Origin of the sequence: Legionella resiliens, from assembly GCF_021344005.1 — a bacterium.
Classification (GTDB): domain Bacteria; phylum Pseudomonadota; class Gammaproteobacteria; order Legionellales; family Legionellaceae; genus Legionella; species Legionella resiliens.
The window spans coordinates 633,553-748,895 of record NZ_JAJTND010000004.1 but is presented as its reverse complement, the minus strand read 5'-3'; the positions used below and the strand labels follow the sequence as shown (position 1 = coordinate 748,895).

Below are 115,343 nucleotides of genomic sequence, written 5' to 3'. Positions count from 1 at the left end.
GTATTATTTTTTTGGAGTATTAAATGCGGATTTTAGCTTATGGCGTTTTATTATTGAGTCTTGTTGCATGTAACAAGCCGTCACCAAATACTTTGGTAATAGGAACCATTGCTGGTCCTGAAACTGAACTGGTAGAAACAGCAAAAGAAGTAGCAAAGAACAAATACGACTTAAATATAAAAATTGTAACTTTCAATGATTACAATTTACCCAATGAAGCATTACAAGATGGAAGCTTGGATGCGAATGTCTACCAACATTTACCTTACCTTAATAGTTCTGTTAAAGCCCATGGATATACTTTAGAGGCAATAGGTAGAACATTTGTTTACCCCATGGGAATTTATTCTAAAAAATATACTTCATTACAGCAACTGCCTGAAAAAGCAGTAATTGCCCTCCCCAACGACCCCAGCAATGAAATGCGAGCACTCCAATTATTGGAAAAAGCACACTTGATTACCTTAAAACCCACTGAAAATACCGGTCTAAAAGATATTGCAACAAATCCACATAACCTGCAGTTCAAAGAAATGGATGCCGCACAATTACCAAGAGTTTTACCCGATGTGGATGCAGCAGTAATCAATACAACCTTTGCCTTACCTGCAGGTCTGAATCCTTCAAGTGATGCTTTATTTACTGAAGATAAAAACTCCCCTTATGCCAATATCATCGTCATTCGCAGCAACTCTCCTAAAAAAGAACAACTGGAACTATTTGTTAAAGCGTTAAACTCTGAAGAAGTTAAAGAAAAGGCTAAAGTTTTATTTGGAGACTCAGCAATTCCTGCTTGGTAGGCTCTATGTTAGATTTTAAAGCCCGGGTAAAGCGAACTTTCTTTTGACCACATCCCATCTCTGCTACACCCGGGTCCAGTGTGTTAGCGTAGATCTTCTGGATCCCGCGGACAAGTCCTGAGCGTTCCTCAGAAAATTTAACCAGGTAGAACTCATTAGTTACTTGAATCCATCCAGTCTAAGGAATGGTCGACCCTATATCGAAGTTAAAAAGGCTGTCATCCCTGCGAATTTAGGGGACCCATCCATCAAAATAGTTCATTACTCAAATTAATAAGCCACTGAGGATTGGTTCACTCACTTAAAGGCAATGTTCCATTTTCTTTTCACTTTTAATTTGTTTTTCCCAGTATATTGTAAATGGGTCCCCTGCCTACGCAGGGATGACAGTCTTTCATGCATCACTGTAGATGTAGAATATGTATTTTCCTGTTTCGAACTCTCAGGGACAAAACGCATGACGTTGGTGTCGCGATGGACTGATTTTTCAGAGATGCCTATAAGATTCAGGTGAAGCGAAGCTCGTCATTCATGAGGGTAGGACGCAAATAGGCCAAAAAGGGCAGTTTTATGTTCAAAAATTAGCTCAATTTACCTTATCTTAACAATTTTTACCATTCGGACCCTAATTCTCTCTTAATGAATCGGTGTTATACTTATAAAAGTGTTATACTTTATAAAAAAGAGAGCTTCTGAGGTACCATTCTATGCCTTCATTGAGACAAGCATTATATAATATACTTAAATCTAGACGATTCTTGGATCAATTTTCTGAACAAGAACAGGAAAGAATTTTACAAAATTATCGCGACTCTATTGGATTAACTCAAAATCTTACCTTTGGAGCAGAGGCTTTGAAGGCTCATGCCGATAAGCGACTCCAAAATTCTTCAGGTTTTACGACAAAAGTAGGTCCAAATGAGGAAGATACTTTTGCAAAATTAATCCAAGGAGATAATCCTCCTGAGAAACAAGAAGTTAGAACAGCATTCGAAAACCTATTGAAACCTAAAGAGTTTTATACAGATGCTCAAGAGACATATAAAGACTCAATGGAGTTCTTTAAAAAACGGATCAACCAAATTCCTGAGCTTACAGTAGATAAAACCCGAGGCTATCTTGAACAAATTAATCAGCGAGGCAGAAAGGCGATAGAAGCCCAGCAAAAAAAAGAACTGGAGGATTTTAAAGCTGCACTAGATAGTACGCTCCCCGGTGCGCTCTCAGAAAAAATCAAAAAAGCCTTAGGCAAAACTACTGAAGAAGTAGAAACAATAAAAAAAGATTTAATAGCAGAGATGGAAAAAAAACATGCAGAGCAACTTTCTGCATTTAACGACTCTGCTAAAGAAAACCTGACTATACTCGATAAAGCTTCTGCTCTTGAAAATAAACGTGTTATTTTCTCTGGTATGTTGGAAAGCTGGCAAGATCAACTCAGTGCATCCGATAGAGACAGAATGGATAAGGAAATGGAGCGGGCAAGGGAAGAGAATCGTAAAAAACGAGGTATAACCCTGCCAGAAAGAAATACAACAGCTTATGTAGATTTTGAAAATCAAACAATTTCCGCCATAGATCCAAACGATTTAGATTTTATCATTTCCTTATCTGGATCTGAGATAAAACAGCAAAAGGGAACAAAAGAAGGCGAACCCGGTATTTGGACTGTAGAGATGTCATCACGCATCTTTTCTCCTTTTTACTATTTAAGCAATAAAGAAAATCCTAAGGTAGACATGTTGACTATGGCTCAAGCAGTAAGAGCTTCTGGGTTTGACTCAATCACCATGACGATTAATTTCGACGATAAGAAAACCCTAAAAGACAGAGCGAAACAAGCCTATGAAGCAGCACTTGAAGCGGGCTTTGATCCAGCGCCACTACCTGGACAAGAGAAAGTAGATGAAAAAGAGCGGAAAAAAGGCATTCATCTAATAGATAAATCCACGGGCAAGGAAATTGATCCAAGAGACATCTTCTCTGCTAAGGAATTGCAAATGCTTCATGAAAAGGCAGCACAAAGACGTCAAAAGCTCAGTGAATTAGTCAAAGAAGAGCCTAAGAAAGAACCTCCAGAAGTAACCACCAGACAATTTCGTGAAGAAATCGATAAGGGAAGGATTCAGGCAAAAATGACAGGAAAAACCAAGGAAGAGATAGAGGCAGAAGAACAAAAAATAAGTAGAAAAGAAGCCGAACGCGAGCAAGAGATACAAGGTATTCTCGGTCATTAACTACAATCCTGGTTTTGATTTTTTAAAATTAAAACTAGGATTCTCATTCTCTGGTAATTTCTCCAAAATATGGTCAAAAAATTCCACTATTCCCCCAACTTAATTTCTGTTATTTTGTAAGATTAACTACGGGTTAGGCTAAGGAGATAGCTATGGATGCTCGTGAATTTGAAGAAGACGTGAACGATACGGAAGAGTTCGGTGTCGACACACTCCTAACTACGGAAACCAATCCTTCGACTAAATTGGAACGAAGAAGAAGAATAGAAGACTTATTTGAAGAAAAACGTCTCCGAGAAGAACTTTCTGAATATGGTTAACCGTGTAGCTTGAGCCTGGGTGCAAGGCAGCGGAAACCGGGGTTGGGAGATTTATATCAGAAACCAGGTTTCCGCTGCCCTGTACCCAGGATAAAATTTACCCTGGCTTAGAAAAGTAAATATCAAACCGCACTGTTTTTCCCTCTACCGCTGCATGTGCAGGCAATAAAGGTTTTGTTTTTTGCGGCCATTTTACTACTACTTTTTGCTTGGTCCGAGTTATCGCCAATTGAATGAGTTCGAGTGCGTCTTCATCAGCGCCTATTATTTGTTGTAACGCTTGCATTTCTTTTTTTACCAATGCTGATTTACTACGTTCTGGGTGCATGGGATCAATGTAAATCACGTCAGGATAGTCTTGTTCTGCTAAGGAGCTCAAATAGGAATAAGCATCTACGGCACGAAGCATCAAATGCAGTGGACGTTGCTCTAACTCATTTCTGCGAACTAAAGCATCTGATAATAAAAAAGCCATAACTGGATGACGTTCAAGCATTAATACTTCAGCACCAAAACTGGCTAAAATGGCAGAATCACGCCCCCAGCCTGCAGTTGCATCAATAATTTTAAGCCCCGGAGAGGGTTTGCAGGCACGAACTAATCCTTGCTTTTTTCCCTCAGACTTTCTTTTACTCCAAAAAGCAGCACTGAATTCAGCAAAAATTGGGGAAAAACCAGGTATTTTTAATGACAGTTTATCTTTAGTAACATAGAGACAAAGATTTGCATTTTTTTCTAAAACAAAATTCAATTGTTTTGCAATTGCTTGTGCTTTATCGTGCAGATCCTCGTGCTCATAGCCTACTACAGAAATATTGATCATAGTTGATTTATTGAATTGTAGCCTAGGGGGAGCGCAGTAAACCCGGGCAATAAATCGTATTTTTCCAGGTTCCGCTGCGCTTCACCTGCTCTCTTGATCTCATCTATGCCTACGCTCCCCGACTTGTCCACGGAGTTCAGTGTTTTAGCATAGATCACCTGGATCCCGCGGACAAGCCGCGGGACGTCGGAATAGAACTGGAATAGTTTCTCAGCGATGTGTAGAAGATTCATGCGCTTCACCCAGGCTACATCTGCATCAATTACCCCATCTGCAATAATGAAATATCAGCAACTCCTTGCAATAGCTCCTGCAATCGAGCGAGAAGTGCTAAACGATTTGCTTTTATTGCTGGGTCCTCCACCATCACCATTACTTTATCAAAGAAAAGATCTACCGGTTCTTTAAGGCTGGCAAGTAATTTAAGTAATGGACCATAATCAGCAGAACGATATAAAGGTTCTACCGCGCGTGCAATTTGATTGATATGGATATATAAAAACTTCTCCGGTTCTTCCTCAAAAAGTTGTTCATTAACAGGTGACAAAGTTTGTCCTCCTGCTTGAGAAAGCAGATTATTCACCCGCTTGCATGCAGCAGAAAGAGAAGCTGCTTCAGGGAGTTTTACGAACAACTGCAGCGCACTCAAACGCTTGTCCAGATCATACAACCAGTCATCTTGGCGAGCTCGTACGGCATGTACCAAATCAATACTTAATCCTTGGCCTTGGTAATGAGATTGTAACCGTTCGAGAATAAAAGATTTCAATTCATTCAATAGGTTAGGCTCAACGGATATCGGAGTGCCATAATGAATCATTGCTTGCTCAATTAATGTACTTAAATTGAGTTGTGCTGGTGTTGCACTAAGTAAACGGACAACAGCTAAAGCATGACGGCGTAATTTAAATGGATCTTTTACTCCGGAAGGTTTTTGGCCTATACCAAAAATACCAACTAAAGTATCGATCCGGTCTGCTAAAGATAAAGCCAAACCCAAATCAGATTCCGGTAAACTGTCTGCAGCAAAACGTGGCATATATTGTTCATTTAAAGCTTGGGCAACTATTTGATCTTCACCATCATTGAGTGCGTAATAATATCCCATTAATCCCTGTAACTCAGGAAACTCACCAACCATTCCTGTCAACAAATCACATTTACTCAACTGTGCAGCACGTTGTGCCTGTTCTAAGTTCAAATGTATAGCAGGGCTCAAATAAGTCATTAGAGCTTCAATTCGTAACGCTTTATCTTGTAAACTTCCTAATTTTGCTTGAAAAACAACCTGTTCTGTACCTGAAATATGCTGACTTAAAGGCTGTTTTTTATCTTGTCGGAAAAAGAAGGCTGCATCACTTAAACGTGCTCGCATCACTTTTTCATTCCCTAAAATTACTTGTTTTGGATTGGTGCTCGCAATGTTCGAAACCGTAATAAAATGGGGTAGTAACTTTCCTTGTTTATCCTTTAAAGCAAAACACTTTTGATGGGATTGCATCGACGCAATTAATGATTCAGCAGGAACTTCGAGGAATTCTTTTTCAAAATTAGCCATTAAAGCCTGAGGCCATTCAACAATTGAAGTTACCTCATCAAGCAAATCTTCAGGCATGATTGCAATAGCCTGAATGGATGCTGCTAATTCCTCAACTTGCTTTTTAATCATTTGCTTTCGAGTTACGAAATCAGCAATAACAAAAGCTTCCTTCATTTGGGATTCATAGCTTTGTGCTGAGTTAATTGCAATGTGTTGTGGATGGTGAAAACGGTGTCCGCAACTAGTGCGACCACTTTTAATTCCTAAAAGAGCATGCTCAATTACTTTATCACCGTAAAGCATCACTGCCCAATGTACAGGGCGAGCAAACTCTTCATCCCCTGCTCCCCAGCGCATGGGTTTAGCAATAGGCAAGGCAGCCAGGGATTGACTAATTAAAACAGGTAACAAATCTTTGGTTTTATTACCCTGGCTTTGCGTTTCATAAACAATCCACCCCCCTTTTTCGGTTTCGATTCGAGAAAGTTGCTCTACTTCTACGCCACATGATTTGGCAAAACCAAGTAAAGCAGGTGTTGGTTTACCCTCCTTATCGTAAGCAGCAGGTAACGCAGGACCCCGACGGGTAACACTCTGGCATTTTTGCTCTTCTTGCAAATCCAAAATAGTAATCGCGATACGTCTTGGGGTAGCAAAACGCTTAACTTGCCCATAGCTTAATTGCGCTTTATCCAAAGAAGCCAATAATTGATTAGCAAATTCATCAGCTAAAGGCCAAACTGAACCAGAAGGTAATTCTTCACAACCCAATTCAAAAATAAAATCATTGACCATCACACACCTTTTGGTTAAGCATCGGGAAGCCCAAAGCCTCACGCGCCTGGTAATAAGCCTGCGCTACTGCTCTTGATAAATGTCTTACACGTAAAATATAGCGCTGTCTTTCGGTAACGGATATCGCTTTGCGCGCATCAAGTAAGTTAAATGAATGTGATGCTTTGATTACCATTTCATAAGCCGGAAGCGGTAATTGTAACGCGATTAGTTTTTGTGCTTCACTTTCATAATAATCAAATTGTTTAAATAACTCTTCTACATTAGCATGCTCAAAGTTATAAGCAGACATCTCCACTTCATTTTGATGGAATACGTTGCCATAAGTTATTATGCCATTGGCTGTATTACTCCAGGGCAGATCAAATAAATTATCCACTCCTAATATATACATTGCCAAACGTTCTAAACCGTAAGTTAACTCACCAGTTACTGGTGAACATGCCAAGCCACCAGCCTGTTGGAAATAGGTAAATTGGGATACTTCCATTCCGTTTTGCCAAACTTCCCATCCTAGACCCCATGCACCTAAAGTAGGTGACTCCCAATTATCCTCAACAAAACGAATATCATCCGCTAAGGGATCCACTCCCAGTGCACGTAATGAATCTAAATATTTATCCTGTATATCTAAAGGAGAAGGTTTGAGTACTACCTGAAATTGGTAATAATGTTGTACACGATTTGGGTTATCCCCATAACGACCATCAGTAGGTCTTCGAGAGGGCTGTACATAAGCAGCCGACCAAGGTTCAGGTCCTATTGCTCGCAAGAAGGTTGCCGGATGAAAAGTACCCGCGCCAACCTCCATATCAAAAGGTTGTAAAATGACACATCCTTGAGCAGCCCAATATTGCTGCAGAGTGAGAATAATGTCCTGAAATGTAGATGGTTTTGTCATGAAGATCTCAACATATTCTAGGTAAAAGCCGAAACCCGAACTTCGGGAATTGTTTGCAGAGAAGAGATATTCCTGGGTTAGGGACTCACCTTCACCCAGGTTGCTACTGTACTTATGAATTACCTGCTGCTTTCTTAATTAACTCTTGTAGCGACTCTTCACTGGCAGCACCAGGTATAAATGATGGCTCAGAACCCGCTTTAAATTGACCATTTGGAGTTGAGGCAATTATAAATGCTGGAGTTCCCATCAGATGTAACTTTTCTGCTAATTCACGGTTTGCGTCTAAAATAGCGGTTACTTCCTTGCTTTGCATATCAGTCTTAAATTTTTTCATATCCAAGCCTAAAGACTTAGCAGTAGACATAACGATTTGATCATTTAAGCGTTTGTCAATAGATATCAATGCATTATGCATCACTTGATATTTACCTTGCATACCCGCAGCTAAAGCAGCTCTGGAAGCTAACTCAGAGCTCTTACCAAAAATGGGGAACTCTTTATAAATGACGCGCAAATCACTGTCTTTCTTAATCAGGCTGTCAATAATTGGTGACATTTTTTTGCAATGAATGCATTGATAATCAAAAAACTCTACTATGGTCACATTACCTTTAGGATTGCCTACAACAGTAGTTTTTCCTTGGAATAACTGATCTGTATTTTCTTTAATTGCAGATTGTGCTTGTTGCTGCATATTTTGTTGTTGTTTTTGTTGCAGCGCTTGTGACGCTTCCAAAAGCACTTCTGGATTCGCTACTAAATAGTCGTGCACTACTTTTTCAATTTCCTTTTTTTGTGCATCAGACATAGGAGTTGTATTATTGGTATCTGCTGCCATAATTGCAGGTGATACTAAAGATGCTGCCAGCGCTCCTACTGTTAATAAATTTGTAAATTTCACACAGTTCCCCTTTTTTAATAGTTAACATAATACCAACAACTTTCCAATCGGCACCCTAGCATCCGCTTGAAGAAAATTCAATAGGGTCTGTTTACAATTCTACTATCTTGAGTCCAAATGGCGGATTGTAAAAAGCCCCTAGCTAATGTGTTATTGCATTAATTTTTGTATCGCAGAATTATAAAGGTTAATAATGGACATCGCTGCCATTAAGTGAAGTGGATATTTCTCCGGCCTACGTTCCGCGATTGTTCGCGGAATCCATGAATCTGACTCTGTAGCTGGATCCCGCGAACAAGTCGCGGGACGTAGGAAGAACTATCTTCTCCTAACTTAATGGCAATGTAGCGAAGCATAACCCAATATTATATCGAATTAAATCCAATTTGCCCACCAGACTAACTCACTACATTTCAACAGCTAAATTAGCATAAGCTAAAACAAGCCATTTAACCCCATGCTCGCTAAACTTCACTTGAACACGAGTATGGGCCCCACTTCCTTCTACTGCCAGGACTACCCCTTGACCAAATTTTGCATGAGTCACACTTTGGCCTAAAGACAACCCTGAAGTTTCCGGCACAATGGAGGGTTTATTTCGGGATATAACTGGTGCTTGAAATTTCGCCTTGACGCGAATTTCATCAAGTAATTCTTGAGGTAGTTCCCTTAAAAACCGTGAAGGCCGATGGTATTCTTCTCGCCCGTATTGTCGTCTTATTTCAGCATAAGATAAAACCAGTTTGCGCATCGCACGTGTCATGCCCACATAACATAAACGACGCTCTTCCTCCAAACGCCCAGGCTCTTCTAAAGACTGCTTTCCTGGAAATACCCCCTCCTCCATGCCTACTAAAAATACAATGGGAAACTCAAGGCCCTTAGCAGCATGCAAAGTCATCAAATGTACGTAACGCTCATGTTCTCCCGCCTGCATTTCTCCAGCTTCCAAAGAAGCATGTGCCAAGAATGCATTCACTAAAGGAATTTCTTCTTCCTCCTCTTGCTCATAACGAAATTGTTTTGCAGCATTGATTAATTCTTGTAAGTTATCCAGTCGGGACTCCGATTTATCCCCTTTGATTTTGCTGAAATGAGCATACAATCCACTCAACTGAATTACTACCGATAATTGCTCGTCTAATTCCATTGCTGCTGTATTATGTTGCAACTGTTCGATTAACTCGATGAATTTTGATAGTGCAGAACCTGCCCGTTGTGCCATTCCACCTGATTGTAATACTTTTTTTGCTGCCAGCCATAAAGAGCACTGTTCTGATTTGGCATAATGACGCAGTTCATCAAGCGTTTTTTCACCTATACCTCGGGTGGGGAAATTAACGATGCGCTCAAAGGCAGTATCATCATCGGGATTAACCAATAACCGTAAATAAGCCAAGGCATCTTTTACTTCGGCACGGTCAAAGAAACGTAATCCACCATAAATACGATAGGCAATGCCAGCACGTAATAACGCCTCCTCTAAAACCCTGGATTGAGCATTGGAGCGATATAAAATAGCAATTTCATCAGCACTTATACCTTGACTGATTTCCATCATAATTCGTTCGCAGACAAAGCGCGCTTCCTCAAGCTCATTAAAAGCACTGTAGACCAGAATTTTTTCTCCAGTGGCTCCATTTGTCCACAGGTCTTTTCCCATCCGTGAATTATTATGCGTAATTAATGCATTTGCTGCATCGAGTATCGTTGCTGTTGAACGATAATTTTGTTCCAATCGAATAATTTGTGTGTTTTTAAAATCATTAGCAAATTGCTGAATATTCTCAACCTTGGCTCCACGCCAACCATAAATGGATTGATCATCATCACCTACAGCCAAAACAGCAGCATGCTCACCAGCAAGAAGACGTATCCATGCATACTGAATTGTATTGGTATCCTGAAACTCATCTACCAATATTGCTTGAAAACGTTGACGATAATGGGCAAGAATCTCTGGGTTATCGCGCAATAACTCATGAGTCCGCAATAACAATTCCGCGAAATCAATCACTCCCGCTGTCTGACAGGCTTGCTCATATGCGCTATAGATGTTGAGCAACGTTTTACCTGGCCCATAAGGCAACGTATGTACGTGTTGAGGTCGTATCCCTTCATCCTTGCGTCCATTAATAAAGGATTGAGCCTGTTTCACTGGCCATTGCTCCGCGTCGAGATTTAATGAACCAATTACTCGCTTTACCAGACGTGCTTGATCTTCAGAATCTAAAATATGAAATAGTTCAGGCAAATGAGCTTCTTTATAATGTCGACGGAGCAAACGATGACACAGTCCATGAAAAGTTCCAACCCATAATCCCAGTACAGGTGCACTTAACATACTGCTTAATCGTGCCCTCATTTCACCAGCAGCCTTGTTTGTAAAAGTTACTGCAAGAATCCCATGCGGTGAAATATGTTCTTCTTCAATGAGCCAGGCAATACGGCTGACCAAAACTTTCGTTTTACCACTCCCTGCCCCAGCGAGGACCAGCGTATTGCCGAGTGGAGAAGTAACTGCTTCACGTTGTCGTTCATTCAATCCTTTAAGAATTGCAGCAAGTGTCATAAATAAAGTCCAGGAAAAAAAAGATGCTGTATTCTATTAATAGATCCCACTCTCTCGCAAGCGAAAGAAGAATTGGAGAGCTATACTCACTATAAGTATAAACCTTGTTTTAAAGTGAATACTTGTTGCTTTCAAGCGCTTCGCAGCGCAAAATAATGCAATATGCAAAAAACAAAACTTCCTAAAAGGACTAAAATGCACTCGCTCTATCCATCAATTAAACCTTATGCGCAACATGAATTAAAAGTCAGTGAATTGCATACGCTCTATCTTGAAGAAACAGGAAATCCAGAGGGGATTCCGGTTGTAGTATTACATCCGGGCCCAGGTGCTTCGTCTGGGGATGGTTACCTTAGGCGTTTTTTTGACCCACAACATTATCGCATTATACTTTTTGATCAACGCGGATGCGGACGCTCTACCCCTCATTTGGAAATTGGTGACAATACCACCAGTTTATTATTGGATGATATTGATGCCATCCGAGATTTTTTAGGATTATCTGAATTTGTATTATCTGGCGGCGGCTGGGGTTCTTTGCTTGCGTTACTTTACGCTCAAAAGTTCCCTCAACAAATTAAGGCCCTACAACTGCATCAAATTTTTTTAGGAAGACAACAGGATTTTGATTGGTTTTACAAGCATGGTGCCAACCTGGTTTATCCTGATTATTGGCATGAATTTATTAGTAGTGTTCCTGAAAACATGCTGGATCAAATTCCCAAATATTATGCCAATTGCCTGCAAGGCTCTAATGAACTGGCGCGCATGAGTGCAGCAAAATCATGGGCCTTGTGGGAAGCACGTTGCAGTAGTTTGCAACCTCATTTATATGTTATTGATCAATTTAGTGACCCACATTTTGCTCTGGCCCTTGCTACATTGGAATCCCATTACATCAACAACCATTTTTTCATTGAAGAAAATCAAGTAATGGCTAATGTGCATAAAATAAGGCACATCCCGACTTACATCGTACATGGTCGTTTCGATTTAATTTCTCCGCTAGCTGGTGCTTTTGAGCTTCACCAAGCAATTCCAGCATCCAATTTAAGAATAGTTCGTGATGCAGGACATTCAGATAGAGAATCGGGGATAATTGATGCCCTAATTTATGCGAGTAAAGAAATTTCCAGGCAAGGACTTGATGCATGTTGATTGTAATTCAAAGAGTAACACACGCCCGGGTAGATATTGGGGGTGAAACTGTTGGAAAAATAGATCTGGGGCTTTTGGTCCTCTGTGGATTTGAACCCGATGATACAGAGCATAACCTCAATAAAATGTTAGATAAATGCATCAATTATCGTATTTTTAGCGACGGCCAAGGGAAAATGAATATAAGTCTTAAAGAAGTTCAGGGTGGTTTATTATTAGTACCTCAATTTACATTAATGGCCGAAACTCAAAAAGGATTGCGTCCCAGTTTTTCAAATGCGGCACCGCCTGAACAGGGTCGACAATTATTTGACAATCTCCTGACGCGAGCCGCTCAGTTATATCCTCATACACAAAGTGGATGTTTTGGTGCTGATATGCAGGTTCATTTGTGCAATGACGGACCTGTGACTTTTTTATTAAAATTCTAATATTAACTGTTCAAGCGGAGCCTTAAAGCAACAAGCTACTATGATTGTATGCAAGAACATCAAACTCGTGTAACATCTTTCATTAAGTTAAATAATAAAAAAAATCATGCGATTAATTTCAATAGTTATCAGTTTTATCAGCAGTATCGTTTTAACTGGTTGTGTCTGGAAGGGAACTACTCCCACGGACCCTTTTGAACCTTTTAACCGAAAAGTATATAAATTTAATACCGCCTTAGACAACGCAATCTTAAGACCCTCCGCAAAAGTATATCGAACCGTCCTTCCTGCACCTGTTCGTAAAAGTGTAAATAATTTTTACAACAATTTAGATCTTATTCCAACCGTAGGAAATGATCTTCTACAAGCAGAGGGAAAGTGGGCAATTCGAGACTCCTGGCGATTCATTATAAACTCCTCTTTAGGTGTGGGCGGCTTATTTGATGTAGCCAAAACTTTTGGCCTACCCCCTCATTCTAATGATTTAGGGCTTACATTAGCCAAATGGGGCGATAAAGATTCCCCCTACCTGGTTCTTCCCTTGTTAGGTCCAAGTACTCTTCGAGATGGAGCAGGATGGTTATTTCAATTTGCATTATACAGCCCATATGTTTACATCAATGAAGATACAGTAGTTTACAGTTTGCTTGCTTTACGTGCAGTAGATTTACGTGCACAACTGTTAGATACTGATCAAATAATGGATGAGGCTTTGGATAAATATGCCTTTATGAGAGATGCCTACCTACAATATCGTAATCATCTTATCAGCGGTGCCCAACCAGATACCGGGGCTTTGTATGTAGATGATAAAAAAGCAGATCAGGAAGCTGCTGTAGAAATGGGTAATGATTATGTAGATGAATAAAATGAAGATAGATTCCTGGTTGCAAGCAACCAGGCTGTCTAACTGTCTCTTCATAACATCTCTGCCCACACCGCGGAGTAGAGTTGGACTGGTTTCCCAGAGCTGCGTATAAATTCAGTTGCAAGCACCCAAGTTTTCTAAACTGTTTCGACTTTCATCCAATAGTAATTATGAAGTTCGTGTTAATTAATAACTTTTTAAATACGGAAAGAAGAGAAAAAAGAGCCCATTATCTCTATAAATTCTTCGCGCTCTTGTTGGCTTTTTCCAAAAAAAATCTCTTTATTGTCCCTTATTTTTTGAAAAAAGCCATACAAAAATTCTTTCTTAATGGGTTCATTGCTTAGTTCAATTTCCTTTTTAAGCTCTACTCTAATAACCTTATAATCCTCATCTAATAAAAGTGAATACTCTTCAAGTATGATTATATCTTTCCCTTTACTCTTATATCCATAATAAAGTTTTTCAAGTATGTTCCAATGGTTAGATAAAAATGACATCACATCGTTGTGTTTCTCAAGATAGGTCAGCATCGGCTTTAAATCACCTTGGGTTAATTTCATGAAGGCTTCAAGGTATAATGCAAAGCGTGTTGTTAGACGATTATTCGCATCTCTATCAAAAATCGGATGGGTCCTTGCTAACAAGGATCTGAGTTCTGTAGAAAAGGCTAAGATTAACTCTTTGTCTTGATAGCTTTGTATGTAAGAAAAAAGTTCACTCTGGGGATTAAAACTTCCCTGGATGACGTCTTTGATTAAATACATTTTTTTTAACAAATCTAGAAGTGTCATAAATAGAATCCCAGCGAACGTTTATAAACTATTATGCGTGTATCATTAAACGGTACATTATCGGGTTGAAATGTTGGCGAACGCAAGTAGTTTGGGTCATTTTGCCCCCACAGAAAGAGACTATAAAACAAGCAAGTAAGCCGAATGAAACAAGGTGAAGCTCAGATTTACAAACTAAGAATAGCAAAACTATATGTCTAAAATTTGGGGAGTGAGTTCACGCACACGATTAACAGTGTGCGGTGATTATATTGACCCTACTGAGTCATTGAAGAAGCTGTAAGGTAATTAGGCTCGGCATATCTTCTCAAGACAACGTAAAAAATCACCCGCGATATCGAGTTGTGTTTCTGCTTCTATTTCTCGCAGACACGTTGGGCTTGTCACATTAATTTCTGTTAAATAATCACCAATCACATCAATGCCAACAAAATATAAACCTTTAGCTTTAAGGGTAGGCGCTATTTGCTCGCAAATCCATCGGTCTCTTTCTGTAATAGGTACCACTTCACCTCGCGCACCTGCCGCCAAATTTCCTCGCAAGTCCCCTTCCGCAGGAATACGTGCCAATGCATAAGGAACAGGTTCTCCGTTAATTAATAAAATACGTTTATCACCCAATTGTTTTATTTCATGAATGTACTTTTGAGCAATAATGGTTTGCGTCTGATTTTTAGTTAAAACTTCTAAAATAACCGCCAAATTTTTCCCTTGTTCCTCAACAAGAAATACAGAATTTCCTCCCATTCCTTCCATAGGCTTAAAAATAACTTGTTTATGCTCTTCCCAAAAAGATTTTAATTGCTTCATATTTCGCGAAACAAGTGTTGCTGGACAACACTGAGGAAAAGTTAAAGTAAAAAATTTCTCATTTGCATCCCGTAAACTTTGTGGTTTATTCGCTACAAGAACTCCTTCACGTTCTGCGAGCTCCAGAAAATATGTAGTATAAATATACTCTGTATTAAAAGGAGGATCCTTACGCATCAAAATGACGTCAAATTCGCCTAAGGGTTTTTCAGATAAGCCTTTAATTGTCGCCCAATCCTTACTTTGCACATCGCCTATGCTTAAATCATAAACGTGTGCAAAAGCGCGCCCTTCCCTGCAGAATAAATCTTCTTGAGTAAAAACAACACAAGACCAACCCAGCTCTTGTGCTCTCTTGATCATAGCCAGAGTGGTATCTTTATAGGGTTTCAATTGGTGTAACGGATCCAGCAGTACAGCAAGCTTCATTATTCACCTCCAATAGCTGCAACTTCCCTTGCTGCAGCAAGTGCAGCCAATCGAGCAATTACCCCATAAACATAAAAACGATTGGATTCATCTAATTCAGTTAAATCATCACAAGGCATATTACACGCCTGTGCAAAAGCTAAAGGTTCAAAGTGCATACCTGGCGCATTCAGATTTTCATCAATACCCCGCTCTTGATGGACCCTATAAAATCCACCGACTACAAATTGGCCAATCATATAAACTACAGGCTCGGCAACAGCACCGTTTGGCATTGTTTCAAAAGTATATACACCCTCTTGGATAATGACTCTGTCTACTTTACGACCGCCTTTACTGGCTGACATTTTAGTGCGTTGTTTTCTATTTAATTGGCGAACTTCTTCAGCCTCATGCACCATCATCACACTCATGCCATAAGTGCCATTATCTGCTTTAATAACAACAAATGGCTTCTCTTTAATTCCATATGTCGCATATTTATCGTTCATTAAAGTGAGAATTTTCTCTACTTCGATTGCTAACCTATCTATACCCTCTTGAGCCATAAAATCCAAACCCTCTAGGGCACTAAAATAAGGATTGATTAACCAGGAGTCCATACCTACTAACTCGGAAAATTCTGTTGCAATCTCATCATAAAAATTAAAATGATTTGATTTTAATCGCGAAAACCAACCTAACTGTGCTGTAGGCCTTATTTTTTGCTGTATTCCTTGCAAAATCTCAGGAACGCCTTGGGATAGGTCATTATTCAGCATGAGAAAACATGGGTTAAAGTTAGCCAGACCTACTCGATCTCCCTGTCGTTGTATGGGCTCTAACAAGAGCACTTCTCCACTGTCAAGAACGACCTCTGTAGGTTCTTTAAGCTCAGGATCTAAACTGCCGATACGAACTACAAATCCAGCTCTTATAAAAATAGTTCGTAGTACATTAAGACTTTTTAAATAAAACTTATTGCGGGTATGACTTTCAGGAATCAGTAAAATTCTGGTGCAATCAGGAACATAATCGATTAATACTGATTGTGCTGCTTGAATACATAATGGAAGAAACTCAGGGTTCAAATTATTAAAACCAGCTGGAAATAGATTAGTATCTACAGGCGCCAGTTTAAATCCAGCATGCCGCAAATCAACTGATGAAGTTAATGGCGGAGGAGTTTCTTTCCATTGGTGTCTAAACCAAGCTTCAATTGCTGCTATTTGATTTAAAACAATTTTTTCCACATGAAACAATGGTCCAGAATGTGCTGTAGTCAAATGAGGAACAGGGATTTCATGAACATTCATGATTACTCTCTTTTTATTTTTTTCGATGATGTTACCGAGGTTAACACAGAAATAAAAGATCTTATTGATTTTCTGTTATTATATAGCAAGTTAGATTTTTGTGCTCAATATAATCTTTTAATTGCATGATATTGCTAACGGAATAAGTTTTGTTCGACTTAAATGTCCAACAAACATTGATTCGAGTTTTCGAAGAAGTCCATTAACAAACTAAAGGAATCTTATTCATGATCAACGAGCTAGTGCAACAATTTTCCACGCAAATACAAACTTTTTTATATATCATGATGCTCATCAATGGTATTTTACATTTGATTTTTGCTGGCGCTGTCGCCCATGATGCTGGAAACATGAATCGAATGGGCCAAAAACCAGTTTTGGTTTCTGCAGCGACCTGGGCATTTGCAACGTTAATAGGTGGTGTGATCACGGCAACAATTTATTGGTTGCTGCATCACTCCACACTTACAAGACCGACTATAAGAGAGGTTCGCTATGACCAAACCTAATATTAAAACCATCGATGTGCATCAACTAAAAGAAATGATGGCGAATAATCCCAATCTTTGTTTAATTGACGTCCGTGAATTGGAAGAGTGGCAAGAGTTTCATATATCTGGAGCACTCCACATTCCTAAAGACATCATTGCATCGTCGATTGCAGCGACAATCCCCAATAAAGATCAACCCATTTATTTGCATTGCAAAGGTGGAGTGCGATCTTTGTTTGCTGCACAATCCTTAATGGATTTAGGGTATCAAGAAGTTTATTCGGTTGATGGTGGTATTATCGATTGGGCAATGTCGGGTTACCCTATAGAGCAGCAGAAAACATCCGAACTCCAATTATAATGTGACCTAGGCACAGCAAGCAGAATTCGGATGTTTGAAACAAATAACCCAAATCCTGCTTTGCTGTATCCAGACTACAAAATTTCGTAGCCTCATTATGGTGGTGTACTGATCACTACCTGCTCTACATCAATCTCAGATGGGGTTGAGGGAATCGTTTTATCTGCAAATAGACCTATGCGGTTCTTTGCTTTTTTATCTGAGTCTTTCAACTGTTTTTCTTGAGTCTGTTCAATCTGTTCCAACGTGAAATTTGCCACTTTTTTAACCAAGTCCTTCAGCACTTTTTCTACCTTATAATTCTTAATTTTTTGACTTGAGAAGGACTGTTTACTTAAATCCAGGTACCCTTTACTAGGATCTGAATCTATATATACATGGGAATGCATAAATTTACTTAGAGCTTCATACATATCGAGCAAATCTTTGGAGTCGGGGAAATTTTCCAGGGTAAGATTGAGTGAAGTTGTTAATGCATTATATAAAGTACTGTTCTCAGGAGATAGGAAAAATGCAGTTACAGTTCCTTGATAACTATCAAAAATTTGCTCACGAACATAAAAAGCGGCTGCATTGAGTATCCTTGTCTTTTCTGGGTTACCGGATTTATCAAGACAATTAAGTACTGCAAGTAAATACCTACACTGGATTGCTCGATCAGGATGTTTAATAGAAAGAGTCCTTAATGCTTTCGGTAAATTTTTTGCATCCAGTTTATGACTTTTTAATTCAGTTGCTATACTCTCCCTGATATACTTCGATAATGTATCATAGTCAACATACTGAAAACCCATTTCTGCTCTCCTTAAACTCCATGAATCGGGATTAGTAAAATTTACTCCAACGGGAAGTTTAAACTAATTCATAAAGCCAGTCATGCATTTTCTTTTTACTGCTTAATTAATTTTTAATCTTTAAAGTCAATAACATACAGTAATATTTCTAAGCATATCCTCGATTGATGGAATACCTTTTTTCTGTTTCAGGCAATACGGAAAAACTTAGGAAATTGGGGATAGACCTTTAAATTTTACCTATTTTGATTGCTTTTTACTCCCCTGTTGATTAATTTACACTTTTGTCCTGCAGGATGAGTTATGAAAAAATACATCTACTTCATTTTTCTTTTTCTAAGCTGCCTAAATACCTATGCGCAAATCAATCAACCCAAATTGGTTGTTCAACTGGTCATTGATCAATTACGCGGCGATTTAATCCAACAGCATCAGCAGCAATTTGGTCATGGAGGATTTAATTATTTATTAAGTCATGCCATTGATTATCATAATACCCATCATCTTCATGCTAATACAACAACGTGCGCAGGGCATGCGACTGTAGCAACAGGAAGTTTTCCAGCCTTACATGGTATCGTAAATAATGAGTGGTATGACCGAAAATCCCAACAACTGGTCTATTGCATGGAAGATTTAAAAACCAATATATTAAATACACCTCATACCCGTATTATCACTCCAGGACGTTCTCCTAAGAACTTATATACTTCAACCTTAAGCGATGAAGTCATTCTCTCCCAAAAAGGGCGTGCCTATGGGGTATCCTTAAAAGATCGTTCAGCAATAACTCTTGCAGGTCATGCAGGCAAAGCTTTTTGGTTTGATACAACCAATGGTGGTTTTATCACCAGCACTTATTACTATACGCAATACCCTCAATGGGTTAAGAAGTGGAACGAGAACTATCAGCCGCAAAACTATGATTGGATACTTGGCCGAGCCAAAGCAGAATATCAAAATGCCAATTCACCTGTTTTCCATCATGAAGATGAGCTTTTTGGTCAAAGTTTTCCACACCATGTAACACAAGCGCCAAGCCCTGAGTTTTTTAAATCTTTGTCTAGAACTCCCAAGGCTGACCAATTAACTGCAGATTTCGCAGAACATCTTTTAACCGAAGAACGATTAGGACAATCTGCCGGTAAAACCGATTATTTGGGTATAAGTTTCTCGGGAGTTGATGCGATAGGCCATCAATTTGGTCCTAATAGTCTTGAGTCCGAAGACAATTTATTGGAATTGGATAAAACTTTAGCACATCTTTTTACAGTCATTGATAAACAAGTGGGTCTAAAAAATACCCTTATTGTTCTTACTGCAGATCATGGCGTAAATGATGGGCCAACCTATCTCAAGGCGCATCATATGAATGAAATTAATCCCATTGATATCCTTAAAATGGAGCACTACATTCGTACTGTATTAAAGGAACAATATGCACTTCCAGAGCAAACTCTAATGTCGATTACACCGCCTTACATCTATCTCAATCATCAAGTCATAAATCAGCATAAGTTGAAACTTAATGAAGTAAAGAATTATCTTGCCCATGTTTTAACCCGGCAACCCGGAATATTCAAAGCGTATGCATTACCAATTACTGATATAGAAAAAGACTGGCTTAGTGCTAAGGTCGACAAAATGTATTATCCGGATCGGTCTGGGGATATTTATCTGATTCAACCCCCCAATCAATCCTATGGTAATAAAAGTATCGATCGCGTTGCCCATGGAAGTCCTTGGCAATATGACAGTTATGTCCCTCTTCTTTTCGTCCACCCGGATTTTAAAGCACAACGCATTTTTCGACCGACTTACACTCCAGATATTGCCCCCACTTTATCCGCTGTTCTTATGATAAAAAATCCATCTGCGGCTGTGGGTCAACCTTTGCAAGAAGTAGTACAGGCTTTTAATTAAAAATGCCTTTATCGAGAGACATTTAATCTGACTTGTCTCTTGAGCACAGCTCGTCTATGTCCCGTGGCTTGTCGGCGGGATATCAGACTAGAGCTGGATTGATCTTTCAACGAAGTGTATGAGATTCCGCTTTATGGAAATAATATAGAATATAACCATTGTTTGCCTATCAGATCAGCTAAACTTATATTAAAAGAAATGAGTGTGTTTTATTACTCTAAAAACCAGTGGTTTTGCATGTAAAGCCTAATATAAAGATTGAATTTAACACAAAAAAGCTTTAGTATTTGCACGAAATTTCTAACGATATCATCATGAATAAGCAAGCGATAATTATTGGGATTTCTGGCCCTTCTGCATCAGGAAAAAGTCTTTTAGCGAATACCATTGTTAATGAGCTTGGCTCAGAACAAGTAGTGGTTATTTCTGAAGATGCTTACTATAAAGATAATGGCCATTTGCCTTTCCCTGAAAGAGAAAAAATTAACTACGATCACCCCGATTCTTTTGATCATTCTTTGCTTTGCGAACATTTACGTCAATTAAGGGATGGAAGGCCTGTCGAAATTCCAATTTATTCCCACTCCAAACACATGCGCCTGCCTGAAACCAGAACAATTGGCCAACATGCCATTATTATTCTTGAAGGCATTTTACTCTTTAGCGATAAAGAATTACGGGAAATAATGGATATTCGAATTTTTATGTCCACTCCTTTAGACGTATGTTTAACCCGACGTTTAAAAAGAGATGTGGTTGAACGGCATAGAACTTTTGAATCGGTAGTACATCAATATGAAACAACAGTACGTCCTATGTACTTGCAGTTTATTGAACCATCCAGTCGCTACGCTGACATCATTGTTCCTCGCGGAGGAGAAAACAGGATTGCTATTGAAATGATTCAAGCCAAGATGCGTGAATTGTTAGCGTCACACACTAATTAATTTGAGGAGAGAATGGTGGGATTTTTAGCAGGTAAAAAGGCACTCATTATTGGTCTGGCCAGCAATAGATCGATTGCTTATGGTATTGCCAAAGCATTTCATGAGCAAGGAGCTGAATTAGCATTTACTTATCAAAATGAACGGCTGAAAGAGCGTGTGGAAACAATGGCAGCAGAATTCAATTCATCACTGACTTTTCCCTGCGACGTAGCCTATGATGAAGAAATCAATGCTCTTTTTTCTAATCTTCGCACGCATTGGGATCATTTGGATATCTTAATCCATTCTGTTGCTTATGCCCCAGCCGATCAAATCAGTGGCGATTTCGTAGAGTCCTGTACTCGTGAAGGTTTTAAAATCGCTCATGACATCAGTGCGTACAGTCTAATCGGTTTAGCACAAGCTGCTTTACCCATGATGGAAGGTACCGAAGGTTCTCTTTTAACGTTAACATACTACGGAGCTGAGAAAGCCGTACCCAACTATAATGTTATGGGCGTTGCCAAAGCCAGCCTTGAGGCCTCTGTACGTTATTTAGCATCAAGCCTAGGCTCTAAAGGTATCCGTATTAATGCCATATCTGCAGGTCCCATCAAAACGCTTGCTGCTGCAGGAATTAAAGATTTCCGTAAAATCCAAAGTGCTTATGCCAACATTACCCCGCTCCATAGAAATGTTACTATTGAAGAAGTCGGTAATACTGCGGCATTTCTATGTTCTAATCTCGCTTCGGGTATTACTGGTGAAGTAGTCCATGTAGATGCTGGCTACCATGCGGTATCTACTATGGGCGAACTTACTTAACTCACTGGAGTCTGTTAATCTGACTATCGTCACTTTTTTATTTAAATTTCTCCACGTACCGCGCTTTATGTGCGGTATCGAGAACGATAGTTTAAGATACCACTGAGCTCTTCTAATGCAAGATCCCGGGTACCGCGCATAAAGCCTGGGAGGTCCTCACAAAATTTAACCAGAAACCTTCTATTTTTTCGCCTACGTACTGCGCTTTATGCGCAGTATCCAGAACGATACTTTTCTATACTTTTTGAGTGCTGTTGCCAAGGCAAAATCTCATGGATACCGCGCATAAAGCGCGGTACGTAGGGAGTTATATAAAATACGTAGGGAATTATATAAAATACGTAGGGAATTATATAAATACATAGTGAGTTATATAAAATACGCAGGGAGTTATCTAAGAATAGGAGCAAATATTCCGAACTCTTATACTGAACATATTACGCTGCAGAAGAAACCTTCACTATTTTTCGCCTACGTACTGCGCTTTATGCGCAGTATCCAGAACGATACTTTTCTATACTTTTGAGTGCTGCTGCCAAAGCAAAATCTCATGGATACCGCGCATAAAGCGGGTACGTAGGAACAGTTTACTCTGTACCATTTTCATTTTAACTATTTCATATTTATAAGCTATTCTTTATAAACGCCCCCTAAAAAAGATCCATCATGCAGCAAATCAGCAGACTGATTCTATTTCTTTGGACTTTCGTTAGTATGAGCTCAATCGCATCAGCAGCTTCCTTTTCTTTAGACAATTTAGTTAAAGTAACACCAAAAAATGATACTCAATGCATACAGTACTACCTCTATAAAGGTGTTCTTTATTGTGATACAACAAAAACTGATACGCAGACTGTAGATCCTGAAATAAAGAACTATGAACAATTAAACATTGTATTTGATGATCGCCCTTGGCAAATGGCGTGGGGAAATAAAAATTCAATTGGGACAACAATTGAATACATTCCTGCAGGCGATAATATTAATGATTGGAATGAATTAGTTACAAGTCAGTTTTTCCCCGGATTGCAGAAAAAAATGACTCTGAAACAATTCGCAAATACCATGGTTGAAAATGTAAAATCTTTAGGGTACCAGCCTATTGTGAATTACCATGAAGATACGGAAGACAGGGTAATACTTGAAATGAGGATAGAAAAACCTCAAAATCAGGTTCAAGATGAGCTGGAAATGTTTCTCAAAGATGATCAAGGCATCTATCTTTTGCACTATGTGACTAAGAAAGCCGATATGGGAAATGAGCATAGAGAACAATGGCTGCACAATTTAAGAAATAGCAGGAAATTAAAATCTGCTCCAAATAAGAATAATATGCAATGATTAAGGATTTGGGGTATTAGGTTTAGGACCATCAATTTCGAAAGATGTATCATCTGCCCCTAAATTATTTTCTTGGCCTGAGATTTGTGCTGGTAGTCTTACTGGAGCACCACCTGAAGTGTTACGAAGAACCTCCATTTCACGTTGAGTATCGTTTGCATCATGAGTCATTTTCTCAATCTTTCTCAATTCTTCTTCAGTATCAATTGGATCAAAATCAAGATCAGATTTGATATCTACCTTTGGTGCTTCTTTTTCTGCATTTGCTTTAATCTGATCCCATTTATTAACCTTACCCATAATATTCTCGAAAAAAATTTACCTAAGAATATTATAGCCCATAATGCCTATGTCATGGTAGATTAAGAGAAATTGATTACACAATTTCTCCTGTATTTTTATATACTGTATCCAGGGCCTTTAAAGACTCCAGTAAAGGCTTCATTTTAGCCAAAGGCCAGCTGTTTGGACCATCACTCAAGGCGTTATCCGGATCAGGGTGGGTTTCCATAAATAAACCCGAAATGCCTGCAGCGACTGCAGCCCGCGCAAGAACAGGAACAAATTCGCGTTGCCCTCCAGAGACTCCGTTATTTCCTCCAGGCAATTGTACGGAATGCGTCGCGTCATAAACCACAGGGCATCCAGTTTCACGCATAATGGCTAAAGAACGCATGTCTGAAACCAAATTATTATACCCAAAACTCACACCGCGCTCACACGCCATAATCTGCTCATTCCCACATGCTTTTGCCTTGGCAATCACATGCTTCATTTCCCAAGGAGCGAGAAATTGCCCTTTTTTGATATTAACCGGTTTATTCATTGATGCAACTTTCTGAATAAAATTGGTCTGTCTGCATAAAAAGGCCGGGGTTTGTAACACATCAACCACACTGGATACCTCCAGCAAGGGTGTGTCTTCATGAACATCAGTTAAAACAGGAACGCCTACCTGATTTTTTACCTTTTCCAAAATGGACAATCCTTTTTCAAAACCAGGGCCTCTATAACTGGACATAGAAGATCGGTTTGCTTTATCAAACGAGGATTTATAGATAAAAGGAATCTGCAATTGACTGCATATTTCTTTTAAATAACCTGCTGTTTCCAAAGCCAGTTCTTCACTCTCAATGACACAAGGTCCTGCAATTAAAAATAAAGGTTTATCTAACCCTACTTCAAATCCACATAATTTCATTCTTGATTTTTTCCTTGATGTTTCGCACGAGCAGCAAGTACGAACTGTTTAAACAATGGATGGCTTGCTCTTGGAGTCGATGTAAATTCTGGATGAAATTGGCAGGCCAGAAACCAGGGATGATCCGATAACTCGACCATTTCAACTAAAGAATTATCTGCTGAGCGTCCAGAGATAATTAATCCATGCTCCACCAGGCTTTCAACATATTTATTATTAACTTCATAGCGATGACGATGACGCTCAACAATTTGTGGCTTTTCATAGACCTTACGTGCTAGCGTACCTTCTTCCAATTGACACATTTGCGCGCCCAAGCGCATTGTACCGCCTAAATCACCCTGTTCATCACGAAGCTGTTTTGAGCCATCTGCATCCATCCACTCATTAATTAATCCAAGTACAGGATATGGGGTATCTTTATTAAATTCAGTGGAGTTCGCTTCTTTTAAACCCGCAACATTCCTGGCAAATTCAATGACTGCTGTTTGCATTCCCAAACAAATACCCAGGAAAGGAACTTTATGCTCTCGAACATATTGGATTGCTTTAATCTTGCCTTCAACACCACGCTCCCCAAAACCACCTGGAACAAGAATGGCATCGATACCTTCCAGAAGCGAAGCGCCGTGTTTTTCAATTAACTCAGCATCCAAATAAACAATTTCAACTTTAGTTTGAGTATGAAGTCCGGCATGCAGCAAAGCCTCATTAATGGATTTATATGCATCATTCAATTCAATATATTTGCCTACCATGGCAATTTTTACAGTCATGGTTTGAACGGCCCGCATTGCCACCACGCGATCCCATTCACTTAAATCGGCAGGTTTTACCTCGAGACCCAATTTTTTCACAACAATGTCATCGAGTCCGTGCTCATGTAATACTCTTGGAATTTGATAAATACTTGGCGCATCTTCAAGCGGAATAACCCCTTCTTTCTCCACATTGGTAAACAATGCAATTTTAGCGCGATCAGACATAGGCAACGCTTTTTCCGAGCGGCAAATCAAAATATCAGGTTGGATACCTATAGAGCGTAATTCCTTCACTGAGTGTTGCGTTGGCTTTGTTTTTGTCTCACCCGAAGTAGCAATATAAGGCACTAATGTCAAATGGATAAATAAGGTTCTTTGTGAGCCTAGTTCAATGCGCATTTGGCGAATTGCTTCAAGAAACGGTAATGATTCGATGTCCCCTACAGTCCCGCCAATTTCAACCATTGCCACATCGAAACCATCGGCACCTAATTTGATGCATCGTTTGATCTCATTAGTAATATGGGGGATTACCTGAACTGTGCCCCCTAAATAATCACCTCTTCTTTCTTTTTTAATGACATTTTCATAAATTTTTCCTGAGGTAAAATTATTACGCTTTGTCATCGTTGTATTTACAAAACGCTCGTAATGTCCCAAATCCAGATCCGTTTCGGCACCATCATTGGTCACAAAAACCTCACCATGCTGGAATGGGCTCATAGTCCCGGGATCAACGTTAATATAGGGATCAAGCTTAATCAATGTTACTTTAAGACCACGCGCCTCAAGAACTGCAGCAAGCGACGCAGCTGCAATACCCTTTCCTAAGGAAGATACCACTCCACCTGTAATAAAAATAAAATTTGTCATAATTGACCTTGTATCCTGCTAATTAAGTACTGTTCATAGAAAAATAGAAAATCGGTTATATTGTAGCCTGAGTTAATTAGAGCGGCCCCTAGGGTTCTCTAAAACCCGGGTTAAGGTTTCGCCTAACCCAGGCTACAATAGCTGGGAATTACATCAAATCAGGATATCGAACCTAATTTATCGCCAATAAATGTCCCAGTTTCTCTTTTTTAGTTTTTAAATATCTGTGACTTTCCTTAGTAGGTTCTATTTCTAAAGGCACTCTTTCCATAACCTTTATTCCATAACGATCCACAGCAGCAATTTTTGAAGGGTTATTAGTTAATAACCTTATTGCATCAATACCAAAATATTTGAGCATTTGATAAGCAATAGCATAATTTCTACTGTCAACAGGAAGACCTAGTTGATGATTCGCATCAACAGTATCCCAACCTTGCTCCTGCAAGGCATAAGCTTTTAGCTTATTCGCCAGGCCAATTCCTCGTCCTTCCTGGCGTAAATAAATTAAAACACCACCTTCAGCAGCAATCAGTGCCAAAGATTTTTCCAATTGGTGACCGCAATCGCATTTACAAGAACCAAAAATATCACCTGTAATACATTCCGAATGAATACGCACCAAAGGCACTCGATTCGCAAATAGAGGCGGCTTTACCAAAGCAAAATGTTCTGCATCATCCAGTTCGTTTGCAAATACGGTCATATTAAAGTCACCTTTATTTTGCAAAGGAATACGTGTAGACGCAGCAGCGCTGACTAACACTTCATGGCGAATTCGATATTCTATCAAATCTTTAATCGTAACCAGAGGAATATTATGTTTCTTGGAAAATGAAACTAATTCATCACGGCGGCTCATGGTACCATCATCGTTAATAATTTCACAAATCACCGCAGCCGGAGTTAAGCCAGCAAGCCTTGCCAAGTCAACACTACCTTCTGTTTGACCTTGTCGTTCCAAAACGCCTTTTTTTCTAGCGCGTAAGGGAAAAACATGCCCTGGGGAAATGATATCAGCTGGACCGCTCTCTGGATTAATTGCGACTTTAATTGTTTGAGCCCTATCTTTAGCTGAAATCCCCGTTGAGACACCTTCTGCTGCCTCTATGGATACAGTAAATGCTGTGCCATAAGGTGATTTATTATTTTGCGCCATCATTGGCAATTGTAATTTATCAATCAATTCATCAGCCATAGACAAGCAGATTAATCCACAACCATGACGAGACATAAAATTAATTGATTCTGGCGTTGCATAATCTGCAGCCACGACCAGATCTCCTTCATTTTCCCTATCTTCATCATCCATTAAAATAACCATTTTACCGGCTTTGAGTGTTTCCACTGCCTGTTCTACTGTAGCTAATGAATACTTCATAACGCGACCTCATTTGATCCAGTGTTCATTTAATCCTCCTGCCAATCCAGACATGCTATCATATTGTCACCCATAGCATGCCAAGAAATAGTATGCGCTCGGTCAAATATCCCACTCTGCTGGTATGCTGAAATTGCATCGTGCTCCAAAATACTTGGAACGATATATAAATAAGTTCGATGAACTAACTTTTCCTGGTGCAGCGCACCAAAAAGAGCGCCTCCGGCTTCAACCCAAACATCATGATACCCCAACTCCCCCAGATGGCCGATCACAGCACCTAAATCCATTGCTCCATTTTTCATGGGCATTAAATACAAAGTACTATTGGGATAAGAAGCTTCCTGCTCATTACAATGATATATATGACAATGAGCTGCTGTTGAAAAAATCAGGGATTGTTGATTAAGACCCAACTGTCTATCAATAATTGCAACTGGTTTTGCTTGTTCTTTCTGGCCTAAACGCACATTCATCTTAGGATTATCCAGTTGTATTGTTCTAGCCGTAGTAAGAATTACATCCGTTGCAGCACGCATTTGATGTGTAAATTCCCCGCATTGGGTATTTGACAAAATAACACGTTCCCCTACTGCGCGGCCAATTTTACCATTCAATGTTTGTGCTATTTTTACCGTTACCCTTGGCATTTTGGTGGAAGTCCAGTGGGAGTAACTTTTATAAAATTCTGTAATTTCATCGACAGGATAATACGTTACCTTTATGCCATGGGCACGTAATTTATCTGAAGAATTATTTTTAGCAACGACAGGATTGGGATCTAAATAAGCAAAAACAACCTCTTCCACTCCATGATTAATAATTACATCGACACATGGCGGCGTTCTTCCCCAATGATTACAGGGTTCGAGCGAAATATATAGAGTAACCCCTGGCATTTTAGGAGGAATCTGTATTAACAATAATTGTTCTGCATGCGGGGTCCCTGCACCTCTATGGCATGCCTGTGCTATAATAGTTCCATTTTGCACAGCAACAGCGCCAACGCAGGGATTTGGGGCGCAATGGCCTTGTCCAAGTCGGGCCTGTTCAAGTGCTGCGAGCAAAAACTTTTTGTGCATTGTTTAGTACCTTTCTAAGATGCATGGTAACTGCTCACGCGCTAAATAGACGTCTTCCCAAGGACAAGCCTCGGGATAACGAGAAGAGATGAGTCGTTACGATGCGTGAATGATAACAAATTATTCAATTTTTGAGTAGCCTAATGATTAAATTGAAAATTAAGAAAAACATCTGTTGGATACTGTTAGCAACCTTTCTTGTTCACCCCGCTTTCTCTGCGGGGCTTTCCCCCTATTCAACGAGTGAGCTGGAACAATTAGAAAAAGAATTCGTACAACAAATTAATCAGTCGGAAAGTGTGGAACGAAGCCCGTTGGCAAGCCAATACATTAATCGTATTGGGAAAAATCTTGCTCATGCGGGTCGTATTAAACCACCTGATTTCTTTATAGTGAAATCAAATGAAATCAACGCCTTTGCAGGTCCTGGTGGACATATAGGGATTAATTCACAGCTTATTTTAACCACAAGCAGTGAAAGTGAACTTGCGGGAGTCATGGCCCATGAGATCGCGCATGTGCGTTTGCATCATCTCTACAGGATGATTGAACATCAAAAACAAATGCGTATTCCTATGCTTGCCACCATACTGGCCTCTGCAGCTTTAGGTGTAATCAATCCCACGGTTGGAATGGCGGGAATGATGGGCGCCATGACAGGATTTTCCCAAGATAACATCAATTTTACCCGTTCTAAAGAAAAAGAAGCGGATAGAATTGGAATCGATATGCTGATTAAAGCGGGATATAACCCTCAAGGTATGGCCGCTTTTTTTAAAAAAATGCAGGAAAACTCTCGTTATTATTACACTGCAAATGTACCTGCCATTCTACGCACTCACCCTCTTGATGGGGATAGAATCGCTGAATCAGAAAATCGAACCGCACAATTTTCGCACAAAAAATACATAGACTCTCCCGAATATCCATTGGTTAAAGAATTAATCCGCACTTCAGTCATCCGCGATCCTAAAATGTTACTTGATTATTATGCGTATCAATGTAACAAAAAAACGCCTGCTTATGCTTGCCAATATGGTCATGCCCTTGCCTTAATCAATAATAATGATTATGCAAAAGCAGCTGCAATTTTAACGCCTTTATTGGTACAAAATAACAATCTGTATTTTCAAATTGCTATGGCACAAACTGAAACAGGATTGTCCCAACATAAAGCAGCACTCTCCCGATTGGAAGAAATACAAAAAAATTACCCGGACAACTATGCGGCACTTATGGCATACGCCCAAGGTTTATTGGCTGCAAATCAGCATGAAAAAGCAACAAGCATCCTGCTTAAAGGCAGCAGGAAATACAAACAGGATCTTGTTTTATGCCGTGAGTTAGCTCGAGCCCAAGCGCAATCACATCAAAAAGGCTACGCCTATTTTACCCAGGCTCAGTGCTTACTTCTTGAAGGACAAAAAAGAGCAGCAGTAGCTCAACTTAAAGTAGCCCGTAGTCTTGCAAAAAATGATTCTTATTTATTAGCGAGGATTTCTGCAAAAATTGATGAAATTGTAAATTAAAAGTAGCCTGGGTGCGCGTAGCGGAACCCGGTTTTGGTCCTACAGACCTTCACCCAGGCTACATATACTGGCCTAATCTCGAAAATTCTCATACTGCAGTGGCAATTTGATATCTGATTTTTTTAAAAGCGCAATTGTTTCTTGCAAATCATCACGTTTTTTACCGGTAACCCGAATTTTATCACCCTGAATAGAAGCTTGAACTTTAACTTTGGAGTCTTTAATACATTTCACGATGTCTTTAGCTGTAGGCTGATCTATTCCCTGTTTAAACGTCATATTCAAGGAATAAAATTTTCCACTATGCACTGGTTCATCTTCTATATCCACTCCAGAAGCATCAAGATTACGTTTACTGCAGTGATTACGGAATAAATCCTCTAGTTGTCTGACCTGAAAGTCGGATTCAGCCCGTAATGTCACGGTCAAATCTTTAAGTTCTATACTTGACTCTACTCCTCGAAAATCAAAGCGAGTACCCATCTCACGCAAAGCGTTATCCACAGCATTACGTAATTCAACCATATTTGTTTCAGAGACAATATCAAAAGAAGGCATAAGTGACTCGTTCAAGTTAAAAATGTAATTTAACAAAAAACAGAATGTTGCACCATATTTGCAAATATCAATTTCGCGAATGTTGCATATTTGTGTAAAGAGTGTTATCAAATTAATTGGTTCAAAAATATTCTATTTAGCTACCAACCGTACAATAACGTTAGGTTATTCTATCTCAAGGAGTGAGAAGTATGGCAAAGGAAAAAAGGGAGTATTACACCTCATATCAGTCTCAACAGCATCAATCTCGTTTTTGGGTCCATTCAGAATCCTGTTATACTGAGGAAGAATTAGAACAAAGAACTTGGATTCTTAAAACACGCAGTAATTCAGGAATTCATCCAGATTATTTATCGAACCCAAGCTCCTGGTTCGCTGATGACTCCCAGGCCTTAATCAATGTTTATGAACATTCCTGGTTTTACTCTAATGCATTCAGGACCCGTCACGTTTTAACCCGAGATGACTTCCACGTTCAACCTATTGATAGCCAGCGCCTCCAATGGACTGCTTTATATGACTTAATGCAAAGAACCGGAGATTATTTATTATTAAGGAATCAGGCGTTACCTCAAACTCATTTAAATCAACCTATGAATTTTTTCTTATTGGATCTGAATCATATTTTGAAAGGAATAAGTCAAAATTCAAATATCAGACAAACAAGAGACCAATTGGAGCATGTCACTCGCTACGTGCGTACTATTGAAAAAAACATTTCCCCCTTTGCAGGCTCAGATCGACTCTTTTTAGCTAATTTCCGCAGCACAATTGATGATGAAATCCACCCACAGTTAACGCATAGGATTGAATCTCAATTGTTAAGAGATCGCCTTGGTGAATTATCCAAAACCATTGAGCAATTATCTACTGAACGCAACAGAATACTCCATTTTGCTCTGAATACGAATCAAGTTAATCCTCACCCTTATACTTTTGCAATCGATAAGCCGGCAGATTTAAAAGCCTATCCCACTCAAGCTGTAAAAGAATGCGGGAAAAGTTCAACTGCTGTCGTAGAAAGACCTATATCTATTTTGCAGTTAACGGGTAAAGAGCTTAAAGATTGTCCCAATTTCCAGTTAATCAACATGCAAGATAAAGTGTTAGATCATTATGCCAAAGCGATAACTGATTTAAATGAGCTCGACCAATTTCAAAAAGTCATTACGCAAACAATGGACCTCTTGGGACAAGCAGGTGAAGTGTATACGGTTTTTCAATTTAAGGAGCAACTATCTTTATTATTGAGACAAATTGAACATTTTATTGATGAATCATCCTTTCATATAGAAGAAATTATTCATGCAAATACGCTTGCTTATCACAAAGCGATTCACGAAGAACAAAATTTATCGCTTCTAAAAAAATGGTTAACATCTGAGCAAGAAAAATTAAACACATTCATAGAAAATCAAGATACTTTGGCACAATTTCCATCAACAAAAACCGATCTTGCAAAAACCAATCAAGCATTAAAACAGCAAGTCAATTATGTTATTGGCCATTTAAGTGGTCATAAAGTAAAAAGCACTGACTTTGCAACACTTGCTGGACAAGCTCAGGAGTTAAATGAACTGATGGATTCAATGCATCGTTGGATCACATTCCAATACAAACTCAAGGGTCTGCAACCACCACAAGAACCGGAAAAACTGGGATTGTTGCCGACACGAACATCGCAGTCAAAATCCCATCACCATTCCCAATTACGTCCATCATTCTTCGAATCGAGCTCAAAAACCTCTGCATTTGATGATTGTGTTCAACCCAACTGGACTTATGAAACGTCAGTATGTCCTCCTGTCCCTCCAGTGCCGCCCCAAGCTATAGCCGCCTGCAGCGAGCAGGATATGGCTGTATGCCAAGCTCAGGAATATGAAACACCTCCCGCCGCTTTTTATCTTGGCTTAATTGTCTTAATTCCTATCGGACTCCTTGCATTTTATCTGTTGTATCAAACACTCAATAAATCCGAATCCAAAGTGAAAGTTCTAGGAAATAAACATGAATATGAGGGAATAAAAACTGAATTAGATGATTTTATTGTAACAATTCAAAGAGATAAACGCATGCATGATTCGGAGATAAAGTGTCTCTTCGAAGAGTACATCGAAAAATACGACGAGTTAAACAAACGAGCGCAAAAGGAAATTTATGATATAGAAGAATTAACAGAACTATATGAAGACATAAAATGCTTTTATGATGATTACTGTCCTAAATCAGCCAAAGCAACCTCTCTTACTTGTTAGGTAAAACGCTCTAATAGACATGAGATAAAAGCAAAATGCCTTGGTTCTGAAAATCCAATACTCTACGTTCCGCGCTTTATGTGCGGAATCCAGCTCCTGTCTTCATATACTATCGATCTGGATGCCGTGCATAAGCACTGCAAGTAGGGAAAAAGATATGTACTAGGTAAACGCATTGTAAACAACTATAATTAGGTTATTTAGCATATCAATTTAATTTCTTCTCGTATAATTTTCCTATAACGAGAAGGATAAACTACGGCAGTAACTAGTTGTGAGAGCATTTAAAAATAATTTTCAATCCTTATTAAGATTAGCTATTCCACTAATTCTCACCGGATTATTGCAATCTTCTGTTTACTTTTTTATAACTATATTCTTAGCTCATGTTAGCCAAGATGCATTAGCAGCAGGCTCACTGGTTGCCTGGCTATTTGGGACGTTTAACATCATTGTTATCGGTATATTAAATGCAATTAATGTCTTGGTAGCTCATCGACATGGTGCTCAAGATAGACATGGAATTTCTTTAGTGTTTCGAGATGGATTTTGGTTAGCCTGTATCTTGACCATTCCTGCATGTTTTTTCTTTTGGCATATTTCTCCCCTGCTCTTATATCTCGGCCAAAACCAAGCTTTAGTGAAACTGACTGAATCCTATTTGCATGCACTTACATGGGGATTATTCGCGAATTTTATTACTGTGGTACTCATGGAGTTTGTTATTGGACTTGGCAAAACTCGGCTTGCCCTGTTCTTTAGTGCATTAAATGTCTCTTTAAATATTTTGTTTAGTTTTGCTCTAATTTTTGGAAAATTTGGCTTGCCAGCCATGGGGGTTTCAGGTGCAGGTTGGGGTACAACTATAGGTTTGTGGGTTACCGTATTATTTTTCTCTTGGTATATTTTTACAAATAAAAACTATAAACCCTATACTCGCCTGCTCTTTACCTACGTCAAACCATTCTATTTGATTGAGCTACTCAAAATTGGGACTCCTTTAGGAATGATGTATTGTGTTGAAATTGGCTTTTTCTTTGTTTTGATTTTAATTATGGGTTCACTGGGTAATCAATTGTTGGCAGCTAATCAAATCACATTACAATATTTATGTATTTTGACGTCTATTATTTTTTCAATAGCCCAGGCAATCACTGTACGCATGGGGCATTTACTGGGGGAAGGGGATGTAATTAGCGCAAAACATGTAGGTTATATCGGTACTTTTACCTCTGTATTTTTTATGTTTAGTGCCGCACTTATTTATTGGTTTTTTCCTAAATTACTTATCGCTATTGATTTTGATATTCATGATCCTGGTAACCAGGAAATGTTACATTTTGCAATCCAACTTCTGGCAGTTAGTGCCGTATTTCAAATATTCGAATCAGCCCGTATCTCGCTATTTGGCGCTTTACGTGCGTTAAAAGATACACGTTATACCTTAATCATTTCAATGATTGGCTTTTGGGGAATTGCGTTACCTATAGGTTACTTGTTTGCAATTCCTCTGCAATGGGGAGGCATTGGCCTCTGGTGGGGTATGTCATTAGGTGCAGTCATCAGTGTTTTATTGCTCTATTGGCGGTTTAATTTTAAAATGCAGCATTATCAACCAGAAATTGGATAAATCTTGAAAAAACCTGTTTTATTTTTTCTTTTTCTAGTCACCTCTTATTCAGGATTTTCTTTAAATAGTCCGGAGTTAAAATCCTATAAATATACTTTCTCCAAAAAAGAAAATTTTAAGGTTTCTTTCGCTGATTATCCCAAAGGCGAAGAAAAGTTCTTTGAACTTCAATTTAAAAACGACGCTAAATTACCTTATGAAATTAATACTTCCCTTCATGCATTAAAAATTTCAGGCAATAATCATAGTGATGATTTATTCATGTATGCTTATAAAAAGGTAAAGGATTTAAAACCTAATACAACCTACCGCGTCAGTTTTTCTTTAGAATTTGCCTCGAATGCTCCTGATGGTTCTACGGGTGTAGGAGGCTCCCCGGGTGATTCGGTTTATGTAAAAATTGGAGCTGTATCTCATAAACCCCTTCGATATGTGGATGACCTTAATCATTACAGAATCAATTTGGATAAAGGAAATCAAGCTCTTGATGGAAAAGATATGCTCACTATTGGATCATTTGGGGTAGACACTGCAAATTCTGTTTATCGATTAAAGACATTACCTTACTTACCCACAGAAGAAATACAAACTAAGCTCGCCAACTACACAACCAGAACCAATGATAAAGGTGAGGTATGGTTAGTTCTCGGTACGGATTCTGGATTTGAAAGTACAACTACAATTTTTTATACCAGTTTATCTGTAACATTCAAAGAACTAATTGAGGAATCAAAATAAAGTCTTTTTTTACTCTTAAAATGAAAGCCAAAATATAAGTATAGGTTCGAGTTCTCCGCGACTCTCCGAACCTATATATTTTGGGTCATCATTTCATCAACCAAAATAAACTTTGTACAATAAAAATAGGCCGATGATTAACGTAATTACCCCGCTTGTGATAAACGCTCCCGATTTATTTATCATTTTATTCCAAACTTTATACACAGTATCTGGACAATAGAGCCTAAACAAACCGCCAATGAGTATCAGCCAAGCAAAGACTGTTACTATGACTGGCCAGCCCATTACCCATACATTGTGGCTTAGAACCATTAATAATCCAATAACTAATGTGATTATACCAACAACTAACATGACAGCTCGTTGCCCCATCAATTCCCTCATGGCGGTGACTACAACTTCACGTCGTACAAGTAAAAGCAAGCTCATAATTACCAAATACCAACCTAGTACTGAAGCTAAAAAATTGGTATACATAACCATCTCCTGAAAAACATCTCTCCTATATAAATTATAGTGCAATATATCTTTAAATAACGTGGTGAAACAGTTAAAAAAAGCTAAACTTATATATATGATGTTTGGATCAAAGGATTCTTAAAATGAGCGAGCAATTTACTGCAAATGTCTACTGTAAGGAGGAAAGAATCGCGACTCAAACAGGAAACGATATTGATCAGCTTTATACCTGGATGTTAATTCAAGTCAATGGACACTTTGATGATATACGCGGTGAGATTATCGATAATCAGACAAAGAACACCGTCCGTACCTTTCGCAAAGCACCTATAGAGTAATGTCAACTCAAAATTATTTTAAATCATCTGAATGAACTGAGGATCGTCGGTTTTTTTTAAGAAACCTTGATCTATTGAGTCATTTTCAATTACTTACTACGTCCCGCGGCTTATGCGCGATATCCAGGGGATCTTGCTCTAGAAATGCTCAGCGGCATCTTAAAATATCGTTCTGGATACCGCGCATAAAGCGCGGTACGTAGAGAAACTTAAGTGGTACATGATAAATTTAAAAAACTGACGATCTCTCAGGGCCGCGGGATCTAGGGATTTTGCAATAAAACTGGATCCCACGGACAAGCCACAGGACGTAGTAATGACAATGATTCCTCAGGCTAAATGAGATAACTCATAAAAAAGAATGATTGACTCAGATAAAGAAGTACTTACAATGAATCCCTTAATTTAAAAGTATACATTAAGGATAGTCATGGGTGCGACAGAAAAAACCTCATCATTTAATCTGTTCTGGTTGCTCAACTACATTTCTATTGCATCAGTTTCGGCGGCTATCATCACTCCCGCTTTACCAAAAATCCAAACTGAATATGCTTTAGGCCCCGGCGTTATTGAGTGGATAGTCTCGGCATTTTTGATTGGTTATGTAGTTGGTCAATTGATTTATGGACCTCTTGCTAATCGATTTGGCCGTTTAAAAGCATTACGCGTAGGTTTGGTGATTAACCTAATTGGACTTGTTGTATGTTTGCTCGCATTATTGCAAGAAAGCTATTGGCTACTCATAGGGGGACGGTTGATAACTGCCTTGGGTGCTGCCAGTGGACTTGCCTGTACGTTCATGTTAATTAATGAATGGTTACCTGAAGCGCAACGTAAAACGGCCATGGCCTATTCAGTTTTGTCCTTTGCACTAGGTATCGGTATCGCTGTAGTCATAGGTGGGATAATTACTGAATTTTTTCATTGGCAAGGATGTTTTTGGATTTTACTCGTACATGGTTTAATCATGTTATGGGGGACCCGTATATTTAGCGAAACATTGATTCATCCTAAATCAATATATATCTTGACTATTGTCCGCGATTATTATGCTGCACTTGCTTCTGCGAAATTGGTAATTTTTTCATTAGTAGTAGGTTGCTGCTCTGCTATATCCTACTGCTTTTCTGCTGCTGGACCTCAAATTTCAGAAGAGATATTGAAACTCTCGGCGGCTGAATATGGGTATTGGAATATCCTGAACATAATAGGAATGCTCTTAGGTGGATTATTAGCCAAACGATTACTCACTCGTTTTTCAGCAAACCAACTCATTTCCATTGGTTTTCTTGGCGTTGCAGTGGGAATAATTAATTTATTGATCATGTGGTATTTTGGGAAACAGTCCTCATTATGGTTTTTTCTTATTACAGCCAGCTTATATTTATTTAGCAGTTTTCTATTTTCGGGGGGCTCATTTGTTGCTTCCAATGCACTTAAGGACAAAGCCAGTGCAGCAGCCATGATGAGTTTTGTTAATATGTGTTTTGCAACACTCAGTGTTATCGTAATGGGCTATTTGATGCTCAATCCTTTATTAAGTTTTATTATTATTTTAAGCTTTGTTTGGTTACTTGTTGTGGCACTATTATTAATAAAAATCCCAAAGACTAATAATACAATAGACTTCGTCCAAACTCCCTGAGAAGAACAAAGTGCGAGGAGATGCTGAGTAATGAACTGGAGAGTACACAAGCATATAGGGATTCGGGCACGGCATCGACGAAGCAACTCTTTCTCAGTAGAGAGCTGTGTTATGAGGTTGTAGATTAACTATTTAATTCTATAATTTGGAGCAGGAGGCAACAATGTCGCATGGTCAGATACCCCAATCACTACAAAATTTTTTGGATTTGTCCAATACAAGACCAGCTATTTTTATACCCGAGGAAGTACGTGATCTCGCTGAAAAGACAGCAGAGGCTTTTGCTCTACCTAAATTATTTGTCCCCCTAATTAGCAACCCAGTGCTTCGTCTTGCTGATCATGAGATACCGACACGAATTTATCACCCTGCCCCACAAAAAAAGTTACCCTTAATTATTTATTTTCATGGCGGTGGGCATTTATCAGGGAGCATAGAAACTCATGATGCGCTTTGTCGGCGAATTGCTGTTACCTGTAACTCCGTAGTTCTTTCTGTTGGATACCGTTTAGCTCCTGAGTTCCCATACCCAGCCGGATTACTCGATTGTATAGCAGCTTTTGAACACAAAGTTGAGCTACTTAAAGAGTTTCAAGTGAATATGGAGCATGTTTTTTTAGCGGGTGATAGTGCTGGTGGAAATTTGGCGCTTTCTGTTTGCCATCAAATGAAAGAATGTGGCGATCTTGCAATTAGAGGATTGGTATTGATTTATCCTTCTGTTGATTTCTCTATGAACTATGACTCATATCAACGTAATGGGGAAGGGTTTTTACTCACACGAGAAAAAGTAAAATGGTATTTTGATAATTATTTCAAAAATGGTAGCGATCGAATTCATGCATCACCAATGCATTTTAAACATTTGGAATTATTGCCACCCTGCTATATTGCAGCTGCTGAATACGATCCTTTATTTGACGAAGCAATTGCGTTTGCGAAAAAAATAAAGGCCTTAGGAGTTTCCGTTGAATTAGAAGAATTTAAGGGAATGATTCATGTTTTTGCCCAACTTGAAATATTTGTACCGGATCAAGTCTTTCGATTAATTGAATCTATAGAACATTTTATCAAAGCACACTCTGTATAGCCTGGGTGCAGCCCCTCGAATCCCGGGTTATGGCTTGCCCCTCGGCTACACTTAAAAAGTATCAAATCCTTCATATTCCTGCCAACTGAGCTCTTCATAAGTACATTCATCTACGACAGCAAGCTGCGGCCCTTCCTTCAACCATGCATAAAATAATTTCAGATTTTCAACTGTCCCACAAGCAAATACTTCTACGCGTCCGTCATCCAGATTTTGCGCCCACCCCGTGATATCCAGTTTCTTCGCTTCTCTTTGTGCTGAAGCGCGATACCATACCCCTTGAACTTTTCCCGAGATATAACATCTCATACATGCTTGATTCATCATAAAATTTCTTATTGGTTTTTGGGTAAATAAAGTTTATCTTATTTTATAGAGTATGTTTACATTTCGCTAGTTTGAGCCAAAATGACTGGAATTTTGAGTACTGAAGCTCAATACGTGAGCATCGCCACGCATAGGATCAGGCCATTTAGCCAACAAGATAGTAGAAATGCAATCGGACCCCCAAGGAGATAAAAATGGCAATATGGTTTAAAAAAATTACTCTAGAAGATCTCAATCAATTTGGGAAAAATACAATGTCTGAATTTCTTGGCATCAGGTTTATTGAAATTGGTGACGATTTTTTAAAAGCAACCATGCCTGTAAACACACGTACCAAACAACCTATAGGAATTCTGCATGGTGGTGCCAATGTTGCATTAGCCGAAACAGTAGCCAGTACTGCAGCAAACGCCATTATTGATCTCAATCAATTTTTTTGTGTCGGCTTGGAAATTAATGCCAATCATATTCACTCAGTAAAAGAAGGTGAAGTCACAGCAATCGCCTCTCCCCTACATCTGGGACGGTCTACTCAAGTTTGGGAAGTTAAGATTTTTAATGAAAAAGGAAAACTAACTTGTATTTCAAGAATGACGGCTTCTGTAATAAACCGACCTAAAGAGTAATTCAACCTCTATGGATCTTTTTTTCCCTCTGTTTGTTTGAACATTATGATACAATAAACTGCATTTGATCTATTCACGCTGTTATGAAACCTGAGCAAACACTTAAAAATCGGGGTGCCCTTAGCAATCCAGATGGCCGATTTGAGCCACAAACCCGCGAACATTTTGCTGATGGATGGGACATTGAAGAAGATATTCTTCCCCCTTTAGAAACCTTTTTATTACCCGAGCATTCTAAATCAGTAATAAGCCGTAATGATTCTCCTGATCTTGGCTTTGAACAATCAATTAATCCCTATCGGGGTTGTGAACATGGATGCATTTATTGCTATGCGAGACCCAGCCATTCCTATGTCAATTTGTCACCGGGAATCGATTTTGAAACTAAAATCTTCTATAAAGTGGATGCAGCGAAACTTTTGGAAAAGGAGATAAATAAATCAAGTTATACGTGTAAACCTATTGTCTTAGGGGCAAATACCGATCCTTATCAACCCGCAGAAAAAAAACTTACTATTACCCGAAGTCTTTTAGAAGTTTTAGTTTATCACCGTCACCCTGTCATTATTATTACTAAAAATGCGCTTATAGAACGGGATTTGGATATTTTATCAGATATGGCAGAACAAAATTTGGTTAAGGTTGCGATCAGTATTACTTCTCTTTCAACCGATCTAAAGCGAATTATGGAGCCCAGGACTACAGCACCATCAGGCAGGCTAAAAATAATAAAACGCTTCACTGAAAACAAAATCCCTACTCGTGTCATGGTTGCACCTATTATTCCTATGATCAATGACATTGAACTGGAAAAAATCTTGCAAGCTGCCGCACACGCTGGAGCAAGACAGGCAAGTTATGTGTTAATCAGACTGCCTCATGAAGTAAAAGAATTATTTAAAGAATGGCTCAGCGAACACTTTCCCCAAAGAGCGGAACATGTGATGAGTCTTATTCGCCAAATGCGCGGTGGGAAAGAGTACGATGCACGATTTGGTGTCCGCATGCGTGGCGAAGGAGAATATGCCAATCTCTTAAAGACTCGATTTCATCTTGCTTGTAAGCGATTTCAACTCAATGTCGCCCCTGATCCTCATTTGGAGATAAATAAGTTTTGTAAAAAAGAAGATTTTTTATACAAGCAATTAAGTCTATGGGAGGATGCATGATAAAGGGCTCGAAACATATCATCAACAAATGACATCTTTCCAAAAAATTTTCATCTCTATTTACAACAACAGGTAAGCGCCCATATACATCAATTTGAATTTAAATCAACACAAATGATATAAATTTATGCAAATTAAAAAATAGATTCTATACTTAATCTGAGTAAAAAAGTAAAACCAAGGAGGATGTAATGAATACAAGTTCAAGCATTTCAAAAATGCTGCGTACAGGTATCATAGTAAGCTCATTGTTCTTCGCAGTAGGTTATACGTCCATCGCCAGTGCAGCCCAAGGATGCGGCCAGGGATATCATAGGAACATGTATGGTGGATGTGTATTAAATGCTCCAGGTCCCAATTCATCACCAGCTCCGTACCATCCAGGCTGCTGGCGAAATGCTTGGGGTCAATTACGTTGTTATAGATAATCACTAAATAGGCCCTACCATTTTCCTAAATGATATGGCCTATTTTTTATAAGTATTATGCGATTATTTATATACCCTAAGTTTAGGTTTTCACCTTCCCAGGATTAGATTAATTTTTTATTTTATTTCTTTTTATTAGAATGAGATTCTAATTTAGACTTTTCCTGAGGCTGTTTTATTTTATCAGGATGAGTAGAGTGCTGTTGATCATGACGACGTGCATCTTGTGACTCATTTTTAAATTTATTATGATTATGTTTTGACATTTATACTCTCCTTGAGATTAAATTTCCTTTCCTTCGAATTTAAACTTAGTTGAGCTTACTTGAAAAAGCAAATCCCCTTTTCAAAGTCAATTGCTCCTAGACCTTGCTGCACATAAACCCACCTTTCACCAAAGTATGAGAGCAGTGTCTGCCTCTCTGGGACAGCAGTAAGTAAGAACAACAAGAGAATGGCTTGAATTCATAAATTCAGTGGTTGTAACTCAAAAAGTGCGCTAAAGTAAATTCAATTAAAACTATTGAAAAAATGGACTTTTTCATGACAGCAGAAGTAAATGAAGCCTTAAGAAAAATAAGGCAGAATAAGCCCTTTATATTAACCATCACCAATTATTTTCCTATGGGGTATGTGGGAAGCGGAATACGTAGTATTGGCGGCTTCCCATTAATGTGTGGCGCAGAAGAGGAAGTCGAGGAGTTACTAGGGATTTCTAAAGCAGTGATAATCAATCTTGGCAAGTTAGATAACACTTTTGTTAAATTGAGCAATCACATCTGTAAAATAGCAAACCAAATGAATATTCCCGTTATTTTAGATCCAGTAGGAGCTGGCGCAAGCCGTTACCGAACAGATGTTGCGACACGCTTAATAAAGACACATCAAATTTCCATTATCCGCGGCTACCCTAATGAAATTGCGAGTTTGCTGACTGGAGAACTGCTAATTCAGGATAATAACCATCTTATGGGAGATCAGATAATAATAGAAAACGCCAAGTCATTATCAAAAAAATATATGCTCACTGTAGTTGTCAGTGGGAAAAGACATTTAGTTGTCAATTCAAATCAAATCGATCAATTTAATTTCGATTCGGCTCTGGTACAAAAAGTCGCCGGGATAGGTAATTTACTTTCTGCGATGATTAGCGTTTTTCATTCTGTGGTTAAAGATCCATTTTTAGCCGCTAAAAATGCCGTGCGTTTTTATGCCGAATGCGTTGGCCCAACTTCAAGTAGCGCTTCCGGTCCAGCTTCACTGATTATAGGAGTAATAGATAAAATCTATATTAATACAGAAAAGGCGCAACTATTTACTTAAATAGCCATGCCCCAGTTTCTACTTCATCCATGTAGATAAAAAATTATTTAATAAATGCCATAAAAGCAAATATTCCTTCGTCTACAAGAACTTGAAAATTCTTCCACGATTGCTGACGGGCGATTTGGGCAAATGTATCCATTGTTTCGGGATAATCATCAGCACATGGATGCTCCATTCGTGCAATAATCTCATCCTCAGTGATCTCGGAGTCGCTTTCCAACATCCGTGATTTTAAAGCATCCAGCCATTGCTCCCGTGTTTGATCCGGCTTAAGAACACCATCAACTATTAATAAAAAACCATTAGGGTCTAGTTTTTGTTGGCACATAGCAATAAAGGTGTTTTTATCGAGCAGAGATAAATGGTGAACCGCATAGCTGGTAAAAATCACATCGACAGGGGCGGATATACGAGGAAGCGCAGCAATCATATGATCCGCAATGAACTCTTTTTCACAATCCAGTGATGTAAGTGTATTTTCCGCCATTTTTAAAACATCTGGTGCTGCATCGATACCAATATATTTTATTATTGAGGTTCCAGTAAGTACGGAAACAACCGTACTGCTATCCCCACAACCAACATCTGTAAAAGAAAAAGGACGGTTTCCTATATGAGTTGCGAGAAATTTTTGTAACGCCTGCACCATTTCACGATGGTATAATGTATTATTTTTAATAGCACTTTGATACCGTTGCCAATTTTTATTAAAGTACTCGCTCGCAGCAGTCATAGTTTATACCTTATAGTATTTGTTAGATAAAGAGAGAAATAATAGCAACTCCCGTCATCCAGGTATACTAAGCTATTATAGATAAAATAAGATTCAGATTGCGCAAAACACCGACAAATGATAGAATTTACTCCACTTGGTAAATATATAGGCCACATATGAACTATTTTTACTCATTACTTTTTGCTTTATTTTTTTCCACAAGCGCTCTCGCTGGTGTTGTATCTGAAGCGAGTTTGCGCGATAAAATTGGCCAAATGCTTCTTGTCGGCTTTGATGGGAAAAAAATTACTGAACAATCTGCAATAGTAAAAACAATTGAAGATAATAATATTGGTGGAGTTATCTTATTTGATTACAATTTTCGCACAAAAACGTTTGATAAAAATATTGAAAGTCCGGAACAGGTAAAGACACTTAATCATGAACTGCACTATTTTGCCGAACAAGGTAATTTGAAACATCATCGACCGCAATTACCTCTAATCATTTCAGTAGATTATGAAGGAGGACAAGTAAATCGATTGGGAGAGCAATATGGATTTCCTCCAACCCTATCTGCTGCCGAAGTTGGAAAAAGAGAAACTAAAGAAGCTGAATCCATCGCCGATTCTATGGCTCAAACTTTAAAAAAGGCGGAATTTAATTTGGATTTTGCTCCTGAACTGGATGTAAACGTCAACCCAGACAATCCTGTGATTGGAAAAAAAGATCGAAGTTTTTCCAGTGATCCCAAACAAGTAACACACTATGCAAGCATTTATACACATCATTTCTTATCTCAAAAAATTCAATGTGCTTATAAACACTTTCCAGGACATGGCAGTTCGACCAAAGATTCACATTTGGGTTTTGTAGATGTTACCGATACATGGCAATCTTATGAATTAATTCCTTTTGAGCAATTACTGAATTCTCCTGAAGCGTGTGGTGTGGTCATGACAGCACATATTGTGAATCATCAACTCGATCCATCTGGATTACCTGCGACTCTATCCCATAAGATATTAACGGATCTTCTACGAAATCAACTGCATTTCAAAGGGGTTATTATCACTGATGATATGCAGATGAAGGCAATTAGCGACAATTATGGACTGGAGCAAGCTTTAGTACTGGCGATTAATGCTGGCGCAGATATGCTGATGTTCGGTAACAACCTATCTACTCCTGCGCAAGATCCAGTTCAAGTCATCAACATAATTGAGGCCAAAGTCCAATCCGGAGAAATCAGCCAAGAGCGAATAAATGAAGCATATCAGCATATAGTGGCTTTAAAAAAATCATTAAATTAGGAGCTTTTGCCTCTCTAGTGGAGGTTTATTCGAACGGTTGGATTGAGTGCAGGTTGCAAGATGCGCCAAATACAGCCGCTCCCTGCTCTTTTAATCTGCACGATTAAACTGAATTGCTACATCAACATCCACACCTGGAGAAACATTTAGCTTTCCTTTTGCATTGCCTGAGTTCTTTGTGAAAATACCATTTAAGTTACCGAATTCTGTAATAATAGTAACCGTTCCATTAACACAAACGCCCTTGAGCTTTGTGGTATGATGGTCGGGGCACAAAATACTTCCTGAACGTTTGTCCGCACTGACCTCGATGTTAAAATTCCCAGCACTATCCAGAGCACTAACTGTTCCCGCTCCATTATAAATACACTCGATTAACCAATTAGAGGCCTTACCTGAACCGGTCCAATTCCCAGGTACATCTTCGCAACTATTAGCACTAGAATAAAAAGTAAAATCTGCATGCGATAGAGTTGCAAAAGAGAGTGCAGCTGCAGTGAATCCAATGAGTAATTTTTGTTTCATTCCTCTTCCTTAAAAAAATAAAGCTTAATTCAAAACACCATCTGTTTTTGACTGGTAGAATGCGAGTTTATTATTACGTTATAAAACTACAAGTGCAATTGAAAAAAACCAGGATGAGAAAATAAATTCAAACATACCCCAAGCTAAGGCGGTAGTGAAAACCCTATTCATTTTTTATCTATACATTAGAAGTTTGAACACGAGGTGACGAACATTCATAGACATACAAATACATAGGCTTGGTCAATTTATGGATTACCGGAATCATCTTATGATGAGACAATGTCGCCACTGATTGGCAATGATTAAAAAATCGTTCTGCACATTGTTTTGTATCTCTAAAGTCAACATAAGAAATTTTGTCAATTTTTCCTTTTGATAAAGCATCTAAAAAAGCTTTTCCCCAGTATTGATATTGATTAATATCACCGCAAGGAATGGCATAGACAGGCCCACTAGGCATAAAGAAATTCAAAGCTGCGGCATTAGCAAAATAACCTGTAACAACTGGCTGTCCTTTTTTTATAATTTCTGGCTCATTGATCGCTTTTTTTAATACCGTATAAGCTCTACCTTTTTTCAGATAGGTTGCGATTGGCCATGAATTAGCGATGATTACAACAATACTAAAAGACAAAAAGCAGGGATAAATAATCATGAAAATACGTTGATACTGATATCGTGCCACATTAAATCCAGTGATTAAGGCAAGATTCATCCCAAGCGGGGTTAAGTAAACCGCTCGGGCATCACCACCGAATAAAGTTGCGATAATCCAGAACAATAGCCCTACAAGCAATACAGCATAAGTCAATTCCAAAACCGGGTTATTGGATGAGTTTTTAGTTTGTCGATACTTGAACCAACCCAATGCAGCGAATAATAGAAAAACTGAATAATTAACAAATAATGAGCCTAACAGTACTAAGAGACTATGAGCTGCCGTAGTATTATTTTGAGTTTGACTGTGAAAATTTAATAAATAAGTAATTGATACCCAATCGTGATTCACATTCCAATAAATCACGGGAACAACCATGAGAATAATGACAACGCTGGCAAGATAAAAATGGATACTTTTAAACAGTTGCCTCTGCTTTGAGAATACGACATACAACAACAGTCCCAGCACACTAACTACAGCCGTATATTTAGATAAAAGCATAGCGCCAATAAATAGAGCACAAAGATATAAATCAAAAATTCGCTTGGATGAAATGTAACGAGCAAAAGAATAAAAAGACAGAATAGTAAATAAATTTAATGGCGCATCATATAAAACACGAACAAGAACACTTTCTGTAGTAGTAGGCAAAGCAACCCATATCAGCGCACTGATTAATCCTGTTCGCTGATCGAGCAAGAGACAACCTATCTTGTATATATAATAGGCACCTGCGATCAAGCACAAAAAGCCAATAATATTAATTGAAAAGAATGTCTCACCAAAAATCGCTCGAGAAATATGGAACAAATAGGCAATCATGGGCGGCCCATCAAAATAAGACCAAGCCAAGTGTTTTCCCCAAGCGTAATAATAAAAACTGGTGATGGTAGGAACAAGAAAAAAAGTTGCAAGAAATAAGAAGCCAATATAAATAATAAGGAAGGGTTTTGTCGCTTTTTGATTCCACATAAATCACCAAGTTCCTTTTGCTTTATTTTTTAACTAAAAAGATCCCAATGAGATCAGTAGTATTATGAAATATCAAAGGTTTTAATGTAATAACTTATTGGCCTGGATAATATCACAATAAACATTTAATACACACTGATATAAACTGTTATTTAACTCTTTTTTTGCCCTTATTTTGGGAAATTGCTGCGATAGGGTTCGGTAAAATCTCTACAACATGTGCCATCCAATTTTTATTACCTGCCCTAATAATGGTATTGGCACGCCCATAAATAAAATCATTTAAATTGCAATGGATTAACGATTCCAATGTGCTGTTGCACTTGATCTTATAGTAATTTCGATCTTGAGTAAGTATTTGTATATGATGTTTGGCCAGCAGTTTGCCAAAAGGAGTATTCGTATGCAGAACTTCTTTTATCATGCTCTTTGGGAGTTCATTAAAGTTCATAGTGATAAAAGCGAGTTCAACTGCCACCACTTCTTGTTTGGTTTGTGCAACATTCGGGTTATTTCGTTTTTTGTTACTATCAACAAACATTACGATGGAGCGTCTATATGTATTGTTGGATTGATCCATATTTGCGTATATTGTTTTTATAATGGCGTTACGTGCGTAATATTTTTCGATACTTTTTGTCATTAGAGGCTGGGTTAACAACTTATCGTAAGGAGCAGGCAATTGTGTAGCACTTACTTTAGTACCTATTTTATCGATTTCAGCCAGTTTATTTATCTCCAGCTGAGTTTCTTTAGACTCAGGGGCACCCTTCACTGAAATGGCGATGAAGAGAATTATCATTAGGAATGGAAAGAAAAGAAGTTTTTTAATCATCTTTATTAATAATCTCATTTATTCTCACTTTAATATCGTGTTAGCCTTGAACTACTCACTGTTTGATAGATCAATTATTCATTCTCAAATGCTCTCAGCCGTGGGGAAAAAGATAAAGCTGGATTCTGGTAAACAATTTCTGTATAAGAAAAGCCCGAAACTTCTTGTTGATTGTAGCTCCCTGATATCTCGCAATATCCTTCCCAATAACCGTGTTTTTCCTGTTCGGGAAAAGCTGCAACATTCGTAAATGACAGACCGATACCGGGTATATTAATCCAGTATTTTGTGGGATAAAGAATGGATAATTCTGAATCAAGCCAATAATCCTCACGAATCACTTCCATCTCCTGATAAGAAATAAATCGCTTTTCTCCAGAAGGAAGAATGACATTGGCTAAACCACCGATTACATTGTTGCCGTTGAAATTGAAAATAAGGAAAATGTTAGCAACGATTCCATTATTCAGGCGAACCCCGAACCATTCCCAACCATTCGCATCCAGATTGAAATCGCCCCATTGATGGTCCATCCAAGAATCGCCGGAAGTTTGATTAATTTGAAACGTCGTGTCGTTCAGTTTAAGAGTCCCCGTTGTTTTAAAATGGGGTATGGAATAATAATAGGAATTGGTGTCATCAGCCATTGGCATCAGCCCATTCTCATTGATCAAAAAAAACGGGGCATTTGGCTCCAAAATTAAATTGAATTTTAAAACCGTATTATTTTGGCGGCCCTCAGCGTGTAACAAATAGACTTCCTTACCCTTCTGAACTTTCTTTTGTAAGCTGTAATCATTTTTTAGGGTAATATTCAATGTATCCGTAGCAAATTTACCTTCATTAAGGAAATAGTCTTTAGCAACCCCATAGCCTATTTTATTGTCCAAATCCGCAAGCTGCATATGCAGCATGGGCTGTGTATAAACACGCCCTTTTACATTGATAGCCGGATTAAATAAAGCAATATCAAAACTTAAATGCTTACCCTCATCAGTCACCAATTTACCATTGAAATACCACCATTCAATGAGGCGATCAAATGAATAAGGTATATTTTGATAATGAGCCGCCTCATCTCTAGGAAAATCGAGGGGGAAATAAGGTAAACTGGCATTGGCCATTGAAGTAAAAAAACCAACTAATATCCATTTTATACCCTGCATTATTAATTCCTTTCTTTAAATTTCAGAGACGCTTTTCAGATGAAATGAGATGATATAGGATGTTGAAATGGATTATCAATCCTGATTATTCTGGAAAATAAAAAGAACATGGAAATTAAAAAAATATTACCAGGCAGGAATCTGAGCAAATGTCCGATTGGTAATTCCGCAGCTAAGGCTGCGGAATTTGAGCTTAAATAAAGTAACTGTAGCCGCGCTCTTCTTCGTTTTCTTCGTCTGAGCCGTCTTCTTTTGGATTTTTTGCTTCACTCACTTCGTCATGCTGCTCTGTTGTACCCTCTGGTTTTTTTGCTTCGGGTTGAGCCTCTTGTCCAACGCTTTCTTCCAGTTCGTTTTCTTCGTCTAAACTAATACCTAAAGCGTTCATCATCGATACGAGCGAAAGGAGTGGCATTAATTCTGCTGGCACCATATGCACGTGACCATGTGGACAAACAAAAATTGCTATGCGTTGAATTCTAGGAGTAAAACCAAATAAAGTATTAGGATTTCTTGGTTGTTCGTTTTGTTGTGGATGGTTGCTTTCTGGAGTTTCTTCTTCTTCAGAATATTGTTCGGCATTTTCCTCGACACTTTGCTCAGAATCTTCTTCAAAGCTTTCTTCAAAACTGCTTTCCTGTGAACTTTCTAAGTTTTTTTCTTCTTCATCTTTTTTTTCAACTTTAGGCGAGCCTGGTGGTGTTTGAGGCATAATCATTGCTCCTTAAAAATTAAAATAATTAAAAATCCGATAGTAAAGCACCTCTCGAAAAGAGTTCGTTTTGTTACGATCATGTCTTTTCAGGGAGCAAGTTTACAGTTAATTTACAAATTTTGGTAGAGCAAATGTACAATTTAATTTGTTTTTTTCATTTTTTATTTAGAATCATCGATTTTAGTTAGGAGCATGGTGTACTGCCCTGATTTTAAACAAAAAATTAAGGAAAAAACAATGCACAATATATGGTTTTTGGTTAAGAAGGACACATTGATCCCGTCAATATTTTGAAACTACTCTTAAACAATTTCACCAACGTCTTTTGTCCTATCCAAGGCCATTTTGTTTAACATGCTATTTTGATATATTTCCCGGCTTGGAACAAATGACCTAGTTAAAAGGAATCACACCTTGAGGTATTGACCCCTTTTTTTGATAAACGCCACAAATTGTTTCGCCTACATACCACGCTTTATGCGCGGTATCCAGAACGATACTTTAAGATACTGCTGAGTTTTCTAAAGCAAGATCTGCTGGATACCGCGCATAAAGCGCGGTACGTAGATAAATGTAAAATAAAAAAGTGACGATACCTCAGGCTCCCTGCCCCCAATCGTCTCAAATTAATGTTTATAATATACTTGCTTAATAAGTATTTAGAAAAATCGCTACTTCTGAGTATATAACCATTATGATCGCAAAATACATGGATAAATATGTAGCCATACAAGCGGGGATTAGTTTAGTAATTCTTGTCCTTACACCTTTTGCACGGTTCCATAGTTTAGCATTACAGACAATTGGTTTTTTATTGTTCATTATAGGTTTTTTGATTTTTATACTTGCTGTGAAACAATTAGGGGTTGCGTTTACACCGGTTGTCACCCCAATAGAAAACGCTCGGTTAGTTACCTCAGGAATTTATGGAATGGTTCGCCATCCAATCTATACAGGATTGATTTCCCTTGCTATTGGTTGGTCAGTTTTTTGGGGCTCACCACTCTCCTTTATCGCTTCACTTGGATTAATCATTTTTTTTCATTTCAAATCAAATAAAGAGGAAACGTTATTAAGTAAAAAATATCCTGAATATGCACAATACAAAACAAAGGTTAAGAGAAAAATAATTCCCTTTATTTATTGAGAGAAGCATGAATTTATTTTGATTCATTTGAATATGGATATATATTTAATTTTAATTGCGCAATTCAAAACAGAATAAAGAGAGCCATTCATGAACGCATACCAACAATTAGAACAGCATTTTAAAAAATATTATGATTTTGAAAATTTAGCCGCAATTGTTTCCTGGGATGAAGCATCGATGATGCCAGTTGGCGGAGGCAAAGCCCGAGCAGAAGCTTTAGCTACATTAAGTGCGGTACAACATGATTGGTTGACCAATAAAAAAGTAGGCGACTTGCTAAACCAAGCAAAAGATATTGAAGGTTTATCATTATGGCAGCAAAAAAATTTGTACTGGATTGAAAAAGAATATCTGCAGGCAACCTGTATTCCCGTAAATTTAGTCGAAGAATTTACTAATGAATCTTTAATTTGTGGCCAGGCATGGCGAGAATTACGAGCAAAAAATGATTGGAAATCGTTTAAGCCCTTTCTGGAAAAATTGTTTCAAAAAGTAAAAACAATTGCAGAGATTAAATCACAAACATTTGGTAAGTCCCCTCTGGATATTTTAATTGATGAGTATTCACCAGATTTAGACTGTAATACGATTACTCCAATTTTTAATTCTTTAAAGGATGAATTACCAAAACTGATTCCCAGTATTATTGAAAAACAAAAAACACGACAAATAAAAACAATTGCAGGAGCATTTCCTGTAGAAAAGCAAAAGCAACTGGGTATGGAAGTAATGACGCGTCTAGGCTTTGATTTTAATCATGGCAGACTGGATGTGAGTCATCACCCCTTCTGTGGCGGTATTTCAAGTGACGTGCGGATTACAACACGCTACAACGAACAGGAATTTTTATCTTCCTTAATGGCGATTACCCATGAAACAGGTCATGCCTTATATGAACAAGGCTTATCAAAAGAATGGAGTACACAACCGGTTGGTCATTCCTTAGGAATGGCAGTTCATGAAAGTCAGTCCTTGTTCATTGAAATGCAGATTTGCAGAAGCCTGGAATACCTCCATTTTCTAGTCCCTATTGCCCAAAAATACTTCAAGGATGTAGAACATATAACTGAAGAAAATATTTTTTATCATTATACAAAAGTACAACCCGGTTTAATTCGTGTTGATGCCGACGAAGTAACCTATCCTTTACATGTGATACTCCGTTATGAAATAGAACAGAAGCTTTTTTCCTCCGAGATTCGTATTGCTGACTTACCTGAAATCTGGGATTTATCCATGCAAAAATATTTAGGATTATCAACAAAAGGTGATAATAAAAATGGAGTGATGCAAGATGTACACTGGCCAGCAGGAATTTTTGGATACTTTCCCGCCTATACTTTTGGGGCATTAATTGCCGCTCAATTATTCTCGGCAGTAAAAAAATCAATTCCTGATGTTAAAGAGCAGTTAAAGCAAGGTAACTTTAAACCTATATTACTTTGGTTAAGGGAAAACATTCATCAAAAAGGAAAATTATTAACCTATCCTGAACTATTGCATGAAGCAACTGGTGAAACCTTAAATCCCGACTATTATTTTGCGCATATAAAAGAACGGTATTTATAAAATTCCAAGGGTCGCTTACAAATATGAATAAACGCAAGATACAAAATAGTGCCGTTATTGCTGCTGCTGTAGGCGCTTCGCTCATTTCTTTACATACAAACACCGATTGGCTGTCTGGAAAGAGTCAAACCGGGGAATTTGAACGATGTTATCACATAGTCCGCGCAGGTAAAAATGACTGCGCAACATCGAAACACTCTTGTGCCGCTCAAGCAACAACGGATAGTGATCCAGAAGAATACATTATGCTACCTAAAGGACTGTGTGACCGTATTGCAGGAGGAGAGAGTGTTTAACCATATACAACTGCCGTCTCGTATCAGCGACGAGATAAAGGCCCAACAGTATCAGAGTGAATTACTTGTAGGAGGGGTACAATTAGGGGTAATCTTTTTATTCATGGTTATAAACTATTTAACTCCGGTGGGTTATACCCCTAATGCGCCGGTACACTCTACCAATCTGGGTCTCTCATTATTTACAATTCTGATATTAACGCGATTATGGTTTGCTTATACGAATCAATTAACACCTGTCGTACTTGGATTATTTGTAATCACAGAAATGTTCTTGTTGTTATTTATTATTTGGACTTACTACTTACAATATGAAACCTCCCCTGCTATTAATTTAAAAAATACCCACATCAATTATGTTTTCATTTTAATCGCACTTCGCGCATTGCGTTTCCAACCCGAATGGGTATTACTCTCAGGTTTTAGTGCAGTAATAGGCTGGAGCCTTATTGTTTGGCAAACTTTATCCAACACAGGCATGAATGTTGTCACTTGGGATTATGTAACCTATGCATCTACACGCAGTGTCTATTTCGGTGCTGTATTTGATGTACTTTTATCTATTTTATTGGTCACTATTGTTTTGGCATTAGTACTCGATCGTGCCAAAAAGATACTTTGGCAAGCGGTAGAACAAACCAGTGCAGCCAAAGATCTGGCTCGCTTTTTTGATATAGGTGTTGCTCAAAAAATCACGCACTCCGAGTCCGTGTTACAAGCAGGATATGGCGAAACGCGACAAGCAGCTATTTTGTTTACCGACATGCGCGGCTTTACTAAAGCGTCAAAAACACTTGCGCCAAGCGATTTAATCAGGTTGCTGGGAGAATATCAGCGTTTACTCGTTCCTATTATTCAAAAACATAACGGTACCATCGATAAGTTTATGGGAGATGGCATCATGGCAAGCTTTGGTGCGGTAACTCCTTCAGGTACTTATGCAGCAGATGCTTTAAGAGCTGTAGACGAAATTCTTTCTATACTGCCTGTATGGAATAAAACACGTAAAAAAAATGGAGAGATTGTTATCGATGTCGGTATAGGACTTGCGGTTGGCGAAATTGTTTTTGGAGTGATAGGAAACGCAGACCGACTTGAATATACGGTGATTGGAGAAACCGCAAACCTGGCTGCTAAATTGGAGAAGCACAACAAAGTGGAACATTCAAAGGCATTAACTGACGTGTACACTTTGACAGAAGCACTGAAACAAAATTATCAAAATGAAACAATAAGAATTGAGCGTAAATCAAGACGTGTAGAGGGGGTTGATGGTCCGATGGATTTAGTAGTTTTAGGTGAATAATACTCTCTTTATCTGGATAACTATTAGCAGACTTTCTTTATTTATAACTCAGGCTTTTCCACAATAAGTGGTTTTTGGCGTTTGTTTTCCAAGCAAGAGATTTGAATTAGGCACCCAAGTATTATGAATATAACTTGGCTCTACTTCAACAACTGTCAGAATTACGTTTATTCACTTAGGGCGTATTCTGCTTATCTTCTTTGCTATCCTCTTTATCAGTAGATATAGAGCTGAGCACTCCTTTAAATAATATGAATTTAGAATGTTTAGATTCTTGCTCTTTATCAAATTTTTTCTGGATGGTTACTAGCTTTGAGGGCTCTGAAACTTCTAGAAATAGTTTTTTTTGCGACTCACTAGTTAACTTTGATACCACTTTGCCTCGATCATAAAAATCGTATTTGTTCAGAAGAGCTACCGCTAAAACACCTGCCTTATTGGCTTTATTAAAGAAAACATGTTGACGTGCTAGCTCACCTTTAGCAATATAAGCATGAACCTTCTCAATAATCTCATCTATATCAGAACTATTTTTAATATTTTTAAGTCCGGTTTTTATAGTATTTAAAGCCCTGTTCTTCTCTTGATTTGCATGATATGGAATCCCATCAACAAATGCCTTAATATCTTTTATAAAATCAATTTTTTTCGCAAAATTATCATCATAAAAATTTAATTTTTTTAAAGTTTCTTCTATATATTTCCTCTCTTTTTCAGGTGCTTGTGATGCTTTCATTTGTAAATCAAAAACCATCTTTTTCGTATCAAATTCATCTTCGGTATTAAAGGTTTTTTTATAATAAGCTGTTAATTCATTTATTCTCTCATCAAACTCTTGTTTGGCAGCTAAATAAAGTTTGCTATCCATTTCAAAAAATGCCCTAAAGTCTCTTTTAAATTGGGTTAACGGCATACTAATAGCAACATTATCTAGCATGGGAACATCCATTTTAGTGTATAAAGAGGGCATTGAATGATGGCGATTCATAAACTCAAGCCAACTGGTCATGTTACTTGCATTACCCCTTGCCGTACGCATTAAATTAGAACCCAACCAATATGCCTCAGCCAGCTTATCATAATATTTACTTATGCTTTCTGGATCATTTTTATCTATGTGCATATTAAAAAGCTCTTGATGCAGCTTGGCCATCTGGCCTTCTAGTTCACCTAAAGCAACAAGATTTGTATGTATCCATAAACATTGATGAAAACTGTTTGCATTTCTTAATGTTTGATGCTGTATTCCTCCGAAACTTACTGTAGTCAAACCATAAGTTTTTCCATTAGCTTCATAAGTTAATTGGTAACTTGTATCAGTTAATTTTTTTACTCCAGTTGCGCTTCCATCATTTATCGCCTTAAAAACTGCATTCATTATTGGTTTCGCTAATTCATAATCTCCATTTCCCATAAGTGAAGTAACTGGGGCTCTACCTTGCTGAGCCATAACATCAGGATCATAATCAGCTTCTATACTTTTCTTTGTTCTTACTATTTCAAAATGTGCCGCCTCGCGACCTGCTCCTCCCGCCCGTGCTACAGATGCTCTTTCACTAGCAAAAAAATCCATTACTTGGGTATAGTCTTGCTGAAACTCTGATGGCTTTCCACGTGCACTATCTATTGTTTCACTAAGGAGCATACCAAATTTAAATTGACTTTTTGCTCGATCACTATCATGACGGGCATGTCTTGCTGAGGTTGAATTGGCGGTGGATGAAATGTTTCTAAAAAATAAATTTCCACATTTAATAACATCGTCTTTAAATTTCTCTAATTTACTGTTTTCTTTAGAAAACTCTGAACTACTTTTTAAAATCTCAACTAATTTTAATGTATCCTCTAATCCAGAAATCATAAACATTTTCATTAATACAGAGTCTATTTCCTGATTTTTAATAAATTTTTTATATTCCTCTGTAAGGTTATGCTGCAATATATATCTGACATTATGTTTTTCAAAAAGAGAAACTTTAATATCCTCAGGTATAACCCCCTTATTTTCCTGAATTAAAAAATCTAAAGCTTTTTCATTTCCCTGATTAATAGCAAGCTGCATTAGTCCAGGTAAATTAGTTATCAGCGGTTTAGATTTTTCATATAGATGTTGAAATATATTGAGTGAGAAGCTGTTTCCTAAAGGTAACCGCATATAGTCTTCTAAAGAATTAAAGGAAACAGATAAAATTTCTATTTTGTTATCTTGGGATAAAAATTTTTGAACCGCAGATTCATAGAGGCTAATGTCCTCAAAGTTTCTCAGAATATAGGTTAAATCATCTCTATTTACAGGATAATTTTGAGTGAGTAGAAATTTTATAAAATCTGAATCTTGCCTCATTGAGGCCTCTGCTATAAGAGAGGGGTTCGCAAACCCAAAGTCTGAATAGAGAATTTGAGGGCACTGAATTAATGCTTGTTTAATTGCTTCTCGTCTTGCTTCCCAACTTGCTTTTCGGTTGTTATTAATAAGGCTATCTATAAAATAACTAGGTTTTTTTTGCGTTGCATCTGCATGAACACTAATTGGCACATTATTTTCTATAAGAAAACTAATTAACTCTGGAGAAGGATTAGTTCCAGTACAAAATAATAGATTTAATTTTTTACCCTGTTTTTCAACCTCAATTTCAGCAAGTCTTATTTCTGGTTTTATTTTATGAATGGCTTTTAATCGCTCCAATGAACCTAACTCAACCGCTTCAGTCATTAATTGCTTCAATTCCATCTCATCTGAATTAATATTTAATCTTTGAATTTTCGAATCCAGCTCTTCTAATTTTTCAACTTTTAGGAGCATTTCCTGAATTGAATCACCCTTGCTGAATGGGTCTCGCTCAAATTTTAAAAACCTATTCTTTTTATCATGATTAATCAGTTGATGAGCCAGCTCTATACTCCCTAATCGCACAGCCTCTAAAAATAATTCTTTTATTTGATTCTCATCGTATATTTCGTTAAGAGTAGATATATTTTTTCTTAAGGTACTTAATTCATCTGAATAGTTACTAGAAGGCATGGCTTATCCTTAGATAATACTGAAAAGAGTATACTCAAAAGTATATTACTTTTTAATCACTATGTCTAAAGTTATTACAGATTGAGTTGGATTATGGCTGCAATGCCAGTACATAGAAATGACTGTCGGATAACTGAACAATCGCATCCTAAGTCATTTTCAATAAAATAGCAGTGAATATTTCGCATCTACTAGTATTACCAATGAATAGGCTTTAGTCGTTATGTACCGATACAACCCTATTTCCTAACATCCCTTTGCTTTAGAATTATTCACCAATTTGATAAATTGTTGCAGCTCACAAGTAGCCCCACCACATGCCGGAATTGAAACAGGATTTCCATTGTAAGTGATTTTTACCAGGTAATAATTTGCATCACTTTCATAAAGTGAGAAATTGAGATTGGAAGCGTAAGGGGGTGCTGTCTCCAAAGGAGCCCCCAAAAAGCTCAGTGCACTCGCTATTGTAGTATCATGCGCAGATAACAAAACATATTTGAGCTTGGATTTTTTCTGACTGCCGCTGTTGAGATAATTAGCGATATGGGTCATAAGTTTGGTGCTGTAAGCAGTTGCTACTGGATGTGGCCTTTCTTGAGCCATAAAAGCCCAATTACTCGCACTGATAATTGATTCAACATCTTGGGTGCTCAATCCAATGGGCATCGGTGCGTTATGTATTTGATGAATATATAAAGCGTCGCCAAGTAATTCAAGATCAGTCAAGCTCTTAATTGGAACACCTGATAAAGCACTCCAGAGAGGATACTTGCTCTTGAGTTCATTATCTTTTTCTTGCCATTCTTTTGTTGAATACACATACTGCTCCATCAATTTTGCTCGTTCTGCAGAACTTACCTGTTGAACAATCACCTCATCATATTTAGACGGCGCACTAAAAATAGGAATGGGTTGAAAAGCATACGGTAAAGCGGGAAGAGAGTACTCCGAAGTATTTGGTCCTGTACCGGGCGGATATAATCCCATTAATAATGACTCAGCGCTCATAAGCGTACGCTCATAATCTGTAGAACGTACATACATTGTTCCGTGTTCGTAATGCTCGGGCAATAAATGTGCCTGTTCAATGTATTTTTTACGGAACTCCATACCCATTTTATATTCTTGCTGCATCCCCTCAGCAGTTAGCTGGCCAGGACCCTCCTGCCATTGGTAATTTACAGCTGAAAGTGGAACAATTGGTGTTCTGTCACCATGTCGAATAATATCAACAGCAAAAATAAGGGTATCATCTGCAAACAAGAACGACGGCACACTCAATAAAAACGCAAAGCTCAAGCGAAATTTGTAGCCCATTTATCATACTCCTTGCTTAAAAATGTATTAACTATGATGTTTTTGTAAATCCCCTCAAAGGTCAGGTCTGCACTATGATGAGTGTGAATGTAAAAATCAAGACGCCAGACTCGATTTATAAATTTTTTAAATCAACTTGTATATTCTTTAAAGAAATAAGTAGACTGTCATCCCGCGTAGACAGGGATCCATCAAAATACATAACTCAAATTAATCCACTGAGTAAATACTGTCTCTTGATCATCTCTGCCTACGCCCCGAGGCTTGTCCGCGGGGTCCAGTGTTTAGCCAAGATCTTCTGGATACCGCGCATAAAGCGCGGTACGTAGACGAAGAAATTAAGCACGGTAGGTAGGCGAAAAATTGAGTATTCTTTAAAGAAATAAGTAGACTGTCATCCCGCGTAGACAGGGATCCATCAAAATACATAACTCAAATTAATCCACTGAGTAAATACTGTCTCTTGATCATCTCTGCCTACGCCCCGAGGCTTGTCCGCGGGGTCCAGTGTTTAGCCAAGATCTTCTGGATACCGCGCATAAAGCGCGGTACGTAGACGAAGAAATTAAGCACGGTAGGTAGGCGAAAAATTTAGTGGAGGTTTCTCAAAACTGACGATACCTCAGGTAAACAGACCCTGAACGATCGTCAGTTTTTTAAATTTATCATGTACCACTTAAGTTTCTCTACGTACTGATTTAAATTTCTCTACGTACTGCTTTCCTACGTACCGCGCTTTATGCGCGGTATCCAGGAGATAAGCGCGGTACGTAGACGAAGAAATTAAGCGCGGTAGGCGAAAAATTTAGTGGAGGTTTCTCAAAACTGACGATACCTCAGGTAAACAGACCCTGAACGATCGTCAGTTTTTTAAATTTATCATGTACCACTTAAGTTTCTCTACGTACTGCTTTAAATTTCTCTACGTACTGCTTTAAATTTCTCTACGTACTGCTTTCCTACGTACCGCGCTTTATGCGCGGTATCCAGAACGATATTTTAAGATGCCGCCGAGCATTTCTATAGCAAGATCTCCTGGATACCGCGCATAAAGCGCGGTACGTAGACGAAGAAATTAAGCGCGGTAGGTAGGCGAAAAATTTAGTGGAGGTTTCTCAAAATTGACGATACCTCAGGTAAACAGACCCTGAACGATCGTCAGTTTTTTAAATTTATCATGATTTAAATTTCTCTACGTACTGCTTTCCTACGTACCGCGCTTTATGCGCGGTATCCAGAACGATATTTTAAGATGCCGCTGAGTATTTCTAGAGCAAGATCCTCTGGATACCGCAGCATAAAGCGCGGGAGGTAGGAGTAGAGCTGGGTTGGTAAGATTCAGCTGGAAGCGGCCAAGCTACGGTTCTGCAAAATTGGATCAAGTCGTGGCAACAAACCTATTTTATTTTTCTGGAAAAATTTCCACATCTGTGTAAAAGTAATTTGGTTGTATTTAAATAAAACAATTAAAAGCCAGGAGTTAACGTGAAGGGACTGAAATGTATTCTTTTATTGGCTAGTATCTGGCTGATATGGGAAACTGCTTTTACCGCAACCGAATCATCATATGCCACACTTCGTATTATTACTCCGGAACAATCATTCACTCTAACTAACTCTGCTTTGTTGTCTCATCCAAATCTTACCCAAGTCACTATTAACAATGATCGAGCCTACCCAAACAAAATCATGCATCATAAAGTGATCCCCTTATGCAAACTGCTTGCCCCCTTTCACATTAGACAACACGATATCGTCGAATTCATAGCCAAAGATAATTTTCATGTCTATGTACCGGCACTTAAAATCATGGATTGCAGTAAGAATGCCTCCATCGCGATGTTGGCTATAGAACCTGCGTCAAAATGGCCAATAATTGATAATCATACGGGACTTACTGCAGGTCCTTATGAAATTATTTGGCTTTATCCTAAACGCTCCTATATATCAAATGAATATTGGGCATGGAGTGTTATTACGGTAAAGATTATTCGAAAATTCAATTATCAACAGGTTCTTGCTCCTCCCGAAACAACAAATTCATCCATTGCTAATGGATATAAAATTTATATTAGTCATTGTGAAGGTTGCCACATGATGAATCACTTTGGAAAAAGTAAGATTGGTCCGGATTTGAACTGTCCGAAAAATCCATTAGATTATTATCCGAACATAACCCAATTAAAAAAATTTATTCGTGATCCCAAATCAGTTCGTTCACTTCCACAAGGACGAATGAGCGGTTCAGATAAACAGTCTTTATCCGACAAGGATCTGGATGATTTGATTCAGTTCTTTGCGTATATGAATATAAAAAAACAATGCTAATTGACAACCAGCTCCTGACAAACTAGAGTTTTAATATGCAAAGGATGGATAAATAGCATGAAGCTCATTAGGCAAATTGTTTTTATAACCCTCTTGTTCCACGGTATCTTTGCCTACAGCGATCAACTCATTGTGGGTGTTTTAAAATTTGCGCCTCCTTTTTCATCAGCAGATGTAGACAATCACTTTTTTGGTTTCAGTATCGACCTGATGAATGAAATATGCAAACGCATTAATGCAACCTGTACCTTCAAAGGAACCGATTTGAACTCACAGTTCAAAGATTTAAATGATGGGGTTATAGACATTACCACGTTACCAAGTCCTATTTCCTCGACTGAGTCAGGAGACTACATATTCAGTCTGCCTTATATGACAAGTAGAGGACAATTTGTAGTATTAAAAGGTTCAAATATCAATTCAACAGAGGATATTAAAGATAAAAAAATTGGGGCGCTTCAAGCAACTTCGTTCCAGTATAATATTCTCCCTAATTATACATCCCAAAAAAACATTAAAACATATTCCCAAGTTACGGCATTAATACAAGCTGTAAGCAATCGAGAGGTTGATGCCGCTTTATTGAATGAACATGTTGCCAGATATCTATTACTCAACAAAACCATAGATGGCTTTCAACTTATAGGGAACCCTATTGTTACGGGAAATGGATATGGAATAATTGCGCTTAAAAAGAATGCTCCTATCATTGATAAAATTAATAAAGCCTTATTACAAATAGAAACTGATGGAACTTATTTAACTCTTTATAATAAATATTTTGGTAAATAGTTTAAGCAAAACATTGTGTAAATACACAGCAGATTTAAGAAAGAACGTTTCATCACTTTATACCCAGTTCAGTGAAAGCTATTTGATGGGCAGAGTAATAATAAATTCACTTCCTTTTCCTTTGACACTGTTAATTGAAATAGTTCCATGATGTTCTTGAACAATACTGTATGAAATGGACAAACCCAAACCTGTCCCTTTGCCAACGGGTTTAGTAGTAAAAAAAGGTTCAAAAATCCTTGCTATTGTTTCCTTACTCATCCCAGTCCCTGTATCACGAATACTAATTAAAATGCGATCATTTCTCTTACTGGTTGTAATAGTAATTTCTCCCTGTTCCGGGATTGCATGCACTGCATTTGTAAGAATATTCATAAATACTTGATTGATTTTCCCTGGAAAACATTCTACTTCGGGAATATCACTATAGTTTTTATTGATGGTAATTCGATCGCGAAATTGATTGTGCAATAACGTTAATGTAGAGTCGATGTTGTCATGAATATTAACGTGCTTCTTCTCTCCTTCATCAAGCCGAGAAAAAGTACGTAAATCTTTCACAATATTTGCTGTACGTCGTGCGCCTTCTTCAATGCCATCAAGTAAATTATGCGTTTCCTGTAGGGTAAAAGACAGATCAATGTCGTCGCTATATTTTGCGATTTCCTGTAACTTTTCTTTTATTAATGTTTCAGGAGTAATTTCACCATATTTATTTAACAATTGCACAATGTCTTCGATATCATTTTTTAATGGGCCAATATTGGCAGAAATAAAATTAACCGGATTGTTAATTTCATGTGCAATTCCTGCAGTTAATACCCCTAAAGAAGACATTTTTTCCGATTGAATGAGTTGGGTCTCTGCCTGTTTTAACGTATCTAACGCATGATTGAGCTGGATGTTTTTTTCATTAAGATCGCGTGTACGTTGTTCCACACGTGATTCCAACTCAATATTTGCTTGCAGTAGTTCTTCTTGTGCTTTTTTGCGTTCCGTAATCACGGCGGACAAGATTAAGGTAGTAAAGAATATAACTGCAACAAACGCTTGTAAAAATAATAGACTGGTTGAAATATTAGCAAAATCAAATTCCTTATAGCCATGTATCTCAAGCCAGAGCACAGAAATCGATATTAAAAATGCCATGATTGTTGCTAATCGAGTACTGAAACGTACGGCAGACCATACACAGAAAGGCAGCAAGATATAAGCTAAAGGATAATGCAACATATAGATCATACTCATAGTACAACCTAATAAAACGACTAAGAGCGCATACTCAAGAAATTGCTTCACATTGAAAGTGAGTTTACTTTGGTACCAGGTCAGGATAAGCGGTGTGATCACAATAATACCTACAGCATCCCCAATCCACCAAACAAACCAATTATTCAGAATTTGTTCTGGTTTAATTAAGCCAAATAGCGTCAGCGAAATAATACCAATGGTGCAACTGACAAGGGAAAAGAGGAAATCACCCCCGAATGTAAAAATTAAAACATCTCTGACGGTATAAAATGGGGTTTTAGTCCGAGTATAATATTGAATAAATTGAGCGGCCCAGACTGCCTGTAATCCAGCACCAATTCCTATGATTGTAGACGCAACCCAGTTCTCCCAGGACAGCAAATTACCTAGTACCGCAGTAACAATTATTTCAGCAGCAACTACCCCGAAAAAAACGTGATTCCCATACCAAAGAACCATAGATAGTGCAACGCCTGAGGGAAGCCAAAGGGGTGTCACCATTGTATTTGGAATGACCCAAATATTACTTGCAAACCCGCTTATGGTGTATAAAAAAACTGTAATTATATTCTGATACCAAAACCGCCACGTTTTTATGGAATTAAGGTTCATGTTTTCTTACCAAGCACTCTATAAAGCTTGATTTTTCCCTCTTTACCTTTAATTACCTGGGGCCCTATTTCTTCAACCAGAATTTCATTTGCAATAGGTTTATAAGTCGTTTCACTAATCAATAAAGTATTGGGATTGTCTTTAGTAAGGCACTCTATGCGTGATGCAATATTTACGGTGTCGCCGATCACAGTGTATTCCATATGTTCACTAGTACCTACATTACCTGCGATTACCTCTCCCGTATTAATACCAATTCCTATAGCGATATCACGACCTATTTCACCACGGTATTTGTCATTAAACTCATTCAACGCATCGAGCATTGCTAATCCTGCAAGTACCGCATTCAACTGGTTATCGATATGCGAAACAGGTGCACCGAATAAAGCTAGGATTCCATCACCAATTAATTTATTAACACTGCCATGATAGTCCCGTATTTTTTGACTCATTAATTCAAAATAAGCATTGAGTACATCCACAGATTTCACAGGCCCCAACTTATCTGATATCGAGGTAAATTGGCGTATGTCTGCAAACATGGCAGAAATAATACGGTATTCACCGCGAATAAGTGAGTTATCCCCCTGATCATTTAAAATTTCATCGACTATATTTTTAGGTACGTATTTTTGAAACAATTCTAAAATCCGTTTTTGATAAAGAACTTCTTGATTCAGTTTTTCAATTAAAGACAAACGCTCCTCTTCAAGGCCCAGCATCTTCAGGCCGGTATCAATATTTATCTTTAACTCAATTGGATCCCAGGGTTTAGTAATATAGCGAAATACTCGACCTGTATTGATCGCCTTAATAATTGCTTCAACATCAGTAAAACCCGTTAAAATCATACGAATGGTGTTGGGATACTCAGGAATAATCGATTCCAAAAATTGTACCCCGGTCATTTCTGGCATTCTTTGGTCTGTAATAACAATTTGAATATTATTTTGGCGCATAATATCCATACCTTCGCGTCCTGAAGTAGCTGTAAACACATTAAATTGACGACGAAATGTTGCGACGAAAGCGGTAAGATTATTCGTTTCATCATCAACATAAAGGATATTATATTTTTTATCCATAAAAACTCTAGAAGCAAAATGTACCCTATAGATATTTATAGTCTATAGGATGTTACTTTGACCAGTTTTAGTTATAGAAGTTTAAGAAACCTCATTTCAATTCGTATTTGATCGAAGACTCTAATGTATCGTGTACTAAAGAATTTGATGATGGGGATGTTTTTAACATGGAAAGCGCCACATGTGGCGATTCTTGTTTATTTTGGGTTAGGTGATCGGCAATGAGATCCTTAGTTGCTAACTCTAAATAACGGGTTGCCATCTCTAATCTATAGTCAATATCACCTTGTTGTACTCCGTTGGTTACTTTATCATAGGAGCGTGCGATACCAATAGAAGCAAGACTTAAAAGTCTATAATCTTCAGCAGTAAAATAATATTGGCTGTTTAACCCTTCTACTTTGGCAATTTCTTGTAATTCCATAATTTTATTGATTGCATTATTAAAATCTTCGATTGCTTCTTTGACTTCATTACTGTCAATTTCTGAATTATCCAGTTTAACTTTTGCTGTTTGATAATATTTTATAGCCGCAGAACGAATTGTAATTGGAGTTCTCATTTTAATCCCTCGAATAATTAATACCCTACCCAAGATTAGCGCGCATGATACTAAAGCACATCGCATTTTTAAACTCAGCTCGTCCTATTTTAGGATAAATTAAATTAGTTTAATTTTTAGCTGCCGGGATAGGGGATGAAAAAATCAAATAGACAATTTAGAATTAAGGGAACCTCCATAAAAAGAATTTTAAATGAAAGCTACCTCAGTAAGAACATTTGATCCCAATCTTAAAATTGAAACAGAACGATTATTACTTCGTCCCTTTACTTTAGCTGATTTAGATCATTTTTCGTTAATATGTGCGGATTCAGAAGTAATGCGTTTTATAGGTACAGGAAAACCTCTTGATAGAGAAACAGTACAACAGCAAATGATGTCATGGATAGCTTCATATAAAGAGCAAGGCTTTGGCCTATTAGCACTTACACTGAAAGACAATAAAAATCTCCTTGGTTTTTGTGGCTTATTAGAGCAAACCGTTGATGGAGAATTATATATTGAACTTGGATATCGGCTCGAGCGGGCTTCCTGGGGTAAAGGAATTGCTACTGAAGCAGCCAAAGCTATAAGAGACTATGCATTTAAACAGTTAGGCCTGACACATTTAATTTCTATTATTCAAATAGATAATATTGCTTCAAAGAAGGTGGTACAAAAAGTTGGGATGGAGCACTTGAAAAGAACACATTTTAAAGATGTTTTAGTTGATGTTTTTCATATGAAATCCAATTTAGAATGCAATACCTTATAACTAGTAGTCTAATTTATTAATTAGTCTTTTTAAGATATAAATCCATCCAATCTTTAAATCGTTGCAAACGGTCTATTTGAAAATCCGGTCTATCAAGCGTGTGGTATTGCTCGGGATAAATGATCAATTGTGTCGGTATATTCAGTGATTTTAAGGCCTGATATAATTGTTCGGAACCAACACATGGCATGTTAAAATCCAAACTGGCACACATAAACAAAGTAGGTGTTTTAATCTTATTTGCCTTCATTAAAGGGTAACTAAGCTTTAGGTAAATTTGAGTATTTAACCAAGGTTTTCCTAATTCAGACTCATAATCTAAAGTATATTGATCCTGACCATAGTTTCCCAAAATACTACCGGTTCCAGCTCCGCTAATCGCCGCTTTAAAACGTGGAGTACTTGCAATAACGTAATTAGTAAGCATGCCTCCATAACTCCAGCCTCCTACAGCCAATTTATTGGGATCGACGATACCTTTCTTAATTGCATAATCCACAGAAGCAAGGACATCTTTGACATCTAGGTTTCCCCAGTCAGCTTTAATGGCATTGGAAAAATTAAATCCTTTTCCAGAGCTTCCCCGCGGATTAGGAGCTATAATGGTATATCCTTGAGCAGCGAGCCACTGCCAGTCAAAATTGAACTCATGGCCGAATTGGTAAACAGGCCCTCCATGTAAATTTAAAAATGCGGGATATTGTTTTCCAGGTTTATAATATGCAGGCTTGAGCAATAAACCTTCGATTAAGGTTCCATCAGAACTTTTAAATTCAATGTTTTCCAAGGGACGAAATAGTACTTCATCTAAAAGTTTTTGATTATGGTGGGTTAATGGTCTTAACGTATTTTCTACTGCAAACAGTTCTGGTGGATGTTGATCATCAGAGGAAACAATTACTATATGTTGTTGCCCTATTGAAAATTCACTATCAACTTGCTCACCTTTAGTTAATTCTCTGACAGCACCGGTAGCGACATCAATTTCACTAAGATGAGTAGTTCTGCTTGTCTCAATCAGCGCATATATTTTTTTACCATCTTCAGACCATTGAGGTTTGGTAAACCAGCGATCTATAGGGGCAATAATCTGCTCCTTATGACTGGCCAATCCAACAACCGCTAATTGCGTGGGAGCATAGATAGGTGACTTATTATTAAAGCTTAAAAAAGCTATTTGAGAGCTATTAGGGTTCCATGCGGGAGTGGATTCCCAATCAGGATCCATTGCACCTCCTGGAAAACGGGTCAATTGTATCGCTTTACTTCCAGGTTTGTTGCTTATTACATACACATCTGAATTGTAACTCCTATCCGGTTTAGTTCCTCGTTTAGAAATAAAAGCAATGTAATTTCCATTAGGAGACCAGGCTGGGGCCCATTCATCATAAAGACCTGGAGTCAATAACTCAATTTGTTTGTTTTGGAGCGCTACGCGATAAAGATGCGCTCTTTTTTCGCCAAGATAACCCTCTGTATCTTTTTTAAAAAGATATCTTGTGATGACTATGGGGGCATTGTTGGTATCTTTTTCCTTTGATTCACTGGCGATAAAAGCAATACTTTGGGAATCAGGAGACCAAGCAAAATCACTCACATCATACAGGCGATTTGTTAATTGTATAATTTGTCCGCTTTGTCTGTTAAATAATTGAAGGCTGCTCGCTTCATCATTCTCTAATAAAAAAGCAATCCATTGGCCATCAGGACTCCATTTGGGTAAAGAACTGCTATTTTTTTTATCATTCGTTAGTTGCTTTGATATTTTACCATCGTAGGATACTACCCAAATATTGCTTACTGCATCTATTTTGCTAACATTTTCTTCTACTGTATAAACTACCCATTTTCCATCTCGTGACATATCAGGTTCACTGACTGTCTTAATTCGCATAAAATCGCTCAAAAGCGGTAGTCTCTGAGAAGAAGACCATCCATTTACGCAAAAAATGGAAAATAACATCACTAGAATAAGCTGAAAATAGGAACACTCTTTTTCCAAAATAATTTTCCTTTAAGAAAATTGGAACTTCATCTCTTACTTAATTCTCCGGAATTATGTTCTATTAATTTACACTCCCGGACCCTATGAGCATAGATAAATCATCATTCTTAAGAATATTTTAAAATAAAGCCCCCTGAGGGATAGCAGTTTTTCATTTTAAATTTCTACCACTTAAATTGCTCTACCTACCGCGCTTTATGCGCGGTATCCATAACTATATGTTAAGATGCCGCGGAACATTTCTATATCCCCTGGATACCGCGCATAAAGCGCGGTACGTAGGTGAACAAATAAAGCGCGGTACGTAAGCGAAAATTAGTAGAGGTTTCTCATCAAAAAACTGACGTTACCTCGGGCCCCCCCAGGAATCATCTAATTATTTCTTATATTTTAGTCCAAATTTTATTTTATAAAAATTTTCCATGAACATCCGTTATGTCCTGATTTTAGAAGCGCTTTTCGCAAGAAACAACAGAGTGAATTTCAAATAATTGTTTAATTTTTTTCCATTTCATGCAAATTAAAGCTAAAATATACTCACGAGACATAAAAAAGGAGTTTTTATGATTAAGATATTCAAGGTGCTCTTAATAGTATTATTCATGAGCGTAAGCCCGTTTGCTTTGGCATATAATGACTATGCTTACCATCATGGACATCATAAACATCATAAGTATCATAAGTATTATAAAAATCATCATTGGTATTACTATCCTGCCGGATATCATCACCATAAAAAATATAAATATAAGCACCACAAGTATTATCCATATAAATATTATAAATATAAAAATTATCCCTATCGCCCTGGATGGTATTATACATGGTGATCTATTCAAGAAAATTTAGATGTAACTTTCAAACATAGTAAGTAACGTTATTGAATATAAAGAAAATATTCGATAACGTTACTTTTGCAAAACATTTTTAAGCACAAAGAACACTATTTCCTTATTTTCTTGCTGTTCCCAATTCAATCAAAGATTTTTATTGACCAGATAGATCAATATATGAGATAACGACACTGGTATAAAAAGAACAATAATGCAAAATATGGATCATTGTTGATGAATTTATATCAAAATCACAGGATCTGTCTCGTAAATGTCTGAATGAGACTAAATACTAAGGGAGTTATCTATGAGAGCATTAAGAGAATTACGTCACGCTAGACCCTACCATTTTTCGAAAATCAAGGACGTTCATCTCTCACATAAACCTGGTTTTTTATGGGGTACTTTTTCCGGCGATCGTTGGCGTCATAAAAGCATGGGAGAAACATTAAACCACATTACAGATCCTAAGATGTATCATGAATTGCAATCCCATGCATTTGATAATTTAAAGTCATGGCAAAAAGAAAAAACCGCACCGCCCCAAAAAGTTGAAGTGGTTCCCAGGGATTTTGGAGACACCGCGTTGGAAGTGACTAAAAAGCATGGAAAAGTATACCCTGTTCTTAATATGGCCAATTCCTTATTTCCTGGAGGGGCTGCTCTCGAAGGAGGAAGCGCCCAGGAAGAAAATATGTGGCATCGCTCATCTTGTGCCCGCTCATTATTGTCAAAAGGTGTGTATTATGATGAGGTACAAAAATGTTTTCTTTATGATGAAAATACCAGAAGGCTATTGAACGGGCAGGAGAAAATGAGTCCTGAGGAATTGGAATCATTAGGTTTACTACGGGGAATAAAAGTTCCTGAAGCCTTCAAAGTTTTTATGAGTGAGCAACCCCAAATTTGCTTTAGAGGACCGGAGATTTTAGTACCAACAAATTCAGATGAATTCACCTCAAAAAAACAATTTACTGCTGACAGTATATTGAGCTATACCTTTCTCCCAAAAGATAGAATATTCCCCTTTTATGAACTCAGAGCAGCCGCTCCTGAGCTTGTTGGTAAAGAAATTAACTTAGAGAATAAAGATTTCTTAAATCAATACACCAGTGACTTAAGACGTCGTATAGGCGCTCAGCTAGATACATTAATACTTAAAGGGAAAACTGATGCAATCCTGGGAGCCTGGGGATGTGGAAGTTTTAAAAATAAGCCGGATATTGTTGCCAGAATCTACCGTGATGAAATAGAAAAACGAGCCAAACATTTTCAGCATATCGTATTTCCGATAATAGATACGCAATATGAAGCAAATTACCCTGTGTTTAAACAATACTTAGATGGCTTGAAACTTGGAAATTCAGCGGGCAAATCAAGTTTCAATACAAAAGCACTTACGTGGCCTAATCCATATAGTATTTATGCTCAAGGAGCTAAGAAACCAGAAACAACATTAAAAGATGAACCCCAAAATTCGATTTGCGGGCCCTTATAACCCCTGCTGATCCAACAGCTAGAGTAGTACTTTAATTCTCCAGATAGCTCAGTCTTAACATGATTTTGCTATCTGTCTAAACAACTGATACCCTATGTTAAAAAATTATTCTTCTTATCATTCTTCTTATAAGTTGCTTGGGATAAGCGCATCTAATCATATAAAGGTATTCATTTAGGATTTAAGACCCTTTTATCCAGTATATTATTGCTCAAATTAAGGCACAAATGCTTTAGGAAATTGCAAGGACAAGCTTCTCTTATGTTTTCTAAGTAAATTATTCGATTATAGGCTCTTCTTAAATCAATTTAATGAAGAGCCACTTAGGATTAACTCATAACATATGACCTTTTTTATATATGGCCATTATGCTAAACAATATGTTTATTGATGTTTTTTTACTTTGTGATAAGAAACTGGATGGCCTGTCACAACCCCCACTCCAGTATCAACTACCTTACCAATCCCATGTCCTACAGTTGCGCCAGTATCGACTACATAACCCACACCTGTACCTACCACGTTAGCACCATATTTTACACCAGCACCTACTGTTGCATTGCTGTATTGACTGGCTTGATTCAGCGTATTACAACCAACCAAACTCAAGGACATAAATAATGCCGAAGATGCAATTATCACTTTCATTATGTCTCTCCTTAAAGCATATACAAAATGATCACCATATATACATATAGCCTATAAAATGGTCTTTTTACAGGTTTTTTTGAGAAAATATTTATATATTGTCTTGATAGAATGAAGAATTTTAGTTAGTAATTTTCTAAATTTTGTCTGATTTTAGACAAATCAGAGTCTGTTATGCATGCCAAATGGAAATTTTAAGCATTGATTTTAATTGATTGGAGAAACATAAGTAGCAAGTAGTGCAGTGCTCTAAATAGAGCTTAGAAAATCATGTAGTAAATCGTTCAATTTAATGCACTACCCCTATTTAGTATTTCTCTTTTTATTTAGAACTCTTCTTGATAGGGGTCAGGATTATTTTCTTGGAAATTTCTAAAATTTTCTTCCGCTTCATTTTTCTTTTCAATATTAAAGCAATCTTTTTTCTCTGCAGGATCGTGTATGCTTTCGCAATTATTATTTGCATATAAATTTGGATTTACAGGATCAACAGCAAATGCATTCAGTGAAAGTAATGCCATAATAACAACTAATTTTTTCATCATTGACTCATTATTTATTTTATTAATAGAGCTATCATACCCAATTCAAACAATAAAATACATGTAAACATGTGTAATCCCCTGCTTTTACATAAGAAAAATAATTCGCAAAATTTAGCCCAGCCTAATGAAAGATAGCGAATTTTATTAGTTTAATCTTGGTGAATCAGTATTTAGCATTTATAGTTGAGTCGCAAAAAAAGGAAAGGTATCGCTTCGAAGATTTAACTTTCTGTACTCTATTTACAATTTTTAAGGAGAAACAATGGGGGATAATAAAAAGAAAAAAAAGGATAAAAAATCAGAATCTGGATGGCTTTATAGTATTTTTAATACTCCAACGAGCCCTACACCTTACTGTACTCCAGATCAATGCTTCATGACCAATCAGCAAGCATTCTCCAGTACTAATTTAATCGCTCCTCTTAATTCAGAACATACAACTCCTCCGGTTGAACTGAACACTTCAACGCCTATCAGTGACCTTGTCCATTCCTTGAATTTATCGGATCTCTTTCCTCCAGAATTAATCCAATTAATCACCGATGCAGCGCAACAAGGTCTTTTGATCTCCATGTTAATCACGTTAGTTAATGAGGGAGCAACAGACTATTTGAAGGATTTACGCTATCAACCCGATCAGATTTATTGGATTAACCAAGGCATTCGGGCTCTTTTACTTATGGCACTGGGTTCTTCGGCATATATAGCCATTGCAACACCTTTAGCAGGATATGTGCTCCATGCTTATGGTGGTTATAGTAAAGATAAATCGAATTACATCACTACAGGAGCTGTCGTAGGTATCAATTTATTAACCAACCCAATCAGTCTCCTCGAAACGTCAATTGCCCTAGGTACTTCAGTATGCGCTAGCTTCTTAGGAAGCAAAATCACTCGGTCCGGTTATAGCTTTGTACGCAATACTTTTTTCAGAAGCAAGGACGTTGAGGATAATCAAGAAAATGAGCAGCTAACCAAAGCTCAATTATCTTATTAACTAACCGTGATAACTTGGTTGCTTTTTGCAACCAAGTTTTTCCAAATATTGCGACAAGGTAGGAGACGGAAACAATTACATAGAGTAAGAGCTAAATGCATCATCCAAACTGTTACGGTACGCTTCTACTTCTTTCTGTTGAGCTGCATCCATCATGAGTTGTTCCCCAACTGTAGCGATTACATAAGGCAAGGGCTTAACTACAGAGGCAAAAAAAGAAACATAATTGCTATCGCCAAAGAAGCTAGTGTCTTTGGGAAATGCCTTCATTTTTTCAGATATTTGTTTTACTTGTGTTTGCAACAGTTCTACTTGTGCCATTGCTTGAGTCGCGAAATAATAGGTACCCACAGCCCCCCCGATAACGAGCGGTAAGCCAATGATAAGCGGTACAATAGAAAAAACTGAAGTTAAAACCAATACTGCTCCTGTGGCAGCCGCCAGTACGGATAATCCAGTATTACACCCATTGTCGGCAACAGACAATAATTGCTGATTAAAGGCCGAAACGTGTTCAATAAATTGATTTAAACCGGCCTTTTTTTTACCAAACTGAATGTCCTTATAAATTTGGCCATTATGGGTTTGCGGACCGTGCATTGCTGTTAGATGATTTAGCATTTGATCGATAATATAGATTAGATCAGTGATTTTTCCTTTGCGAAGATATGCCATAACAATATTATGAATTGTTTTTGTCCAGTTAGGTTGTAAATTACTAAACTCACGAGCATATAAGTTGAGTTGTCCAGCAAACTCAACAGGTAGTTCTCCTCCAATATTCAGATGATTTTTTTGCCAGAAAGAGCCAGAATATTTAGGCAAACCTTCAGTAAACGTTTTATCTCGTACTGTCAGAGTATTTAACAAGCTGACATACATATAAAACTTACCAAAATGATCGGTCTTTTGCTTTTCAATGTGTTGGCATAATAGAGCTAATTGATTTGAAGGCATTATTATTGTTCTCGCGCTGCAAAAATTAGCAACTATATCATAAAAAAAATCAAAAGATAAATTATTAATCACTTAATTTTCAATAAGTTAAAACTGAAAATTTGCTAAGTAATTGACCGTATATTAAGAGAATATGAATGCCCTAATCGACATTAATATCCTGAAAATTCTTCTGTACGAATGTTGTCATCATTAACACCTGCCCCATTTAACCTACTTCGCATCGTAGCAACCATAGTTGCTGGACCAGATATATAATAAATAGGCTTGGATAAATCATTAATGTATTTTTTAAGCATGGTCTTATCGATATGCCCTCTTTCACCATCCATTTTTTACTTGAATGAGCTATTTTTGTCATGGTTGGGATAAAGCGATAGTTTGGATTTTCACCTTCAAGGGACTTCAATTCATCAAGAAAAGCAGCTTCTTCGGGAGTATGGTTGGAATAGAAAAAAAAATCTGATGAGGTAATTGATCATGAGTTGCTTGCATAATGATACTTCGTGCAGGAGTAATCCCTATGCCACCAGTAACATACACCGCAGGGATAGACGTATTATTATGTAATGTAAAGGAACCTGAAGGTGCAACTAATTTAAGAGAAGTATCTAAAGGCAGATTTTTTAGAACACGTTTAAAGCACCATCCCGCATTCGGGTCGCAATAGTGATAGTGTTCACCATTTCATCTTGAGTTAAAAATAAATTCCTTTAGAAAAGTTATCAAAATAGTATAGCAACCCTTTTTATTAGGAAATCTAGTATGATTTTATTTGGATCAAACTAATTGTTATTAATTTAACAGTTTAGATTTTGAATGACTTAGCATTGTTGTATTCTTCAGAGTCATCAATTTTCTCTAATTCATTCTCTGGTTTTATTTTGATAAGCATGATTTCTTCATTCACTGGATTTTGTTTTGGTTTATCAAAAAGTTTATCTACAGAATCATGTTTTATAAGCTGTTCCAGATCATCTTCAGGTGGTTTAAAATTATCATAAGGTAAATCATTTTTAATTTTTAAATATTGAGGGGTTTCGAGTAGGATCTCCAGGAGAGCATGGTTTACTGCTGGAATGGGCTTGGGAGGGGAATGATTTGGCGCCTCAGCTTTTTGTTTACTAGGTAATTGAAATTTCCCAAATGCTGCTTGAATACCCGATTCAACATCAAGACGATATAGCTTATTTAAATCACCAGGATTGTCTGCTAGTGAGGTAACGTTTTTCCATAATGAATCCAACGAATATAACTTTCCATCTTTGGTATCGCGAAATAGATTCCATGTGTGGACTCCTCTATTTGGGAAAGAATGCCGTTGATGGATCACTTGCCCTTGCAGAATACCATCTTCAACTAATCTACTCATCAAATAAGCATTTAATAAAGAATGGTGACGACATAATCCAATACCGGCTTGCATGAATGAATCTAATGAGATAAAAGGACTTCCTTTTTTTAGTTGTTCCGCTATAAATTCACTTAAACGAGCGTCTTGAGATATAGGAAACGCTTTTTGAGTTAATTTAGAAATTTCTTCTAAAATTTCCTTAGTCGTAGCGCCTTGTTTAATCGCTTGTCGTAATTCAGAATAGAGATCTTTTAACGCTTTAGAATCTGGAACAAGCATAAGAATTTCTCGACTGGAACTCGTTCCTGCGGAGAATACTCTTTGATTAAAATTACGCAGGTCCCTCGTAGCAACAGGATAGTCATTATTTTGATAGTTAATATGCGGCTGCCCATGAATAAACTTTATGCGCTCATTATGTTGAACAGCAAGTTTTGTTCTATTCATTTCTGAACGAACTACTGGAGGAGCGCCATCGACTTTAGGCTGCTCCGCTTTATTGAGCTTCCTCAAAAGATTCATCTCATCTTCACTTAACCCAGCCATTTTTTGGAAGGATGCTTCTAAATCGGGATATTTAAGTAAAAATAAACGTAATTGCTCAGGCTTGATATGCTGTTTTAAATTTTGCATAAATCGATTGGGTTCTTTAAGAAGTAATTCTGCAGCCTTTTTATCTGCCAGTGCTGATGCATAGATTGTTGGCATTACCTGAGATAATTGTTGGGGGGTTTTATATAGTGTTCTCTCTTTTAAGTAATTTTCTATAATTTCAAAGTGTGATGGCATAGCAAAAAACTCAAAAATTAATGCGTCATGAAAATTATAGCACAAAAAGACAAGTAGATTACCGTATTGGTCGTATTAAATTCAATTCTTGGATGCCACACAACTCTTTGTAAGGCCGTAGATTTAAATATGAATTATTGTAAATAAAGCACACGTTGTACTGCAAGTTCCGCCACAAGATCCACCACAACTATACGCACAAGTATAATTACAATCTCCTTTCAGACACACTGCTCCTTTTGCTTTTTTAACGCGTGTAAAACCACGACGAGCACCGCCACCACGAGCATTATCACAGCTAACTCCATATGAACTAACATATTCCTGGTCAAGTATGCGAGAGAAGAACTCTTCTTCATTTGTAGTTTCAATGTGCGCACGACTTTTTCTATCTAAATAATCAAGAGAACTTAATACTTTTTCTGGATCAACTACCAGGGAATGGAAAAATTTAGGGTCTTTTTTTGCTCGTTCAATTAACTTGTTAATTGATCTAGGATTCATGATTATCTCCTTATCATTAAAAATAATCCATTTTATAAAGTGATTTGAATTTTTTGATTTTTTAATGGGCAAATATCACAATCTCTTAAATAATAGTGGATCGAGAGCATAATCACCAATGACCTAATCTTTTTTCCATTGGAGAGATTCCGACTGTTTTCGATCAATTAGATCTAATGGAAACTGAAGTTATTTTTAACATATGGAGTAACCTATTGGGCATTACCAACATCTAAGTTACAATGAAATTTAAAAAACTCACGAAATGAAAATAATTCTAAAACGGATAATCTGTTTGTACTGCTGCTTTTTTTTAAATCTTTATGCAGCTACTTTTCCTCAAAAATCAATCAATTACTCCGTTGGACTGGGCAGCCCAATAACTACATCAACCGCCGATACCATGGCTAAAGGCGAAATAGGTATAAGTCTACGGACAGAATACTATCCCAATGCCCTCCTTTCTGATCAGGTGCTGCTGGAACATCCTTTAGCCGAAAACCAAAAGTCCGCATTGACTAATTACCTTTCTATATTTTATGGCTTTGGGAGCAATCTAACCATTGGCGGAAGCCTTCCTTATGTGTTTAACGCTTCCATCAGCGCTGCGAACTTTGATGAGGAAACACAGGTTGGCAGCGTGATTAATTTAGGAAATGACTATGGATTAGGCGATGCTAATTTCTTTTCGCTCTGGCGATTGGTTGAAGAAAACAAGCATCCCGTTTCACTGGGGTTGCTCTCGGGAATTAATGCTCCCACAGGTAAAACCACCGTAAGAGATAACAATGGCATTTTATTTTCCGCATCAGATCAGCCTGGAAGTGGTGCCTGGATCCCATTTGCAGGAATTATTATTTCCAAACAATTTAAAAGGTTTTCATTAAGTTCGAATTTAATTTATACCCAAAGTACCGAGGGAGCTCAGGAAACAACGCTAGGATCGGTATTTGACTATAATTTTGCAACCGTTTTAGAACTTTATCAAGATGAACAGACTAAATTGCACATCGATGGCATCATGGAGCTCAATGGTGAATATATTGCAAAAGATAATATCGCCGGTCTGACTGATCAGAACAGCGGGGGGCATAGTATTTTTTTATTACCCGGCTTAAGGGTCAACATGCACGTTATCTCCTGTTATCTTGGTGTGAACGTTCCACTACTACAAAGCTACTATGGCACACAAGTAAAAAGCAAATATGGTCTTACTGGGGGAATTGATATCAGTATCTAAAAACCTACTCTGGCCTTATTACGAAGAGCCGGCATCAGAATAGAATGGTGTAAGAAGAAACAATAAATTGATCCCATAAAAATCACCTCTCCTGAACTAATAGTGAAATATACCGCTATTTCAGATAGACAGAAATTGTTATGAATACCGTAATAAAGATTTTTAGTGCCTATCAAGCAACAAACTTATTATCTTATATATGATATGGGCAAATAAATCCAAAGGCCACCATTTGGATAATTCTAATTAACTTTTTTAGTTATTGTGTATCAGCGCCTTACTATGCTTCGACACTTATTTTTTTTTGCGAGTAAAATCACATAGCTATCTCTTGTTAATTTATGAGAGCCACAAGAAACATCCCTTCCCTGAGCAGATTTTATTCTATAGCCAAACAAATACTTACCATTTTTAGGACCTTTTCCCGTATAAGATTTTCCCGGTCCGCCTATTTTTTTACCATTCACCAGATATCCTATTCCTGCAGCATTTTGATCATTGGTAGTTACGGTAATGCGAATCGTCTGCTCAGCATATACGAAAGATGACCCTAAAAGGCATAATCCTATTATTATCATTATCTTTTTCATTTTTTTTCTCCTTGACCTTTATTTAAAATTAGCTGATAAACATTATTTATCTAGTATTATTAGATCAATGTTTCTAATTATAAGCACTAGGATTTACCCTTAGATCTTTTAGACTCAAGGTCCACAAACAACCTTGTTCTGCTCTAATAGTGGACGTGAAATCCCCCTGTAACTCGATTTACTTCATTTTTTGACTTCAGTTTTTTTTCTTCTATGATAATTAATTAAACAGTTTTTATAAGGAGATAGACATGGAAGATATGAACAGTCATTTATCATCCGCCATACCCCTAACTATGGAATTAAGTAAAAAAATGTTTCTCGATTTTGCTTATATTCATCCCCAAGAATTTGGTGAAATTCGTACCCCTTACGAGCTCATGGAAAAACAGATGAACGTATTGTTAAGAAATAACCTTAATTATATGAATTACATGAGCCAGCTATTTTCTGTCTGGTTTAACCTTCCGAATGAAACAGAAAGAACAATAACAAGACTTACTGGGGAAGTAAGTAAAACAAAAAAACCTCATACCTTAGCAACTAAAAATAAAGGTTTATCTCATAAAAAACATGCAAAAACCTCGCATCAAAAAAGCCATGCAGTTCACTAGGAGGGATATGATCTGGTAGGAATCCATAAACCAATTTTAATAGGTAGACAAACACGTAGTGATTTTTTATTCTATAAATTTTAAGGAAAATAAAAAAATTAACTGAGAATACTTTTTGGAGAGTAAAATGGGATATATTATTGCATGGTTGCTAGGTGTTCCAGTCAGTATATTAGTATTAATTTGGTTAGTTTCTCACATTTAAATTAAGGATACACCTATGATTACGGACAATCAAAGATGTTACAAAACCACTATGACTCATCTTCATTGGCCAGCTATTATTGCTGGTGCATTTGTTGGGGTGGGACTTGGCTTTTTACTTAATATTTTTAGCATGGCAATTGGTTTAAGCGCCTATTCCTCAGGTTCTAATGGCGCTACTGCTGTAGCTATCGGCGGCGTTTTAGGTTTATTAATTGGAGTGATTGTTTCAATGGGCGCTGCAGGATTTGTTGCGGGTTATTTAGCTCGCTTCTATAATTGTTATTGTCATGCTGGGGTACTTTATGGGTTTATTACTTGGAGTTTGGCTTTAATCTTGAGCGCGCTGTTAATCATCCCAATGACTCATTATGTTTCGTTTCATGAAGAAAATTTGGCCCCTGCCCTTGCCTCTACCCAAATGTCTGCAGCAGATGTCAATGTATCACTAACCCCTCAACAAAATGCCCTTGCAGGTAAAATAATGAATGCCAACCCGAAACATTTAGCTTGGAGCGGTTGGATTCTTTTTATTTTATTCTTTCTTGGTGCTTTATCGAGCTGTATTAGTGCTTGCTATGGAATGTGTTGTAAAAAAGAAGAGAGGGAACAGGTTGCTCCCCCCTTATAAACCCATTGCAAATTATCAAATAACTGCCGTAATCTAAGAAAATTGGATTAGACAGTTATTTGATAGTAAAAAGCATGCGTTGAGCCTGAAATGAAAATATCCAATCGATTGAAAAAATTAACTAAAGAGGAAAAAGAAAAAGACCATACTCTTGGCAAAACATTAAATAAATTTCAAGAAAAAGATCATTTCTTTTTGATCATTTTATTAGCGATTCCTCCTGCAACTCCTTTAGCATTTATTCCAGGTTTTTCTTTAATATTTGGCATTTCTATAGCTTTAATAACGCTTCAACTTCTGGTTCGACACAATAAATTATGGCTTCCTCAAAAACTTAAAAATAAAAAAATACCCGATGATATTAATGAAGGAATAATAAAAGTAATTCCTTATGTGCAGTTCCTTGAAAAATACATTAAAAGAAGGTGGATATTTCTAAGCTCAAATCCAATAAAATATTTTTTTATTGCTTTTCTCTTCCTTTTAAGCATTTTTTTAATACTTCCCATTCCTTATGTACACCTTGTTTTTTCTTTTGCCATTATTGCAATTGCCACAGGATTAATTGAAAGAGATGGATTTCTTTTAATAAGCGCCCTTTTTTTTATAATTATTTATACGCTTATTTTATTTTTTATATTAAATTCTGCGATTCTTCTAGGTTATAAACTCTATAAGTTTTTGATTTAAAAGAGGCCAGTCTTTGGTGATTAAGTACCTGTGGAACGTGCTGCATCTACCTTATGAAATTGCCCCAAAATATTTACATCTTACCTCAGAATAAAGGAGATAAATGATTTTGAATAAAGGAAGAAAGAGTGAAAAAACCTCAGGATTTGATGCTCTATATTCGGTAAGGCATGTCATTGCTTCTTTTTGCACCATACTTGGCTTTTTTATTATTAAGCATGTAACGCTGTTTTTATATATTAAGCCCTATCAACCGCTGGATACTTTAAAACTGGTGCAAATATTATGGAGTTCAACCAGTTTGTTTTTACAATTAATCGTCATATTTAATTTTTTTATTAAACCACTATTTATTTATTTCTTTGTGATTTTTTTATTTAATTACCTTAAGAATAAGAATCGTAACAATTGAACAAAGAAGTTATTTTCGGCCATGTTTCTAGCTACTTTTATCCGATATAAACATTTGAAAAAGCGTTTTCCAAGCCATAGGATTAGGAGTTGATTCATATGCAGATTTGATCTGTTGTGCCGTATCCTGAATAGACAGAGCAGTGTTATCTATTGAGAAATCATAAAGCATATCCTTGTGAGTCACCATGGCACTTGTACGATTCCATCCACCAGGCCGGCCATTACCCACAATATCATGAGATCCAGCACCCTGGCTACGTTGCAATTCACGACGCTCGCCTTCAGCATCTGAAACAAAAACGCCCACGAAAAAGACATGATAGGGGATAAATGCCTCTAATGCAGCGCGAAACCATTGCGGGGTCCAAAATAATTGATCTGACACCACATTAATTCCAGCCTCCAGATAGACCGCAATTGAGCGATAAGAAGTAACGATCACCCTATCTAATAATGGCCCGGTTGCTATCTCATAATATTCTAGACCTTCTTTCATGTATTTTTTCGCAGAAAAGTAATTAGGCTCAATTGTCATCATGTTATTTTGTTTTGGTGGTGTGGATTGAGAATAGACATCTAAGCCTAATAAAATAAATTGCTCCTCAAGCATATCTTGCAATACGCGACAGGTACTTGTTTTACCACAACTTGATGATCCATTCAGGATGATTAATTTGCCAGTAGTCATTACAGAAGTTTTTCATATGAATCCATTTGGTTAGTATAGTTTTCTTTTCAATTATTTTTCTTAATCTACCAAAGTATATTTCAATACAAGTAGATAAATAGTATAAGTTGCTCCATTTTCAGCACGGGAGGTCGTCGATAAAGGGAGCATGAATGTGTCATATTGGCCCAGGCTTTACCTTTTGCAATTTTTTAGCTTGGAGATTTGCGAAAGCTGACCGCCATACGGTTCCAACTATTAATGGTGATAATTGCCATAGTAAGATCAATGAGTTCCTTTTCACTGAAGCATGTTAGGACTTCATTATAAATATCATCAGGAGCATGTGTCTCTGATAATAAAGTCACGGCTTCAGTCCAAGCCAATGCTGCTCGTTCACGAGGAGTAAAAAAAGGAGTTTCTCTCCATACAACTACAGCATGGAGGCGACGATCTGATTCCCCTTCTTTTTTTGCATCAGTGGTATGCATGTCGACACAATAAGCACATCCATTAATTTGTGAAGCACGCAATTTAACCAGTTCAAGAAGAGGTTTTTCTAAGTCACTGCTATTCACATACTTTTCGAGACCCAATATCGCCTGAATCGCACCAGGAAATTTATTAAAATCAATTCGTGTATTCATTTTGATACTCCTTGCAATAAAAAACTCAATCCTTTTAGCTTGGGTTCGATTGCTGAATTTTAAGATTTTCCGTACATTTTTCCCGCACTGAAGTCAATCGCAACACATGGCTCATGCCCAATTACCCATGCATCATGCCCAGGCGGAATAACGGCCACATCGCCAGGACCCATTTCTTTTTGGGTGCCATTATCCATTGCTACAACGATTCGTCCAGAGATGATGTAATTAATATGGGGAGCTTCGCAGCTTTTCGTTCCAACAGTTGGTTTGATACATTCAGACCATTTCCATCCTGGCTGAAAAGTTACCCGCATGACGGTAACTTCTTCAAAATTTACAACTTCAATTTTTGTTTTGGGTAATTGACGAAGTTCATCAGGAGTACTTAAACTCTTTAATTCCATATTAGTCATTTATAACTCCCTTTAGAGTGCATTCGCTCTAATATTAGCACATATATTTCTCATTAATCGGTGAGTGAGCTCCTTTTCTCCAGCCTCAGACTAACCGCCAATAAGCTTTTAATTTTTGCTCGTGTGTAGATAAAAAATGTATTTACTCGCGAATTTAAAATTCAGAGCAGTAGAATGTATCGTTCCAGGTTTTATGCCTGAGAGGTATTCATGGGATATTGCATAGTTATCATGAAAGTCGGCTTTTATTGTGGATTTATTTTTCTCTTTTTGAATTGTTCGTCATCATCCTCTTTCTCTGATTTAGGACTTTCGTGTTTTTTAGATTTACTTGAAACATGTTCCTCTATCGGGCTTTTACTCTGAAAAAAACTCGCCCAGCTGGTGTAATTCCCGGTTTGTTGTTGTGATGATGATATTTTCATCCGCACGCTGGGTCCCCAGAATGATGACATATAACGACTATCGGACAGCATATCTAATTCATCTATGGTAAAAGGGGTGATTCCTCCTACTTCTCCATAACTTTCAGTCATTGTAGAAAAATATTCCATACAACGTTCATATATTCTTTCATTCGGAATATCAAGTTGTGAATAATTATCCAATCTTTCCCTTTTTGCCATTTTTTCCTTGGAACGTAAAACCATTTCATATGCCGCTTTATAATGACTGTCCAGTAAATACGTTTGAAGATTAGGTAATTCAAGCTCCTTACCAAAGCACAGCAATAGAGAATTTAAAACAAAAGGAGATCGACAACTAAAACTAAATTGCTTTGAATCCAATGGATCATTGGAAGAGCGTTCAGAATCCTCTATAGAATCTACCGCCATTTCCCAGAGACTTTGGAAGTTTTTTGTTTTTACAGAAACCAAAACACTTAATAATTGAACAAAGTCAAGTTTTTTTCCTGATTTAAGCTTTAAATCAATCTCACCTTTTTCTATAGCCTGTGCAAATGCTTCCAGCAGTAATCGATGTGAATAAGATCCATGTAAAAGAACACGATTAACTTGCTTGTTTTCATTAAAAAGTTGACCACTTGAGACTACCCGGTCAGCGATCATACTACTGACAAAACCAATAAATTTAACAATAAAACCATTTTTATTTACATCACGCAAATTCTCGCGTTTTAATAATAACGTATCCAGAATCCCTCCCTTTTTTAAAGGTTTATAGGTAGATGGCGGAGGACCTGGTATGTAGTTTCCTCTTCCTGCAATCAAAGAATCAGGAAGAATGTGTTCTTGTGAGGGTAAAATTTGACGTTCTTGCATTGATTTCCCCAACTCATCGTCTAAATCTTTAAGATGATGTGCGACTTTCAAGGGATCGTAAGCGAAACTTATGAGTTGATTCGAAATAGTTACTATCTCATCAGCAGACAAATCATTTAATAAAGTTTCTGGAATATTTAAATCCTCCACCTTGACCGTTGGAGGTGGAGTCTCCGATGCTTGAATCGTGATCTGTTCTTGTTCTACTTTGAAATTTGGTTCTTCCTCACATTTGTCAAAAAAATCTGAACTCTTATATGAGGCATCTGGAATCAATTTCTTCACTTGCCTCGTAACAGTGACACCATTTGAATCATTGCGCCCAAGCATTTTTACCTCTTTGCTGGTTACACTATGTTAAGTATAGGCGATAATTGTTCATGAAATAACCATTCTTGCCTTGGATCAGAAATGCTGTTATTTAGAGACTAAAGCCTTAATGTGAGAACTTAAAACGCCAGGATATTTTTTATGCCTTCAAAAAATGTAGACATTTTGATTATTGGAGCTGGAATTGGGGGATTAACTTGTGCAATAGCCTGCAAGCAAGCTGGCTTTTTAACAACAGTTTTGGAACGTAATTCGGAGCCTGGTGCTATAGGAGCAGGTATCTGGCTCCCTCCGAATGCATTACAAGTTTATGAGCAAATAGAAATACTCAAGGATCTTTTTCCTCTAGGTTATTGCATTAATCAGATTAATTTAATTTCTGCTTTTTCGGGTAAACTCAGAGAAACAAATTTAAATAATTATTTAGATAAATATAAATTTACACTACTGGCCCTGCATCGTGCTCGATTATTAAATTTCTTAGTCGAGAAAACAGGCTTTCAGTCAATACAATTTAATTCACATATTAAAAACCTAAAACACCACGATTCCAATGTGTCCGTCATTCTTGAAAACGGAGAAAAGATTACTGCAAAGATTCTTATTGGTGCTGATGGAATCCACTCAACCATAAGAAATTTAGTGTTCGGAAACACTCCGATAAGGTATTCAGGAACAAGTAGTTTTAGAGGAGTAATTAATTTATCTGGAATTACTAAGGGGAGGCATGAGGCGCATGAGATTTGGGCACCTGGCCATCGATTGGGATATTCATTGATTAGTGAGAAAGAAATGTATTGGTATCTCACTTTTGATGCAAAACAATCGTGTTTTATACCTAATGATGAGAGATATCAGATGTTATTAACTTTTGCTGAGAAGTATTTGACTTCCGAGGTTGAATTGTTCCAAAACATGCAGCCTGAGCAAATTATTCAAACCGATATATCTGAATTAAAACGAATAAAACAGTGGAATTATAATAGAATTTGTTTACTTGGAGATGCTGCTCATGCGATGACACCTAATTTAGGACAAGGAGCCGCACAAGCTATAGAAGATGCACTGACTTTAACATTATCTCTAAAAAAACATGGTTTAAATGAACATGCTTTATCTGCATATAATGCAACTCGCATTAAAAAAGTACGATATATAGTAACTAAATCATGGGAGATAGGGAAAATGTGTCATATACAATCAAAAATATTGCAAGCAATAAGGGATTACCTAATTCGAATGACGCCTCATTTTATCGAAGAAAGCGCTATGGATCGAATTTACGTATTAAATTCGAAGTTATGATTTTTCTTTTCTTCAAAGAATCTGCTGGAAACTTTATGATAAACTTTTCCTATATAGAACTAATTTAATATTTTATTTCACAATATTAGAGCGAAATGCACCAGAAAAGACTAAAAAAATCGCAGATAGGGTTCAAATAGAATATATATGCCGTATAACAAATTGGAATAAAATAACTCTTTTAAAAATGATCCTTGTTTCTTAAACGATACAGTTTCCCTAAACCTTGCAGCAAAACTTCATTGAATCAAGACTATACTTGTTATGAAATGTCAGAATTGACGAAAAATTATGAGAAAATTTCATTTAGTAACAGAAACGTCACCAACGCATGCTAATCTAGCACGGTTTTTGAAAGCTGGTGGATGGAAGCCAAGCAGATTTTCAGCGCTGGCGTCCGTCAATGAATCCTGGCTTCAGTTTCCATCTATGGTTAGCGAAACCTTGGAGTACAAACATCTGCTGGCAGCTTTTCTACAAGCAAATCAACTCGAATATTTGATGCCTGAGACCCTTTATATTGATGATCAGATTTGGCCTTCTGTATTAGCTAAAATTGATAGTTCACAATCTGCCAATAGCCCTTGGATATTAAAACCCTCCATGTTAAATAACGGTCAACATATTCATATATTTCATGATTTAAATGATGTTGAGGCACATTTTCTCTCACATCAGCGTATGGGAGGCCCCCAAGTTCTGCAGCGTTATATCGTTAAACCGTTACTCATTCAAGGGCCCGTATCCGGTCATAAATTTTCCATTCGACAATTATTAGTTGTATCTACCCATGCAGGATCAGCACTCTTTCCCAGCGGCTATTTAAATATTGCCCTAAAACCTTATCAAGAAGATAATTTCAGCCAGCTGGAAGCGCATCTTACTAATGAACATCTCAGTGATGAACGATTCAATGTCATTCAACGATTAAGTGATGAGATGGCAATCTTCCAACCCTATAAATCAAATATTATTTCTATCTGCCAGCTCGTAATAAAGACCTTGAAAAATCAATTTGCAACCATTTGGCAAGACAGTCAGCCTCGGATTGCCTGTTTTGGTATTGATTTTATGGTTGAGGCGAATGCTAAGCTTTGGTTACTGGAAGTGAATCATGGTCCCTGTTTTCCCATTGATGATTCACATCCTTTATTTAATGCTTTATATCGACCTTTTTGGGAGCAATTGATAAAACAGTTTATTGATAGAGAACCCTCCGATTTTATTGCATTGGATTAGAGCTACAAAAAGCAGGATATACGTCATAAAACACACAAAATTACTTTATGCTTCGAATTGATTTCTTCAAGGCGAGTCTGCCAGAGTGCCAACTCCCTTTGTAAAAAATCGTTATATCGGTTTGTTTGCTCTTCCATTTTAGCGTAAACGATTTCATACATGGTGGAACGTGATTCATTACTCATACTCGCCTTATTTATTGAGGCATCGTATTGGGTCATAAGCTTTTGAGTTTCTTTATCATATTCAACAGACTGGTTTTGCATTTTTTTTTTGATATAACGGAGAGAAATGTCAATAATACCTTTCCTTATATTGAATAAATTATCATCTGATAATTCTTTAAATTTAATTTTGAATGCGATGAACATTTTTTCAAATTTGCATGATTCATTATAGGCGCCATGCAGATTGATTAATAAGCTCGATAAAGAAGTGCTTTCCAAAGATAATTTTATTAAGTTTTGAATCAAAGAATAAGACTCTTCCAAAAGCCGGCGCCTTGAAATTGTTAAAGAACGTTTAGATACCTGACTTGTGATGAAAAGCTCTCTTTCCTTGAAGAAAGAATATATCATATCTTGAATTTCTTCAGGGATAGCGTCTTCCAACATAGTATCCAAACTTTATTGAAAATTCGCCTCATCTTAGCAAAAGGTAAAAGTAAGATCCATGAATGCTTTAGAAACAGACCCCGTAGAGTTGGTCTTCTGTTTTTATTTTATGACTTACATCTTCAGTAAGCCTTCTATGCTGAATAGCAACAATCTTATTATAAAAATCCGATGTTTCAGGCTGACGGCGATTAAACCAGGTATGGCCTTGATAAGCATTTGCAATGGCTGCTTGTCCAATAATCACCTCTAAGGTTTCAACCGCTGTAGGAAGTTCACCATTTTGATGTTTTTGATACAGATCAAAAATGGCTGCAGCACCCCTGGATATGGTAATTTCATGGTCATTATCTAGTCTACGTGTTTCACCACCGAAAATTCCAATTTTACCATCGAGTCTAATGATATCTGCTAAAATATTCGCAAGAGTTTTTTCTGCATTCCTTTCAATAATATTCTCTGGAGAATTTATAGGATCACTTAACCATATTCTCTTGAGTTTATTAAAAATAAATTCAGCTTCAGCCTCATTAACATGAAGCCCCGATTTGAGATGACTTTTTGTTTCTTCTTTTCGTAGCGATGAATCTCTAAGAGCTGTTTTATACTCATATGCATTTACATCTTGATCCGGGATATAATATCTTTTAAATAGTTCTACACTTTCTGGCACATTTATTTGCTCTGATGTTTGCTCAACAAGAATATCAAATTTATTTCCTAAATCTTCAAGATCAAGACGCAAAGGACTATTTTCCCTATAGTTAGCATTATATTCTCGAAACTCATCAATGATTTGTTTTTTTAAATCAGGATTTTCGATAAGAAATTTTAAAAATTTTTTATTCTTTATAAGTTCTGCTTTTAGTAGTTCACTACGTCGTGTTTTGTGAGCTACCAATTCTTCTCGCAATTTGGGATTTCCAATCGTTTCATTTGCAATGGCTCGATAAATTTTCTCATTGAATAAGGCTCTTTTAAGAAAAACCGAAAAAACATCTTTGATAAAATCAGGATTATCTTCAATCCCTCCCAGGTCTAAAATGCCGCTGTCAGTTTCATCAGGAAAATTACGCGGTTTTGCATCGCGTAAATGCGGGAAGTTTGTAATATCTCTTTGAGTTATAGGAAAAGCATCCCTAGGTTTTATGCCATAGGCTCGTTCGTTACCCTTGTAAAGCGGTTTATTAGGATTTATGTTTTTGTATTTTGAGGTGATTGGCCAGGTTGCTTGATCATGATCAATTTTGTAGGATATTAGATTGATTGGATCATAGCCAATATTACCCCCATGCAGATCGTTCTCTTCCTCAGTATAGGCAGCACCTAATATTCTACCAATACCTGATTTAACCAGGTCTATCTGCCGGGGAGAACGCAAGTTACCCATTAGCTTCTTTTGCTTTAAATAGTAATCATGTAAGGATTGAAAATTATCGATTTCCCTAGAAATAACCCCCACTCGATTACCTTGATTGTCATGGACACTTCTAACTCTAGGTGTACGGTCATTTAATAAAAGGCGATAACACATGCCATTGAAGGCTTCAATTTCAGTAATTCTTCTTCCAGACTCTTCCGTTTTTAGAATTTCTATAGGGAGTTTATCCACTTTTTTTACTTTCTCAGCGCTATGGGACGGTTTTGGTGCATCCGTTTCTCTTATAATTTCAATAGGAGCAGAATGATATTGGGCGCGCTCTTTACTTTTATGAGGTGGATTGTAAATTTTGGTTGTTTTAGCCAATTCTTGTTGTAACAACCCTAAACGCTCGAGTAAAGCACCATTTTGACTGTGATTGTAGTCAGGACTTGAAAGAAGTGCATTGATAACAATCCCAACTTTTCTTTTGCTGGTAATTGTTAAAATTTGTGTCTGATCTCGGACTTCACAGTATCCCAATTTTTTAAACAGGGGAAAATTCTGGATTAGATAAGAAATATTCGAGGTGTCTGCGGGTAATGTTAGGATGATAAATGGTTCTTTCTCTGGTTTTTCTATATCCTTTGGGAGCACATCTCCATGAGTATAAACCTCCTGAAATCCTAAGTAATCAATTTTACTATAAATTTTCATAACAGTAGTTCAGCACGCTCAGTTGTTGCGACATTCTAAATTAGAAAAATTAACAAAAAATTAACAAGGTTTGCGCGCTTTAGACGGCAGATGCGCAATTATAAACCAATTTTCTATTTTATGATCAAATAAAAAAAACAAAGCAGCAGTTTTGAATTTTTAGTTCAATGCGGTTGCTGCATCTGCTTTCCAATAGACCCCACCACCACTTTCTTAAATTGAAAATAGCTTTCGTCTTTCAACAAATAAGGTACACTCCCTGTAAAAGAAAAATAGATGCACTAACTTTTGGAAGAATGAACATACAAACTGAGTTTTCAAAAGAAGTACTTAAGTTAATTAAATCAATACCTCGAGGTAAAGTTGTAACTTATGGGGATATTGCCAGACTGGCAGGACACTCGCGAGGGGCACGTGGAGTTGGATGGCTTCTTCATTCCTGTACAATGAGTCATAATCTTCCCTGGCATCGCGTCCTGAAATCCCGAGGAGTACTCTCATTTCCTAGGGGGGACCCCAACTATTTACTGCAGAAAGAACTGTTAGAAAAAGAAGGCATTGTTATTATCAATGGTCGTGTTGATTTAAAAAAATATTCTTGGAACAGTGAACCATAGCAATATAATTCGATCATATCAAAGCAAAAGAGTACTATATAATCTATTATTATCGATAGATTGTTTGCTTTTTTGGAGTATACAATGCCCACATTATCAATTGGAACCGGGGTTGATAGCAGTCCCCAAATCAAATCAACACATGAATTATCGCCTGGCACTTATCATACTTCTGCTTTGGCGATGAGTGAAGCAGCTCAAGGAGGAGGAATAGAGGCAGAACGTGGAACTATAGGAATATTAAAGGCAAACGATAAGAGGATTTTATTCACTCATTCATTAGATTCATGTTTTCCAGCTGTATTTATATTTAAAAATGGCGATGTTGGGCTTTATCATGGTAATACCCCATTTATAAGCAACATCCAAATTGGAAGTGTCCCAGGAGGAAATGGGTTGCTAGAAACGATACCCGCCTCAGAGATCGAAGAAATACAAATTTTCGAAAAAGGAGTGGCATTAAATACTGGAAAAGCTTTAACTTTCGCTCATAACTTACGCGCACATTTTAAGGGGGAAGGACCCAAAATTTTAGTGCAACAGGAAAAAGATGTAAATCCTGCGGATCCTTCCTATAAATATGGTGCTGCAGCTATTTATAGGTCAAAAGACGGAAAACCTATTATACTTGTAGGCCAAAGCAAACCTTACAATGATATGGCTAAAAATCAAGAAGAGTGCTTGAACAAGGAGGAAGATAGTATCAAACCATATACTTTAGTGGAGTTCGATCCCAAAACAAGACCTCTTCCTACTAGAGAAGAGCCTCGAGGGGAGAAAGAACTGAAAAAACAGGAGGAGCTGGAACTCACCCCCAAAGCAACACCGAGTCTAAAGCCCTCAGAACCTCAGCAGCAGGAAGAATTGCAACTAGAACCTAGTCCAAAGTCCCCAGAACCTCAGCAGCAGGAAATACAGCAAAAGATGAAAAGTGTTGTCAAGGGCATGAGGAAAGATGAAGAGAATAAACCCAAGGAAGACGGGAGCTGCTGCATTCTTCAATAATTTCTTTTATGGGATAATCGAAGGGAATACAGTTGAATCCTACAGCTCTACAGCATTTGATAATGAAACGAGTAATTCATATTGCCGCTATTGAACCTCCTCACCCAGGAAACAACAACAAGTAGTTTGGGTCATTTTGCCCTGAGGTAACGTCAGTTTCTCATTTTAAATTTCTCTATGTATCGCTTAAATTTCTCTACGTACCGCGCTCTATGCGCGGTATCCAGAACGATATTTCAAGATGCCGCTGAGCATTTTTATAGCAAGATCCCCTGGATACCGCGCATAGAGCGCGGTACGGAGGCGAAAAAATGAAACGCGGTACGTAGGTGAAAAATTTAGTGGAGGTTTCTCATCAAAAAAACTGACGATACCTCAGGGCATTTTGACTCAACACTCTATGGTGCAACTTAGATTAGTGTTGGATCTAAAGATCCAACCTAGCTTTGCTATTAAGAAGTTAATTTTTGAGCTAATTCAGAAACTCCAAGGTGTCCTGAGGTATCGTCAGTTTATCCCTACGTCCCGCGGACAAGCGTTTCTTAAATTAAATCCTTGCGTTTAAGGGTTTCATTGTACTCGTGCATACTAATCAAACCGGCTTCATATTTTTCCCGAGCCTCATAAACACTTATATAGCAATTATTGGATTTATCTTCCGAAACACCAACAATAGCATCAAGAAATTCAACGAACCATTGAAATAGCTTTCTCATTTGGAACCTTCCCTGTGAAAATTACATCCGTTCAATCATTATAGCCCTATTTCAAACTCTTTTGCCAACAGCACACGCTGAATTCATTATATTAGAGTTTATTATGAATAAATTTAGTAAAGTGGAAAAAAGGTGCTTCTTACTGAGCATTTTTCTAGCCCCTTTTTAAGATTATAAAAAGTAGAAAAATTATTTAGAGTTATCTTTCAGGTTTTTTAAATACTTATAAAGCTCTGGTAACAAAAAAAGTGGCAAGGAACATATTATAATCACAGACCAGTTCATTATAGATATTGGTACAGTATGTAAAATACGCTGTAATCCAGGTGTATAAATGGCCGCAATTTGAAGTCCTAACATACTTGAAATTGCAATTAAAATCCATTTATTTGAGAACCATCCTATCTCTTTAATTGGTTTATATAAATTTCTGAAATTCAAGGCATGGATGTTAGACATAACTGCTAAAGTTGTAAAGGCAATAGTATTGGCTAAAGCATAAGATTGCGATGAATAGAACTTATAAATAAGAAACGTTACAATCCCAATATAGGAGCCAAATAAACCTAATAAAAAGAAAGACGTGCGATCCAAAATTGACTGATTCGCTTGTCGTGGATGTGTACTCATAATGTCCTTTTCAGCTTCTTCAACACTTAATGAGAGCGCTGTAGCACTGTCAGTAATTAAGTTAATCCAAAGAATTTGAATAGGGACCATAATTAACCGGCCGCTCAGCATAATATTAATAAGGACAGCCAGGGCTTCTCCGATGTTCGATGATGCGAGAAAAAGCACAAATTTTCGGATGTTAGTATATTGACGCCTGCCTTCTTTTACTGCAGCAATAATTGAAGCAAAATTGTCATCGAGTAAGACAATATCTGCTACACTTCGGGCAACATCCGTTCCACGTATTCCCATTGCAATTCCAATATCAGCTTGTTTAAGCGCTGGTGCATCATTTACACCATCACCAGTCATGGCTACTAATTGTCCTTGTTTTTGTAATAAACTTACAATACGCAATTTGTCTTTAGGAATTGTTCTTGCAAAAAGGATGTCTTCTTTCAATAAAAGATTTAAATTATTATCATTAATTTTTTCTAATTCGCTACTCGTAACAATTTTCTGAATATTTAGACCAATCTGTTTGGCGATTGCATGTGCGGTTACAGGCGAATCACCCGTTATCATAATAACTTTGATACCCGCTTTTTTTGCGGTCTCTAAAGCATCAGGAACTTCTTTTCGTGGTGGATCAATTAAACCAACAATTCCAAGAAATGTTAAATTACTTTCTGCTTCATCTACTGTTAACTCAGCTTGCTTGGGTATTACTTTCCGTGCTAGTGCCAGGGTACGAAGCCCTTCTTCGGCAAAATTATTGTACGCTTTCTCTATTATGAGTTGGTATTGAGACATAAGTTTGATTTCATTGTCGCGTGTCAAATAGTGAGTACACAATGGTAAAATCACTTCAGGAGCTCCTTTTACATGAACAATTTGACACTCTTCTGTTTCTTCAATAATAGACATTCGCTTTCGGGTTGAATCAAATGTAAACTCATTAATAAAATGGCTTTGATATTCTTGGCTTAGGCCTGATTTTAAGGCAGCGACAATTAAGGCCGCTTCATCCGGCGAGCCTATTGCTTTCCAGCTTGTTTCCTCTTGGTGAATGCGGGCATGATTGCATTTGCGCCCTGTATCAAGCAACACAATCAATCCCGGGATCGATTTTGGGTCTATTGATTGTCCCTTTGCTATAAATTCGCCCTTTGGTTCGTAACTTGTTCCAGTAATATCAATGAATTCACCCTGCAACCAAATTTTCTGAACTTTCATTTCATTTTTGGTGAGTGTTCCTGTTTTATCTGTGCAAATAACCGAAACAGCCCCCAATGTTTCTGCTGCCTGAAGTTGGCGAAGCAAAGCTTTCTTATGTGACATAGCTCGTGCTCCTACAGCAAGAGCGATAGTGACCACAGCAGGAAGACCTTCAGGAATAGTAGCCACTGCCAGGGATACCCCTGTCAACAACAGATTGATTATGTCATGACCAAACAACATTCCAATTAATATAACTGTAGCTGAAATAAACAAGGCTAAAAATCCAAATTGTCGTCCAAGATTGGACAATTGTTTTTGAAGCGTTGTTTTTTCTTCAATGATAGTCCCTGTCATTTTAGCTATGCGGCCAAATTCCGTATTCATGCCAATGGCAACAACTAAGCCTTGTCCATGCCCATTAACAACATGAGTCCCCATATATGCCATATTTTTTCTTTCTAAAAGAATAGTTTCTTTTGGCAAAGGTTTAGTAATTTTAGCTATTGGCGCTGATTCCCCTGTTAAAGCAGCTTCATTAACCATAAGGTTTACTGCCCTGATTAGCCGAATATCAGCAGGCACAATATTTCCAGCATCTAATAGTACACGATCACCTGGGATGAGTTTATTTGCATGAATTATTTCCTCTTTCCCATCGCGAATAATTCTGCACTTAGGAGAAAGCATTTTTTTTAATTTTTGGATGGCTGTATGTGCTTTCCACTCTTGAATAAATCCTAAAAGACCATTAAAAATAATAATGACAAGAATTGCGATTGCATCGATCATATCCCCTAGAATAAAGGATAAAATTGTTGCTAGCAGTAAAACTAAAATTAAAATATTAGTGAACTGTCGAACTAATATGTGGTACCAATAGACTGACTCAATATCTTTAAGCTCATTGATGCCATAATGTGTTTCTTTCGCTAGTAATTTTTCCGTTTCTTCAATAGTTAATGCATGCCATTGCTTCATAGTGTTCCATGTAAAAGCCCTAATCTTAATTTGAGCTAAATTTAGCTTAAATAAGTATCCGAATAATCAGTATAAGCTATTTTTCTACGGGGAAATAATTACAAGTTTAGATTGTTATCTGGATTTTTATGGCTTAAGTGGAGTAAACAAATGCAGAGTTGAGCCATGCCACTGCGTCTTGAGTGTGAACCAATATTTAAAGATACAAGTCAGGTGCTTGCAACGAGGATTCTCCCTTCAAGGTAAATGAATCACCATTGCAAACAAACAGCTGACGTTGTGGATTAAACCTTTAAATTGTTGGCTTACTTCTTTAGTAATTGTCTGTAAGTTAGCCTCTGTATCAGTGATACCCAAAAGACTCGCTTTTTTTATAGATTTGAATGCTTATGCGATCTACCCGTTCCTCTTGAGAAAAATTACATTCCCCTTGTCCTTGTCTTATGCCGTCAAGGTTATACAATAATTCTGATTTTGCCGTAGCCTAATCCGGATGGTGATCATCCATATTATCCAAATAGCGTTCAGTTAATAATTACGAATGACATCGTTTCCTTATTAACTTTACTGGAAATTCTCATTCATTAATCTTTTCTTCACTCTCATTCTTTCTAAAACCTAAGAAGCTGAGTAATCGATGCCAATAAATTCTTAGTATCACCATACCTGCGGTGATAGCACCTATAATCCCCTGTAAAATCACACTTCCAGTCCCTGGATCCAAATATGCGTAGGCAGGCGAACTATTTAACAACAAAAATGTTAGCGCAGATGTAGTCAATACACTTAATATTGAAGTATTTCTCATGTTATATCCTCCTTAATTCGGGCTGATCTCTTTGTTTTTTGTCATCAAATAAAGTATTCGTTCAGATCCTGATACTTCATTAATGCAGCTTATTGAAAAATAAGTACTAAACGCCTTTTCAAAATATTCTCGTGTATAGTTTTCAAAAATATCTTTTCTGGATTGCAGCAAGCGTTTAACCTGGCTATCTGACTTGGGTACAAACTCAATAATCAAATGATCACCTATTTCTGCGAAAAAAGCAGCGATGCGCTCCAAGGGTATATTGTTTGATATTGCCAGGTGATGAATCAATGCGAGCGCCATAATGCAATCCGCAGGCCCCCGATCCATCAAAGAATCTCGTTCCTTGTTAGACCAACCCAAATTTGGGGTTGGATTTGTTAACTCCAGTAAGAGAGGCAATGGTGAATGATGTTTTTGCTCTTTGATCCTTCGATAGTTTATTTCTACTGCTGCGGGATCAACATCAAAAGCAAGCGTTGTTGTTGCTCCCATTTCATTAGCCAAACGGCTGAAATGTCCTGTATTTGCCCCAAGATCCCACACTACTGTCGGCTTGGACAATTGCAAATACTGTTTCACGATTCTGTTCTTTTCTGCAAATGACGAATCCGAATAATTTGTTGCCTGATAGTAATCGGCCCATTCCGTTCCCACGGGTTTCCAGTCAAGTTTTTGGATTGTATGTCGCAAAGAGTGCAAGAGGCCAATAAATCCCTTCTTACTGAGTTGAGCTGCTCGTTGATTGCCTGAGCGTCGCTTCGTTTTATTCGTTTGAGAATATAACTTTTGCATTCTCGCATGGAGATGAAGATGCATTAACAGTCCAGGATTTGTCCAGGAACGTTTTGAGAGTAAAGAGCTTGCCAGACAAAGAGGGATACCATCAATATAGACTCGCAACAGTTGCCCCAGCCTTATATCTTTTTTTGCCATTAAAACCAGAGGTGCCAGGAAGTGTTGGCAAAATTGTTTGTAAGCCGCCCAAGGCTGCCCTTCCTCATAGAGTTCAAAAGAAAGCGTGTCAATGAATACAGCATGCCCTTGTTCAAACTGCACATTGTATGCAGAGGCATCCTTGATGGTCATCCCATACTCGAGTGAGAGCTCTTGTAAATCAAGCGTAAGTAGTGCTGCATCCTTAAGTTGACTGAACGACCATTCATAGGGATAAGAAATAAACTGAAGCGGCGTGGGACGTAAAATCTTGTAAGCGTCCTCGGACAATGGATCTGGCTCCATTTCTGTATGTGATACAAGCCAATTTTTATCAGTTAGCCTCTTATATAATCCTGAGTGAATCAAATGATCGTAATGAGGGCGGTAAATTAAATTTACCTGCCTGTGAATGTTTCCCTGATGGGTAAAAATAAATCCAGAAGGATCCCGAAAAGATGCTTGATGAGGTATGTAATTGTGAGCGTTTGTGCGATATTTCATATGTTAAGCTCTTCTTATTTCATCAATAATTATCTCTTGAGCGAAAATTCCCAGTTTACGACGGTCTGGAGATTCACTTATTTCGCTGGGAGCAGTAGGCTCGGAGATAACAAACGTAATATCCAATAATCCATTGCTTATTATTTTTGCTGGAATAGTCGCTTCGAACCAATCCAGCTCGAGCATTGTCCAGGAAGCAATGTGCTGTCCATTGACTAGGACTTTGATTTGTTGTGGCTTTCTATCTTTGGTCGGAAAAGCTCTGGCATGCAGTCGCAATGATAAGGCCTGCGATTTTACCTGTTTTACATAAATACCTAGCCGACTTGGAGATCCATCGGTCCAACAATGATCCGTCTCTAGACCAGACCAGCCTTGCTTTAAAAATTTCTTTATATTGCCTTCCTTTGTAAAACTCAGAGGCATACCTAGTTTATACTCAGCAAATTTAATTAGTTGTTTTACGGAACCCGCAGCATACTCTCGATTAAGATTTTTCCACGCTTGTATATTTCTTACATCACCATCGATAACATACTCTGACATTGGCGGAAGGTACACTTTGTTCCAATATGGATTGCTCCATTTATAGAATAAAAAAGTACGTTTTTTCTTTTCATCTAATTTTGATAAACGATCGGCTCCACATGCAAACTTACCATCATTCCAGGAAAGGATACATACGATATCAGCTAAATGAAGCGGTTTATTGGAGTAGGTGAGCGGCGAGAGCGACGCACTTGGTTTATATAAAAAAAGTGGACGTGCTGCACCGAGTGCATATGAATTTATATTGTCATCTAATGTATCTGCAGAATTGTGAACATCCGTTGGCCAAAATCCCCTCCCGTGATCGCCGATAACCAAAATCTCAGCGGAATCATAAATACCTAATTTGTGAAGCAGCTCAAGATTGCTGCGCAAAAATCGCAAAACTCCTCGTGCGTGACGCACATAAGACTCCCTTGTGCTAGGCATGTTCTTTTCATATTTAAAAAATTCATTAACCTGGGAAGGAGCATGTGCACCTGCATAATGATACAATTTGAACTCACCCTCTTTATTAGAATTAATCCTGGCGTTTTTTTCCAGTGCGTTCAAAAAACGTAAATCATCTCCATTCCTACCTTTGGGTAATGTATCATCTGTGGTTAGTTTCAAGAATAGCCAGTTCCCATTATCATAAAACTCAGGTTTTAGTTTGGTTGGTACAATTCGAAATAGACCACCATTAAGCAATAACAATTGTTGCTTACTCATCCCCGCCCATGTTTCATCCCCAACAGATGCCATGAATGCTTTTTTAGCTTTAATACCCTCAAGATATTTACTCGCAATGATTGAAATAATACTGGCTCCGTATCCTTTCTCAATATGATAATCCGCTATATTTAGGGTTGTATAGCTTGCCTTCATCCAATCCTTCATAGGAATTTCATTTTTGTAAAATTGACCCGTCAGAATTAAGGGTAAAGAAGCGATTGTAGTTGGATAACCACCAACCGTGTTTGGATAAAAAGTGAAGCCGCGCAAAAAGGCCACTTCCTCAGGCCAATTCTGTGCTATCTCATTAAAAATATCAGATTGAAAACTATCCAGGACTATCAGGAGCTTATTATTCTTATTGTGGAAGGAAAAAAGACTCTTTGCAGCTGCTTGGTCATCATTTTTCTTAGGATGGTAATCCGAGCTCACCCAGGCGGTAATTAGTGACAGGACACCTAACAGCATGCTGCCTTGGGCCAAAATAAGTAATTTATTTCTTGAGCGAAAAGACAACGTGATAGCAGCACCAACAAGAAATAACCAGACTAACAATTCTACATTGGCGTGGGTACTCCATTTGCTCCAGTTCACTCCATTTCCATCTAACGGACCAAAGTTCCAGGCAAAAAGTTGACTTTGCACCCAGGCAGATAACGCAAGCCCCACCAACAGCCCTGAAATAATTGCATAAAGCACTGGCCACCGGGAAATTACCAGTAACAACCCAAGTAAAATTGTTGTAACGCCAACACAAATAAATACGAGCGGCGGTAACGTATCTGCCAGGTTCGTTGTAAATTCAAAATGGTTTCCAAAATAAAAAACAAGAGGAGAAACCAAGAAAATAATAAGAGGTAAGCTTAGCGCAAAAATTACTGATCGTTTTAAATCCATTTATTTTTATTGTCCATCTTCACTGTACATTTAGATTTGATATGGGTTAGATGTATGGATAAAATCCATTCATTTTTATTAAATCCCCACTTCTATTTTGTCCCTTAAGCAAATCAAACTTTGCCGTACTGCACTAGAAAAACTGATATTGGAAAATTTCCCAGGCCCTAATCAGCAGCTATTCTCAGTCCTTGGTTTCTTATTATAGTCACAGTAAACATATGGAGAATAAACAATTTTTATGAAACCTGCAATCATAATAAAAGCTGTCATAATGTTGACAAAATAAAATTAGAATATTACAAACAGGAAAAGGTTTTCTAAGGGAGGCTCTCGACCGAAGCTCTTATAATGAGAGTCCTCATACAGCAATCAAAAGTGAATACCGCTTTGTCGGAGAAATTGAAAACTCTTATAATAATATTTACAGTAAGTTCCATTTGGAACTCATTACCAGGCAGATATCTCTTTTTGCAAACGCTCGATTACCCCATATGTAAACAACTTTAGGTTAGCATTTTGAAGGCAAATCAAAAATTCCTCTCCTCCCATTCTAAAAATACGCGAAGACTTTTAAATACTATAATTTCTATAATGGTTAGGTATTTAGATCTCATAAGGACACAGAAATCATTATTTTTTGGGATCACTTTCATGAAGTTTTATTGAGCAATCTGAATGGTATGGCAGTCAAAATAGGTTAAAAGCATTTGTAGTTTAGCCACAGCGAGCTCTCTCAAGGAGGAAAAAAAGAGATGAACCAATTTCATAATATTTTATTTGTCAGCCATGGAATTAAAGATGAGATGGAAACCTTACAATTGGTATTGAGACTGGCTTTTGAAAATAAGGCAGAACTTCGTATCTTAATTATTTGCCCTCCTTTTCCTGATACGCTTAGTGAATATAAACCCTCTTATGAAGCATTCTTAATTGACAAGATGAATAAAACCATTCAATCGGCCAAATCAGACTTCACTTTAAAGGATATCCCTATCCAGATCGAAGCCAATTGCACCAGTAGGCCTGATATCCAAATCATTCGCTATGTATTGCAAAACTCTCATGACCTTCTCATTAAAGAAGCTGAAACGCCAGAAGGAAAAGGGTTTAAAGCTCTTGATATGGCACTATTGCGCAAATGCCCTTGTGCTACATTACTGCATCGTCCTCTAAAACATGCTCAACAAAATATTCGAATAGCCGTCGCTATAGATCCAAAAGATGAGGAACCTGCCACCCAAAATTTATCACTTCGCTTATTAGAATTTGCTCATTCCATGAGTTCCTTTTATAAGACCAAGTTACACATTATTTCCTGCTGGGATTTTGTACTGGAAAATTACTTTCGTGATAGCGGTTGGATAAAAATCCCTGAAGCTGAAATCACTAAAATGGTCGCTCAAGAAAAATTTTCTCATGGACTGTTATTAAGAGATCTGATCAAACGCTCGCAAATTTCTGGAGAATATCAGATTGAAATTTCTAGAGGACAACCAGAGGAACTTATCCCATCCATTATTGCTCAGAAAAAATTTGATATTTTAGTAATGGGTACACTCGCACGTACTGGGATATTAGGATTTATTATTGGCAATACAGCAGAAAATATTCTACAAAAAATTAGCTGCTCGTTGCTTGCGTTAAAACCACCTGGCTTTGTTTCACCAGTAAAAGCTTATTAATCAGAGAAAAGAGAATAGAATGGCCAATATTCAATTTATTGGTTTTTATGTTTTTTTGGTTCATAGATTTCCAAAACCAACCTATAATTGACAGTATCCATAAAAGTAAAGGATGGCTCATGGAAATTCAGTTCTTAGGTGCGACCCAAACAGTCACCGGTTCAAAATATTTAGTGCAAACTAAAAATATGAAAGTGCTTGTCGACTGTGGTCTTTTCCAAGGTTATAAAGAATTACGTTTACGGAATTGGGCATCGATACCTATCCAGCCTCAAAATATTAATTATGTCTTGCTCACACATGCTCATATTGATCATAGTGGATATATTCCATTACTGGTAAAAAATGGATTCCAGGGGAAAATAATTTGTACTGAGGCGACATATGATTTATGTAAAATATTATTGCCTGATAGCGGCTATCTTCAGGAAGAGGAAGCGTTTTATGCAAATAAAAGAAGTTATTCCAAACATCATCCTTCCCTACCCCTTTATACTCGGGAAGATGCTGAATTTTCACTCAACTATTTTCATCCTATAGACTTAAGTAAGCAGTTTAAAATGGATGATGATTTTTATGCAAGCTTTCATTATGCAGGTCATATTCTTGGAGCATCTTTTATACGAATTTGTCATCATAATGTATCTGTACTTTTTTCAGGTGATCTTGGTCGAGCACAGGATCCTATTATGAATCCACCCCAAGCACCATTAGAGTCAAATTATTTAGTTGTCGAGTCCACCTATGGTAATCGTTTACATGAGAAAACGAATCCTGAGGAACAACTTGGAGAAATAATTAACCGCACAGTAAAACGAGGCGGTATCGTATTAATCCCTGCCTTTACGGTCGGTCGCACACAATGCTTGTTGTATTACATCCAACAATTAAAATCAAAAAAAGTAATTGCAGATATTCCTGTTATTGTTGATAGTCCGATGGCTACAGATGCGACAAAAATCTTTTCTCGTCATGCAAATGAAAATCGATTATCCGTCCAGCAATGTGCTGAACTATGTGGTATTGCTCAATATGTGCGTACCACAGAAGAGTCTATTGCACTAAGTCAACAGAAAATGCCCATGATTTTAATCTCTGCTAGCGGGATGGCCACCGGGGGTCGAGTAGTACATCATATCCGAAATTTTGCTCCCAATTCTAGGAACACCATACTCTTCAGTGGCTTTCAAGCAGGTGGTACTCGGGGTGATAGAATAGTTCGTGGTGAGAAAGAAATAAAAATGTTCGGACAAATGGTTCCAATTCATGCTGAGGTAATACAGATGGATAACACATCCGCACATGCAGATTATGTTGAAATACTGTCTTGGTTGGCGCACTTAAAAAACGCGCCCAGGAAAATTTTTATTACCCATGGTGAAAAAGAATCTGCCGAATCTCTTAAAGTAAAAATTGAACAAAAATTTCATTGGAATTGTGTGATCCCTAACTATTTAGATAAAGAAAAATTAAGATGAATAACAACTCGAATAATAGATTAAGTAAACTGAAGTTAGTCAAATTAGGGATTGAGACGAGACAGGATTTTATTCTTTTTATACGTGCAGATTGTTTTATTTGTATCTCGGAAGGATTTGAAATACAAGCACGAGTGATTGTTCACTTAAATAAAAAATCCATAATTGCATCATTGAATATTATTCATTCGGATATCTTACAAAAGGGTGAGGCCAGTCTTTCTGAAAACGCTTGGGAACACATTGGTGCAAAAGAAGGAGACTTTATTAACATATCTCATCTACTTCCTGTACCTTCTATAGATTATGTGCGTTCTAAAATATATGGGAACGCGTTATCAGCCTCTCAACTTTATGAAATTATCAGCGATATTGTAGCCGGCAAATATTCCAATATACATTTGTCGAGTTTTATCACTGCTTGTGGTAATGATAACCTCAGTATTAAAGAAATTATTTACCTAACACAAGCCATGGTTAAAACAGGTAAGCAACTGCATTGGAACGACCCTATCATTCTTGATAAACATAGCGTAGGAGGTATTCCTGGCAACAGAACAACTCCCATTGTTGTAGCTATTGTAGCTGCAGCGGGACTCATTATTCCCAAAACCTCGTCCCGAGCAATTACGTCTCCTGCGGGTACTGCCGATACTATTGAAACGATGACAGAAGTAAATCTGCCTCTTTCGAAAATACAAAAGGTAGTTGCACGTGAAGGAGGATGCATAGTTTGGGGTGATGCATTAGGTTTAAGTCCGGCCGATGATATTCTTATTCGGGTAGAAAGAGTTCTGGATATTGATCCAATGGGCCAAATGATAGCCTCTGTACTTTCTAAAAAAGTTGCCGTTGGTGCTACGCATGTCCTTATAGATGTTCCGGTTGGGCCGACAGCAAAAATTCGTTCTGAGTCTGAGTTTTTCAAATATCAAAAATATTTTTCTTTGGTAGGCGATGCTCTTGATTTGAATGTTATTACTTTAAGAACAAATGGAAATCAGCCTATTGGAAAAGGTATCGGCCCAGCGTTAGAAGCAAAAGATATCTTGGCTGTGTTACATAATGATAAGGATGCTCCTATCGATTTAAAAAATAAAGCAATTACACTTGCTGCGATCTTACTTGAGTTGGGGAAAAAAATACCCCTTCAGCAAGCCACAGAGTTAGCGATAAACCTATTGGAACGTGGTACTGCATTAAAAAAATTCTTAGCAATTTGTGAAGCCCAGGGTGGTTTTAAAGTTCCTCCTACTGCATCATTTACACATGACGTTGTTGCGAACCAAAATGGATTTATTACTGAAATTGATAATCGGGATCTAGCTAAAATAGCGAAATTGGCAGGAGCTCCTTATGAGCCTGCAGCAGGTATTGAATTTTTTGCAAGATTAGGTACGCAAGTGGAAAAAGGACAATTGTTGTATCGAATTCATGCAGAGTCTAAAGGAATATTGAACTACGCATGTACCAATGCTTTATCCATGCCCAATATTATTAAAATCACACCTGAAAAAATATAAGAGCAATAATATGGACAAGCCTATTCTTTTTTCATTACCAGGAAACAAAAAACTGACCCAAGCGTTAAGCAATAAACTGTCTATTGAAATTGGCAAAGCAGAAATACATCAATTCCCTGATAGCGAATCTTATGTTCGAATTAATTCAGATGTTAAAAATAAAAAGGTTTTTTTAGTCTGTACTCTTGCTCATCCTAATAGCAAAATACTACCGCTTATATTTATGGCTAGAACTCTTAAGGAGCTTGGAGCAAATAAAATTTGCTTAGTAGCACCTTATCTCGCTTATATGCGGCAAGATAAACGCTTTCATTCTGGTGAAGCGATTACATCGACTATTTTTGCTCAGTTACTTTCAAGCTGCATCGATGGAATGATTACTATTGACCCGCATTTACATCGCATACATCAGCTCTCTGAAATATACAGTATGCCTTCGCTGCTAACACTACATGCTACAAAAAATATTTCTGAATGGATATCTTCCCATATTAAAAATCCTATTTTGATAGGACCTGATGAAGAAAGTAAGCAATGGGTTTCTGAAATAGCCAATTTCAGCAATCTTTCTTTTGTAGTTGCTCAAAAAAAACGTCTGGGTGATAAACAAGTTGTTGTATCTTTACCTAAGATACAGAACATTGAGAATACTCCTGTTCTTGTGGATGACATCATTTCTTCGGGAGCAAGCATGTTTGAATCGCTAAAACAACTGATAAACAATGGCTTTAAAAATCCAATATGTATTGGTGTTCATGCTCTTTTTAATAAACAAACAGAAAATATGCTCTTACGTGCAGGAGCAAAACAACTCATTACTTGTAATACTGTAATACATTCAACAAACCAAATAGATGTTTCTAACATTCTTGCAAAAGGGATTGTTGAATTATGTTAAAAAATTTAATTAATTCAATGGAATATGATGGCTTCAATCCAATATAAGTATCACTGGCAATCGTATATTGCATTTTTTTCATTAATTGCTATTAGTGTACATCTATTTATGCGTTTTTTTGCTCCCTCATTCTCATTGTTTCCACTGTTCTTTCTCATCATTATCGGGGGAATACCCCTATTTTTACAAATTTTGTTTAAATTATTACAGGGCAATTTAGGTGCCGACCTATTAGCAGCAATTGCTTTAATAACCAGTGTTATTTTAGATGAATATCTTGCCGCCTCCCTAATTATCCTAATGCTAGCGAGCGGTCAAACTTTAGAAGTTTTCGCAATGCGTAAAGCCTCTTCAGTATTACATACCCTGGTAGAACGTATGCCATCAATTGCTCATCGAAAAATAGCCACAGGTGTGGAAGATATTCCATTACAAGAAATTCATATCGATGATGAACTATTAATTTATCCTCATGAAACGTGTCCGGCAGATGGTACCGTTATAGAAGGACATGGCTCCATGGATGAGTCCTACCTGACTGGAGAACCTTATCAAATATCAAAAGCGCCAGGTACCCATGTTTTATCTGGAGCTATTAATGGGGAATCGTTGTTGGTAGTAAAAACAACCTCCCTCCCTTCAGATTCACGATTTGCCGCTATTGTTAAGGTGCTTGAAGAGGCGGAGCAAAAACGGCCTTCGATTAGGCGTTTAGGAGATCAAATTGGGGCGATTTTTGCGCCAGTTGCACTTACTTTTGCATTTGCTGCCTGGTATTTTACCGGCGACTCATTACGTTTTCTTTCTGTTCTGGTGATTGCTACACCTTGTCCATTATTAATAGCTATTCCGATTACGTTGATAAGTGCCATCTCAAGAGCAGCGAAACAAGCAATTATCATTAAAGATCCAACCGTTTTGGAACGATTAATCACCTGTAAAACTGCTATTTTTGATAAAACAGGTACTCTTACTTATGGGAAACCTACTCTAACAGATATTATACCTGCTGCAAATTATCAATCAGCACCAATTCTGCAATATGTTGCAAGTATAGAGCGATATTCTAAACATCCGCTAGCAAATGCTGTATTAAATGCGGCAAAAAAAGAGAATATAACGCTACTTAGCTCTGTAAATGTTTCTGAGGAACCTGGACAGGGATTACAAGGCACTATTAATCAACACCTCATTCAAATTACCGGACGAAAAAAATTATTAGAAAACCACCCTCAATATGCCAATTTACTTCCTCCGACAACACCTGGTTTAGAGTGCATTGTTTTAGTTGATAGCGAATATGCTGCCGCATTACATTTTCATGATGCTCCCCGATCAGATAGCAAATCATTTATCAGCCATCTCGCACCCTATCATCAATTTAAAAAAATTATGCTTGTATCAGGAGATCGTGAGTCTGAAGTGAGTTATTTAGGGAGCTTATTAAGTGTGACTGAGCTGCATGCATCCCAAAGTCCTGAACAAAAACTTGCTCTTGTTCGGCAGGAACGATTAAAGGCTCCAACGGTTTTTATGGGAGACGGTATTAATGATGCACCAGCATTAACAGCTGCTACAGTTGGAATTGCTTTTGGGCAAGCCAGTAGTGTTACAGCTGAAGCAGCTGGGGCGGTAATTATGGGAAATACATTAAGCAAAGTAGACGAATTAATCCACCTCAGCTTATATACCCGTAAAATCGCATTACAAAGTGCTCTTGGAGGAATGGTTCTGAGTCTTATTGGTATGATATTTGCCGCGATGGGATTTATTAATCCTGTTGCCGGTGCGGTTTTACAGGAACTAATTGATATTCTTGCCATTCTTAATGCATTAAGATTGACATGGGGCACAAAAATTAAAATAGATTTAACGAATGATGCAGAATAAACTATCCAGAAAATATTTAAATTGTAAGCATGTGGATGCATGCGCTTGAAAAAGAAGAAGAATATTGATGCAAGAAACACTCTGGCTTTCAGTTATAATGGCGTACTTTTTAGGAGTTCGCCATGGTTTTGATCTGGATCATTTGGCAACTATAGATTCGATGACAAGAATCGTTGGTCCACATCGGAACCTCTCTAAAATCGTAGGTTTTTTATTCTCCTTGGGACATGGCATGGTAGTCATTTTAATCAGTCTAATCATAGGTAATGGATTTACGCCAACCTATATTCCAGAATGGCTGAACGGGGTTGGCGATGGCATCTCCCTTACTTTTCTCTTTGTATTTGGCTCATTAACTCTTTGGAACGTTTTTCAATCCCCAGCAAAATCACCAATACCTACCAGTTTTAAAAATTATTTATCCAGGAAAATAATCAAGAAAAATATTAATCCCATCTATATTGTATTTATTGGGATACTCTTTGCTTTTTCTTTTGATACAGTAAGTCAGGTCGTTTTATTTTCACTTTCAGCTAAAACAATGGCAGGATTTTTGTTTTCAGGATTATTAGGGGTTGTGTTTATGTTTGGAATGATGACGTCAGATGGACTGAATGGTTTATTTATCTCAACGTTGCTCCAACGCGCTGATACAATGTCTTTATTATTGTCACGCATGTTTGGGTTAATCATTGCGTTTTTTACTCTCATTGTTGGCATAATGAACTGCCTCACAATATATTTTTCATAGAGTATTGATATGCACGAATTATGGTTATGCCAAAGCATTCTTGAGATTATTAAGGAAAATACAGCTAAAAAAGGGCATGCTCAAGTAAAAAAAGTAATTTTGGAGATTGGTCAGCTTGCTGCGGTTGAAAAAAACGCTTTAATTTTTAGTTTTAACATCGCAAGTAAAGGAACTGTAGCGGAGAATGCAGTGCTTGAAATCATTGATGTCCCAGCAGAGGCATTCTGTGAGTCTTGCAAAAAAGTAGTTCCTTTGCGACAGTATTATGAGGAATGCGCCGCATGCGGTAGTCATTCATTAGAGATTCTTCAAGGTGAAGAATTACGTGTTCAATCAATGGTGGTAGAATAATGTGTGGAATATGCGGTTGTTCTGAAGAAAATAATGCGTTTGATCACCATGAACATGAACATGAACATGAACATGAACATGAACATGAACATGAACATGAACATCATACTCATGACAAACATTTAATTCATATTGAGCAAAATATTTTAGCCAGGAATCAACAGTTTGCCCTGGAGAATAAAAACTATTTGATCAATAAAAATGTTTTGGCAATCAATATGATGTCTAGCCCAGGCTCAGGTAAAACGACTCTTTTGGCAAAAACAATCCAGGATTTAAAAGCCAGCTTAAACATTGCTGTTATTGTTGGTGATCAACAAACAAACCATGATGCTGAATTAATTCAAGCACATGGCGGCAGTGCGCTTCAGATAAATACTGGAAAAGTCTGCCACCTGGACGCGCACATGGTGAGCCATGCATTAGAAGATCTTCCTATAGAAGAAAAGTCACTATTATTTATTGAAAATGTAGGTAATCTTGTTTGCCCTGCATTATTTGATTTAGGTGAGCAGTTTAAAGTAGTCATACTTTCAGTGACCGAAGGGGATAATAAACCACTTAAGTATCCGGAGATGTTTCGTTGTGCCGATTTAATACTCATCACTAAAACCGACCTGCTCCCTTATGTAGATTTTAAAATCGAGCAATGTATTGAATATGCACGTCGGATCAAACCCAATGTGAATATAATCACTCTCTCTGCTACTCAAAGACACGGCTTGGATGACTGGTATCGCTGGTTAAAACAAAAAATGATATGAACGAACACTCATGAAAATGAAGCGCCTGCAGATTAGTATTCAAGGTCAAGTTCAGGGAGTTGGTTTTAGGCCTTATGTATATCGGATAGCAAAACTGCTCCAGTTAACCGGTTGGATAAAAAATAACGCTGTGGGTGTTTTATTGGAGATTCAAGGAATCTTAGCAGACCAATTTGTCTCTTATTTAAAAGTCAACTTACCTCCACTTGCTAAAATAAAATACATTCAACTTAAAACAGTCCCTGCTAAAACAAATGAAAATACATTTAACATTATTGAAAGTGAACAAGGTAAGTCGAATACGATTATCTCTCCTGATACCTGCATTTGTTCAGAGTGTTTAAAGGAGCTCTTTGATCCCCTGAGCCACTATTTTCGCTATCCTTTTTTAAATTGTACTCAGTGCGGTCCTAGATTCACGATTACACAAAATCTTCCCTATGATCGCTGCAATACATCCATGGACGCTTTCCCTCTGTGCCAACAGTGTGAAGCAGACTATCAAAATCCTGATAATAGACGCTATCATGCCCAACCTACTGCGTGCACTCACTGCGGCCCCCAACTTTCATTATCCATAGAAGAAATCGCACAATTTCTATTACACGGAGAAATAATTGCTTTAAAAGGTCTGGGTGGCTATCAACTTCTTTGTGATGCCAGCAATGAAACGGCTGTATTCAAACTTCGAGAAAGAAAAAAACGTGACAAAAAGCCATTTGCCCTGATGTTGGCTAATAGCACAAGTGTTGCGGGCATTGCTGAACTCAGTAAACAGTCTCGAGCTTTATTGGAAAGTCGCGAACGACCTATAGTCTTACTCAAAAAAAAGATTGAACTTGCGGGGGTTGCTCCAAATTTAAATCACTTTGGAATCATGCTCCCTTATACTCCTTTGCATTTTTTACTTTTTAATGCATTTGCCGGCAACAAAAATGGCTGTGATTGGCTGGATGAATATCAACCTATGATTTTAGTAGTTACCAGTGCCAATTTAGGTGGCGACCCACTCATTAAGGAAGATATCAGCGCCGCACATGAGCTTAGAACTATTGCAGATAAAATTGTCACCTACAATCGAGAAATTATCATGCGCATCGACGATTCAGTAATGTGTCTTATTCATGATGCTCCTCTGCATGTTCGACGTGCTCGCGGTTTTTTACCTGTTCCCATTCAGCTGCCATATGCTATCCCTCCCACCCTCGCTGTTGGGGGACATCTTAAAAATACTTTTTGTATTACTCGTGGTGATGAGGCTTTTGTTTCACAACATATAGGAAGCCTAAATAATAAGGCAACAATTGGTTTCTTTCATGAATCATTAAACCATTTATTAGGTTTTCTAAATGTAAAACCAGAACGAATTGCCCATGATTTACACCCTGATTTTTATACGACTCGATTTGCGAGATCATATGGCATACCTGCATTTGCAATTCAGCATCATCACGCCCATTTGGCTTCAGTTATTGCAGAACATGGCATCCAAAAACAAGTCCTTGGTTTGGCATTGGATGGATATGGATATGGTTTAAATGGGGAGGCCTGGGGAGGCGAACTCTTGTTACTGAATCATGATTCATTTGTACGGCTCGGATCGTTCCAGCCTCTTTTACAACCTGGAGGAGACATCGCAGCACGTGAACCATGGAGAATGGGTGCAAGTGTTTTACATTTTTTAGGCAGAAGCAAGGAAATTGTCAAACGATTTCCAAACTGCCCCCAAGCCAATTTGATCCACCAGCTTTTAGATAAAAAAATAAACAGCCCCAGTACCAGCAGCTGTGGACGTTTATTTGATGCAGCAAGTGCTTTATTAGGAGTACAACTGATATCACAATATGAAGGACACGCTGCAATGCAATTGGAAAGTCTGGTAACTCATTTACACATCATCCCTAATGGCTGGCAAATGAACGATCATTATTTTGATATGATGCCCACATTGGAGCAGTTATTGGACTTAAACAATTCCATAATGGGGGCCAATCTCTTTCATGGAACACTCATAGCTGGTCTTGCAGAATGGATTAAAAAAATAAGTCGAGAAAAAAATATTGATACTGTAGTATTAAGTGGCGGTTGCTTTTTGAATCAAGTAATGGCTGAGGGATTAATCAAAACACTCAGTACATACGGGATCACTTCTCTATTACCACGAAAACTGCCGCCCAATGATGGGGGCATTTCTTTGGGGCAGGCCTGGATTGGTGGAATAAAAGGATAATCTTATGTGTTTAGCAATACCCGCACAAATTACACAAATTCTTGATGAAGAAAGAGCCTTAATTAATTTAGGCGGTATCGTCAAAGAAATTTCAATAGCTTTATTAGACAAGGTAACTGAAGGTGATTACGTTATTATCCACGTCGGGTATGCCTTAACACGATTAGACGAGGAAGAAGCTCTAAAAACCTTAAACCTATTTGCACAAATGGCCCAGGGTGCCTCTATATGAAATACATCGAAGACTTTAGAAATGGCAATTTTGCGAAAGTACTTTCTAAAGAAATTGCTGCTCAAGTGAATCCCAATCAATTCTATCAATTTATGGAGTTTTGTGGTGGACATACCCATGCCATCCATCGCTATGGGATTCCAAGCTTGCTGCCCAATAACATTGAGATGATCCATGGCCCAGGCTGTCCTGTTTGTGTACTACCAATGACCATCACGGATAAAGCGATTGCATTAAGCTCTTTACCTAATGTTATCCTTAGCACTTATGCAGACATGATGCGTGTTCCTGGTACTGGGCAAAAAACTCTATTACACGCTAAAGCATTAGGGGCTGATATTCGAATGATTTACTCAGCAAATGATGCTTTAAAAATAGCCCAGGAAAATCCCCAAAAAGAAGTGATATTTTTTGCCATTGGCTTTGAAACAACAACACCGCCAACGGCATTGGTAATAAAACAGGCAAAAAAATTGAAACTCTCTAATTTTAGTGTTTTTTGCAATCATGTCTTGACGCCTGTCGCTATGGACAGCTTACTGCAATCCGACGAAGTCAAATTAGATGGATTTGTTGGTCCAGCACATGTCAGCATAGTTATTGGAAGTAAACCCTATGAAGCAGTGTGTAAAAAATATCATAAACCTATTGTGATTTCAGGCTTTGAACCTTTGGATTTGTTACACTCCATTTTAATGTTAATAAAACAACTCAATGAAAAACGTTGCGAAGTAGAAATTCAATATACACGTGCAGTAAATCATTTAGGCAATGCGATGTCTCAAGAAATTATGGCCGAAGTTTTGGAATTACGTGATCAATTTGAATGGCGCGGCCTTGGATTTATTCCAAAAAGTGCTTTAAAAATTAGAGCAGAATATGCTGAATTTGATGCGGAACAACGTTTTCAATTACCTGATTCTGTCTCTCAAGAACACAAACAATGTCTTTGTGGTGAAGTACTTCGAGGGGTTAGAAAACCGATGGAATGTAAATTATTTGCTAAAGCATGTGTGCCAGAAAATCCATTAGGCTCATGTATGGTTTCTTCTGAAGGGGCATGTGCTGCTGTATATGCTTATGGACGGATAAATGCATGATGACTGAAGCCACAATAACCAAAAAAATTAAAACACCCAGACTTAATTTTAAAGAAGGAATAATTAATTTAACTCATGGCAGCGGTGGTCGAATTATGGCTCAATTAATCGATCAATTATTTTTAGCCTCTTTTGATAATGAATGGTTAGCTCAAAAAAATGATCAAGCCTCTTTTTCAGTATCACCTGGCCAAATGGTCATGACCACAGATTCTTATGTTATTTCGCCTTTATTTTTTCCCGGAGGTGATATTGGATCTTTGTCTGTTCACGGGACAATCAATGATATCGCAATGTCTGGTGCAAAGCCATTATACTTATCGACCAGCTTCATAATAGAAGAAGGATTTCCACTTGCTGATTTACAAAAAATTGTAGCGTCCATGGCTCATGCGGCAAGGCATGCAGATGTCGCAATTATTACTGGCGATACTAAAGTAGTTGAGCGCGGAAAAGGAGATGGTATTTTTATTACTACCACTGGAATTGGGGTAATCCCTGAAGGAATTCATATTTCAGGTAACCAAGCAAAACCGGGGGATCGTGTCATTGTCAGTGGCTATATTGGTGATCATGGCATTACGGTTATGGCACATCGTAATAATTTGCAATTTCAAACAAAAATACAATCTGATACAGCATCGTTGCATGATTTGGTACGTTGCATGACCCATGCTGTACCCAATATCCATTGTTTACGTGATCCTACCCGCGGAGGACTTGCCACAACGTTAAATGAATTGGCATTACAATCAAATGTTGGATTCAGGATTGATGAAAACAAAATTCCAATTCGTACTGAAGTCGCTTGTGCCTGTGAATTACTAGGTCTGGATCCTTTGTATGTTGCTAATGAAGGAAAGCTAATTGCTATTTGTCCATCCAATAATGCAAACAAACTATTGGCAGCAATGCGTTCACATCCCTTAGGACTCTATGCGGAAGATATTGGTGAAGTCATTGAAGATGAGCGTCATTTTGTTCAACTAAAAACAAAATTAGGCGGGATGAGAATTATTGATTGGCTGGCAGGAGAGCAATTGCCACGAATTTGTTAAAGGAATTTTTATGACATCGTATTTTTTACCTTACACGCAATTGCAAAACCTCTTTCAAGTATTACAAGATGCTGGTTTTTCCTGTGTTGGCCCTCAAATGCGAGATGGCGCTATTGTTTATGATGTACTCAAACATGCAGATCAGTTGCCCTGGGGTATGCGCGATATTCAAACTCCAGGTAGTTACACTTTAGAAAAAATTCCAGAAGACAAAGCTTTTGCTTTTGCTAATGGGCCTCAAGCGATAAAGCCCGTATTATTTAAACCCCAGGAAACAGTATGGAAAGTAGAGCGTAACACAGAGGGAAAATTAACGTTTAAACCACATCAAGCAGAGGAAATGCCCGTTGCACTCATTGGCGCACGATCTTGCGATTTAGTAGCAATGAATATTCAGGATAAAGTATTTATTGAGAGTGCACATCCTGATCCACGCTATAAAAAACGCCGTGAGCAATTATTTATCGTTGCCGTACATTGTACGTACTCCTCTGAAAATTGTTTCTGCGTTTCAGCAGGAACCGGGCCTGAAGTGAGGAACCCTTTCGATATTCTTATGACTGAAATTGTTGATGGATTTGTAGTCATCTCAGGTAGTGAGCGTGGTGAAAAAATTATTAGCAATTTGGATTTAATCGAAGCTAAACCTGCCCAATGCAATGAGTCAATAAAAAATGTTGCGCAAGCCGGTGCAATGCAAACCAAAAGAATCCCATTAAATAACAAACGTGAATTACGTGATTTATTGTTTTCCAATTTAAATCACCCCCGCTGGGATGAGGTAGCAGAAAGATGCCTCTCTTGCGGGAATTGCACTTTGGTATGTCCTACTTGTTTTTGCCATACTGAAGTAGAAAAACCGAGCTTAGACGGTACCCAAAGTGAGCATCAACGGGAGTGGGATTCTTGTTTTACGACAGGCCATAGTAATTTGAATGGAAAAATAATCCGTGAGGATACTCGAAAACAATACAGGCAATGGCTAACTCATAAAGTAGGCAGCTGGTTTGATCAGTTTGATACAAGTGGCTGCGTGGGCTGCGGCCGTTGTATGACCTGGTGTCCAGTCGGAATTGACATTACTGAAGAATTAGCAGCGATTTCAGGTGAATCCAATGTAAGGAGTAAACAAAGTGATTCAACCCAATGATCCTTATGTACCCCTTGAAGCTGAAATTATAGAACGTATCCAGGAGTCACCTAGCATTTTTACCCTGCATTTACGTTTTCTTGATGCATCACTTCATGACACATTTAATTTTTATCCAGGCCAATTTAATATGCTCTACCTTTATGGGGTTGGCGAAGTCGCTATTTCCATTGTATCTGATCCCGAAAAAAAACATATTTTGACTCACACCATCCGGGCTGTAGGTCGAGTGACCCGAGCATTACAGAAATTGCAAGAAGGAGATAGAATCGGGGTTCGTGGTCCTTATGGCCGCGGTTGGCCTCTTCAGCAAACACAAAATAGGGATATTATTGTGATCACAGGAGGGCTTGGATGCGCGCCTTCCGTGTCTATTATTGATTATATCTTAGCAAGAAGAAAACAATACGGTAATTTAAGTATCTTACAAGGTGTGAAACACAGTGATGATTTTATTTTTAGAAAAAAATATGCGGTATGGGAAAAAGCACCGGATACTAAAATTCATATTGCGGCAGATCAAGCAGGCCCCAAATGGCCATGGAGCGTTGGTTATGTAACGGATATGATTGATAAAATCAATCTAACTCCAGAAAATACTGTAGTAATGATGTGTGGACCCGAAATCATGATGCACACGGCGATCAATCTGCTTAAGAAGAAAGAGATTTCTGAAGATAACATCTATTTGAGTATGGAACGAAATATGGAATGCGGGATTGGACAGTGTGGTCATTGTCAATATGGTGGATTTTTTATATGCAAAGATGGTCCTATTTTTGCATATTCAGAAATTAAGGAATTATTTAAGGTACCAGGATTTTAACGACTATGAAACCACGTGTGGCAGTGCATAAATTTACATCATGTGATGGATGTCAACTGGCATTTTTAAATGCTGGAGAGGCATTGCTTACTTTATCAGAGCTGGTTGATATCGAGCATTTTGCTGAAGCAGGAGCAGTAGATCTTGATGCCACAATAGACATAGCCTTTGTAGAAGGCAGTATTTCAACGCCAGAAGAAGAAGTGCGAATCAAAAAAATCCGAGAAAACAGCAAATACCTTATTACGATTGGCGCATGTGCTACTGCAGGGGGTATTCAGGCCCTACGCCAAGTGAATAACTCCAAAGAATGGATGAGCAATATTTACCCATCGCCAGATTATATTAGCCACCTAAGCACTTCAACTGCCATTTCCCATCATGTCAAAGTAGATTGGGAATTATGGGGCTGTCCGGTTAATGGAAAACAAGTATTAGAGGCCATTCGTTTTTTATTATCCAATGCATCCCCACGTATCAAGCGAGACTCTGAGTGCATGGAGTGCAAACGTAAAGGAAATGTATGTGTGCTGGTGACCCAAAAACAACCTTGTATGGGACCAGTAACCCAAGCAGGTTGCGGCTCTCTTTGTCCATCAATTGGACGAGGATGTTATGCCTGTTATGGACCAAAAGACAACGCCAACCCCCTCTCTCTGGGTAATTGGTTTGAACATCTTGGAATGAGTAAAAAAGCCGTTTCCCAAAAATTTTTCCATATTAATAATCAAGCTCCTGCATTTAATACAGCAGGAAACTATTTTAAGGGAATTAAAATCACCAATGAGTAAAAATATCTCAATTAATGTTCCCATCATAGCGCGAGTAGAAGGTGAGGGAGCACTAGAACTGCAAATTCATAACAATAAAATTAAAACATTAAAATTGAAAATTTATGAACCACCCAGGTTGTTTGAAAAATTTCTTGAAGGAAGAAGTTATACTGATGTGCTGGATTTTGTGGCACGCATTTGTGGTATTTGCCCTGTTGCCTACCAAATGAGTGCTACCCAAGCAATAGAAAATTGTTTTGGTATTCAACCAACC

At 37.6% G+C, this 115,343-nt stretch carries 108 protein-coding genes (1 of these 108 running past the window's edge); 59 read left to right on the top strand and 49 right to left on the bottom strand.

The window, feature by feature from the left end; all coding sequences use genetic code 11:
* The first annotated feature begins 23 nt into the window (after positions 1-23).
* The 3 genes from LXO92_RS08780 (at position 24) to LXO92_RS08770 (ending at position 3,357) form a co-directional block, all read left to right on the top strand.
* Positions 24-800 carry a MetQ/NlpA family ABC transporter substrate-binding protein gene (locus LXO92_RS08780; RefSeq protein WP_182352304.1) on the top strand — a complete coding sequence of 259 codons (777 nt, stop codon included), beginning with the start codon at positions 24-26 and terminating at the stop codon, positions 798-800.
* Positions 801-1,507: 707 nt separating this feature from the next.
* Positions 1,508-3,037, top strand: a complete 1,530-nt coding sequence (locus LXO92_RS08775; protein WP_182352303.1) for a hypothetical protein — start codon at positions 1,508-1,510, stop codon at positions 3,035-3,037.
* Between the two features lie 152 nt (positions 3,038-3,189).
* Entirely contained in the window at positions 3,190-3,357 is a 168-nt protein-coding gene (locus LXO92_RS08770) for a PA3496 family putative envelope integrity protein (protein ID WP_182352300.1), read from the top strand.
* Between the two features lie 97 nt (positions 3,358-3,454).
* Here LXO92_RS08770 and LXO92_RS08765 read toward each other — a convergent pair whose 3' ends face one another.
* The 5 genes from LXO92_RS08765 to uvrD all read right to left on the bottom strand — a co-directional run bounded on the left by LXO92_RS08765 (position 3,455) and on the right by uvrD (position 10,892).
* Complete coding sequence (locus LXO92_RS08765) at positions 3,455-4,180, bottom strand: class I SAM-dependent methyltransferase (protein WP_182352298.1); 726 nt, start codon at positions 4,178-4,180, stop codon at positions 3,455-3,457.
* 262 nt (positions 4,181-4,442) lie between these two features.
* A complete protein-coding gene (gene glyS / locus LXO92_RS08760) occupies positions 4,443-6,515 on the bottom strand; it encodes a glycine--tRNA ligase subunit beta (RefSeq protein ID WP_182352296.1) in 2,073 nt (690 codons plus the stop codon).
* Complete coding sequence (glyQ, locus tag LXO92_RS08755) at positions 6,505-7,416, bottom strand: glycine--tRNA ligase subunit alpha (RefSeq protein ID WP_182352295.1); 912 nt, start codon at positions 7,414-7,416, stop codon at positions 6,505-6,507. The genes glyS and glyQ overlap by 11 nt, the downstream gene beginning before the upstream one ends.
* Positions 7,417-7,528: 112 nt before the next feature.
* Positions 7,529-8,320 (bottom strand): DsbA family protein, encoded by a 792-nt coding sequence (locus tag LXO92_RS08750; protein ID WP_182352293.1) that lies wholly within the window; start codon positions 8,318-8,320, stop codon positions 7,529-7,531.
* Positions 8,321-8,726: 406 nt separating this feature from the next.
* Positions 8,727-10,892: a DNA helicase II gene (gene uvrD, locus LXO92_RS08745; RefSeq protein WP_232890797.1), complete on the bottom strand. Its 2,166-nt coding sequence runs from the start codon at positions 10,890-10,892 to the stop codon at positions 8,727-8,729.
* Between the two features lie 195 nt (positions 10,893-11,087).
* Between uvrD and pip the strand changes: the two genes are divergently transcribed.
* From pip to LXO92_RS08730, 3 genes are all read left to right on the top strand, one after another.
* Complete coding sequence (pip, locus tag LXO92_RS08740; RefSeq protein WP_182352290.1) at positions 11,088-12,050, top strand: prolyl aminopeptidase; 963 nt, start codon at positions 11,088-11,090, stop codon at positions 12,048-12,050.
* Positions 12,044-12,481, top strand: a complete 438-nt coding sequence (gene dtd / locus LXO92_RS08735; protein WP_182352288.1) for a D-aminoacyl-tRNA deacylase — start codon at positions 12,044-12,046, stop codon at positions 12,479-12,481. The genes pip and dtd overlap by 7 nt, the downstream gene beginning before the upstream one ends.
* 106 nt (positions 12,482-12,587) lie before the next feature.
* Positions 12,588-13,349 (top strand): MlaA family lipoprotein, encoded by a 762-nt coding sequence (locus LXO92_RS08730; protein ID WP_182352286.1) that lies wholly within the window; start codon positions 12,588-12,590, stop codon positions 13,347-13,349.
* Between the two features lie 197 nt (positions 13,350-13,546).
* Here the strand turns inward: LXO92_RS08730 and LXO92_RS08725 are convergent, their stop codons facing one another.
* The 3 genes from LXO92_RS08725 to gshA form a co-directional block, all read right to left on the bottom strand.
* Positions 13,547-14,143 carry a hypothetical protein gene (locus tag LXO92_RS08725; RefSeq protein ID WP_232890796.1) on the bottom strand — a complete coding sequence of 199 codons (597 nt, stop codon included), beginning with the start codon at positions 14,141-14,143 and terminating at the stop codon, positions 13,547-13,549.
* 288 nt (positions 14,144-14,431) lie between these two features.
* Positions 14,432-15,382 (bottom strand): glutathione synthase, encoded by a 951-nt coding sequence (gshB, locus tag LXO92_RS08720; protein ID WP_182352283.1) that lies wholly within the window; start codon positions 15,380-15,382, stop codon positions 14,432-14,434.
* On the bottom strand, positions 15,382-16,677 hold the full coding sequence (gene gshA / locus LXO92_RS08715) for a glutamate--cysteine ligase (protein ID WP_182352281.1): 1,296 nt from the start codon (positions 16,675-16,677) through the stop codon (positions 15,382-15,384). The genes gshB and gshA overlap by 1 nt, the downstream gene beginning before the upstream one ends.
* Before the next feature lie 227 nt (positions 16,678-16,904).
* Here gshA and LXO92_RS08710 point away from each other — a divergent pair, with 227 nt between their 5' ends.
* Together LXO92_RS08710 and LXO92_RS08705 are read left to right on the top strand one after the other, a co-directional pair.
* Positions 16,905-17,186, top strand: a complete 282-nt coding sequence (locus tag LXO92_RS08710; RefSeq protein WP_182352279.1) for a hypothetical protein — start codon at positions 16,905-16,907, stop codon at positions 17,184-17,186.
* On the top strand, positions 17,173-17,529 hold the full coding sequence (locus LXO92_RS08705; RefSeq protein WP_182352278.1) for a rhodanese-like domain-containing protein: 357 nt from the start codon (positions 17,173-17,175) through the stop codon (positions 17,527-17,529). Before LXO92_RS08710 ends, LXO92_RS08705 begins: the two co-directional genes overlap by 14 nt.
* Positions 17,530-17,624: 95 nt before the next feature.
* On the opposite strand, the gene LXO92_RS08700 is transcribed toward LXO92_RS08705, so the two are convergent.
* Positions 17,625-18,323, bottom strand: coding sequence for a hypothetical protein (locus tag LXO92_RS08700; protein ID WP_182352277.1), 699 nt, complete (start codon positions 18,321-18,323; stop codon positions 17,625-17,627).
* Positions 18,324-18,626: 303 nt separating this feature from the next.
* Between LXO92_RS08700 and LXO92_RS08695 the strand changes: the two genes are divergently transcribed.
* The 4 genes from LXO92_RS08695 (at position 18,627) to LXO92_RS08680 (ending at position 23,338) form a co-directional block, all read left to right on the top strand.
* Complete coding sequence (locus LXO92_RS08695; protein WP_182352275.1) at positions 18,627-20,246, top strand: alkaline phosphatase family protein; 1,620 nt, start codon at positions 18,627-18,629, stop codon at positions 20,244-20,246.
* Positions 20,247-20,560: 314 nt separating this feature from the next.
* Entirely contained in the window at positions 20,561-21,193 is a 633-nt protein-coding gene (gene udk, locus LXO92_RS08690) for a uridine kinase (protein WP_182352273.1), read from the top strand.
* A gap of 12 nt (positions 21,194-21,205) precedes the next feature.
* Positions 21,206-21,997 (top strand): enoyl-ACP reductase FabI, encoded by a 792-nt coding sequence (locus tag LXO92_RS08685; RefSeq protein WP_255666631.1) that lies wholly within the window; start codon positions 21,206-21,208, stop codon positions 21,995-21,997.
* Between the two features lie 714 nt (positions 21,998-22,711).
* Positions 22,712-23,338 carry a hypothetical protein gene (locus LXO92_RS08680; RefSeq protein ID WP_232890795.1) on the top strand — a complete coding sequence of 209 codons (627 nt, stop codon included), beginning with the start codon at positions 22,712-22,714 and terminating at the stop codon, positions 23,336-23,338.
* On the opposite strand, the gene LXO92_RS08675 is transcribed toward LXO92_RS08680, so the two are convergent.
* The 5 genes from LXO92_RS08675 to ribD all read right to left on the bottom strand — a co-directional run bounded on the left by LXO92_RS08675 (position 23,339) and on the right by ribD (position 28,636).
* The gene (locus tag LXO92_RS08675; RefSeq protein ID WP_232890794.1) at positions 23,339-23,638 is read right to left on the bottom strand and encodes a hypothetical protein; all 300 of its coding nucleotides are present in this window, start codon (positions 23,636-23,638) and stop codon (positions 23,339-23,341) included.
* 76 nt (positions 23,639-23,714) lie between these two features.
* On the bottom strand, positions 23,715-24,539 hold the full coding sequence (gene kdsA / locus LXO92_RS08670) for a 3-deoxy-8-phosphooctulonate synthase (protein ID WP_232890793.1): 825 nt from the start codon (positions 24,537-24,539) through the stop codon (positions 23,715-23,717).
* The gene (pyrG, locus tag LXO92_RS08665) at positions 24,536-26,173 is read right to left on the bottom strand and encodes a CTP synthase (protein ID WP_182352268.1); all 1,638 of its coding nucleotides are present in this window, start codon (positions 26,171-26,173) and stop codon (positions 24,536-24,538) included. The genes kdsA and pyrG overlap by 4 nt, the downstream gene beginning before the upstream one ends.
* Before the next feature lie 172 nt (positions 26,174-26,345).
* Positions 26,346-27,554 (bottom strand): 3,4-dihydroxy-2-butanone-4-phosphate synthase, encoded by a 1,209-nt coding sequence (gene ribB / locus LXO92_RS08660; RefSeq protein ID WP_182352267.1) that lies wholly within the window; start codon positions 27,552-27,554, stop codon positions 26,346-26,348.
* A 29-nt stretch (positions 27,555-27,583) separates the two neighbouring features.
* Complete coding sequence (ribD, locus tag LXO92_RS08655; RefSeq protein ID WP_232890792.1) at positions 27,584-28,636, bottom strand: bifunctional diaminohydroxyphosphoribosylaminopyrimidine deaminase/5-amino-6-(5-phosphoribosylamino)uracil reductase RibD; 1,053 nt, start codon at positions 28,634-28,636, stop codon at positions 27,584-27,586.
* A 143-nt stretch (positions 28,637-28,779) separates the two neighbouring features.
* Here ribD and LXO92_RS08650 point away from each other — a divergent pair, with 143 nt between their 5' ends.
* Positions 28,780-30,165 (top strand): M48 family metalloprotease, encoded by a 1,386-nt coding sequence (locus LXO92_RS08650; RefSeq protein ID WP_182352264.1) that lies wholly within the window; start codon positions 28,780-28,782, stop codon positions 30,163-30,165.
* A gap of 72 nt (positions 30,166-30,237) precedes the next feature.
* Here the strand turns inward: LXO92_RS08650 and LXO92_RS08645 are convergent, their stop codons facing one another.
* Positions 30,238-30,723 (bottom strand): YajQ family cyclic di-GMP-binding protein, encoded by a 486-nt coding sequence (locus tag LXO92_RS08645; protein WP_182352262.1) that lies wholly within the window; start codon positions 30,721-30,723, stop codon positions 30,238-30,240.
* Between the two features lie 191 nt (positions 30,724-30,914).
* Between LXO92_RS08645 and LXO92_RS08640 the strand changes: the two genes are divergently transcribed.
* The 3 genes from LXO92_RS08640 to LXO92_RS08630 all read left to right on the top strand — a co-directional run bounded on the left by LXO92_RS08640 (position 30,915) and on the right by LXO92_RS08630 (position 35,346).
* The gene (locus tag LXO92_RS08640) at positions 30,915-32,978 is read left to right on the top strand and encodes a hypothetical protein (RefSeq protein ID WP_255666630.1); all 2,064 of its coding nucleotides are present in this window, start codon (positions 30,915-30,917) and stop codon (positions 32,976-32,978) included.
* Positions 32,979-33,252: 274 nt separating this feature from the next.
* Positions 33,253-34,608 (top strand): MATE family efflux transporter, encoded by a 1,356-nt coding sequence (locus LXO92_RS08635; protein WP_182352261.1) that lies wholly within the window; start codon positions 33,253-33,255, stop codon positions 34,606-34,608.
* Between the two features lie 3 nt (positions 34,609-34,611).
* On the top strand, positions 34,612-35,346 hold the full coding sequence (locus tag LXO92_RS08630; protein WP_232890791.1) for a hypothetical protein: 735 nt from the start codon (positions 34,612-34,614) through the stop codon (positions 35,344-35,346).
* Between the two features lie 96 nt (positions 35,347-35,442).
* Here LXO92_RS08630 and LXO92_RS08625 read toward each other — a convergent pair whose 3' ends face one another.
* Complete coding sequence (locus LXO92_RS08625) at positions 35,443-35,826, bottom strand: DUF308 domain-containing protein (protein WP_182352260.1); 384 nt, start codon at positions 35,824-35,826, stop codon at positions 35,443-35,445.
* Between the two features lie 125 nt (positions 35,827-35,951).
* Between LXO92_RS08625 and LXO92_RS08620 the strand changes: the two genes are divergently transcribed.
* The 3 genes from LXO92_RS08620 (at position 35,952) to LXO92_RS08610 (ending at position 38,881) form a co-directional block, all read left to right on the top strand.
* A complete protein-coding gene (locus LXO92_RS08620; protein WP_182352259.1) occupies positions 35,952-36,146 on the top strand; it encodes a hypothetical protein in 195 nt (64 codons plus the stop codon).
* A gap of 430 nt (positions 36,147-36,576) precedes the next feature.
* A complete protein-coding gene (locus tag LXO92_RS08615; RefSeq protein ID WP_182352258.1) occupies positions 36,577-37,791 on the top strand; it encodes an MFS transporter in 1,215 nt (404 codons plus the stop codon).
* A gap of 163 nt (positions 37,792-37,954) precedes the next feature.
* The gene (locus tag LXO92_RS08610) at positions 37,955-38,881 is read left to right on the top strand and encodes an alpha/beta hydrolase (protein WP_182352257.1); all 927 of its coding nucleotides are present in this window, start codon (positions 37,955-37,957) and stop codon (positions 38,879-38,881) included.
* A gap of 51 nt (positions 38,882-38,932) precedes the next feature.
* Here LXO92_RS08610 and LXO92_RS08605 read toward each other — a convergent pair whose 3' ends face one another.
* A complete protein-coding gene (locus tag LXO92_RS08605) occupies positions 38,933-39,208 on the bottom strand; it encodes an acylphosphatase (RefSeq protein ID WP_182352256.1) in 276 nt (91 codons plus the stop codon).
* 194 nt (positions 39,209-39,402) lie between these two features.
* On the opposite strand from LXO92_RS08605, the gene LXO92_RS08600 reads away from it, so the two are divergent.
* The 3 genes from LXO92_RS08600 to LXO92_RS08590 all read left to right on the top strand — a co-directional run bounded on the left by LXO92_RS08600 (position 39,403) and on the right by LXO92_RS08590 (position 41,431).
* The gene (locus LXO92_RS08600) at positions 39,403-39,834 is read left to right on the top strand and encodes a hotdog fold thioesterase (protein WP_182352255.1); all 432 of its coding nucleotides are present in this window, start codon (positions 39,403-39,405) and stop codon (positions 39,832-39,834) included.
* 83 nt (positions 39,835-39,917) lie between these two features.
* Positions 39,918-41,003 (top strand): PA0069 family radical SAM protein, encoded by a 1,086-nt coding sequence (locus LXO92_RS08595; protein ID WP_182352253.1) that lies wholly within the window; start codon positions 39,918-39,920, stop codon positions 41,001-41,003.
* A 191-nt stretch (positions 41,004-41,194) separates the two neighbouring features.
* On the top strand, positions 41,195-41,431 hold the full coding sequence (locus LXO92_RS08590; RefSeq protein ID WP_182352252.1) for a GCG_CRPN prefix-to-repeats domain-containing protein: 237 nt from the start codon (positions 41,195-41,197) through the stop codon (positions 41,429-41,431).
* Positions 41,432-41,553: 122 nt separating this feature from the next.
* Here the strand turns inward: LXO92_RS08590 and LXO92_RS08585 are convergent, their stop codons facing one another.
* Positions 41,554-41,697, bottom strand: coding sequence for a hypothetical protein (locus LXO92_RS08585; protein ID WP_182352251.1), 144 nt, complete (start codon positions 41,695-41,697; stop codon positions 41,554-41,556).
* Between the two features lie 277 nt (positions 41,698-41,974).
* Here LXO92_RS08585 and thiM point away from each other — a divergent pair, with 277 nt between their 5' ends.
* Complete coding sequence (gene thiM / locus LXO92_RS08580; protein ID WP_182352249.1) at positions 41,975-42,754, top strand: hydroxyethylthiazole kinase; 780 nt, start codon at positions 41,975-41,977, stop codon at positions 42,752-42,754.
* 43 nt (positions 42,755-42,797) lie between these two features.
* On the opposite strand, the gene LXO92_RS08575 is transcribed toward thiM, so the two are convergent.
* The gene (locus LXO92_RS08575; RefSeq protein WP_232890790.1) at positions 42,798-43,490 is read right to left on the bottom strand and encodes a class I SAM-dependent methyltransferase; all 693 of its coding nucleotides are present in this window, start codon (positions 43,488-43,490) and stop codon (positions 42,798-42,800) included.
* A gap of 158 nt (positions 43,491-43,648) precedes the next feature.
* On the opposite strand from LXO92_RS08575, the gene LXO92_RS08570 reads away from it, so the two are divergent.
* Positions 43,649-44,785: a glycoside hydrolase family 3 protein gene (locus LXO92_RS08570; protein WP_182352245.1), complete on the top strand. Its 1,137-nt coding sequence runs from the start codon at positions 43,649-43,651 to the stop codon at positions 44,783-44,785.
* A gap of 90 nt (positions 44,786-44,875) precedes the next feature.
* Here the strand turns inward: LXO92_RS08570 and LXO92_RS08565 are convergent, their stop codons facing one another.
* The 5 genes from LXO92_RS08565 to LXO92_RS08545 form a co-directional block, all read right to left on the bottom strand.
* Positions 44,876-45,310, bottom strand: coding sequence for a hypothetical protein (locus LXO92_RS08565; protein WP_182352243.1), 435 nt, complete (start codon positions 45,308-45,310; stop codon positions 44,876-44,878).
* A 178-nt stretch (positions 45,311-45,488) separates the two neighbouring features.
* Positions 45,489-46,946 carry a glycosyltransferase family 39 protein gene (locus LXO92_RS08560; protein ID WP_232890789.1) on the bottom strand — a complete coding sequence of 486 codons (1,458 nt, stop codon included), beginning with the start codon at positions 46,944-46,946 and terminating at the stop codon, positions 45,489-45,491.
* 148 nt (positions 46,947-47,094) lie between these two features.
* Positions 47,095-47,799: a hypothetical protein gene (locus LXO92_RS08555; protein WP_232890788.1), complete on the bottom strand. Its 705-nt coding sequence runs from the start codon at positions 47,797-47,799 to the stop codon at positions 47,095-47,097.
* A 56-nt stretch (positions 47,800-47,855) separates the two neighbouring features.
* On the bottom strand, positions 47,856-48,947 hold the full coding sequence (locus LXO92_RS08550; RefSeq protein WP_232890787.1) for a lipocalin-like domain-containing protein: 1,092 nt from the start codon (positions 48,945-48,947) through the stop codon (positions 47,856-47,858).
* Between the two features lie 193 nt (positions 48,948-49,140).
* A complete protein-coding gene (locus tag LXO92_RS08545) occupies positions 49,141-49,659 on the bottom strand; it encodes a hypothetical protein (protein ID WP_232890786.1) in 519 nt (172 codons plus the stop codon).
* Between the two features lie 712 nt (positions 49,660-50,371).
* On the opposite strand from LXO92_RS08545, the gene LXO92_RS08540 reads away from it, so the two are divergent.
* The 4 genes from LXO92_RS08540 to LXO92_RS08525 all read left to right on the top strand — a co-directional run bounded on the left by LXO92_RS08540 (position 50,372) and on the right by LXO92_RS08525 (position 53,983).
* Positions 50,372-50,809 carry a methyltransferase family protein gene (locus tag LXO92_RS08540; RefSeq protein WP_232890785.1) on the top strand — a complete coding sequence of 146 codons (438 nt, stop codon included), beginning with the start codon at positions 50,372-50,374 and terminating at the stop codon, positions 50,807-50,809.
* A gap of 90 nt (positions 50,810-50,899) precedes the next feature.
* On the top strand, positions 50,900-52,381 hold the full coding sequence (locus tag LXO92_RS08535) for a carboxypeptidase M32 (RefSeq protein ID WP_182352238.1): 1,482 nt from the start codon (positions 50,900-50,902) through the stop codon (positions 52,379-52,381).
* Between the two features lie 23 nt (positions 52,382-52,404).
* Complete coding sequence (locus tag LXO92_RS08530) at positions 52,405-52,677, top strand: BufA1 family periplasmic bufferin-type metallophore (protein ID WP_182352237.1); 273 nt, start codon at positions 52,405-52,407, stop codon at positions 52,675-52,677.
* A complete protein-coding gene (locus LXO92_RS08525; protein ID WP_182352236.1) occupies positions 52,670-53,983 on the top strand; it encodes an adenylate/guanylate cyclase domain-containing protein in 1,314 nt (437 codons plus the stop codon). Before LXO92_RS08530 ends, LXO92_RS08525 begins: the two co-directional genes overlap by 8 nt.
* Positions 53,984-54,158: 175 nt before the next feature.
* Here LXO92_RS08525 and LXO92_RS08520 read toward each other — a convergent pair whose 3' ends face one another.
* Together LXO92_RS08520 and LXO92_RS08515 are read right to left on the bottom strand one after the other, a co-directional pair.
* Positions 54,159-57,005 (bottom strand): hypothetical protein, encoded by a 2,847-nt coding sequence (locus LXO92_RS08520; protein WP_232890784.1) that lies wholly within the window; start codon positions 57,003-57,005, stop codon positions 54,159-54,161.
* 246 nt (positions 57,006-57,251) lie between these two features.
* Positions 57,252-58,322 (bottom strand): histidine phosphatase family protein, encoded by a 1,071-nt coding sequence (locus tag LXO92_RS08515; RefSeq protein WP_232890783.1) that lies wholly within the window; start codon positions 58,320-58,322, stop codon positions 57,252-57,254.
* Between the two features lie 1,485 nt (positions 58,323-59,807).
* On the opposite strand from LXO92_RS08515, the gene LXO92_RS08510 reads away from it, so the two are divergent.
* Together LXO92_RS08510 and LXO92_RS08505 are read left to right on the top strand one after the other, a co-directional pair.
* Positions 59,808-60,650 (top strand): c-type cytochrome, encoded by an 843-nt coding sequence (locus LXO92_RS08510; protein WP_232890782.1) that lies wholly within the window; start codon positions 59,808-59,810, stop codon positions 60,648-60,650.
* Between the two features lie 57 nt (positions 60,651-60,707).
* A complete protein-coding gene (locus tag LXO92_RS08505) occupies positions 60,708-61,442 on the top strand; it encodes a transporter substrate-binding domain-containing protein (protein ID WP_182352230.1) in 735 nt (244 codons plus the stop codon).
* A gap of 78 nt (positions 61,443-61,520) precedes the next feature.
* Here the strand turns inward: LXO92_RS08505 and LXO92_RS08500 are convergent, their stop codons facing one another.
* The 3 genes from LXO92_RS08500 to LXO92_RS08490 all read right to left on the bottom strand — a co-directional run bounded on the left by LXO92_RS08500 (position 61,521) and on the right by LXO92_RS08490 (position 64,955).
* Positions 61,521-63,305, bottom strand: a complete 1,785-nt coding sequence (locus tag LXO92_RS08500; protein WP_232890781.1) for an MASE1 domain-containing protein — start codon at positions 63,303-63,305, stop codon at positions 61,521-61,523.
* Positions 63,302-64,393: an adenylate/guanylate cyclase domain-containing protein gene (locus tag LXO92_RS08495; protein ID WP_182352226.1), complete on the bottom strand. Its 1,092-nt coding sequence runs from the start codon at positions 64,391-64,393 to the stop codon at positions 63,302-63,304. The genes LXO92_RS08500 and LXO92_RS08495 overlap by 4 nt, the downstream gene beginning before the upstream one ends.
* A 91-nt stretch (positions 64,394-64,484) precedes the next feature.
* Complete coding sequence (locus LXO92_RS08490) at positions 64,485-64,955, bottom strand: hypothetical protein (RefSeq protein WP_232890780.1); 471 nt, start codon at positions 64,953-64,955, stop codon at positions 64,485-64,487.
* A gap of 193 nt (positions 64,956-65,148) precedes the next feature.
* On the opposite strand from LXO92_RS08490, the gene LXO92_RS08485 reads away from it, so the two are divergent.
* On the top strand, positions 65,149-65,709 hold the full coding sequence (locus tag LXO92_RS08485; RefSeq protein WP_182352222.1) for a GNAT family N-acetyltransferase: 561 nt from the start codon (positions 65,149-65,151) through the stop codon (positions 65,707-65,709).
* 16 nt (positions 65,710-65,725) lie between these two features.
* On the opposite strand, the gene LXO92_RS08480 is transcribed toward LXO92_RS08485, so the two are convergent.
* Positions 65,726-67,603 carry a S9 family peptidase gene (locus LXO92_RS08480; protein ID WP_232890779.1) on the bottom strand — a complete coding sequence of 626 codons (1,878 nt, stop codon included), beginning with the start codon at positions 67,601-67,603 and terminating at the stop codon, positions 65,726-65,728.
* Between the two features lie 711 nt (positions 67,604-68,314).
* On the bottom strand, positions 68,315-68,539 hold the full coding sequence (locus LXO92_RS08475) for a hypothetical protein (RefSeq protein ID WP_182352221.1): 225 nt from the start codon (positions 68,537-68,539) through the stop codon (positions 68,315-68,317).
* 315 nt (positions 68,540-68,854) lie between these two features.
* Here LXO92_RS08475 and LXO92_RS08470 point away from each other — a divergent pair, with 315 nt between their 5' ends.
* Complete coding sequence (locus LXO92_RS08470; RefSeq protein ID WP_232890778.1) at positions 68,855-70,045, top strand: poly(ADP-ribose) glycohydrolase domain-containing protein; 1,191 nt, start codon at positions 68,855-68,857, stop codon at positions 70,043-70,045.
* 384 nt (positions 70,046-70,429) lie between these two features.
* On the opposite strand, the gene LXO92_RS08465 is transcribed toward LXO92_RS08470, so the two are convergent.
* Both LXO92_RS08465 and LXO92_RS08460 read right to left on the bottom strand, forming a co-directional pair.
* Positions 70,430-70,693, bottom strand: coding sequence for a hypothetical protein (locus tag LXO92_RS08465; protein WP_182352219.1), 264 nt, complete (start codon positions 70,691-70,693; stop codon positions 70,430-70,432).
* Between the two features lie 326 nt (positions 70,694-71,019).
* A complete protein-coding gene (locus LXO92_RS08460; protein WP_182352782.1) occupies positions 71,020-71,235 on the bottom strand; it encodes a hypothetical protein in 216 nt (71 codons plus the stop codon).
* 265 nt (positions 71,236-71,500) lie between these two features.
* Here LXO92_RS08460 and LXO92_RS08455 point away from each other — a divergent pair, with 265 nt between their 5' ends.
* Entirely contained in the window at positions 71,501-72,235 is a 735-nt protein-coding gene (locus LXO92_RS08455; protein WP_232890776.1) for a hypothetical protein, read from the top strand.
* 75 nt (positions 72,236-72,310) lie between these two features.
* On the opposite strand, the gene LXO92_RS08450 is transcribed toward LXO92_RS08455, so the two are convergent.
* Positions 72,311-73,192: a hypothetical protein gene (locus LXO92_RS08450; protein WP_182352217.1), complete on the bottom strand. Its 882-nt coding sequence runs from the start codon at positions 73,190-73,192 to the stop codon at positions 72,311-72,313.
* Positions 73,193-73,344: 152 nt separating this feature from the next.
* Positions 73,345-73,524, bottom strand: a complete 180-nt coding sequence (locus LXO92_RS08445) for a ferredoxin reductase domain-containing protein (protein ID WP_232890775.1) — start codon at positions 73,522-73,524, stop codon at positions 73,345-73,347.
* 191 nt (positions 73,525-73,715) lie between these two features.
* Here LXO92_RS08445 and LXO92_RS08440 point away from each other — a divergent pair, with 191 nt between their 5' ends.
* Positions 73,716-73,862 carry a hypothetical protein gene (locus LXO92_RS08440; RefSeq protein WP_232890774.1) on the top strand — a complete coding sequence of 49 codons (147 nt, stop codon included), beginning with the start codon at positions 73,716-73,718 and terminating at the stop codon, positions 73,860-73,862.
* A gap of 138 nt (positions 73,863-74,000) precedes the next feature.
* On the opposite strand, the gene LXO92_RS08435 is transcribed toward LXO92_RS08440, so the two are convergent.
* The gene (locus LXO92_RS08435) at positions 74,001-75,335 is read right to left on the bottom strand and encodes a hypothetical protein (protein ID WP_182352216.1); all 1,335 of its coding nucleotides are present in this window, start codon (positions 75,333-75,335) and stop codon (positions 74,001-74,003) included.
* A gap of 123 nt (positions 75,336-75,458) precedes the next feature.
* Positions 75,459-75,839: a hypothetical protein gene (locus tag LXO92_RS08430; RefSeq protein ID WP_182352215.1), complete on the bottom strand. Its 381-nt coding sequence runs from the start codon at positions 75,837-75,839 to the stop codon at positions 75,459-75,461.
* A gap of 265 nt (positions 75,840-76,104) precedes the next feature.
* Here LXO92_RS08430 and LXO92_RS08425 point away from each other — a divergent pair, with 265 nt between their 5' ends.
* Positions 76,105-77,079 (top strand): hypothetical protein, encoded by a 975-nt coding sequence (locus tag LXO92_RS08425; RefSeq protein ID WP_232890773.1) that lies wholly within the window; start codon positions 76,105-76,107, stop codon positions 77,077-77,079.
* A gap of 269 nt (positions 77,080-77,348) precedes the next feature.
* On the opposite strand, the gene LXO92_RS08420 is transcribed toward LXO92_RS08425, so the two are convergent.
* On the bottom strand, positions 77,349-77,669 hold the full coding sequence (locus LXO92_RS08420; protein WP_182352213.1) for a hypothetical protein: 321 nt from the start codon (positions 77,667-77,669) through the stop codon (positions 77,349-77,351).
* Between the two features lie 251 nt (positions 77,670-77,920).
* Here LXO92_RS08420 and LXO92_RS08415 point away from each other — a divergent pair, with 251 nt between their 5' ends.
* From LXO92_RS08415 to LXO92_RS08400, 4 genes are all read left to right on the top strand, one after another.
* On the top strand, positions 77,921-78,283 hold the full coding sequence (locus tag LXO92_RS08415) for a hypothetical protein (RefSeq protein WP_232890772.1): 363 nt from the start codon (positions 77,921-77,923) through the stop codon (positions 78,281-78,283).
* Positions 78,284-78,503: 220 nt separating this feature from the next.
* Positions 78,504-79,118, top strand: coding sequence for a hypothetical protein (locus tag LXO92_RS08410; RefSeq protein WP_182352211.1), 615 nt, complete (start codon positions 78,504-78,506; stop codon positions 79,116-79,118).
* A gap of 108 nt (positions 79,119-79,226) precedes the next feature.
* A complete protein-coding gene (locus LXO92_RS08405; protein ID WP_232890771.1) occupies positions 79,227-79,808 on the top strand; it encodes an exopolysaccharide biosynthesis protein in 582 nt (193 codons plus the stop codon).
* A gap of 103 nt (positions 79,809-79,911) precedes the next feature.
* Positions 79,912-80,220 carry a hypothetical protein gene (locus LXO92_RS08400; protein WP_232890770.1) on the top strand — a complete coding sequence of 103 codons (309 nt, stop codon included), beginning with the start codon at positions 79,912-79,914 and terminating at the stop codon, positions 80,218-80,220.
* 27 nt (positions 80,221-80,247) lie between these two features.
* Here the strand turns inward: LXO92_RS08400 and LXO92_RS08395 are convergent, their stop codons facing one another.
* The 4 genes from LXO92_RS08395 to LXO92_RS08380 all read right to left on the bottom strand — a co-directional run bounded on the left by LXO92_RS08395 (position 80,248) and on the right by LXO92_RS08380 (position 83,565).
* Complete coding sequence (locus tag LXO92_RS08395) at positions 80,248-80,910, bottom strand: phosphotransferase-like protein (protein ID WP_182352208.1); 663 nt, start codon at positions 80,908-80,910, stop codon at positions 80,248-80,250.
* A 191-nt stretch (positions 80,911-81,101) separates the two neighbouring features.
* A complete protein-coding gene (locus tag LXO92_RS08390) occupies positions 81,102-81,536 on the bottom strand; it encodes a carboxymuconolactone decarboxylase family protein (protein WP_182352207.1) in 435 nt (144 codons plus the stop codon).
* A gap of 59 nt (positions 81,537-81,595) precedes the next feature.
* Positions 81,596-81,952, bottom strand: coding sequence for a cupin domain-containing protein (locus LXO92_RS08385; RefSeq protein WP_182352206.1), 357 nt, complete (start codon positions 81,950-81,952; stop codon positions 81,596-81,598).
* A gap of 245 nt (positions 81,953-82,197) precedes the next feature.
* Positions 82,198-83,565: a hypothetical protein gene (locus tag LXO92_RS08380; RefSeq protein WP_182352205.1), complete on the bottom strand. Its 1,368-nt coding sequence runs from the start codon at positions 83,563-83,565 to the stop codon at positions 82,198-82,200.
* 141 nt (positions 83,566-83,706) lie between these two features.
* Between LXO92_RS08380 and LXO92_RS08375 the strand changes: the two genes are divergently transcribed.
* A complete protein-coding gene (locus tag LXO92_RS08375; protein ID WP_232890769.1) occupies positions 83,707-84,870 on the top strand; it encodes an FAD-dependent monooxygenase in 1,164 nt (387 codons plus the stop codon).
* A 291-nt stretch (positions 84,871-85,161) separates the two neighbouring features.
* Positions 85,162-86,109: an ATP-grasp domain-containing protein gene (locus LXO92_RS08370; protein ID WP_182352203.1), complete on the top strand. Its 948-nt coding sequence runs from the start codon at positions 85,162-85,164 to the stop codon at positions 86,107-86,109.
* Positions 86,110-86,132: 23 nt separating this feature from the next.
* Here the strand turns inward: LXO92_RS08370 and LXO92_RS08365 are convergent, their stop codons facing one another.
* Together LXO92_RS08365 and LXO92_RS08360 are read right to left on the bottom strand one after the other, a co-directional pair.
* Positions 86,133-86,723: a hypothetical protein gene (locus LXO92_RS08365; protein ID WP_182352202.1), complete on the bottom strand. Its 591-nt coding sequence runs from the start codon at positions 86,721-86,723 to the stop codon at positions 86,133-86,135.
* Positions 86,724-86,790: 67 nt separating this feature from the next.
* Entirely contained in the window at positions 86,791-88,800 is a 2,010-nt protein-coding gene (locus LXO92_RS08360; protein WP_182352201.1) for a hypothetical protein, read from the bottom strand.
* 296 nt (positions 88,801-89,096) lie between these two features.
* On the opposite strand from LXO92_RS08360, the gene LXO92_RS08355 reads away from it, so the two are divergent.
* Positions 89,097-89,417: an MGMT family protein gene (locus LXO92_RS08355; protein ID WP_182352200.1), complete on the top strand. Its 321-nt coding sequence runs from the start codon at positions 89,097-89,099 to the stop codon at positions 89,415-89,417.
* An 84-nt stretch (positions 89,418-89,501) separates the two neighbouring features.
* The gene (locus tag LXO92_RS08350) at positions 89,502-90,422 is read left to right on the top strand and encodes a hypothetical protein (RefSeq protein ID WP_182352199.1); all 921 of its coding nucleotides are present in this window, start codon (positions 89,502-89,504) and stop codon (positions 90,420-90,422) included.
* A gap of 542 nt (positions 90,423-90,964) precedes the next feature.
* On the opposite strand, the gene LXO92_RS08345 is transcribed toward LXO92_RS08350, so the two are convergent.
* The 5 genes from LXO92_RS08345 to LXO92_RS08325 form a co-directional block, all read right to left on the bottom strand.
* Positions 90,965-91,138: a hypothetical protein gene (locus tag LXO92_RS08345; protein WP_182352198.1), complete on the bottom strand. Its 174-nt coding sequence runs from the start codon at positions 91,136-91,138 to the stop codon at positions 90,965-90,967.
* 189 nt (positions 91,139-91,327) lie between these two features.
* On the bottom strand, positions 91,328-93,949 hold the full coding sequence (locus LXO92_RS08340) for a cation-translocating P-type ATPase (protein WP_232890768.1): 2,622 nt from the start codon (positions 93,947-93,949) through the stop codon (positions 91,328-91,330).
* 577 nt (positions 93,950-94,526) lie between these two features.
* The gene (locus LXO92_RS08335; RefSeq protein WP_182352196.1) at positions 94,527-94,757 is read right to left on the bottom strand and encodes a hypothetical protein; all 231 of its coding nucleotides are present in this window, start codon (positions 94,755-94,757) and stop codon (positions 94,527-94,529) included.
* A 12-nt stretch (positions 94,758-94,769) separates the two neighbouring features.
* A complete protein-coding gene (locus tag LXO92_RS08330) occupies positions 94,770-96,200 on the bottom strand; it encodes a class I SAM-dependent methyltransferase (RefSeq protein WP_232890767.1) in 1,431 nt (476 codons plus the stop codon).
* A 3-nt stretch (positions 96,201-96,203) separates the two neighbouring features.
* Entirely contained in the window at positions 96,204-98,360 is a 2,157-nt protein-coding gene (locus LXO92_RS08325) for a sulfatase-like hydrolase/transferase (protein ID WP_232890766.1), read from the bottom strand.
* Between the two features lie 755 nt (positions 98,361-99,115).
* Here LXO92_RS08325 and LXO92_RS08320 point away from each other — a divergent pair.
* The 16 genes from LXO92_RS08320 to LXO92_RS08245 all read left to right on the top strand — a co-directional run.
* Positions 99,116-100,045, top strand: a complete 930-nt coding sequence (locus LXO92_RS08320; RefSeq protein ID WP_182352193.1) for a universal stress protein — start codon at positions 99,116-99,118, stop codon at positions 100,043-100,045.
* 119 nt (positions 100,046-100,164) lie between these two features.
* On the top strand, positions 100,165-101,523 hold the full coding sequence (locus LXO92_RS08315) for an MBL fold metallo-hydrolase RNA specificity domain-containing protein (protein WP_182352192.1): 1,359 nt from the start codon (positions 100,165-100,167) through the stop codon (positions 101,521-101,523).
* Positions 101,520-103,046, top strand: a complete 1,527-nt coding sequence (locus LXO92_RS08310; protein WP_182352191.1) for a thymidine phosphorylase family protein — start codon at positions 101,520-101,522, stop codon at positions 103,044-103,046. The genes LXO92_RS08315 and LXO92_RS08310 overlap by 4 nt, the downstream gene beginning before the upstream one ends.
* Positions 103,047-103,056: 10 nt before the next feature.
* The gene (locus LXO92_RS08305) at positions 103,057-103,944 is read left to right on the top strand and encodes a ribose-phosphate diphosphokinase (protein WP_232890765.1); all 888 of its coding nucleotides are present in this window, start codon (positions 103,057-103,059) and stop codon (positions 103,942-103,944) included.
* 27 nt (positions 103,945-103,971) lie between these two features.
* The gene (locus LXO92_RS08300) at positions 103,972-105,834 is read left to right on the top strand and encodes a heavy metal translocating P-type ATPase (RefSeq protein WP_232890916.1); all 1,863 of its coding nucleotides are present in this window, start codon (positions 103,972-103,974) and stop codon (positions 105,832-105,834) included.
* Positions 105,835-105,901: 67 nt separating this feature from the next.
* Positions 105,902-106,585: a HoxN/HupN/NixA family nickel/cobalt transporter gene (locus tag LXO92_RS08295; RefSeq protein ID WP_182352189.1), complete on the top strand. Its 684-nt coding sequence runs from the start codon at positions 105,902-105,904 to the stop codon at positions 106,583-106,585.
* A 9-nt stretch (positions 106,586-106,594) separates the two neighbouring features.
* The gene (gene hypA / locus LXO92_RS08290) at positions 106,595-106,936 is read left to right on the top strand and encodes a hydrogenase maturation nickel metallochaperone HypA (RefSeq protein WP_182352188.1); all 342 of its coding nucleotides are present in this window, start codon (positions 106,595-106,597) and stop codon (positions 106,934-106,936) included.
* The gene (gene hypB, locus LXO92_RS08285; RefSeq protein ID WP_232890764.1) at positions 106,936-107,700 is read left to right on the top strand and encodes a hydrogenase nickel incorporation protein HypB; all 765 of its coding nucleotides are present in this window, start codon (positions 106,936-106,938) and stop codon (positions 107,698-107,700) included. Before hypA ends, hypB begins: the two co-directional genes overlap by 1 nt.
* A gap of 10 nt (positions 107,701-107,710) precedes the next feature.
* Complete coding sequence (hypF, locus tag LXO92_RS08280) at positions 107,711-109,930, top strand: carbamoyltransferase HypF (RefSeq protein ID WP_182352186.1); 2,220 nt, start codon at positions 107,711-107,713, stop codon at positions 109,928-109,930.
* 4 nt (positions 109,931-109,934) lie between these two features.
* Positions 109,935-110,162, top strand: a complete 228-nt coding sequence (locus tag LXO92_RS08275; protein WP_182352185.1) for a HypC/HybG/HupF family hydrogenase formation chaperone — start codon at positions 109,935-109,937, stop codon at positions 110,160-110,162.
* Positions 110,159-111,262 (top strand): hydrogenase formation protein HypD, encoded by a 1,104-nt coding sequence (gene hypD, locus LXO92_RS08270; protein WP_182352184.1) that lies wholly within the window; start codon positions 110,159-110,161, stop codon positions 111,260-111,262. The genes LXO92_RS08275 and hypD overlap by 4 nt, the downstream gene beginning before the upstream one ends.
* The gene (gene hypE, locus LXO92_RS08265; RefSeq protein ID WP_232890915.1) at positions 111,262-112,320 is read left to right on the top strand and encodes a hydrogenase expression/formation protein HypE; all 1,059 of its coding nucleotides are present in this window, start codon (positions 111,262-111,264) and stop codon (positions 112,318-112,320) included. The genes hypD and hypE overlap by 1 nt, the downstream gene beginning before the upstream one ends.
* Positions 112,321-112,330: 10 nt before the next feature.
* Positions 112,331-113,470 (top strand): 4Fe-4S dicluster domain-containing protein, encoded by a 1,140-nt coding sequence (locus tag LXO92_RS08260; RefSeq protein WP_232890763.1) that lies wholly within the window; start codon positions 112,331-112,333, stop codon positions 113,468-113,470.
* Positions 113,454-114,296, top strand: a complete 843-nt coding sequence (locus LXO92_RS08255; RefSeq protein ID WP_182352182.1) for an FAD/NAD(P)-binding protein — start codon at positions 113,454-113,456, stop codon at positions 114,294-114,296. The genes LXO92_RS08260 and LXO92_RS08255 overlap by 17 nt, the downstream gene beginning before the upstream one ends.
* 5 nt (positions 114,297-114,301) lie before the next feature.
* A complete protein-coding gene (locus tag LXO92_RS08250; protein WP_232890762.1) occupies positions 114,302-115,087 on the top strand; it encodes an NADH-quinone oxidoreductase subunit B family protein in 786 nt (261 codons plus the stop codon).
* A protein-coding gene (locus tag LXO92_RS08245) for a Ni/Fe hydrogenase subunit alpha (protein WP_182352180.1) crosses the window boundary here: on the top strand, positions 115,080-115,343 show its beginning. The gene runs 1,032 nt beyond the window's last position; 264 of the gene's 1,296 nt are visible here — the first part of the coding sequence; it begins with the start codon at positions 115,080-115,082; its stop codon lies off the right edge, out of view. The genes LXO92_RS08250 and LXO92_RS08245 overlap by 8 nt, the downstream gene beginning before the upstream one ends.

Excerpts from the sequence above, each read along its gene's own strand:
- glyQ (WP_182352295.1), bottom strand. The coding sequence starts at position 7,416 with ATGACAAAACCATCTACATTTCAGGACATTATTCTCACTCTGCAGCAA.
- LXO92_RS08335 (WP_182352196.1), bottom strand. The coding sequence starts at position 94,757 with ATGAGAAATACTTCAATATTAAGTGTATTGACTACATCTGCGCTAACA.
- LXO92_RS08620 (WP_182352259.1), top strand. The coding sequence starts at position 35,952 with ATGAGCGAGCAATTTACTGCAAATGTCTACTGTAAGGAGGAAAGAATC.
- LXO92_RS08695 (WP_182352275.1), top strand. The coding sequence starts at position 18,627 with ATGAAAAAATACATCTACTTCATTTTTCTTTTTCTAAGCTGCCTAAAT.
- LXO92_RS08465 (WP_182352219.1), bottom strand. The coding sequence starts at position 70,693 with ATGAAAGTGATAATTGCATCTTCGGCATTATTTATGTCCTTGAGTTTG.
- hypB (WP_232890764.1), top strand. The coding sequence starts at position 106,936 with ATGTGTGGAATATGCGGTTGTTCTGAAGAAAATAATGCGTTTGATCAC.
- LXO92_RS08615 (WP_182352258.1), top strand. The coding sequence starts at position 36,577 with ATGGGTGCGACAGAAAAAACCTCATCATTTAATCTGTTCTGGTTGCTC.
- LXO92_RS08295 (WP_182352189.1), top strand. The coding sequence starts at position 105,902 with ATGCAAGAAACACTCTGGCTTTCAGTTATAATGGCGTACTTTTTAGGA.
- ribD (WP_232890792.1), bottom strand. The coding sequence starts at position 28,636 with ATGCACAAAAAGTTTTTGCTCGCAGCACTTGAACAGGCCCGACTTGGA.
- dtd (WP_182352288.1), top strand. The coding sequence starts at position 12,044 with ATGTTGATTGTAATTCAAAGAGTAACACACGCCCGGGTAGATATTGGG.
- LXO92_RS08705 (WP_182352278.1), top strand. The coding sequence starts at position 17,173 with ATGACCAAACCTAATATTAAAACCATCGATGTGCATCAACTAAAAGAA.
- LXO92_RS08310 (WP_182352191.1), top strand. The coding sequence starts at position 101,520 with ATGAATAACAACTCGAATAATAGATTAAGTAAACTGAAGTTAGTCAAA.
- LXO92_RS08460 (WP_182352782.1), bottom strand. The coding sequence starts at position 71,235 with ATGAAAAAATTAGTTGTTATTATGGCATTACTTTCACTGAATGCATTT.
- LXO92_RS08390 (WP_182352207.1), bottom strand. The coding sequence starts at position 81,536 with ATGAATACACGAATTGATTTTAATAAATTTCCTGGTGCGATTCAGGCG.
- LXO92_RS08550 (WP_232890787.1), bottom strand. The coding sequence starts at position 48,947 with ATGCAGGGTATAAAATGGATATTAGTTGGTTTTTTTACTTCAATGGCC.
- LXO92_RS08380 (WP_182352205.1), bottom strand. The coding sequence starts at position 83,565 with ATGCTTGGGCGCAATGATTCAAATGGTGTCACTGTTACGAGGCAAGTG.
- LXO92_RS08420 (WP_182352213.1), bottom strand. The coding sequence starts at position 77,669 with ATGAAAAAGATAATGATAATAATAGGATTATGCCTTTTAGGGTCATCT.
- LXO92_RS08410 (WP_182352211.1), top strand. The coding sequence starts at position 78,504 with ATGATTACGGACAATCAAAGATGTTACAAAACCACTATGACTCATCTT.
- LXO92_RS08545 (WP_232890786.1), bottom strand. The coding sequence starts at position 49,659 with ATGCCTCAAACACCACCAGGCTCGCCTAAAGTTGAAAAAAAAGATGAA.
- LXO92_RS08395 (WP_182352208.1), bottom strand. The coding sequence starts at position 80,910 with ATGACTACTGGCAAATTAATCATCCTGAATGGATCATCAAGTTGTGGT.
- gshA (WP_182352281.1), bottom strand. The coding sequence starts at position 16,677 with ATGAATGTTCATGAAATCCCTGTTCCTCATTTGACTACAGCACATTCT.
- LXO92_RS08645 (WP_182352262.1), bottom strand. The coding sequence starts at position 30,723 with ATGCCTTCTTTTGATATTGTCTCTGAAACAAATATGGTTGAATTACGT.
- LXO92_RS08320 (WP_182352193.1), top strand. The coding sequence starts at position 99,116 with ATGAACCAATTTCATAATATTTTATTTGTCAGCCATGGAATTAAAGAT.
- LXO92_RS08325 (WP_232890766.1), bottom strand. The coding sequence starts at position 98,360 with ATGGATTTAAAACGATCAGTAATTTTTGCGCTAAGCTTACCTCTTATT.
- LXO92_RS08435 (WP_182352216.1), bottom strand. The coding sequence starts at position 75,335 with ATGCCATCACACTTTGAAATTATAGAAAATTACTTAAAAGAGAGAACA.
- LXO92_RS08425 (WP_232890773.1), top strand. The coding sequence starts at position 76,105 with ATGAAAATAATTCTAAAACGGATAATCTGTTTGTACTGCTGCTTTTTT.
- LXO92_RS08605 (WP_182352256.1), bottom strand. The coding sequence starts at position 39,208 with ATGATGAATCAAGCATGTATGAGATGTTATATCTCGGGAAAAGTTCAA.
- pyrG (WP_182352268.1), bottom strand. The coding sequence starts at position 26,173 with ATGACAAATTTTATTTTTATTACAGGTGGAGTGGTATCTTCCTTAGGA.
- LXO92_RS08595 (WP_182352253.1), top strand. The coding sequence starts at position 39,918 with ATGAAACCTGAGCAAACACTTAAAAATCGGGGTGCCCTTAGCAATCCA.
- LXO92_RS08375 (WP_232890769.1), top strand. The coding sequence starts at position 83,707 with ATGCCTTCAAAAAATGTAGACATTTTGATTATTGGAGCTGGAATTGGG.
- LXO92_RS08250 (WP_232890762.1), top strand. The coding sequence starts at position 114,302 with ATGAAACCACGTGTGGCAGTGCATAAATTTACATCATGTGATGGATGT.
- glyS (WP_182352296.1), bottom strand. The coding sequence starts at position 6,515 with ATGGTCAATGATTTTATTTTTGAATTGGGTTGTGAAGAATTACCTTCT.
- pip (WP_182352290.1), top strand. The coding sequence starts at position 11,088 with ATGCACTCGCTCTATCCATCAATTAAACCTTATGCGCAACATGAATTA.
- LXO92_RS08415 (WP_232890772.1), top strand. The coding sequence starts at position 77,921 with ATGGAAGATATGAACAGTCATTTATCATCCGCCATACCCCTAACTATG.
- LXO92_RS08345 (WP_182352198.1), bottom strand. The coding sequence starts at position 91,138 with ATGAGAAAGCTATTTCAATGGTTCGTTGAATTTCTTGATGCTATTGTT.
- uvrD (WP_232890797.1), bottom strand. The coding sequence starts at position 10,892 with ATGACACTTGCTGCAATTCTTAAAGGATTGAATGAACGACAACGTGAA.
- LXO92_RS08300 (WP_232890916.1), top strand. The coding sequence starts at position 103,972 with ATGGCTTCAATCCAATATAAGTATCACTGGCAATCGTATATTGCATTT.
- LXO92_RS08570 (WP_182352245.1), top strand. The coding sequence starts at position 43,649 with ATGAACTATTTTTACTCATTACTTTTTGCTTTATTTTTTTCCACAAGC.
- LXO92_RS08495 (WP_182352226.1), bottom strand. The coding sequence starts at position 64,393 with ATGGATAAAAAATATAATATCCTTTATGTTGATGATGAAACGAATAAT.
- LXO92_RS08680 (WP_232890795.1), top strand. The coding sequence starts at position 22,712 with ATGAGCTCAATCGCATCAGCAGCTTCCTTTTCTTTAGACAATTTAGTT.
- LXO92_RS08445 (WP_232890775.1), bottom strand. The coding sequence starts at position 73,524 with ATGGATGGTGAAAGAGGGCATATCGATAAGACCATGCTTAAAAAATAC.
- gshB (WP_182352283.1), bottom strand. The coding sequence starts at position 15,382 with ATGAAGCTTGCTGTACTGCTGGATCCGTTACACCAATTGAAACCCTAT.
- LXO92_RS08400 (WP_232890770.1), top strand. The coding sequence starts at position 79,912 with ATGATTTTGAATAAAGGAAGAAAGAGTGAAAAAACCTCAGGATTTGAT.
- LXO92_RS08365 (WP_182352202.1), bottom strand. The coding sequence starts at position 86,723 with ATGTTGGAAGACGCTATCCCTGAAGAAATTCAAGATATGATATATTCT.
- LXO92_RS08650 (WP_182352264.1), top strand. The coding sequence starts at position 28,780 with ATGATTAAATTGAAAATTAAGAAAAACATCTGTTGGATACTGTTAGCA.
- LXO92_RS08770 (WP_182352300.1), top strand. The coding sequence starts at position 3,190 with ATGGATGCTCGTGAATTTGAAGAAGACGTGAACGATACGGAAGAGTTC.
- LXO92_RS08370 (WP_182352203.1), top strand. The coding sequence starts at position 85,162 with ATGAGAAAATTTCATTTAGTAACAGAAACGTCACCAACGCATGCTAAT.
- LXO92_RS08610 (WP_182352257.1), top strand. The coding sequence starts at position 37,955 with ATGTCGCATGGTCAGATACCCCAATCACTACAAAATTTTTTGGATTTG.
- LXO92_RS08725 (WP_232890796.1), bottom strand. The coding sequence starts at position 14,143 with ATGACACTTCTAGATTTGTTAAAAAAAATGTATTTAATCAAAGACGTC.
- LXO92_RS08455 (WP_232890776.1), top strand. The coding sequence starts at position 71,501 with ATGGGGGATAATAAAAAGAAAAAAAAGGATAAAAAATCAGAATCTGGA.
- LXO92_RS08485 (WP_182352222.1), top strand. The coding sequence starts at position 65,149 with ATGAAAGCTACCTCAGTAAGAACATTTGATCCCAATCTTAAAATTGAA.
- LXO92_RS08385 (WP_182352206.1), bottom strand. The coding sequence starts at position 81,952 with ATGACTAATATGGAATTAAAGAGTTTAAGTACTCCTGATGAACTTCGT.
- LXO92_RS08540 (WP_232890785.1), top strand. The coding sequence starts at position 50,372 with ATGGATAAATATGTAGCCATACAAGCGGGGATTAGTTTAGTAATTCTT.
- LXO92_RS08515 (WP_232890783.1), bottom strand. The coding sequence starts at position 58,322 with ATGGGCTACAAATTTCGCTTGAGCTTTGCGTTTTTATTGAGTGTGCCG.
- LXO92_RS08600 (WP_182352255.1), top strand. The coding sequence starts at position 39,403 with ATGGCAATATGGTTTAAAAAAATTACTCTAGAAGATCTCAATCAATTT.
- LXO92_RS08625 (WP_182352260.1), bottom strand. The coding sequence starts at position 35,826 with ATGTATACCAATTTTTTAGCTTCAGTACTAGGTTGGTATTTGGTAATT.
- LXO92_RS08275 (WP_182352185.1), top strand. The coding sequence starts at position 109,935 with ATGTGTTTAGCAATACCCGCACAAATTACACAAATTCTTGATGAAGAA.
- LXO92_RS08675 (WP_232890794.1), bottom strand. The coding sequence starts at position 23,638 with ATGGGTAAGGTTAATAAATGGGATCAGATTAAAGCAAATGCAGAAAAA.
- LXO92_RS08565 (WP_182352243.1), bottom strand. The coding sequence starts at position 45,310 with ATGAAACAAAAATTACTCATTGGATTCACTGCAGCTGCACTCTCTTTT.
- LXO92_RS08765 (WP_182352298.1), bottom strand. The coding sequence starts at position 4,180 with ATGATCAATATTTCTGTAGTAGGCTATGAGCACGAGGATCTGCACGAT.
- LXO92_RS08590 (WP_182352252.1), top strand. The coding sequence starts at position 41,195 with ATGAATACAAGTTCAAGCATTTCAAAAATGCTGCGTACAGGTATCATA.
- LXO92_RS08585 (WP_182352251.1), bottom strand. The coding sequence starts at position 41,697 with ATGTCAAAACATAATCATAATAAATTTAAAAATGAGTCACAAGATGCA.
- LXO92_RS08575 (WP_232890790.1), bottom strand. The coding sequence starts at position 43,490 with ATGACTGCTGCGAGCGAGTACTTTAATAAAAATTGGCAACGGTATCAA.
- LXO92_RS08260 (WP_232890763.1), top strand. The coding sequence starts at position 112,331 with ATGACATCGTATTTTTTACCTTACACGCAATTGCAAAACCTCTTTCAA.
- LXO92_RS08640 (WP_255666630.1), top strand. The coding sequence starts at position 30,915 with ATGGCAAAGGAAAAAAGGGAGTATTACACCTCATATCAGTCTCAACAG.
- LXO92_RS08350 (WP_182352199.1), top strand. The coding sequence starts at position 89,502 with ATGCCCACATTATCAATTGGAACCGGGGTTGATAGCAGTCCCCAAATC.
- LXO92_RS08560 (WP_232890789.1), bottom strand. The coding sequence starts at position 46,946 with ATGTGGAATCAAAAAGCGACAAAACCCTTCCTTATTATTTATATTGGC.
- LXO92_RS08330 (WP_232890767.1), bottom strand. The coding sequence starts at position 96,200 with ATGAAATATCGCACAAACGCTCACAATTACATACCTCATCAAGCATCT.
- LXO92_RS08475 (WP_182352221.1), bottom strand. The coding sequence starts at position 68,539 with ATGTATAATACCATCCAGGGCGATAGGGATAATTTTTATATTTATAAT.
- LXO92_RS08775 (WP_182352303.1), top strand. The coding sequence starts at position 1,508 with ATGCCTTCATTGAGACAAGCATTATATAATATACTTAAATCTAGACGA.
- LXO92_RS08730 (WP_182352286.1), top strand. The coding sequence starts at position 12,588 with ATGCGATTAATTTCAATAGTTATCAGTTTTATCAGCAGTATCGTTTTA.
- LXO92_RS08530 (WP_182352237.1), top strand. The coding sequence starts at position 52,405 with ATGAATAAACGCAAGATACAAAATAGTGCCGTTATTGCTGCTGCTGTA.
- LXO92_RS08535 (WP_182352238.1), top strand. The coding sequence starts at position 50,900 with ATGAACGCATACCAACAATTAGAACAGCATTTTAAAAAATATTATGAT.
- ribB (WP_182352267.1), bottom strand. The coding sequence starts at position 27,554 with ATGAAGTATTCATTAGCTACAGTAGAACAGGCAGTGGAAACACTCAAA.
- LXO92_RS08685 (WP_255666631.1), top strand. The coding sequence starts at position 21,206 with ATGGTGGGATTTTTAGCAGGTAAAAAGGCACTCATTATTGGTCTGGCC.
- LXO92_RS08355 (WP_182352200.1), top strand. The coding sequence starts at position 89,097 with ATGAACATACAAACTGAGTTTTCAAAAGAAGTACTTAAGTTAATTAAA.
- LXO92_RS08490 (WP_232890780.1), bottom strand. The coding sequence starts at position 64,955 with ATGAGAACTCCAATTACAATTCGTTCTGCGGCTATAAAATATTATCAA.
- LXO92_RS08505 (WP_182352230.1), top strand. The coding sequence starts at position 60,708 with ATGAAGCTCATTAGGCAAATTGTTTTTATAACCCTCTTGTTCCACGGT.
- LXO92_RS08450 (WP_182352217.1), bottom strand. The coding sequence starts at position 73,192 with ATGCCTTCAAATCAATTAGCTCTATTATGCCAACACATTGAAAAGCAA.
- LXO92_RS08700 (WP_182352277.1), bottom strand. The coding sequence starts at position 18,323 with ATGGGTTTTCAGTATGTTGACTATGATACATTATCGAAGTATATCAGG.
- kdsA (WP_232890793.1), bottom strand. The coding sequence starts at position 24,539 with ATGAAATTATGTGGATTTGAAGTAGGGTTAGATAAACCTTTATTTTTA.
- udk (WP_182352273.1), top strand. The coding sequence starts at position 20,561 with ATGAATAAGCAAGCGATAATTATTGGGATTTCTGGCCCTTCTGCATCA.
- LXO92_RS08555 (WP_232890788.1), bottom strand. The coding sequence starts at position 47,799 with ATGAGATTATTAATAAAGATGATTAAAAAACTTCTTTTCTTTCCATTC.
- LXO92_RS08470 (WP_232890778.1), top strand. The coding sequence starts at position 68,855 with ATGAGAGCATTAAGAGAATTACGTCACGCTAGACCCTACCATTTTTCG.
- LXO92_RS08520 (WP_232890784.1), bottom strand. The coding sequence starts at position 57,005 with ATGCCTTCTAGTAACTATTCAGATGAATTAAGTACCTTAAGAAAAAAT.
- hypE (WP_232890915.1), top strand. The coding sequence starts at position 111,262 with ATGACTGAAGCCACAATAACCAAAAAAATTAAAACACCCAGACTTAAT.
- LXO92_RS08305 (WP_232890765.1), top strand. The coding sequence starts at position 103,057 with ATGGACAAGCCTATTCTTTTTTCATTACCAGGAAACAAAAAACTGACC.
- LXO92_RS08780 (WP_182352304.1), top strand. The coding sequence starts at position 24 with ATGCGGATTTTAGCTTATGGCGTTTTATTATTGAGTCTTGTTGCATGT.
- LXO92_RS08440 (WP_232890774.1), top strand. The coding sequence starts at position 73,716 with ATGCCACCAGTAACATACACCGCAGGGATAGACGTATTATTATGTAAT.
- hypA (WP_182352188.1), top strand. The coding sequence starts at position 106,595 with ATGCACGAATTATGGTTATGCCAAAGCATTCTTGAGATTATTAAGGAA.
- LXO92_RS08480 (WP_232890779.1), bottom strand. The coding sequence starts at position 67,603 with ATGCGAATTAAGACAGTCAGTGAACCTGATATGTCACGAGATGGAAAA.
- LXO92_RS08340 (WP_232890768.1), bottom strand. The coding sequence starts at position 93,949 with ATGAAGCAATGGCATGCATTAACTATTGAAGAAACGGAAAAATTACTA.
- hypF (WP_182352186.1), top strand. The coding sequence starts at position 107,711 with ATGAAAATGAAGCGCCTGCAGATTAGTATTCAAGGTCAAGTTCAGGGA.
- LXO92_RS08315 (WP_182352192.1), top strand. The coding sequence starts at position 100,165 with ATGGAAATTCAGTTCTTAGGTGCGACCCAAACAGTCACCGGTTCAAAA.
- hypD (WP_182352184.1), top strand. The coding sequence starts at position 110,159 with ATGAAATACATCGAAGACTTTAGAAATGGCAATTTTGCGAAAGTACTT.
- LXO92_RS08500 (WP_232890781.1), bottom strand. The coding sequence starts at position 63,305 with ATGAACCTTAATTCCATAAAAACGTGGCGGTTTTGGTATCAGAATATA.
- LXO92_RS08360 (WP_182352201.1), bottom strand. The coding sequence starts at position 88,800 with ATGAAAATTTATAGTAAAATTGATTACTTAGGATTTCAGGAGGTTTAT.
- thiM (WP_182352249.1), top strand. The coding sequence starts at position 41,975 with ATGACAGCAGAAGTAAATGAAGCCTTAAGAAAAATAAGGCAGAATAAG.
- LXO92_RS08710 (WP_182352279.1), top strand. The coding sequence starts at position 16,905 with ATGATCAACGAGCTAGTGCAACAATTTTCCACGCAAATACAAACTTTT.
- LXO92_RS08430 (WP_182352215.1), bottom strand. The coding sequence starts at position 75,839 with ATGAATCCTAGATCAATTAACAAGTTAATTGAACGAGCAAAAAAAGAC.